Below are 115,343 nucleotides of genomic sequence, written 5' to 3' on the forward strand. Positions count from 1 at the left end.
GACGGCGTTGACCACTGATGGACGGTGACGAACTCGCAGGTCAGCGGCTTCAGGCGTGAGCAGACGTCGTTGACTATCGTGGGCTATTGAGGGTGGTTCGTTGGTCGCAACTTGGTCGCGTCGTAGTGGCCCCGCCACCCGAACCCCCTCCCCCGCGATACATCACACATGAGCCCCTGCACCTCCTTGCACGGAGCGCAGGGGACGGAGTGCTGGCGGCCGACCGTCGGCCTGAGCAGGACCCGTGTGTTCCGTCGTGATCCCGTGATCCGGGACGCCTCCTTCCCGAGACGGCTCAGGAGTCGTTGACTCTGCTTCCTGACCACCTCCCGGGAGCCTGCTCGGCTGTCGTTCGCTGCCCCTCGCCCGGCCCACGCAGTGATCGACCCGCCCCCGGTTCCCTGAATCAGAGCGAAGGAACGAACATGACCGATCGATCAGGCGTCCCGGTGCGCCAACTGTCCGACGAGGAGCTCGAGCGTGAGTGCTTCCACGCACACGACACGCGCCACTGGGTCTTCCTCAACGGATCGGCCACGCAGTTCCGGACCCACACCGAACGAATGCTCGAGCTGGAGCAGGAGTACCTGCGACGGCATCCGCAACGCACCTGGCAGGGCGTCGACGTTCCCGCGAAGGCACCGTCCCGGGAGGATCACGTCCGTGATCTCGTAGCGACATTCTCCCGGGCGATAGCTGCCGTGCTGGACGACGAGGGCGGCTCCGCGATCACCGGTGGCACCGATCGCCGCGAGGTCGAGGCCCAGGTCACGCTGCTGCGGCACTTCGTGGAGGCACCAGAGGGACGGCTGCACCGACTGGAGGCTCGCCAGCTCGCTCGACAACTCTTCGAGGACAGCCAGGTCGTCGCCCGCCTCTACCGCCAGGACCCACCGTTGCTGCAGGCTGAACGCGACGTTCGGGTGATCACGGATGCGGGGCGGGCCTGGCTGCAGGAGCACTCCCGGACGTGAGGCTTCACGACCTCAGCCGCCGGGCCGCCCGATCCCCTGACCCGACAGCGGGCGGGTGTTCCGGGCGACCACAACGCCAGCATGCGGGCATCGGAAGAGAGGCCAGGAAGTGATTCGGCAAGCGCACACAACGGAGCCGGCCGAGTAGCCATCCCGACACAGGAGGACACCACTCGATTACTCCATGCCAACTGATGCGGCACTGGGGGATCCGGACGGTCGTCGCACGTCGGCCTCCACCGATCCGGGCAGCACCGGCCGCCCGTCCTCGCTGTACCGCCCGGCGAGCTTGTGGAGACCCTAATGGGGGTCTGGCGTCCGAATGCGCTGTGGGGCCGGTGATGGTTGTACTGGTGCAGCCGGGTCGCAGGGCCTTCCGGCGGGCTGACTCGCTCCGCCGGTGCCGCCCTTGAGGAGTTGACCGCAGCGCGATCGCCGCTGCTCGAACTCGCCACCGGTCCGCCGGCCGAGCGCACCCGACCCTCCGGGTGACGCCCGGTGGGAGTCGGGTGATATCCAGAAGCCGGGGATCGTCAGTCACTTCGGCGCTGCGGTGCCAGTTCCCCGGCGGACGTCGCCCACGCCGGGGTCGATGCGGGCCCGCACGACGTCGAGGCTGAGGAGAGCCCCGAGCCCGGCCATACCGGCGGCCACGGCGAAGGCGACCCAGAAGCCTCCCGCGACCTCCGCGAGGAATCCCCCCAGCGGCGTGCCACAGGTCTGCGCGAGCGCGAACGCGAGGGTGCAGCGCGCGAAGACGGCGCCGAACTGCCGCGGAGGGAGGAAGTCGGCGAGATGGGCGGCCACGACCGACGGCAGCCCCGACATCATGAGGCCGAACAATACTGCTGACGTCGTCGCAAGGGGTTCCCTGCCAGTGATGGCCAGGAGGATTGCGCCGGCCATCACCAGGTGACCCAGCACGAGAGTCCGTCCACGCCCCCAACGGTCCGACAGCCGTCCCAGCACCACACCACCGAGGACCAGCGCGACCCCTACCACCGTGAAGACCGCTGAGGCATGGCCCGGAGAGAAGCCCACGTCCTCGAGCGCGGCCACCAGGTAGCTCACGTAGATCGAGTACGCCAGTCCGTAAGCGGCGTAGCCGCTGGTCAGGCCGCGCCAGCCGGGGACCTGCCGCAGGGACACCGCAACCGGGTCGGATGCAGCCGGTGTCGAGCTCGGCGACCGCAGGACGGCGAAGCACAGCACGAGCACCACCAGGGCCAGGGCCGCTTCGGTCGCGTAGACGCTGCGCCAGTCGGTCGCGCCGTCCGCTCCTCGGACAATGCTGGTGAGGGCGCCGGCGACGACGATCCCCGCGCCGATCCCCGACCCGATGAAACCGATGGCCAGCCCCCGCTTGGACGGGTGCACGACCGACCCTACGAAGCCAGGTGACGGCAACCAGATCAATGCCGCACCGAGACCGGTGAGAGCGAGTCCCATGGACAGCACCGGCACGCTTCCCGCGAGGGCCAGGACCGCCAGACCCACCGCGCTGGCCGCCAGGCCTGCCCGGATCGATGTCGTGGGGCCCAGCCGCGCGCCGAGGAGGCGGACCACGAGGACGCCGAACACGTAGGCGAGGACGTTGACGGCGCCGGCCAGCCCGGCCACCGCATAGGAGCCTGCCAACTCACGCTCGATCGGGGGAAGAAGCAGCGAGTACGTGAAGCGACCGAACGCCTGCGCGATGGTGGAGCACAGCACGACCACGGTCACGAGGAGCCACGTCGACCGTCGCTCGAAGCCCGGGCGGGGCTCTGTCACACCCCGCTGGCCCGACGAGCCAGGACCCCACCCGTCCCAGTGGCCGCCGCTCGCACGATGGTTGCGACGGTATCGGGTCGGAATCGGGTCGACGGGCCCGTCACGCTGAGGGCAGCGACCGGCCGCTCCCGGGCGTCCAGAATCGGCGCTGCGACGCAGACGATACCGACGGCTGATTCCTCGTACTCGTAGGCCACCCCGGTCTCGAGGACTCGTTCCAGTTGCCGTCGCAGCAGGCCGGGAGCCGTCACCGTCCGCGACGTCCGTCTCTCGAGGCCGGCCTCGATCACCCGCCGGAACAATTCGGGACCCGAGTAGGCCAAGAGGGCTTTGCCGATGGCAGTGCAGTACAGCGGCATGCGACCCCCCACCCGGGAAGGCGACGAGGCCTGGCGATGACCACCGATCTTCGCAACGTAGACGACGGAGTCCTCGTCGAGCACCCCGAGGTGCACGGTTTCGTGGGTGCGCTCGTAGACGTCCTCCATGAACGGGGTGGCCACCTCGAGCAGCCCTCGCTCGACCGAGGCCCGCATCCCCAGCTGGAACACCCGCCCGCTGAGCCGGTACCCACCCTCGACCCTGTCGAGCAAGCGGACCTGCAAGAGGTCGGTGACGATCCGGTGCAACGTCCCCTTGGGCAGGCCTGTCCGCCTGCCCAGTTCGGCGAGGGCGACGCAGTGGTCATCGGCTCGGAAGGCGAACAGGACCGTCACCACCTTGCCGAGGACCGTGTTCAGGTCCGCCGGCGGGTGGTCCGGACGAAGCGGTTCGATCGTCATGCCGGTCTCGTATGCCGCACCACGTCAGCCGACCGCGGCTACTCGAAGCCGCGGCATGACGTCCGTAGCGAACAGGGTGAGCAACTCGTGGGGCAGCGTGTAGGACCCGACGTGCTGCAGGAACACGGAAGTGGCGCCGACCGCTGCGACGGCCCTCAGGCGGCCGACGATCTCCTCCGCAGTCCCGTACAGGCAGAAATGGCGCGCGAAGGCCACGACCGCCTCATCCGACACGAACTCGTCGCATGCGCGGACGGCGAGATCCCAGTCTTCGGCGTGCACGAGGTCCGGGTACACGCCCAGGACATGGCGAGGCACATGAGCGACGTGCACTCCCGCCAGCTCGAGGAATGAACCACCGCCGTTCTGCGCGATGCCGGCACAGATCGGCTTGAGCTCGCGCGCAGCCGCCTCGACGTCGTCGGTGACCCGGCAGAAGGCCGACACGGTGATCGGTACCTGCGTGGTCTTCCCGACCGCTCGCGCGCCTTCCCGAACCCGTGACGTGCTGGCGCTCAGGTTGTCCGGGGCGACGCCGGACAGCAGGATGGCGCCGTCGGCGATCTCGCCCGCCAACCGAAGGTTCTTCGGTCCGCTGGCCGCCATGTGGAGCGGCACGTCAGGCATCGGGTCCCGCAGTCGGGAGCGCACGCCGTGGAAGTCGACCTCCTCACCGGCGAGGAGAGTCCGGATCATGCCGACTCGCTCTCTCATGTCTGCACCCGTGGACTGTCGCAGGCCCACCGGTCGCACGGCGCTGTCCCCGACCCCGAGTCCGAGCGTGAACCGGCCAGGGGCCAGCTCAGCGACGGTGCGTGCGGCGGAGGCCACCACCGCCGGATGGCGGGTCACCACGTTGGTCACCGCCGTGCCGACACCGATGCGGCTGGTCCCCGCGACCACGACGGCCGCCGTCGCGTAGACGTCGCGCCACAGCAGCTGTGAATCGGGCAGCCAGACCTGGTCGTAGCCGAGTTCTTCCGCCTGCTGAGCGACCTCCACCAGCTCCCCCACCGGCCGGCACGGAGGGATCCTGATGCCGACTCGCAGGGGTGATGACGCGTCGATCGACGTGTCGGGCTGACCCGAGGGGTCTGTCGATAGGGTCACTGCGCCAGTTCCGCTCTGGTCGTGGAGCCCGCGTGGGGTTCCGGGGAAGGACCGGTGGGGCGGCTGCCCCCCGGGGTCGTCGCCGGGTCGCCGGCACGACGGTCGATCCTGGTGAGGAAGGCATCGACGACCGTGGCGAACTGCTTCGGGTCGTGGTCGACAGCGGCGACGCCCACCCCCTTGAGGAGGATCGCCTCCGCGTCCGGCAGCGCGGCCGTCAGCCGCTGGACGTCCGGCCGGGAGAAGCTGTCGTCCTCGCCGCAGACGACCAGCACAGGCGCATTCACCAGGCTTGCGCGCTCCTCCATCCGGTAGGCGTTGACGGCACGGTGCCCCTCCTCCACCCGGTCGCGCACGCCCAGGGCGTCGCGGAGCAGCCGGTCGAGGAGGTCGGGGCGGTCGGCCGGGTAGTACGGCCGCCGCTGCGCCCAGAGGGCAGCGACGTGGGATCCGTCCACGGGGGCGTCCACCTCGTCGATGGGCGGGCGGGCCGCGACCCGGCGGCGCCGGTCGGCGTCGACGAACGGCACGCCCGAGAGCACCAGCGAGCGCACCAGGGAGGGATGCGCAGCCGCGACCTCCAAGGCCACGACCCCGCCGGTGTGGTGACCGACCAGGTCGACCGAGGGGAGCCCGAGGGCGGCGCACAGCTCGGCCACGCCCTCGGCGAACATCTCGATGCTCCACTCCTGCCGCGGCGTCGCCGAGGCACCGAAACCGAGCGTGTCCATGGCGATCGCCCGCCGGGTGCGGCCGAGCAGAGGCAGCACGTCGCGGTACTCGTCCCAGGAGCGCGGCGTCTGGTGCAGCAGGAGCACCGGCGCCCCCGCGCCATGCTCCACGTAGTGGATCTGACCGAATCGCGTGTCCGCGTAGGCCCGCCTCACCGCGGCCCTCCGGTACCCGCCGGCGCGGCTCGGGCGGTGAGCTCCGTCGGCACATCCATCTCCCGCTGCGTCACCTTCCAAGGATGTACGGCGCGCGACGCATGACCGAGCAGGATCCCGTCTCCCGGGACAGCTTGATCAGGCGCAGCCGAAGTACTCGGCCACCCGACGAGGATCGTGGGTGCGGGTGAGGACGAGCATCAACAGCAACCGAGCCTTCACCGGCGCCAGGTTCCCCGCCGAGACGATGCCGCGGGCCATCACAGCGGGGCTGACACCGACCCTGCCAGACCCGGTCCGGCTGGCCTGGACCACGACGACGCCGCCGTCCGCCGCGGCTTCCAGTGCCGCCTGCTCCGCAGGCGTCGGGAAGCCCGCCCCCGTGCCGGCACTCACGATGCCGGCGGCACCGGCACGCACGCTCGCGTCGATCAGCGATGCGTCCGCCCCGAGGTAGGACATGACGACGTCCACCCGGGGCAGCGCCGCCAGCCCGCTCACGGAGAACGCACCCTCCGCCGGCCACGGCTCACGGCGGTGATGGAACAGGACCGAACCATCGGGTTCGATGAACCCCAGCGGCCCGAGTTCGGCCCCGCGGAAGGCGTCGAGCCGGGCGGTTGAGGCCTTGGTGACGTCACGGGCGGAATGGACGGTGTCGTCCATGAGCACGAGCACACCTCGCCCGGACGCGCCCGGGGCCGCCGCCAGACGGATGGCGTTGAACAGGTTGATCGGCGAGTCGGAACTCAACCCCGACGCGGGGCGCATCGACCCTGTGAGCACGACCGGCTTGTCGGTCGATAGCACCAGGGCGAGGACGAACGCAGTCTCCTCGAGGGTATTCGTTCCGTGGGTGACGACGACCCCGTCCACCGAGGGATCGGCGACGAGTTGCACCACTCGCCTGGCCAGCCGCAGGACGTCCTCGACCTGCAGCGCGTGGCTCGCCGCGCTGCGGAAGGGCACGGGACGGACCCGTGCGACCGCCCTCACCTCGGGGATGACCTCGAGGAGCTCCTCCATGGCGTGCTGCTGGTCGAGCTCGCCGTAGAACGCCAGGTCCAGCCGGTCACGTCCGCGAGCACCGATCGTGCCGCCGGTGGGGACCAGCGCGACGATGGGCAGTTGCGACACGGCCACTCCTTCAGTACCAGGTGACATCCGCTCGGCCGATCGTGGACCGGCCGAGCGAACGCGCGGCCGAGATCCTCGACGAGCCCACCTAGGCCCGCCCGTCGAGGCAGAGGTCCGCACCGCCGGCAGGGGCGACGTCGGCGACCACCGACCGGGGAGATCCGGACCTGACAGGGGACGCCTTCGGCTCGGCACGGGCCCGATCCTCCGATTCCGTCGGCCGCTGCAGCCTCAGCCGAGGATCCCGATATCCACCGTGGGATCCGTCTTGACGTCGATCAGCAGTGGGAACAGCCCTCGGGTGACCATGTCGGCCGCTCGCACCAGGTCCTGCTGGTTCCGGACCGTGACGCCGTGGCCGCCCATGCTCTGCGCGAGGTCGGCGAACTCGGGCCAGGCGATCAGCGAGTACTTCGGGTCGAGGCCCGCATCCTTAAGCTTCGTGTACTCGGCCCCGTAGCAGTCGTCGTTCAGGATCACGACGACGAGAGGCACTGCCCCCCGCACAGCGGTCGTGAACTCCATGAGACCCATCATGGCGCCGCCGTCACCGACCACTGCGATGGTCGGGCGGTCGCCGTGGGCGAAGGCGGCGCCGACGGCCGTCGCAAGACCCAGTCCGATCGACCCGAAGTTCACCGTGTGGTGGAAGGACCCGGGCTCCGCGACGTGGAGGTACAGCCACGGTCCCCGCATGAATCGGCCGACGTCGGTGACCACCGTGCGACTCGCCGGCAGCAGGCGGTCCAGCTCGACGACCGCGGTCCGGGGATCCATGGTGGTCTCGGTCCCGGCATCCACGTAGTCGTGCGCCGGGGCCTGCGCGTCGAGTCGCGTTCGGAGTGCGGAATCGCACCACGTCCTCGGCGGCAGATCTGCCGACTCCAGCTGTTCCCGCATCAGTCGGGCGGTCAGGGCTGCGTCACCGACGAGCCCCACGTCGACCGCCGAGTAGCGTCCGATGGCGCCGGGCCGGATGTCGCAGTGGATGACCGCCGCCCCCGCGAGCAGTGACCCTTCCGCGGTCGTGTAGTGGTTCAAGCTCGCCCCGAACGCCACGACGCAGTCCGCGGCCTGGATGGTATCCAGGGCCGGGGGATGCGACAGGGTGCCGAAGAACCCCAGGTCGAACGGGTCTTCCCGGAAGAAGTCCTTGGCCAGCAGGGTCGTCGCCAGCGGTGCGCCCACCTGTCGCGCCAGCGCGACCAGCTCCTCATGCGCCCCCGCCGCGACCGCCCCGACTCCACCGAGGATCAGTGGCCGGGACGCCGAAGCCAACACTCCGAGAGCTTCGTCCAACGCTTCCTCGTTCGGCACGACCCGGTCCGCGGGGCGCCTCCCGAAGCGGGAGGGGACGTAGTCCACCTCGCGGTTGAGCAACTGATGCGCGATGTCGAGGACGATCGGGACACCGGTGACGGCGACTCGCTGAAGCGCTTTCGCGATGTCGTCGGCGACGTGGTCCGGGGTGAGCACGGCACGATACTCCGCGCCGCACACCAAGGCGGCCGCACGGAGGTCGACCTGCTGGACGAAATCCCGACGGAGCGGCGTGTCGGCGGTCAGCAACAGCACGGGCGACCTGGCGCGGACCGCCTCGGTCAGCGCGGTCAGGGCGTTGGTCATGCCCGGGCCGTGCGTGACGCTGGCGACCGAGGCTGCCCCGCTCGCCCGGGCGAAGCCGTCGGCCATCGAGACGGCCCCGCCCTCGTGCACCGCGTTCACGAACTCGCCACCGTGCTCGATGAAGTGGGCGATGTACTGCATGTTCGCATCACCCAGCACCCCGAAGACGCGGCTGACCTCGTTCTCACGCAAGGACCGAGCCACGGCCTGATGGACCCTCACGCCCCCACCTCTCCGCTCGCCGTCCGAACCCCGGGCCATCGACCGCCTTCGGAGAGCCGCCGGTCACGCACCTTCGACGTTTTCGGTGAACCAATCCGTGAGGATGGCCTCGTCAAGAGCCGGCGGGGACTCCAGCACGCCCTGGTCGAGGAAGTACTGGACCTGCTCCTCGTAGGACTCCATGTCCTCCTCCGTGAAGCCGCGCACCTCCCAATCGATCTGCTCGATGTCGCTGACCGCCTGGTCCGTCGGCGTGGCCGTCTGCGCGCTCACCGCCTCAGCCGCTGCCTCGACATCGGTCCGGACGACTTCGGCAGCGTCGACGAGCACCTCACCGATGGCTGCGGCCTGCTCCTGGTTCTCATCCAGCCAGTCGCCGTCGGCCACGAGCCAGTGGACGTAGGAATAGCCGTAGGAGCCGGTGTCGCTCAGGATCTGCAGGCCCTGCTCGACCCCCTGGGTCGGCCACGGCTCCCACAGCACGTAGGCGTCGACGTCCCCTCGCTGTGCCAGGGTCGGCAACTCCGGTGGGGCCGCGGTGACGAACTCGACGTCATCCAGCGGGACGTCATTGGCCTCGAAGTACTTCTGCGCCATGTATGCGCTGATACCGGGCACGACGCCCATCTTCTGGATGTCGCTGGCTTCCTCGATGCCTGGTCGACCCACGACCTTCACGTACTCGCCGGACTCCTCGTAGATCAGAGGCGCTCGCAGGTTCGGGTTCTGGGCCAGCAGAGTGATCGTCGTCGTATCGGAGTTGCCCGCCAGCTGGACCTGCTGGCCGGCGATCGCCTGGACCGCCTCACCGCCACGGCCGAACTGCACGAGCTCGACGTTGAGGCCGGCTTCCTCGAACATGCCGCGCTCCTGGGCGACGAAGAACGGCGCATACGACGCGTCGACGCCGACACCGATGCGCACGAGCTCTTGGTCGCCGGCACCGCTGGGACCGCTGGTACCGCTGGCACCGCTGGTACCGGCGCCGCCGCCGTCGGCGCCGCACGCCGAGAGAAGTCCGACCACCGCAAGTGCAGCGATGCCGACCGGGAATCGACGCATCTTCATCGAACTCATGACCACCTCACGAAGGAGAGCGACAGCCGGCCATGCCACGCCGGGCGGGGGTAGGGAAGGTAGCGACCGCGTCGATGAACCACCCAGGCCACCGGTCCACCCAGCGGAACGCAGTCTCGACCGCAGCTGCGGTGGCCGACCACGCTGCAGGAAGGGCAGGACGGACACGCGCGGCCGCTCGCGGGGGTCCGCTCTTCGAGCCGGCGCGATTGCACCTGCGCCCCGCGGCCCCTAGCGTCGCGGCCGGTCTCCGGCTCACTCGACGAGACCCCCGACGGCCACTGAGGAGAGCCATGAGGATCGGCGCCATCCTGCCGACCGCCGGACCGCTGCCCCTGGAGCTCGGGGTCGTGGCGATGGCCCAGGCCGCCGCCGACGCCGGGGCGGCCGGGCTGTGGGTCGGCGACCACCTGGTTCTGCCGCAGCAAACGGTGCACAACTACCCGTACAGCCCCGACGGACGGCTGGCCTGGGACCCGGAGCGCGACTACCTCGAGGCGCTCACCACATGCGCCTACATCGCCGGCGCGGTGCAGTCGGGCTGCACGGTGGGCACCGCGGTCCTCGTCCTTCCGCAGCGCAACGTCCTGCAGACGGCCAAGGAGGTCGCCACCATCGACCGGCTGACCGGCGGGCGTCTCCAGTTGGGCCTCGGCGCGGGTTGGAACGACGTGGAGATGGCGGCACTGGGCTACCGCTTCGCCACCCGGGGCAGGCGATTCGACGAGATGCTCGTGGTGCTCCGTGACGCGTGGCAGGGCCGTACCAGCGGGTTCAAGGGGACGGAGATCGACGTCCCGGCGTCTCTTGGCCTGTTCCCGCGCCCCGCGCATCCCGACGGGCCGCCGCTGCTCGTCGGCGGGAACTCCCCCGCCTCCCTGCGACGTGCCGCGCAGCTGGCAGACGGATGGCTGGCGCTCGCCGCCGTCGACACCTGGGACGCCGAGCAGCTGCGAACCGGGATCGCAGACCTGCGGGCCGGCTGGGACGCAGCCGGGCGGCCGGGGGACCCACGCGCCGTCCTGAAGCTGCACTGCCCGGAGGTAGCGCTGCCCCATCTGGCGCGGCGCGTGGCGGAGACAGCCGAGCTGGGCTTCGACGAGGTGGCCGTCGAGCTGCCGTGGCACCGCGGGATCGACGACGCGGCCGGGGTCCTCGACGGGCTGACCTCCACCCGCCGTCCGTGACCGCCGCCTGCACCAGCTGCAGGCGGCGGTCACGGCTGGGCGTGCCGTCAGTCGGTGTGCTCGCCGTACCACCCGACGAGGAGCTGCTCGTCCAGGTCGGGCATCGACGGGATGTTGCCCTGGTCGAGGAAGAACTGCGCCGTCTCCCGGGCCGCCTCGACGTCCTCGCTGGTGAGGTCCCGGACCTCGAAATCGATCTGGGGAAGGATCTCCGCGGCCAGGTCCGCCGGAACCTGCACGGCGCTCTCCATGACCGCGGCAGCCGCCTCGGGATCGGTCTCGATCATCTCGTTGGCCTCGGCAATCGCCGCGGCGATGCCGGCCGCGGCCTCCTCGTTCTCCGACAACCAGTCCGCGTCGGCGAGCAACCACTGCGAGTAGCTCACGTCGAAGTCGCCGATGTCGGCGACGACCTCACCACCCGCCTCGGCGGCGCGCGTGGCCCATGGCTCGAAGATCACCGTCGCATCCAGGTCGCCGCGCTGGAGCAGGGTCGGGATGTCCGGCGGCGCGACGTCGGTGAACTCCACGTCAGCGGGGTCCACTCCCTCGCTCTCCAGATACCGGAAGGTGGCCAACCGCATCAGACCCGGCACGTTGCTCATCGTCCGGATGTCGGCCGGTGACTCGATCCCGTCCCGGAGGACCACCTTGATGTACTCGTCGGACTGCTCGAAGACCGCAAACGCCCGGAGGTCCTCGGCGGTGGCCATCAGGCTCGTCGTCGTCGCGTCGGACAGGGTCGCCACCTCCGCGGCCCCTGCGACCACCATCTGTCCCGCAGCCGGGCCGCCTTCGGTGGTGACGTACTCGACGTTCACCCCGTGCTCCGCGAAGAGCCCCTCCTCCGCGGCCAGGTAGACCGGCGCGTAGGAAGCGTCGACGCCGGTGGCGAGCCGGACCACCGGCCCGCTCGCGTCCCCTCCGCCGCTGCCCTCGTCCGCGGACTCGCCGCCACAGGCGCTGAGCGCGACCAACGCCGTCGCGGCGACCGCTGCGACCGCCGACCGATGGAAACTGTGCATGTCTGAGGCTGCCTTCCATGGGGGATCGGTCCGATGCTGCAGGCCAGCATCGGTCTGGCGATGCGCTGCCGGAGCACAGGCGGCCCACCGACGTACGGGGAGCGACCGCCCACCGTTCACAGCTTGACTGAGTACCTCGCCAGCACGCGGCCCGCGACGATGCGCAGGATCCGGTCGAAGATGAATCCGAGAATGCCGAGCGTGATGATCCCGACGAAGACCCAGTCGATGCGGCCGAAGTTGCGCGACTGCCAGATGAGCGCGCCGATCCCCACGTCCGCTGCGACGATCTCCGCTGACACGATGGTCAGGAAGCTGTTGCCCATGGCCAGTCGCGACCCCGTCACGATCGACGGGACGCTCGCCGGGAGCACGACCCACTTGAGGATCTGCCGCCGGTTCGCCCCCAGGCTGGACGCCGCGCGCAGCTTGTCCTCGGGGATCGCCAGGACACCGGAGATCGCGCTGATGGTGACGATGAAGACGGAGGTGTAGAAGATCAGGACGATCTTCGAGGCCTCACCGAGTCCGAGCCACACGATCGCGAGGGTCACGAACGCGATGGGCGGGATGAAGCGGAAGAACTCGATGTACGGATCCATCAGCTGACGGACGACCTTGACGCGGCCCATGAGCAGTCCCAGCGGAGCCCCGACGAGGATGCCGAGACCCCATCCGATGAGGATGCGGCGGCTCGATGCGATCACCGATTCGAACAACCGGCCGTCGCGAGCGAGCTCGATGGCCGAAGAGAGCGTCTGTCCCGGCGACGCGACCAGAGCCGGGCCGTAACTCATGGCCAGTAGCTGCCAGATCAGCAGGCCGATCCCGAGGGACAACGCGTAGCGCATGGCCACCGTGGCGGCAGCTCGGCCGCGGCGCTTCCGCGGGATACTTAGTACACGGACGCGCGCCGGGGCGTCGATGATGCTCACGAGGAAGCTCCGTCGTCCAGGCCCTGATCGCGCAGGGACTTGTTGACCTCGTCGGCGATGTCCTCGCGAAGGCGCTCGTACCGTTCGAGGAACTCCGGCGAGGCCTTGAGGCGGGGCCGGGGCAGGTCGACATCGTGGATCCGCTTGATCCCCGCCGCCGGGCCGGCGGTCATGATGAGGACTCGGTCGGCCAGCAGCAGGGCCTCGTCGATGTCGTGGGTGACGAAGACGACGGTGCACGCGTTCTGCCGCCAGATGCGGGCCAGCTCGGCCTGCATGACCTCACGGGTCTGTGCGTCCAGCGCACCGAACGGCTCGTCCATGAGCACGAGCTGAGGTTCGTTGGCGAGCACCCGCGCGAGCTGCACCCGTTGCCGCATGCCGCCGGAGAGCTGACCGGGCAGCTTGTCGGCCGAGTGCGCCAGTCCCACCATCGCGATGTACTGATCGGCGATCCGGCGCTGCTCGGCTCGGGACAGCCCCCGTGCTTTCGGTCCGAACATCACGTTCTGGCGCACCGTCAGCCACTCGAAGAGGACCTCGGTGCTCTGGAACACGACGCCGGCGTGCTCGTTCCGACCGGCGACCGGCGCCCCCTCTCCGGTGATCGTGCCCCCGCTGACCTCGACGAACCCGGCGATGGCCGACAGCAGCGTGGATTTGCCACAGCCACTGGGTCCGAGGATGCACAGGAACTCACCGGGGTGGATGTCGAAGGTCGCACCGGCTACGGCCCGGAAGGAGCCGAAGGTGATCCCGACGTCCTGCAGCTCCAGGCCGACCGCCCGGTCCGGCGGTGTTGCGTCACTCGCAGTCGAGACTGCCCCGGCCGGTCGCGTCATGGTCGTCACTCTCCTTGCCCCTCGTACCAATCCAGCAGCACGGCGCTCTCCACGTCGAGCGCAGTGTCGGCCTTGCCGGTCTCGACGTAGTAGTCGGCGACCGACTGGAGGTCCGGGAGGTTCTCCTCGGTGATGCTCCGGACGGCGAAGTCGATCTCGTCGATCGCGGTCAACGTGTCGGGCACGGGCACGCTGGTGGCTGCCTCCGTCGCCTCGGCCGCGGTCTGCGGGTCCTGCTCGGTCATCTCGGCCGCTTCGGCCAGGACCCCCGCGAGCGTCTGCGCGGTCTCCTCGTTCTCCTGGATCCAGCTCTCGTTGCCCAGCAGCCAGTGGACGTACGACCAGCCGTAGTCACCCGTCGACATGGCGATCTGGTGCCCCTGCTCGGCGGCGTTGGCCGGCCACGGCTCCCACATGACGAACGCGTCGATGTCGCCACGCTCCATGAGTGGAACTGCCTCGGGCGGACCGACGCTGATCATCTCGACCGCCGAGGGATCGATGCTCTCCGACTCCAGCAGCTTCAGTGCCGAGAGTTCCGACAGGCCCGGGACGAAGCCGATGCGCTGGGCCTCCGACACGTCGGAGAGCCCTTCACGGAGGACGACCTTGAGGTAGTCCCCGGATTCCTGGTAGACGAGGATGGCTCGCAGGTCCTCGTTCTGGTTCAGCCGGCCGATGGCCGTCACCTCGGAGGTGCCGGCCAGCTGCACGGCGTCGGTGCTCAGGGCGTCGACTGCCTCGCCACCGACGGCGAACTGGACGAGCTCGACGTCGAGCCCGGCCTCGTCGAACATCCCCTCCGACTCGGCGAGGAAGAACGGGGTGTACGCCGAGTCGACGCCCACCCCGATGCGGACGGTCTCCACGCCGGCGGCTGCGCCCCCGCCGCTGTCGGTGGTGGAGTCCCCGCAGCCGGTCACGATGCCGACGGTGACCGCAGCCACCGCGCCCACCGTGGAGACCTTGCGAAGTCGATTCATGACATCCTCTTTCGGGACCATGGGGACCGTAGCGGCGAGGGGGTCGACCGCAGGTGACTCGCCGTCGGCGCCGGCGAGACCCTCGCCGGCAGGCTGAGTGGGCGTGACGGTCGCAAAGTCACTTCCTTCCACCCCGTGGATCACCAGCGGCATCGATCAGACCGGCCGCGATGCGTACGACGACATCAAGCCCTCGCACGCCACGATGGACAAGAATGTGTCCCGTGACGCGGGACGCGAGTTCGATGCTCGAGAAGACGGCGCTGCTGCTCAGCGCCTTCACGCCAGGCGGTGCGTTGTCGCTGAACCAGCTGAGTGAGCGGACCGGGCTCGCGAAGTCCACCGTGCACAGGCTGGTCGTCGACCTGCACGAGCTCGGCTGGGTGGCTCGGCAGGGTCAGCGCTACGAGCTCGGCATGGCGATCTTCGAGCTCGGCGAACTGGTACCCGTGAAGCACCGCCTGCGCGAGGCTGCTCTGCCGTACATGCAGGATCTGTTCGCCGTGACGCAGGAGACCGTCCACCTGGCGGTACGCGACGGACACGACATCGTCTACGCCGAGAAGCTGCACGGCCATGCTTCCCTGCCACTGCCGTCCCGGACGGGAGGACGGGCGCCGCTGAACTGCACGGGAGTGGGCAAGGCGCTGTTGGCGCACGAGGCTCCGGCCGTGCTCGAGGACGTTCTCTCCCGCCCGCTGCGCCGCTGGACACCCCGGTCGATCGTCGATCCTGCAATGCTCCGGCGAGAGCTGGAGTCGATCCGCCGGACAGGGGTGGCGGTCGAGCGGGAGGAGGCCTCCCCGGGGGGTGCCTGCGTCGCCGCTCCGGTGCTCGTCCGCGGGCGGACGGTGGCGGCCCTCTCCGTCTCGGTGCCCATCGAGCGGTTCCGGCCGGAGCGGCTGGGCCCGGCTGTGCGGACGGCCGCACTCGGGCTCTCGCGCACCCTGGACGGCAGCAAGGGCACCTGAGGACACCACCGGCAGAGGTGCCCCGCCCTCCCGTTCACGCCAGGACCGCGCCAGTGCCACACCCCCTTCGGGCCTGCGCCGCTCCAGCCGCCCGGCGGTAGGGCGGGACGGTGTGCGCCGCAGCCGTCACGCAGGTCGGCAGAGACGGTTGCGGGACCGTCGTCGGCTGGAACAGGAAGCGATGGCCAGCCCAGGCGTACGCGCGGGAGGTTGCAGGGTCTCCATCGGAAGGTGTCCCGCGACGCGGGACGTGAGCTACCGATGCGGACGCACGGTGACGTTGATTGGACGCGTGGGGAACTCCGGCCGGTCACCGCTGCGTCGCGACCGGGGGGCGACCGCCGGGCCTTCCGGCCGCTGGGCCTTCGCCACGATCGCCGTCTCGCTGCTCGTGCTCACCACGGGAGCCCAGCTCGCCACCCCGCTGTATCGGCTGTACGGGGCAGAGTTCGGCTTCTCGTCGATGCTGGTGACCGCACTGTTCGCCGTCTACAGCATCGCGGTGATCCCGTCGCTGCTCATCTTCGGCCCGCTGTCCGACGTGATCGGCCGCCGGGGCATCCTCCTCGGCGCGGTCGTGGTCGCCGCTGTGGCCTCGGTGCTGTTCGCCATGGCCGACGGTGTGGCGATGCTGTTCGCCGCCCGCACCTTGCAGGGGCTGGCGCTGGGAGCGGTGCAGGGCACGGCGACCGCCGCCCTGATCGACCACGTTCCGCGAGGTGACCGGTTCCGCGCTGCTCGCGTGGCGACGGCAGCGAACCTCACGGGCAGTGCCGTCGGTCCCCTGCTGGGTGGTGCGCTGGCCCGTTACACCACACCGGGGCTGGTGACACCCTTCTTGCTCGAGGCCTGCCTGCTGACGGCGGCGTTCGGCGCCCTGCTCGTCCTCGTCCCCGCGCGGCCCGGGTCGGGCGGTCGCTGGCGCCCGCGCCGCCCCGCGGTGCCCGCCGGTCTGGGTCGGCTGTTCGCAGCCGCCGGATCGACCGCCGCCCTCTCCTGGGCAGTGGCGAGCCTGTTCCTGGCGCTGCTGCCCTCCTACCTCGAGTCGGAGCTGGGCAGCTCCGACGCCGCGCTCTCCGGGATCGCGGTCTCACTCATGCTCGGACTGGCAGCCGGCGCCCAGCCTGTACTGCGCCGACTGGGCACCCTGACAGCACAGGCCGTGGGTCTGGGCCTGCTCCTGATCGGCCCTCCGGGTCTGCTCGTGGCCGCCGCCCTCGGATCGATCCCTGCGCTGCTGCTTGCCTGCGCGGTGTCCGGGTTCGGTCACGGGCTCACCTTCGGTTCTGCCCTGGCCGAGGTCAGCGAAGCCAGTCCGGCAGACCAGCGCGGTGAACTCATCTCGGCCTTCCAGGTGATCGCGTTTCTCGGGTCGGGCATCCCGATCATCGGTGTGGGCCTGATGGCCGAGTACGGCGACCTGTTGTCGGCGGTGCAACTCTTCGTGATCGCGACATCGGCGGGGTGCCTGCTGGCGCTCGCCTCTCTGGTCACCCGCCGTCGCAGCCGGCGGCGACGCCTCGCCGCGCCGCTGCCCGCCGACCCTGCGAGCCCGGCGGCGATACCGTCCGGACCGACCGCGGGAGGAGTTCGATGACCCGCGCGACCGCGGCCGTGACCTCGACGGACCGGAGGAACGGCACGCTGGTCCTCGTGCTCGGCGGCCTGACGGCGGTCGGACCTCTGTCCGGGGACACCTACCTGCCGGCGCTACCGACCATCTCCACCGACCTGGGTGTCGGGCATGTCGCGGTCCAGCTGACCTTGACGGCGAGCTTCGTCGGACTGGGCCTCGGCCAGCTGCTCGCCGGTCCGTTCTCCGACCGGTACGGCAGGCGGCGGCTGCTCCTGCTCGGCACGGCCGTCTACGTGATCGCGTCCCTGGGATGCACGCTGGCCCCGTCGATCGATGCGCTCATCGGTTGCCGCTTCGCCCAGGGCCTGGGTGGTGCAGTGGGGATCGTCGTGTCCCGGGCCGTGGTGCGCGACGTCTACGCGGGTGCCGCCGCCGTGGCCTTCTTCTCCCGGCTCCTGCTCGTCTTCGGCGTCGCCCCGATCGTCGCGCCGCTGCTGGGCGTCGGGCTGCTGCACCTGGGCGGCTGGCGGGTCATCTTCGCAGTGCTCTCCGCCTTCGGCGCGGCGTTGTTCGTCGCGGTCGCCTGGACGGTCCCCGAGACCCTCCCACCGGAACGTCGCAGCACTGGGGGCGTGCGCACCACCATCGCGACGGCCCGCACGATGCTGACCTCGCGTGTGTTCCTGGGATACGCGCTGGCGTGCGGCCTGGCCTTCAGCGGCCTGTTCAGCTATCTGGGCACGTTCCCCTTCATCGTCCAGGAGGTGCACGGCCAACCTGCCCTGGTGTACGGGGCTCTGTTCGCGCTCAACGCCGCCGGACTCGCAGTCGCCACCCAGGTCAACGCCCGGCTCGCCCGACGGGTGGCCACCCGTACCCTGCTGGGGGCGGGCCTGGGCACGTACACCGCAGGCGCCCTCACCGCGCTGCTGCTGGTCACGCTCGATCCTCCCGGCGGGGGCGGTCCGGGGCTGGCCGGGCTCGGAGCGGCCCTGTTCGTCGTCATCGCCAGCCTCGGCTGCATCCTGCCCAACGCCATGGCACTGGCCATGGAGCGATTCCCGGCCGCGGCGGGGACGGCCTCGGCCCTGCTCGGAGGACTGCAGTTCCTCCTCGGTGCGGTGATCGCCCCGCTGGTCGGTCTCGGCGGCCGCGGCACCGCCGTCCCGCTGGGGATCAGCCTGGCCATCCTGGGCCCCAGCGCCCTCCTCGCCTTCGCGGCGGCAGGGTCGCGGCGGGATCGCCCGAGGTCCTTGCGCTCCGGGTGACCTGGCCTCCCGGTCCGAGCTCACCGGTGACGCGGCCCGGATCAGCAGGGCCAGCGGGTCTGACCCGTGCAGATGACGGTCAACGGCCGCGGCCGTTGCCGTCCGGCGTCTGCGTCCCCGGAGGCGAACGGCCCGCCGGTGTGGAGGCGCCGAATCCGCGACAGCGGATCCCGCGTGGGCGGATGCGTCCGGGCGACTCAGGAAAAGCTTCCCGCGTGTGAAGTGCCGGGACGACGGCCAGACCACGGCGCGGCGCGTTCCACCTGCCCGGCCAATCGGATGAGCAAGTCCTCACGTCCGTACGCCGCGCCGATCTGCACGCCGATGGGGAGGCCGTCGCTGCTGGTACCGAGCGGCAACGATGCAGCCGGCTGCCCGGCCGTGTTGAACTGCGGGGTGAAGCGGAGGATCTCCACCGATCGGCGGATCCCCTCGTCGCCGTCGAAGAAGCCGATGGGCGTGGCGGGCATGGGGAGCACCGGTGACAGCAGGATGTCGTTTCCGGCCGCCCACCACGCGGCCATCCGGCGACGGAAGTCGTCGCGCCACACCTGGTTGGCGACGTGGTCGGCGGCACTCAGGCGGCGGCCTCGGTCGTTCCACCACCACGCCATCGGTTCCGCGTCCTGGTCGGTGAGCGGTCGGCCGGCCCGGCCCTCGAGCTCGCGGAAGAACAGGGCGACGCTCGGGCTGAGGAGGTCGACCCATCGGTCCAGGTAGTCGGGCTCCAGCATCGCCGCCGGCTGGTCGATGGTGACGTGGTGCCCCAGCCTCTCCAGCAGCCGAGCCGCCTCCTCGACTGCCGCCGTCACCTGCGGGTCGACCTTGGTGCCGCCGACCTCGGACGGCGCCATCATCCCCACCCGCAGCGCCGGGGGGTCGCTGTCGACCAGGTCCGACCAGGGACCCATTGGAGGTGGCGCAGTCAGCGGGTCACCGGGGACCGATCCGGAGGAGATGTCGAGCGCCAGAGCACTGTCGCGCACGGTGCGGGTCAAGAAGCCGTAGGTGGTGTGCCCCTCCATGAGCTCTGGCTCAGGGGCGGTGCTCAACCGCCCTCTGCTGGGCTTCAGACCGAACAGTCCGCAGTGGGCCGCGGGCATGCGGATGGACCCCCCGCCGTCACCTCCCTGGGCGATGGCCACCATCCCGGACGCCACCGCGGCAGCTGAACCACCCGAGGAGCCCCCCGGGGAGCGACCGAGATCCCACGGGTTGCGCGTCCGTCCATGGGCGGTGGGTTCGGTCGTGGCGACGAGTCCCAGTTCGGGGACGTTCGTCCGCCCCACGATGATGAAGCCGGACGCACGCAGGGCTTCGACCAGAGTGGCGTCCCGCGTTCCCCGCGCATCCAGCGCGCGGAGCAGACGATTGCCCGAGTGCGACGGCTCACCGGCCATGTCGCAGCCGAGGTCCTTGAGGACGATCGGCACCCCGCGGAAGGGTCCCGCAGGCAGATCGGCCGCGGTCGCCTCCGCCCGCGCCCGGTCGAAACGCTCGTGGATGACCGCGTTCAGCGCGGGATTCAGGCGCTCGATGCGGCGGATCGACGCCTCGACGAGCTCCAGCGGCGACACCTGTCCCGAGCGGACGGCCTGCGCCTGCGCCACGGCGTCGAGATCCATCAGTTCGGAATCCATGTCGACCTCCGGGATAGGGGGAGCTACGTGGACGGCGGCCAGGAACGTCCGGGCCACCGCGCTGGGCGGTTCTGCGGGATCCGGGAGAGGGCCTCCCGCACGCGTGCGGCGCCGCCCAGGACCGACCGGGCGGGGACCCATGAAGAATTCCTGGCCTCCCGGGCACGGCGCGAGCAACGCCATGGGTGCCTGTCGCGGGTGGTCGGGACCTCAGGACTCGAGGATGAAGCCAGCCGTCCGGCTGGCGTAGGCCTCGATGGACACCATCGGGTTCACCCCGGGGGCGGACGGGAACGCCGACGCGTCGGCAATCCACGCCCCTGCCACGTCGTGCAACCGGCCCCGCCCGTCGACGACACTGCGGAGCGGATCCGTGCCGGCGGCACACGACCCGCTCTGATGGGCCGAGAGCGTGAAGACTTCATCGGCACGGAGGTCGCCGAGCAGAGCGACGAACGCCTCGAAGTCCTCGCCCTCCCGCCAACGGGGGTCCCCCGGCAGGAAGGTGAAGATCTCCCTCGCCCCGGCGGCATGCAGCAGCCGGGCCAGTTCCTGGTGGCAGCGCCGGACGACGGCGAGGTCGACGTCGTCGTCGAGGTCCCAGGTGGCCAGTGGGCGCCCCTCGGCATCGGCTGTGATCCGACCGGCTCCGTGGTCGCGCACGAAGCCCCACACGCCGGAGACGTGACTCAGCCGCAGCTGGTCCTGCTTGTGCGCGGCGCCGTCCCGCCACGGGGTCAGACCGGTCCAGAAGCCGAGCCCCATGGGGGCGGCCTCGACCAGGAAGCCGTGGTCCTCCTGGACCCTCTCGAACTCCCGGCACCAGCTGGTGAGGATCTGACCGCGCCACCCGTGGACCGGCTCGTCGAAGACCCCGCTCATGAAGTAGGACGGGTGGACGTGCAGGTTCTCACCGACTGCGGGTCCGCCGATTCCGGACGCCTGGAGGAGCAGCGGCGTGGACAGGGTCCCCGCGGCCAGGACGACGGTCGGGGCGTGCACCACCAGTGAGGTGCGCGTGCCATCAGCGGCGGTGACAGTGGCCTCCACCCCGGTGACCGCGCCGTCCGCGACCAGCAGCCGCTCCGCCCGGCAGCCGGGCAGCAGCAGAGCACCGGCGTCGGAGGCGTCCTGCAGGAACGTCTTCATGGTCGACTGCTTGCAGCCCAGCAGGCAGCCGGCGTTGCAGGAGCCGCAGTAGCGGTCGTCGTCGTCCCGGGCGTTGCGGGGCAGCACCTGCCACTCCAGCCCCCGCTTCTCGAAGGCACGGATCAGCAGCCTGTTCACGGCGTTGTGCCGGGTGTTCTCGACGCGGGCGTTGATCCGGTCCTGAACCTCGGTCAGGTGGGGGGTGAAGTTCTCCGGTGCGACACCCTCCACGCCGCGCGCCGTCCACTCGTCCAGGACGTACTCCGGCGTCGGCAGGCAGGCCATCGAGTTGACCGTGGTCCCGCCACCGGTGGTCGCGCCGGCGAGCATCGCCAGGCGTCCGTTCTCCGACCAGACGTAGCCGCCGTCGAGGTACAGGTTCGGAAAGCTCAGGGCCTCCAGCTGCGGCAGGTCGGGTTCGTTGCGGTACGCCCCCCGCTCCAGCACGAGAACCGACCGGCCCGCGGCAGCCAGGCGCGCCGCAGCGACTCCGCCACCGGCGCCGGACCCGACGACGACCACGTCCGCGTGCAGCTCGCGAGACTCGGCCGGCACGGTCGCGATCGCCAAGGTCTTGGGGAAGTCGGCTTCGCTCGGGGGCTCCAGGAGCGGGCCGTCGAAGCTGATGGCGGGCCAGCTCGGGTTGCGTCCCTGCGCGTCCGGTGCCGTGTAGAACATCGCACACACCGTGCTACGCAGGACCATCGCGCCGAACGCAGTGTCCGCGGTCTCGGCCACCACGTTCCAGCGTCTCGTGGCCTCCTGGAGTGAGCCGTCCGCGCCCGGCCACCACGCCTGCAGCGTCGCCTCGACCGCGGCGCGGACGTGCGGCGCCATCCCGCCGAGCACGCCGGGCAGGATCTCGTGCAGACCCAGGTCGCTGGCCGTTCGCCGCAGCAGGGCGCGGACCTCGGCGGCCTCTCCCCCGGAAGGCTCCACGGCGGGGACCAGCGTGTCGCAGAGCCGTCGCAGCACGCCGGTGTCGGTGTGCAGCTGCTCCGCGCGATCCAGGACGGTCACGGTACCTCCAACGTCGGGGGGTGTTCAGGGCGCCGCGTGCGCGAGGAACTCGGCGACGGCGTTGGCCACCTCGTCCGGCAGCTGCTCCATCAGCGGTATGGTGCCGCCGTCCAGGACGACCGACCGGACCTTGGCGGCCGCGGTCAGGTGGTCGCGGATGGGCTCCAGGTCCGGGAGGGCGAAGGGGTCCGCGGAAGCCCCGAGCAGCAGCACGGGGGCCCGGACCAGACCGATCCGGTCCTCCATCCGGTACCGGGCACAAGCGAGGTGCCCCTCGGCGGGGTCGACGCCCGGCGCCAGCGCGTCACGGATGAACCGGTCCAGGAGGTCCGGACGGCCGGAGGGGTAGTACGGCTGCCGGAGCTTCCACAGCTGGGGGAGGTGGCTCCCGTCCTCGCTGACCACCGCCTCGTCGACCCCCGGTCCCCCGGCGTGGGAGGCGCGGTACGCCCCATCGACCCAGGGAGCGGACGACAGCACGACCGCGCGGACCCGTTCCGGAGCGCTCGCCGCCAGTTCCACCGCCACGGCCCCGCCGGTGTGGTGCCCCAGCACGACAGCGGCGTCGATCCCCAGCGCGTCCAGCAGCGCCAGGGCGCCCGCGGACATCTGCTCGATGGTCTGGGGTGCGGGAAGCGTGGCGCTGAGGCCGAAGCCCAGCATGTCCATGGCTATGGCGCGATGGCTCCGGGCCAGCAGCGGCAGCAGTTCGCGGAACTCGTCCGCCGACCGCGGGGTCTGGTGCAGGAGCAGGATCGGCTGTCCGCTGCCCTGCTCCACGTAGTGCAGCTGACCGAACGGGGCGTCCGCGTAGCCGCGCCGCGGTGCGTCGTCGACCGTCAATGTGCCGTCCTCACTCCTGGGGATGGCCGACTCCACTGCACCACCCCTCCTCGCGTCGAGGTGACGAGTCCGCTCACCGGAACAGGCCCCGAAACGACGCCACGGATGTTTCGAACGTGTCAAGGCTGGCCGGCCGGTCCACTGAACGGACCGTGACGTGCAGGTGCGCCGCCACCCTCCTGTCAGTCTCCTGACCCGAAGGCGGGTCTGGTGGCCCCTGGACCGATGGAGCGTGAAGCCATGACCCCCCGCACGGACCGGATGGCGGAGATCATCGCTGCGGTGTGCGACACCTTCGCACCGTCGCTGGAGCCACCAGCCGCGGAACTGCGCGGAGCGGCCGATCCCGAGGCAATCGCGCGCTACTACCGCGACGGAGCCGCCGCCCGTGGCATCGACCGGATGGTCGTCGCGGCCCTGCCGGGCCTGGACGCAACTCTGCGACGGGCCGTCCAGCGCCTGGCCGCACACCTGGACGCGGCGGGCTTCCTCGAGGGCGACCTCGGGGGGCGGACCGCCGCCCTCCACGAAGCCGCCGGCGAGGAGGAGCTCCGGCTCGCGCTGCGCCAGGTGAAGTCCATGGTGATGGGCAGCTTCGTGGGCGCCGTGGACCCCGCGGGGAACAACGACACGTGGCCCGTCCTGGGCTACCCCGGCCCGTCGTCACCTCCCCCCGCTGCGGCCGAAGCCCCCAAGCGCATTCCACTCACGCAGCCGGCCGGACCCTCGGCCAGGCTCACCGCCGACGTGGTCGTCATCGGCTCCGGCGCAGGCGGCGCCATCATCGCCGCCCGCGCCGCGCAGGCCGGCCGCTCGGTGCTCGTCCTGGAGGCCGGCAGCTACCGCAACGAGGCCGACTTCCGGCAGATCGACTCGCTCGGTGCGGAGATGTTCCTCCGCCGTGGCGCATTCTGGTCATCTTCCGGTCAGATGGGACTGCTCGCCGGTACGGCCCTCGGCGGTGGCACGCTCATCAACTCGATGGTCTGCCTCCGGACGCCGCAGCACATCCGGGAGCTCTGGGCGGCCGACGGGCTGGAGGGCCTCGACGCCCCGGAGTTCGACAAGTACCTGGACTCCGTGTGGGACCGGCTCGGGGTCAACACCGACGCCACCACCTACAACTCCAACACCCGAGCCATGATCACCGGTCTGGCATCCCGCGGGTACTCACACGAACGGATCCCCCGCAACGCCCTGCTCTCCGACGACCCCTCGATGTGCGGCTACTGCAACGCCGGTTGCCAGCAGGGCGCCAAGCGCTCCACTCTCCACACCTACCTCGAGGACGCCGTCTCCGCCGGCGCGCGGGTGGTGGTCGACTGCGCCGTCGACCGCATCACCACCGCGGACGGCCGCGCCACGGGAGTCACCGCGACGGTCACCACTCCGACGGGCTCGTGCGCGCTCACCGTGGAAGCCCCGACCGTGGTCGTCGCCGCCGGCGGCATCGAGTCTCCCGCGGTGCTGCTGCGGTCCGGTATCGGCGGGCCGGCGGTGGGCAAGAACCTCCGGCTGCACCCGGCGTGGATCGTCACCGGCGTCTACGACGAGCCGGTCGAGGCCTGGCATGGGCAGATCCAGTCCGCTGTGAGCTTCGACCTGAGCCGGGTCGTCGACGGAGGCGGCTTCCTGGTCGAGAGCCTCGCACTCAATCCCGGGACGTGGGCCGCCCAGTCGCCGTTCACCGATGCCGCCGCCATGCGCCGTCGGATGCGCGACCTGCCCTACTTCGCGACGTGGCACGGCGTGGCCCACGACCACGGTGCCGGCGAGGTCGTGCTCGACGACGACGGGCGGGCGGCCGTGCGCTGGCGCCTGGACGACGAGGTCGATCACCGCATTGCTGTCCGCGCGCACGTGGAGCTCGCCCAGATGCACCGCGAGGCGGGTGCACGCGAGATCTTCACCTGGCACTGGACGGACCACACGTGGCGGCGCGGCGAGGACTTCGACCGCTACCTGGCCTCCCTGGCCGAAGCCCCACCCGAGGACCACACCGCCTTCTCGGCACATCAGATGGGTTCGTGCCGGCTCGGTAGCTCTCCCGACACCTCCGTCGCCGACGGACGCGGCGAGCTGCACGACGTCCGCGGGGTCTGGATCGGCGACGCCTCGGCGCTCCCGACCGCTCCCGGGGTCAATCCCATGATCACGATCATGGCGCTGGCGGAGCGCACCGCTGCGTTCCTCACCGCGCCCACCGCCGAGACCGTCGTACCGACCGGCGCGTGACGCGGGGCGACTACTGACCATTCCGTGGCGGGGCCGCTCAGCGAAACGCGTCCGTAGGTCGAGCTGCGCCTCACCCCTAGCTCCAGCGCCCCAGGCCGGGATGTCCCCGGGAAGGAGATCACCGATGCCCGCCGAGGCTTCCGCCGCTCACCGCTCCGCCGTCCCACCTCTGTTGTCCGTCCGGGGTGTCTCGAAGGCTTATCCGGGCGTCCAGGCGCTCGCCGGCGTGGATCTCGACGTGCGCGCGGGCGAGGTGCACGCCCTCACCGGCGAGAACGGCTCGGGCAAATCGACGCTCGCGAAGGTGATCGGCGGGGTGATCCGGCCGGACAGCGGCACCGTTCTCGTCGACGGCGCCCCGGTCCACTTCTCCGGGCCGGCCGATGCGCTGCGGTCCGGGATCGTGACGATCTCCCAGGAGCTGACCCTGGCTCCGACGCTGACGGTCGCGGAGAACATCCATCTGGGGCGGCTCCCCCGGCGTCGCGGCCGGATCGACTGGCCGACGATGCGCGCCCAGGCTCGCAGGGCCCTCGAGGAGCTCGAGGTCCACGTCTCGGAGACCGACCGGGTGGACGGACTGAGCGTGGAGCTGCAGCAGGAGGTCGAGATCGCTCGCGCCCTCTCCACGGACTCGCGGTTGATCATCCTGGACGAAGCAACCAGTTCGCTGTCCGAGGCGGCCACGGAACGGTTGCTGCGGATCATCGCCGAGCGGAGCGCCCGTGGCGTCGCGGTGCTGATGATCTCCCACCGGATGCCGGAGCTGTACGCCACCGCCTCGAAGGCCACTGTCCTCCGCGACGGGCACCTGATGGGGGACGTCCCGCTGCCCGAGACACCGGAACGGGACCTGATCCGCCTGATGGTGGGTCGGGAGCTGACCGACTACTTCGGCACCCGGCAGGGCGAGGCTTCGGACGTGGCCCTCGAGGTCCGGGACCTGCGCAGCGACGACGGGTTGCTCAAGCCGACGTCCCTGAGCGTCCGGCGGGGTGAGGTCCTGGGAGTGGCCGGGTTGGTCGGCTCCGGGAAGTCGGAGCTCGGGATGGCCTTGGGTGGTGCCATCCCGGCGCAGGGCGAGGTCACCGTGAGCGGTCACCGCGTTCGCCTCTCCGACCCCCGACGCACGTTGGCGGGCGGCATCGGTTACGTCCCGGACGACCGCAAGAGGTCGGCTCTGCTCCCCGTGCGCTCGGTCGCGGAGAACTTCGTGGTGGCCTGGCTGAGCGGCCTGTGCCGCTTCGGCGTGCTCAACACGTCACGGGAGAGCAAGGAGGTGCGCGCGGCCATCGACCGGTACGGGGTGGTCACCGCCTCGCCTACGACCCGCATCCAGAACCTCTCCGGAGGAAACCAGCAGAAGGTCGTCCTCGGCCGGATGTTCGCGTTGGACTGCGATGTCTACGTCCTCAGCGAACCGACCCGGGGAGTCGACGTCGGCTCGAAGAGCGCCATCTACGCGCTGCTGCGCGAGATCGCCGGTCGAGGGGCAGCTGTGGTCCTCATCTCCTCGGAGCTGCCCGAGCTCATCGGCATGTCCGACCGGGTCGTCGTCTTCTTCGAGGGCGAGATCCGGGGCGAGTTCTCCGGCGACGGGATGACCGAGGCCGACATCGCCCACGTCGCCGTCGCCGGCGACGCCACCGCCGGAGCCACGGCCTGATGCACCACGACCGATCCGACGTGACCGACGAGGGGACCCCGATGCCTCAGCCACTCTCCCGCGACCTGGACCCACCCGCGGCCAGGACCGGCACCCGGACCGGCGCCCACCCCGCCACGAGCGACGCGGCAGGGGCCGCACCCGGTGGCGCCCCCCGACGGCGGCGTCCCCGCCTGCACACCGGCCGGAGCGCCGGGATCCTCATCGGTCTCGTCGCCGTGTGCATCTACCTGGGCATCACCCAGCCGGTCTTCCTGACCTGGGGCAACTTCACCAACATCGTCCAGTCCAACAGCGTCGTCCTGGTCCTCGCCCTCGGCGCCACCTTCGTGATCATCGCCGGGGGGATCGACCTGTCCGCGGCCTCGGCCCTCGCGGTCACCGGCATGGTTCTCGCCATCGCCCTGGAGGCCGGGCTCGGGACGACGCTGGCCCTGCTGCTCACCCTGGCCGCGGGCCTCCTGGCCGGTCTGATCAACGGCGTGCTGATCAGCTACCTGGGCATCTCGTTCCTCGTCGTGACGCTCGGAACGCTGTCGATCTTCGCGAGCATCGCCCTCGTCCTCAACGACGGGGCGACGATCACCACGTTCGGCCTCGAGGGCTTCGACCCCATCTACGCGTTCACGTTGAACTCCGTCGCCGGCATCCCGTACGTGCTCCTCTTCGACGTGGCCATCGTGGCCCTCGGTGGATTCCTGCTGCGGTACACCGCCTTCGGGCGGGCTGTCTTCGCGCTGGGCTCCAACCGGGAGGCCGCACGGCTGAACGGGATCAACGTCGCGGCGACCACCCTGTCGGTGTTCGCGATCGCCGGTCTCGCCGCGGGCATCGCCAGCGTGTTGTCGGTGGGGCGCCTGACGGCCGCCTCCCCCACGCAGGACGCCACCCTGCTCCTCACCGTCATCGCGGCCGTCCTGATCGGTGGCACGGCCTACACCGGTGGCGAGGGCGGGGTGCTGGGGACGGTGGTGGGCGTGCTGTTCCTGGGGGTCATCCAGAACGGGCTCACGCTCGCCGATGTCTCGCCCTACTGGCGGGGAACGGTGAACGGACTGGTGCTCATCGTCGCCGTGGGGATCGGCGTCATGCGCGACGCCGGCGTGCTGGCGCGGCTGCGCCGGCGCAGCCCGAGCGGCAACCCCGCGTGAGCCCCCCCGGCCGACAGAAACCGGGATGGCGTCGCTCCCGACGCCGCAGATCGCCGTCGTGGCATGCCCGCCACGACGCAGCAAGGACAACCGAAGCCGCGGCGTGAGCCCTGGCCCGTCAACCGGAGGAATTCGTGAAGCGTGTGCAGGGGGTGGCCGTCCTCGGGGCGGTCGCAATGGGAGTCGCGGCCTGCGGGAACAGCACGGAAGCAGGAGGAGGCGCCGCAGGCGGCGGTGGCGGCGGCGGGGAGTCCCTGTCCGTGGCTTACTCCAGCCCGATCGCCTCGCAGCCCGGCCAGGGCTTCGTGTCCGATGGGCTGGAGGCCGGGGCTGAGGAGCTGGGCTGGGACGTCCAGATCTACGACGCCAACCTGCAGCCGTCGGCGCAGGTGTCCGACGTCCAGACGATGATCCAGCAGCAGAAGGCGGCCATCGGCCTGTGGCCGCTCGACGCCGGAGCACTGAGTGGCTCGTTCGCGCAGGCGGACAGCGCCGGCATCCCGGTCGTGGCGGTGAACACCGAAGGCGACCAGATCGACGCGACCGTCTGGTGGGAGACCAACCGCTGCGAGGAGGGCTCCCCCTACGTCCGGGACGCCGAACGGATCGCGGCGGCGAAGCCCGGCGGCAACGTCATCGTCATGGGCGGCCCGGCCGTCCCGTCGATCCAGGCGAACGTCGCCTGCTTCACGGAGGCGGCCGAGGCAGCCGGCCTCACCGTCCTCACCCAGGTCGACAACACCTCGGACTCGTCGGCCGGCGCCGCGACGCTGGCGTCGGACGTGTTGACGCGCTACCCGGACGTCGACGCCTTCTGGACGTACAACGACTCCTCCGCCCTCGGCATCTCGTCGTCGGTGATCGCCGCCGGCCAGCCGGTCCAGTCCGGCGACACGGAGGGCATCATCATCATCGGCACCAATGGCGACGCCGAGGCGATCGATGCTGTCCGCCAGGGACGGATCACCGGCACCTGGGACACCGACCCCTACGCCACCGGCCTGGCCGTGGTCCGCGCCATGCGGGATGCCGTGGAGAACGGCTCCGGCGACCCGCTCGTCGTCGAGGCGGTCTACTTCGACGCCAGCAACATCGGCGACTACCAGCCTCCGACGGAGCGCGACTACTCGGTGGACGACATCCCACTGGTGGACGCCGGCAGCTGACCGACCCGCGGTGGGGCGGCGAACGGCCTCGGGCCGGCCGCCCCACCGCCCCGGCCCCCGGCCCGATGGAGGTCCGACGCAGTGCCGCGGCGAGGTTCCGGCGACCCGCCGGGTGACGGGGTCAGGTCGGCTGCATCTGCGGTGCCGTCCGGATCCGTCGGGTACCCCGACCGTCCCGCCCCCTGCCGGGGCCGGCGACGGCCCACTCACCGGACCAACGCCGTTCAGCACGACTGGTCGCCCGGCAGAGTCGTCAGGAACGGGGGCGTCGCACAAGCCCGAAGCGGCCCATTCGCAGCCGTGCCGTGCGCTGGGAGGAGAACGTCAGTGAATGTCATCGGGTACCTGGACCGGCTGAGCTTCGAGCCGGGACAGGTGGTGCACGGCCGCTTCAGCACGACCGCCGACGGCTTCACCGCGCGCTTGGTCCGCATCATCCTCGGCGACGACCACCCCTTGGGGCCCGGTCCGGACATCAGCCCGGTTCCCAGCGCCCTCGACGGCGTCCGCTTCCCCGGCCGGGTGCAGCCGCTACGGGCGGGGTCCTTCGTCCAGACGGCGGAGTCTCTCCTGCCACCGGGCAGCACCGGCCTCGAGCTCGACGCGGCGATCCGACCGACCCTTCCCCGTGCAGGGCACCGTCAGACCATCGTGAGCCTGAACCAAGCCGGGGTCCCCACGGTGACCGCCTCCCTCGACGAGGACGGTGCGATCAGCGTCTCCGGTGTTGACGGCAGCACGCCTGCCGGGCGTCTGGTCAGCGGCCGCTGGTACCGGATGATCCTGCGGATGGACTTCGTGTCCGGCTCCGCCGAGCTGGAGCTCACTTCCAGCTACGGCGACCGGCTGATCGCGACCACCGCCGTACGACTCGACGCCTCCGCCGCCATCGGTGTCGTCTTCGCGGCCACCGTTGCGCACGACATCATGCCGACCGATCACTTCAACGGCCGCATCGACTCCCCGCGCCTCCGCGCCACATCCGGCGTCGGTGGCGCGACCAGTTGCCCCGTGGCGGAATGGCACTTCGGGCCGTCCTCCGGCGGGCTACGCGTCGTCGCCAACCGTCTGGCCGACACCTTCGCCGGGCACAGCGTCAACTTCCCACTGCGCGCCTGTCTCGGGATCGACGGCGCACCTGACGACGTCGATCCCCGCTTGACGCCGGAGGCCTACAACGCCATTCATTTCCACGACGACGACCTCGACGACGCCGGCTGGGAGGACGACATCCTCTTGGACCTGCCGGAAGACCTGCCCAGCGGGGTCTACGGAATCCAGGTGGACGCCGAGGACGACACCACTGACACCGTTCCCTTCGTCGTGGTCCCCACGACCACCCGCCAGGACATCGTGGTCGTGCTGCCGACGCTGAGCTACCTCGCCTACAGCTGCGAGCACGTCATGGCCGACCCGGGCGCCCGGGCGTACCTGCAGGGTGTGGGCGTCGGGGCACCGCCGGCCTTCGGCGGCAACAAGCACGACGAGTACCTGGTGGCGAACGGCCTCCGCAGTCTCTACGACGTGCACACCGACCTGTCCGGGGTCTGCTTCGCCTCAACCCAGAAGCCGCTGCCCAACATCCGGCACGACCATCGTTGGGCGGCCGTCGCCGGCGGTCCCACGTCAGCGCACCAGTTCAGCGCGGATCTTCACTTGATCAGCTGGCTCACGGCCCAGGACTACGACTTCGACGTCATCACCGACGAGGAGGTGCACCGCCAGGGTGTGACCGCCCTGTCGCCGTACCGCGTCGTGCTCACCGGCAGCCACCCCGAGTACCCGACCACCGACATGATGAAGGCCTACGAGCACTACCTCGCCGGCGGAGGCCGGGTGATGTACCTCGGCGGGAACGGCTTCTACTGGGTCACCTCGATCGACCCCGAGCAGCAGCACACGATGGAGATCCGTCGCACCGCAGGGATCCGCGCGTGGCAACCGGAGCCCGGGGAATGGCACCACGCCACCACCGGGGAGCTGGGCGGGCTGTGGCGGCTGCGTGGCAAGGCGCCGCAGAAGCTGCTCGGTGTCGGCATGGCCTCGCAGGGCTTCGACACCAACCGCCCCTACGACATCGTCGTCGACCCCGAGGATCCGCGGATCTCCTTCGTCTTCGACGGCGTCGACCTCCGCAGTGGCCGTATCGGGGACTTCGACTCGATGGTGAACGGCCATGGCGCCGCAGGTGTCGAAATCGATCGGGCGGACGTCGCACTCGGGACACCCGACGACACGATCGTCCTGGCGGCAGCCACGGGGTTCTCCCGAGCGTACGGGCTGGATCCGGTCGAGGTAGCCCTCCCCGACGGTTGCTACGACGGCACCACGAGCGAACGCGTCCGCTGCGACCTCGTCCTGGTGCCTCATCCCAACGACGGCGCCGTCTTCTCGACCGGCAGCATCGCGTGGTGCGGCTCGCTCCTGGTCGATGACGGGGCCAACGACGTGTCCGCGGTGACCCGCAACGTGCTGGACGCTTTTCTCCGCCTCGACCACCTGCCGCTGCGCGGATGACGGGACCCGGGCACCCCTGACCGGGGCGACGCCCCTCGGCTCATCCGCCGGAGGTCCGCCGTCGGGGGTTCACGCGACGAGGCCCTGCCCACACCGCGGAGGCGGGGTGGGCAGGGCCTCGTACGAGCTCGCGTCCGGGGTCAAGCGACCTCGGCCGCGCGCGAGGCCCGCAGATCGAGGGCGATGTCGACGATCATGTCCTCCTGGCCGCCCACCAGCCGGCGGCGCCCGACCTCGAGGAGGATGTCGCGCACGTCGATGCCGTACTGCTTCGAGGCGGCCTCCGCGTGGCGCAGGAAGCTCGAGTACACGCCCGCGTACCCCAGGGTCAGGGTCTCCCGGTCCACCTGGACCGGCCGGTCCTGCAGGGGGCGGACGAGGTCGTCGGCGGCGTCCTGGAGGGCGAAGAGGTCACACCCGTGCTTCCAGCCCTGCAGATCCGCTACCGCGATGAACGGCTCGATGGGGCAGTTGCCGGCGCCCGCACCGTGCCCGGCCAGTGATGCGTCGACACGCGTGACGCCCTCCTCGACCGCCACCACGGAGTTCGCCACGGCGAGCGACAGGTTCTGGTGCGCGTGGATCCCGATCTGGGTGGCGGGATCGAGGGTGTCGCGGTATGCGCGGACCCGCTCCCGGACGCCGTCCATCGTCAGCCGACCGCCGGAGTCGGTGACGTAGACGCAGTGCGCACCGTAGGACTCCATCAGCTTGGCCTGGGCCGCCAGCTCGGCGGCGGGGGCCATGTGGCTGAGCATGAGGAAGCCCGAGACGTCCATGCCCAGGTCCCGCGCGGTGGCGATGTGCTGGGCCGCGACGTCGGCCTCGGTGCAGTGCGTGGCGATCCGGATCGACCGGACGCCCAGCGAGTAGGCGTGCTTGAGCTCGGCGATGGTGCCGATGCCCGGCAGCAGCAGGGTGGTCAGCACGGCCCGCTCGCAGTGCTCCGCCGCGGCCTCAATCCACTCCCAGTCGGTGTTGGACCCGGGGCCGTAGTTCAGGCTGCCGCCGGCCAGGCCGTCGCCGTGCGCCACTTCGATGGCGTCGACGCCTGCGGCGTCGAGGGCGGCGACGATCCGGCCGACGTCCGCGGGGCTGATCCGGTGCCGGACGGCGTGCATGCCGTCCCGCAGGGTGACGTCCTGGACGTACAGGTCGGAGCCGATCGTGGCGGTCATGCGGTCACCTGCGCAGGGGTCCGGGCGGCGAGACTCTCGCCGACCCGCAGGGCGGCCGAGGTCATGATGTCGAGGTTGCCGGCGTAGGCGGGCAGGTAGTGCGCGGCGCCCTCGACCTCGAGGAAGACCGTCACCTTCGTGGTCACCGGCGGGGCGCCCGCGGGCAGCAGCGTGTGCACCGGCTCGCCGTCGGCGATCGGGGTGAACTGCACCTCCTGCTTGAGGCGGTAGCCGGGCACGTACTCGGCGACCGACTTCGCCATCTCGGCGACCGAGGCGCGGATGGCGTCGTGGTCGGCGTCCCCGATCAGGCAGAAAACCGTGTCTCGCATGATGAGGGGCGGATCGGCCGGGTTGAGGATGATCACCGCCTTGCCGCGGCCGGCACCGCCGACCGCTTCGATGGCCTGCGCCGTCGTCTCGGTGAACTCGTCGATGTTGGCCCGGGTGCCCGGCCCCGCAGACTTCGAGGCGATCGAGGCCACGATCTCGGCGTAGGGCACCGGCGTGACACGAGCGACCGCAGCCACCATGGGGATGGTGGCCTGACCACCGCAGGTCACCATGTTCACGTTGGTCGCGTCCTCGGCGAGGTGCTGGTCGAGGTTGACCGGCGGGACGACGTAGGGCCCGATCGCGGCCGGGGTGAGGTCGACGAGCTTCTTGCCGTACGGTGCGAGCTTCCCGGCGTTGGCAATGTGAGCCTTGGCCGACGTTGCGTCGAAGACGATCTCGATCTCGTCGAACCCGTCCATCGCGATGAGCCCGTCGACGCCCTCGTGCGTCGTCGGCACCTTCATGCGCCGCGCCCGGGCCAGGCCATCGGAGTCAGGGTCGATGCCGACCATCGCGCCCATCTCCAGCACCTCGGAGTGCCGGGTCACCTTGATCATCAGGTCGGTGCCGATGTTGCCGGACCCGATGATGGCCACCTTGGTCTTGGACATCAGACGTCCTTTCCGGAGAACGTGGCACCGATGGTGCCCAGGGCGCCGAGGTCGGCGGAGACGACCGATCCCGGCGGGGTGGGGGTCATGGGGCCGAGCGCACCGGAGAGGATGACCTGGCCGGCGCGGAGTGGGTCACCGAGGTCGCGCGCGGTCCGAGCGAGCCAGCTCAGTGCGTTGAGCGGATCACCGAGGCATGCGGCTCCGCTGCCCTCGGAGACGACCTCCCCGTCCAGCGTCATCGTCATCATCACCTCGACCGGCGAGAACTCGTCGAGGGTCAGGCGCCGCTCCCCCAGCACGAACAGCCCGCTGGAGGCGTTGTCCGCGACCGTGTCGCCGAAGGTGATGTCCCACCCGGCGACCCGGCTGTCCACGATCTCCAGCGCCGCGACGGCGTAGGCGACCGCGCCCCGGACCTGCTCCACGTCCAGCGGTCCCTCGTCCAGGTCGACCGCCAGGACGAAGGCGACCTCGGCCTCGGTCTTCGGCTGGAGCAGCCGGGCGGAGGGCACCTCGGCCTGGCTGCTCACGTCCATGTCGTCGAAGAGCACGCCGAAGTCGGGGCGGTCGACGCCCAGTTGTCTCTGCACGGCGGGCGAGGTCAGGCCGATCTTGCGGCCCACGACCTGGGCGCCCTCGGCCAGTCGATCCCGGGTCAGCTGCGCCTGCACCGCGTAGGCCGCGTCGATGTCGTCGGACCCGATGAGGTCGCGCACGGGCTGGCAGGGCACCCGCGTCCGCGCGGCGGTCACCAGGCGCTTGGCGGCCGCCTCGACGGCGGGACTCAACTCGCCGCGGGGGGATGGGGACTGGGTGGCTTGTGTCATGGATTCCTCACAGGTGGTTGACATCGAAGATGCCGTGGGGAGACCGGACGTCACAGCTTTGCGTTCCAGTGGTCGGACCGGGCCCGCGCTCCACCGCGAAGCACACCCGGACGCGGGCGCCGGGCTCAGACGTCCTGGACGCTCAGCAGCCTGGTCACCCGACGACCTACCATCGTCAGCAAGCCGGCGAACCGCTCGACGCCGCCTCGAGGTGAAGGCGCTGTGATCGACAGCGCCGCCACGGTCACCCCCGTCGCACCGCGGAGGGGGACGGCGACGCTCATGAAACCGAGGCGGGTCTGCTCGAACTCGGCGGCGTAACCGCATTCCCGGACGCGCTCGAGTTCCTGGGCCAGGAGCCTCGGGGAGGCCACCGTCCGGGGGGTCACGCGGGCCAGGGGGGCCGCCACAACCTCGTCGAGGAGTGCCGCCGGCCCGAAGGCGAGGAGCGCCTTGCCGGTGGCCGTGCAGTGCAGGGGCATCCGGCCGGCGACGCGGGAGGGGCGGGTTACCTGGCCGTGCCCGGAGACCTTCTCCAGGTACAGGACCTCGAGTCCGTCGAGCACCGCGAGGTGGACCGTTTCGTTGGTGGCCTGGAACAGGTCCTCCATGAACGGACGCGCCAGGTCCCGCAGGATGCGCTGCCGAGGAACTCGCTGGCCGATCTCGAACAGCCGCATGCCCAGCCGGTAGTCGCCGTTGCGTCGCTCCAGGAGCCCCCAGCGCACGAGTTCCTGCGCAAGACGGTGCACCGAGGCCTTGGCCAGCGAGGAGCGGCGAGACAGCTCCGAGAGGCTCAAGGCCTCGTCTTCCGGGCCGAACGCCTCCAGGATCCGCTGCACCTTGCCCAGGACGCTGTTCGCGTCCCCGGCCTCCAGCCGCCCGGCCGGGTCGGGTTCGACGGGCTGCCGCGACGGATGCAGTGCGGTCACCCCTTCAGTCTCGCGGAGCGGATCGGTTCCGGACAACGGAACCGATCCGCTCAGCGGACCATGAGGGGGTCAGAACAGGACGACGGCGCGCCCTCGGATGCGACCACGAGCCATACGGTCGAGCGCGTCTGCGGCGTCCGCAAGCGACACGGTCTCCACCCGGACCTCGAGCTCGCCCGAGGCCAGGCGTTCCACCATGTCCGGCATGAGCTCTCGTGCTCGCCGCTCCTGACGGATCATGTTCACCGGCAGCAACGCCACGTCCGAGAGCAGCCAGTTGGGCAGATCCAGGCTGGTGGACGCACCCGCCACGTAGCCGATGACGACTGCTCGCCCGCCTGCTCGGACCCAGGTCGAGCGGCGGCTGAGACCGTCTCCGCCGAGTGTGTCGACCAAGAGAGAGAACGGACGCTCGGTCTCCCACGAGGCGACGCGCTCGTCGTCGAGGCGCACCGCCTCCGCCCCCTTGGGCACGTCTGCCAGCTGCTCGGCCTGCGAGACCAGACCCACGACCTCCGCGCCGGCGAGGAGCGCCTGCTGCACCACGCTGGCGCCCACCGCTCCCGCCGCGCCGACCACGGCCACGCGCTCCCCCGCACCGAGCGCCGCCACGTCGTGCAGCGCGACGGCAGCCGTGGTGGTGGGCACGAAGAAGGTGGCGGCCACCGCCGGAGGCAGCTCCTGGTTCAGGAGCGACACGGCCTTGCGGGACACGCTGACCCGCTCCTGCCACGTGCCGTCACGCATCAGCCCCAGTCCGCCGCCCCGAAGCATCACCTGGGCCCCGGAAGGGATGTCATCCGCTTCCAAGACGACTCCGCTGCCCTCCACCCCGCCGGTGTAGGGGAGTTGCGGCCGCATGCCGAACGAGCCGGAGGCGACGGTGCGGTCCAGGTGCGCGAGCGCGGCGGCCTGGACCTGGACGAGCACCTCCCCCTCCTGCCGGGTCGGTTCGGCGACGTCCTCGACGACCGGAGCCTGGCCCCAGTCGTGTATCCGGAGCGCCTGCATCAGGTTGCCGCCACGCTCTTGGCCAGGAACTCCAGGCTCAGGGGGTTGTAGATGGCAGCCCGCTCGTGCTGCGGCCAGTGACCGCAGTCGTCGAAGAGCTCCAGCCGCGATCCCGGGATCGCCTCGTGCATGGCCTCGGCCTCGGGCACGTCGCCGAACGGGTTCTTGCGGCCCCAGACGATGAGGGTCGGGCAGCTGATCCGGCCCATCTGCTCGCGGGTGAGCAGGTTGCGCTGGCGGATCTCCATCTTCTGCAGCGACAGCAGGTTGTCGATGTTCGCCACGAAGTCCGGCTCGTGGTAGATGCGGTGCCGCACCTCGACGAGCTCCTCGGTGGCGTCCTCCTCCGAGGCCATCAGCAGCCGCATGCGCTTGCGGGTCAGCTCGATGTCATCCGTCGACACCGCCTGGCGGGTGCTGCTGTCGATGCGCTTCATGACCTCGGGGTTGGCCACGGTGCCGCCGGCGGCCAGCAGTTGCAGGCTGGCGACGCGCTCGGGGTGCTCGACCGCCGTCCGGGCGCCGACCCAACCGCCGAGGGACTCGCCGACGATGTGCGCTCGCTCGACACCGACGGCGTCGAGGTAGGCCACCAGGTGCTCCACGTACAGGGGGATCTCGTAGGGGTGCGCGGGCTTGTCCGTGTAGCCGTGCCCCAGCATGTCGATCGCGTGGATGGCGTAGTGCTCGGCGTGCGGCACGACGTTGCGGCTGAACGCCTCGAGGTGCCCGCTCGTGCCGTGCAGGAAGACCACGACCTCGCCCTGACCGGCCTGCAGCGACCGGGTCCGGACGCCACCGGCGTCGACATAGGAGAGGGAGAACGGGACGGGCGTCAGATCGGTCCAGATGCTCATGGGATCACCGGTCTCGTGAGAGGGGTCAGGGCTGGTTGATGCGGTGGACCTGGGTGTTGCTGCGCGGAGCCACCCAGCGCCACAGCGCGGCGGCGACCGCGGCAGCGACCAGGCCGACAACGGTCTTGTTCATGTCACCTCGCCTCCGTGCTCGACGGGGCGATGCTGGCGAGGAAGCCGGCCACGACGGCGTGGTAACGCTCGGGCTGCTCCTCCTGCAGGTGGTGAGAAACCTGGTCCATCACGTGCAGGTTCCCGCGAGGCACCATGCGGGCCAGCATCATCGGGTAGTCGGGGGTGAGGAACGCATCCTCGCGACCCCACATGAACAACGTGGGCGCCTGGATGCGACCCAGCTCGTGGGTCAGGTCCTGCCAGTCGCCGCGCGGCGAGTCCGACATCGCGGCCAGCGCCCGCTCCTCGGGGTCCAGGCTCTGCTCGTAGCGCAGGTCGAGCGTCTCCTCAGGCAGCTGGGCGCCGTCGTACCACTCCAGGCGCGTGATCAGCTCGCGCATCTTCTCGCGAGTGGGACCCTCGCCGCCGTAGTAGACGTCGCGCGCGTTCCGGCCCCGCCGGCCACCCTCGGGAAGCGGCGCCAGAGGTCCGTAGAAGACCGGCATGCTCCCGGTGACGACCAGCGAACGCACCCGCTCGGGATAGCGGGCCGCGAGGTTGAGCGCGATCGTGCCGCCCCAGGAGTTGCAGATGAAGTCGGCCTCGGCGACGCCGAGCTCGTCCATCAGCGCGACGGTCTTCGCCGCGTGGAAGTCCCACATGGGTCCGGTGATGCGGCACTTCTCCGAGCGGCCGTACTGCAGGATGTCCACGAGCAGGCACCGGCGGTCGGCGGCGAACAAGGGCGCGACCGGGCCGAAGTCGCTCCAGCCCGTGCACCCGGGGCCGCCGCCGTGCAGGAAGATCGTGTCCGGCCCGGACCCCATGTCCAGGTAGTGGTACGTGACGCCATCCGCCTTGGCGTAGGTCCCCTCCGGTGCTGTGGTCATGCTGGTTCCTCCTGGTGGTGTGCTGCCATGGCCGGCGGCTCTGCGTCGCAGAACGCGTTGGCCACCGCGACGCGGGCGAGGGTCTCGCAGAGGCGCCGCATCGCGCGGACGTCCACGGTGTTCATCCCGCCGGCGAAGTCGAGAGGGGTGTCGTCGAGGAGCACCTTCGGCATCCCGACACGGGCCGTGGGGATGCCGCGGTTGCGGAGGATGTTGGCGTCGGTCGCGCCGCTGTTGTCCCGGACGGGATCGTGCGGGCGGCCGTTCGTGGCCTCCCAGGCGCGGACCGTCTCGCCGACGATCCAGCTGGCCGGGTCGGTCGAGGACCCGGGCACGGCGTTGACCAGCTCGCAGTCCAGCTGGATCCCGGTCTCGGCGCGCACGGCCGCCAGGAACCGCTCGAGGTCCCGGCGGACGTCGAGCGGGCGCTCCCCCGGCGCGAGCCGGAGGTCCAACCGGAGCCGGCACGCGGCCGGCGTGACCGCCAGCATCCGCTCCCAGCCGCCGGCGATCGAGCCGATGATGCCCTGGGGCGCCGCGGTCTCCGTGCGGTGCCGCGCCGGGTATTCGGCCAGCCAGCGCTCGAGGCGGACCACGACTTCGGCGGCCGAGACGATGGGGTTGTCGTAGGCGAGCCGATGCCGGCTGCCGACGTACGTGTGCGCACCGTGGACCACGATCTCGAACCAGCACAGGCCGACCTCGTCGTGCGCGACGAAGTCGCCCGGCTTGGCGATGATCGCGGCGTCGGCGTACCAGCCCCGCTCCAGCAGGAAGGACGCGCCCACGCCGTGACCGGTGTTGGCACGACCGGGCTCGAGCGCGTTCGTCGGCATCCCCCCGGCGCCGAACGCGAGAACCAGGTCGCCCGCGGGGACGACGCCGCACTCGGCGAGAGCCTCCGCGTACGCCTGCCCGGTGACCAGGACGCACGCAGCGTGGCCCTTGGGGTTGCTGGCGCCCAGCCCCCTCACGAGATCACCGTCGACGGCGGCCAGGGGCTGCATGTCCGGCCGCAGCTCGGGCCCGATCCAGGGCACGTCCTGCGCCGGGTCCCCCGTGGTGAGGGTGTCGATGGGCGCGTAGAGCATGAGATCGCGCCCCACCCGGCTGCTGCGCACCCGGCCCACGGCGTTGGCCTGTTCGACGTCGATGGCCTGGACGTGGCCCTCGATGCCCGAGCTCTGCAACTGACCGGCCAACCAGCCGGCCAGGGGGGCCTCGTGTCCGGTGGGGCTCGGGATCGAGGTCACGGCGACCGCCGCGTCCCGCAGACGCTCTGCGGTCACCCGCCGCAGCACCGCCGACAGGAGTTCGGATCCGGTGGAGGGCGCGGCGGGGGGTACCGCCGTCACTCCCCTGTCCCGGGGACGATCATGGCCACACCCATACCGGTCAGCCACTCGGGCATCGGCGCATAGGCGAGCGTGCGCCCCGGGGCGAAGTCGAGCGCGGCCACCATCGTGAGCCAGGTACGCAGCTCCTGCCCGCCGTTGCCGGCCGCGTTCTCGATGTCGGTGGTCGTCCAGTGCGCGTACTTCTCGAGCTCGCCAGCCTCCAGTTCGGCGAGGAACTGGTGATCGAAGTCGGGGAAGATCGTCGGGCGGGCGGAGGTGATGATCTCGCGGCGCCGCGCATCGAAGCGCTCCCACTCACCGCGACCGTTGCGCCAGGCGTCGACGAGGAACTCCTCGTCGGCGCCTTCCGGGTCCTGCCAACGACTGGGCCACGGCAGCTGGTGGGAGAGGCCTCCGGACGCGATGACCACCACACGCTTGTCGTCCGGCATGCCCGCGATCGCCGCCGCGATCTGCCGGCCGAGCTCGACGCACCGGCTCACCTTCGGCAGCGGCGTGGCGAAGACGTTGATCACGAGTGGCACAACAGGCACCGGCAGGTCCCGGAGCAGGTACTGGATGGCGTGCGACTGACCGTGGTCGATCTGCATGCGCGCGGAGATGGCGACCTCCGTCCCCGCCTCCACCAGGTGCTCGGCCAGCGCTTGGGCGAACGGCGGGTCGGCGAGCTGAGGCCCCTTGGGAGTGCCGGCCTCGCCGGCGGCGACCACCTCGTCCACCCCCAGGGTGAAGGACGGGATGAGGTCGAGCCAGAAGCCGCGGAAGTGGTTGGAGCCGATGACGATCGCCACATCGGGGCGCGCGGCGGCGATGGCGTCGCGCGCCTCGCTCAACGCGTCGCGGAACGCCTCCGCGCGGTCCTTGTGCTCGACCTGCTCCCAGTGCGTGTTCATGAGGGTCGAGTGCGAGGCTGCGATGCCGAGCACGATGCGAGCCACGGTTCTCTCCTGAGGTGAGGTCCGCCGCCCGCCCGGCAACGGGCGCGAGCGGACGGCGGAAGGTGAGGGTGGGTTACTTGACGATCTCGGGCTCGGCGTCCTCGGGCGTCAGGCCGGCCTCGGCCAGCCGCGCGAGGCGCTCCTCCGTGACGTCCTCGGCGAGCTTCCGCCACTGCAGCAGCGAATCGTCCGGCCGGTAGAGGCGCTCCGGCGGCGCGTCGGTGACCTCCACCATCCACTTGTCCTGGCCGGAGAACTGGCCGTGGAACAGCCAGCGGACCGCGCCCAGGTACTTCGCGTAGAAGGGCAACGTCTTGATCCCGCTGGCGAAGTTCGCCATAACACCCACGTACAGGTGGTTGTCGGCGTCCACCGGCACGTAGAACTCGTAGTGGATGAAGGTGGGGTAGGCGATCCGGAGGACACCCGGCATGGATACCGAGGCGAAGCCCGGGAACTCCTGCGCCGCGATGGCAGGGTTGACCTCGCGGTGGCCGGACGTGTTCCCGATGTTCGTGACCGTCTTCGGGGGCTTCTTCTTGTACCAGGCCTGACCCGTCCAGCGGCCGAGCCCCTCGAACTCGGCATCCCAGTACTGCTTCTCCTGGACCCGGTAGATCCAGCGACCACGCTGCTCGATGCGGGTCTCGTTCCAGACGGGCATCGGCTTGAACAGGCGCCACAGTGCGGTCCGGTGCAGGTACTTGGCGTGACCCTCGTCGTAGCCGTTCTCGACGGCGAACCGCCAGTTGCCCTCGCGCGCCTGGATCCGCGCCCCCACCACGGCAGGGTTGTCCACCAGTTCCTCGGGCAGCTGGTCGTCGATCGGAGGGGCGTCCTCGCCGTCACCCACGAACAGCCACACCATCCCGAGCCGCTCGGCGGTCTCGAAGGTGGGCTGCGTGACCTTGCGGCAGATCGGGGAGTCGGGGCCGTCGGTGATGGCCGCGACCAGGTCACCGTTCTTCAGGTCGAAGGTCCAGCCGTGGTAGACGCACGAGACGGTTCCCGGGAACTGCTGGCTGCCGTAGCTCAGGGGCACACCGCGGTGCGGGCAGCGGTCCTTGAGCGCATACACGGTGCCCTTGTCGCGCATGACCATGATGCGCTCGCCGAGGAGCGTCACCCCGGTCGGCTTGCCGGTGATCTGCGAGGAAAAGGCGACGGGGTACCAGTATCCGCGGAAGCCGGCCGCCGCCGACTGGTAGTGCGGCCAGCTCGACCAGTCCTGGCGACCCGGCAGCTTTCCCCTGCGGGAGCGGCGCGCGCGCTCGCCGCGTGGCTTCCGGACGGCGGGGGCCAGGGCGGGGCTCTCCGTCGTCACGTTCTCTGCGACCATCTCGCTCTCCCTACTCCGGGGCCGGCACCCAGCCGCCCGGCGTTGCGGTGCACCGAGTCGACCACCGGCGCGCCAAGCCCCCAAGCGGACCGGTCCGGTGAACGGACCGCGTTCCGTTGAGCGGTCCACGGTCCGGTGGGCGGACCGCCGACCTCGGGATTGACCGACTCTTCTCCTTACGGTCATGGCCATCCGCTTGCCCGCGGGACCGTACGGAGAGGAAGCATCCGTGACACCCAGCACGATCGAGACCGACCTCGCGATCATCGGCGCCGGACCCACCGGCCTGTACGGCGCCTTCTGCGCCGGCTTCCGCGGTCTGCGCACGGTCCTGGTGGACGCCCTCCCCCAGGTCGGCGGCCAGATCGCCGCGCTCTACCCCGAGAAGTCGGTGCGGGACGTGGCAGGGCTGCCGGCCGTGGCCGGACGCGAACTCGTCGCCTCCCTGCAAGCTCAGGCGGATGCGTTCGCGCCGACGTACCTGCTCGGCCGGCAGGCGACCGCGCTGGATCACTCGGAGGACGGGCGACCCAGGCTCACCCTCAGCGACGGCACCCTGATCGATGCCGGGGCCGTGGTCCTCACCGCGGGGATCGGCACCTTCACGCCGCGTCCGCTGCCGGCCGGGGAGGAGTTCCTGGGACGAGGGCTCAGCTACTTCGTCCCCGACCTCTCCGAGCACGTCGGACGTGACGTGGTCGTGGTCGGCGGTGGCGACAGCGCGCTTGACTGGGCGCTCGCCCTCGCGCCCCTCGCCCGTTCGGTGACACTCGTGCACCGTCGCGCCGCCTTCCGGGCGCACGCGGCCAGCGTCACGGCGGCGCGGGAGATGGGTATCCCGTTCCGGGTGAACTGCGAGGTCGCCGAGCTGTCCGGGAACGATCGCGTCGAGTCGGTGCGCCTGACCAGCAAGGGCGGCGAGGACGAGCTTCTCCCGGCTGACAGCGTCATCGCGGCGCTGGGCTTCATCTCCGACCTCGGGCCGCTGGCCGGCTGGGGGCTGGAGCTCTCCGGTCGGTCCATCCACACCGACCAGCGCATGCAGACGAACCTGCCCCGCGTGTACGCCGCGGGTGACGTCACCGAGTACCCCGGCAAGGTGCGCCTGATGTCCGTGGGGTTCGGCGAGGTCGCCACGGCTGTCAACAATGCCGCCGTGGTCCTCGACCCGGGCGCGTCGCTGTTCCCCGGTCACTCCACCGAAGCCGCTTGATGCGGCTCCGTATCCAGCACGGAGGAAAGACATGAGCTTCGTCATCGGCGCCGACTGCGTCGACGTGAACGACCGGGCCTGCACGGACGTGTGCCCGGTGGACTGCATCTACGTCGGCGACCGCAAGAGCTACATCAACGCGGCAGAGTGCATCGACTGCGGCGCCTGCGAACCGGAGTGCCCGGTCGAGGCCATCTTCGTCGACCGGACCGCGCGTGGGGACGACGAGAAGATGGCCTTCGTCGAGGACTCCCGCGCCTTCTTCAGCGAGATCCTCCCCGGCCGAAGCGAGCCGCTGGGCAATCCCGGCGGCGCCCGCAAGGTCGGCGACCTCGGCGTCGACACGGAATTCGTCGCGCAGTACGAGGCCTGACCGGCCTTCCCTCCGTCCCCTGGAGACCGGGACGGAGGGAAAGGCCGGTCACCTGCCGCGGAACTCGGGCGCGCGCTTGTCGAGGAAGGCCTGGAGTCCCTCAGCCGCGTCCTCGGTCGCGATCACCTCCTGAACCGCTGCCCACTCCACCTCCATCGCCGTGTCGATGTCCACGTGGGCGCCGGCCTCGACGGCCTGCTTGAGGAGACCGATCGTGCGCGTAGGCCGGTCGGCGAGCGATCTGGCCCGGTTGGCCACCGCGTCCGCGAACTGCACATCGGGGACGACGTCGTCCACCAGACCCAGCTCGAACGCCTGGGCGGCAGAGAGCCGCCGGCCCTCCATCATGAGCAGCCGGGCGCGGTGCACCCCCAGCAACCGGGGCAGCCGCTGGCTGCCACCCGCGCCCGGGAAGAGCCCGAGCGCCATCTCCGGGAAGCCGATCGTCGCCGACTCGGCCGCCATCCGGAGGTCGCAGGCGAGGGACAGCTCGGCCCCGCCGCCGAGGGCGTGCCCGTTGATCGCCGCGATCACGGGCTTCGGCGCCTGCTCGAGCAGCCGCTGCACCTCCACCCACCGGCGCATCTTGACGTGGTTGGCGAGCGACAGGTCCCGCATCACGGCGATGTCGGCGCCGGCGATGAAGAACCGCCCCGTGCCGACGAGCACGATGCAGCGCACCGAGGCGTCCGCGCTCAGGCCCGGTAGGACGTCCAGGAACTCCTGGATCATTGCCGGGTCCACCGCGTTCGCCGGCGGACGGTCGATCGTCACCGTCGCGACGCCGTCATCCGTGGTCACCGCGAGGACAGAGGGGGCTCTGCCGGTCGAAGTCATCAGCTCTCCTGTCATTCCAGTACGCCGGCCCCGGTCAGGGCTCGGATCTCCGCCGCCTCGAGGCCGAGCAGTTCGGTGAGGACAGCGTCGGTGTGCTGGCCGAGGAGCGGCGCAGGCCGCTCCTGCCGCGTGGCCGTGCGGGACATGCGGGCGATCACGCCCTCGTGCCGGACCGGACCGGCCAGCGGGTGCTCGAGCTCCACGTAGAAGCCACGGGCGGCCAGATGCGGATCGCGGTCGACGAGATCCTGCCCCGTGCTCACGATGGCCGCGGGGACGCCCAGGGCCTGCAGCCGGTCGGCCAACGCCTCGGGCACCTGATCACTCGTCCACGCGGACACGGCGTCGTCGATCCGGTCCTCGGCCGCCTTGCGTTCCGCGAGCCCGGCGTCGGCGAGCCCTGCGAGCGTCTCTGCCCACGCCGCGCCTCTCCCGTCCGCGACGGCGGCGCGGACCAGGGCACGCCACTGGGCGTCCTCCAGGACCGCTACGGACAACCAGCGATCCTCCCCCTGAGCCGGGTAGACCCCGTGCGGGACCCGGCTCGCACGACGGTCCGGGTGCTCCGGGGTGGCTCCGTGGACCGGTGCCCCCAGTTGGTGCTCCAGCAGAGCAGGTCCCATGGCGGACGCCATGGCCTCCAGCTGCGAGAGATCGACGAATCCGCCACGCCCGCGCAGGAGCAGGTCCAGAACGCCGACGACCGCAGCGTTGGCGGCGACCATGTCCCCCAGGCCGAAGGTCAGCCCCTGAGGGGTCCCTGCGGGGTCGGCGGTCTCGTGCGTCAGCCCCGACATCGCCGCCAGGGTGTCGGCGAAGGTGACCGCGTTCCGCCAGGGCCCCGTCTGGCCGACGCCGGACATGGAGACGGCGATGACCCCGGGATTGGCCTCGGTCAGCGCGTCGTAGCCCAGCCCCCAGCGGGACATCGTGCCGGGGCTGTAGTTGTCGATCACCACGTCGCAGTGCCCGGCCAGCCGGCGGACCAGGTCCTGACCGGCCTCGGTCCTCATGTTTATCGCGACGCTGCGCTTGCCGCGGTTGAAGTTCTGGAAGTAGCCGCTCTCGTCGGGTCCGGCGCCCGGCCGGAGGCGCATCCCCGGGGAGAACCGGGTGGGGTCCTGGCGGAACCGCGACTCGACCTTGATGACGTCGGCACCGTGGTCCGCCAGGAGCCTGGTGGCATACGGGCCCGCGAGCACCCAGGTGAGGTCCAGGACGCGGAGCCCGGTCAACGGACCCGCCGCGGCGTCCGCGGCAGTAAGCCGGCGCACGGCAGGCGCACGTGGACCACTGCGCCACCCGGGGCGTTCCACGACCCGGGCGGCGGCCACCGTCCGCGGTCGGTCCACACCGGGCACCGCCACAGGGGGCCCCACGTCGACCAGGTCCGGGTGTCCCGGGACACCGTCGATGTGCACGAAGAACCCGCGGTCGCGCAGCTGCGGGTTGTCGGGCAGCCCTTCCGCCCGGCTGACCTCGGCCCACGGGAGCGCCCGGCGACGGCCTTCGTCGGCGAGCTCGGCGGCCGTCCGCCTGGATGCGAAGCGGGCGACCACCTCGTCGACGTGCGGACGACCGGCCCACCGGTGCACGGGGTCCGACCAGGCGTCGTCCGCCAGATCCTCCGCCTCGCCGGCCTCGATCATCCACTTCAGGAGATCGGTCCACATGCGATCGCTCCCCGAGTAGCCGCCCGCCACGAAGCCGTCGGCGGCCGGGAACACTCGGTGCGCGACGTGCTGGTAGACGCCCCCGTTGCGCCGGGGGCACGACCCGGCGTGGATCCAACTGATCGCGCCGGTCTCCAGGGTCGCAGCGGTGGCCTCCTGGGCCGAGATGTCGACCAGCTGGCCGGTCGGCCCGCCCCGGCCGGCTTCACGATTGGCGGCCAGGACACCGAGGAGGGCGGCGATGGCACCGTGCACGCCGGCGAGCTGCAGGGCCTGCTCACGGGGCGGGGGCTTGGGCGGCCCGTCCGCCCGACCGCCCAGCCACGTCATCCCTCCCGCCGAGGCCAGCACGAGGTCGTCGGCGTACCAGTCCCGGCGGGGGCCGGTCAGACCGAACGGCGTGATGACGACATGCACGGCATGAGGCCACCGGGAGTCCGGGCGCCCCGACGCCGCGTCGAACCGCACTCCCCGGAGCGAGCGGACCGGCCCGCTCTCGAGCACGACGTCGACGTCCTCAGCCCATCGGTCGAGGACCGGGGAGTCCCCCGGCTCGGGCGGCAGCAGGACGGTCCCGGCATACCAGTGCAGCTCGGCGGCCAGTCCCTCGGACGGGGCACCGGGGGTCCGGCAGCGTGCGACGTCGGCGCCGATACCGACCAACGTCCGGACGGCGGCAGCTCCCAGCTCGTCGGTCAGATCGAGCACGCGCAGGCTCGCCGGGGCACCTTCTGGGCCAGGCATGAATCTCCTCTCAGGTTCTCGGACCAGGTGTCGACCCCGGGACCGGGATCGGCCGCACGCGGGCTTCGGCGTCGTCGGCGGAACGGACGACCTCCTCGGCGCGCAGTGCGTCCCTGCGGAGCTTGGTCGCGTCGTTGCGGGGCAGCTCGTCCAGCACGACGACATAACGGGGAACAGCGTGCCGGGGTAGGTGGTGCCGACACCACTCACGGACGACGGCCACGTCGAGGCGCTGGTCCTCGGGGACGACTGCGAGCAGCAGATCCTCCTCGGTGAGGTCCGAGGGAACACCCACCGCGGCGGCCTCCCGGACGCCCGGCAGCCGGCCGACGACGGTCTCGACCTCCCAGACCGAGATGTTCTCCCCGCGCCGCCGGACGACGTCTCCGGAACGGCCCTCGAAGATCAGCCGCCCTCCGGCGTCCCAACGCCCCCGGTCGCCGGTGTCGGTCCACCCGGTCGCCGCCGTCGGGCCCGGGGTGCCCGTCCCGACATACCCAAGCGCGCTGATGTGCGGCACCCGGGGACGCACCGTGATCCGGCCGGGCGCTCCCCCGGACACCGGGGAACCGCGGTCGTCCAGCAGCCGAACCGCGTACTCGGGTACCGGCCGGCCGGCGGTCCCCGGGACGACGTCGCCCACCGTGTTGCTGCAGATGTCACCGAGTTCGGTGCAGGCGTAGGCCTCGACCAACTGCACCCCGAAGCGGTTCAAGAACGCCTCGACCATCCAGGCAGGAGCCGGCCCGCCGTAAGCCCGGGTGACAGCATGCCGACGGTCCCCGTCGGAGGGCGGGCTGCGCAGCAGGATCGCAGCGACGGCACCCATGAAGTTGAAGGCAGTCACCCCCTCGGTCCGGCAGGTGTCCCAGAACGAGGATGCCGAGAAGCGCGGGACGGCGACCAGCCGGGCGCCGCTGACGAGGGCCGCCGCCAGCCCCGCGTGCCGGATGTTCACGTGGTTCCACGGAAAGGCGTTGTAGAGGACGTCCTGGGGCCGGTAGCGCATGGAAGCGGCGACCCGACGCGCGTGCCGCACGCCGGCGAAGTGTGGCAGGAGCACCCCCTTGGGCCGGCCCGTGGTCCCGGAGGTGCTCATCACGAGAGCCGGGTCCCCGGGGGACGGGGGGTCGGGCAGACGGCCCGGACGACCGGCGCGCAGGTCCTCCAGTTGCGCCAGTCCTCGCCTGCCGTCGGACGGACCACCGTCGTCGACCGTGAGGATCCGTAGGAGGCTGCCCAGCTGGGCGAGGCCGGGGTTGGTGGACAGGACGGAGGAACCCACGACGGCGACGTGCGCGCCGATGGCCCGCGCCATCGCCATCGCGGTGTCGGCGGACACGTCCAGGGAGAGCGGCGCCTCGACGAGGCCAGCTCGTGCGACACCGCCGAGCACCCACAGCAACGACTGTCCCGGCCGGATGCATGTGAGGACCACATCACCCGGCCGAAGTCCGCTGCCCGGAGCGAGCAACGCGCGAGCTGTGTCCTCGGCCAGCAGATGCCACTCCCCCACGCTCGTGGCGCGTCCGCCGGCGAAGGTCACCAGGGGTGCATGCGGGTCGTCTGCGGCGCGGCGGCTCAGCACGTCGACGAGCGTCTCCGGCCCGGTGACGTCATCCCCAGACGCTGCCATCAGGAGGACAACCGGACGGTCTGGTAGCTGCGGTAGGCCGCACCACTGAGGGCGAGGAAGAACAGGGTGGGCAGGCCGATCATGACACCCGAGCCGGTGAGCCACGACAGCTGCGCCACAGTGGCGTGGTGCGCGTGCCCGGCGGCGGCGAGCAACAGGTGGACCAGCACCATCGCTCCGCCCATCACCACGGTGATGCTCCACGTGGGCACCCCAGCTCGCCCGCGCCACAGGTGGACGGCGCACGGCAGGCACACCCCGGCCATGACCGCCATCGACACGCGGGTGGTGGTGCCAGGGTGCGCGAACGCGGTCAGCAGGTGGAAGCCGCCGGCAAGTGCGCTCACCGCGGCGGCGAACCGTACAGCGCCACGTCCGCCGTCCGGTTGTGAGCCGGCAACCGCCGAGGTCACGCCCGGACGGACGGGCGCATGTACCGGTACGGACACGTCGTCCTCCTCATCGATGCAACCTGACCCGCCAGGGTCCTCGGGACAGCCGGGTCGCGTGCGGGACTTCTGGACAACCACCGGCGTCAGTGGCAGTGCCTCGCCTGCGAGGGCGGGACGTCGAGGGCCGGGCTCCGGTCGAAAAAGTTCACGGGGAGCAGGTGGAAGCCGGCTCGCTCGACCGGCATGACCGGCCAGTCCTCGGCCCGGGGGACGTGCGTCACCCCGAGGGTGAACCACACGACCACGTCGGTGTCGACGGTGGACCGGTCGGCGCGAGTCCAGGCCGGGAGGCCGTCCCCGCTGCGCCGCTGGTTGGGATAGTCGCCGGCGGACCTCATCTCGTCCGGCGCATACGGGGTCACCCAGACGTTCTTCTTCGTGAAGCCGGCCCGCTGCGCGATCGGGGCCTCGTCCTGCGCCAGCAGGGTGGCCGAGGCCCATCCCGGCAGGAGTTTGTAGCCGACGGGCATCCCCCATGCGTTGGTCTTGCCGCGGTTGACGACCGTCCAGTTGCGGGAGACCTGCGGGTCGGTGAGGCCCACTCCGCTCTGCTCCGTCTCGAGCAGCGTCTTGCGGACCGTGAACGCCGCTCCGGTCGGGTTGTCCGGCCCTACCGGGATTCGTTCCGCGTCGTTCTCGAACACGCTGTTCTCGTGGCCGTCGACCTCGAAGTCGAGCCGGAAGCTGAAGATGTGCTGGTGGTACGCGGCCACCAGGTTCTGGCCGATCGGCGTGGCGCTGGGGGTCACCTCGCCGTCGTGGACCGCACGGGTCTGGACGATCCCGGTCAGCTTGGCCTCCACCAGCACGGAGCCGTCCTGGTGGAAGTACCAGAAGAAGCCGTACTCGTAGTTCCCGACCGTGGCGATAGAGCTGACGACCAGTCGGCGCGAGCGGCGGACGTCGGTGGTGTCGGTGACCCAGTCCTTGTGCTTCCAGAGGATGCCGTCGTCCTCCTCGTGGATGCAGATGGCGTTGCCTATGGTGTACGGCTCACCGTCCTCGCCGCCGAGCACCGCGTCGAGATAGCGGATCTCCCCCAGGCAGTCGCAGCCGAGGACGAGCGAGTTCGTCAGCTTGCCGAGCCCGAACTCGCCCACGTCGAAGGCGCTGCGCCAGTTGTGCTCCGGCGCGGCGTCGCCGTACGGGACCACCATCTCCGCGACGGAGCCGCGGTGCAGGATGCTGCGGTACTCCTCGCCGTCCCGGTATTCGAGCCCGTGGATGACCAGCCCCTCGAGCGGGTGGAGACTCACCCGGAAGCGCCACTTCTGCCAGGTGAGCTCGTTGCCGTCGATGGTGAAGCCCACCCCCTCCGGCTGGGTGATCTCCAGCGGCGCGACGTCGGTGCGCATGGGCTCGTTGAACGCCTGGTCGTAGTTGGCCTCCGTCAAGGTCAGCGGGCGCACCCCGTAGTCCTTGACGTCGATGACCTCGTCGGTGAGGAGGTCCACGAAGGCGACGACGCCTTCGATCGGGTGCGCGTAGCCGTTGTCCGTGGGGAACGTGCGCACGTAGGAGATGGCACCGCAGACGCGGGCGCCGTCCACCTCCGGGATGTTGCCGATGCACCAGGGGTCCACCTGCACGTTGGTGACGTCGGTGATCCCCCGCTCCGCCAGCGCGGCCAGGTAGCGCGGGTCCTTCTTGAGGACGACGCCGACGTTCTCGAACTCCTCGAGCAGGACGGGGGCCGCCCCCGCCGCGACGACGTCCACGTCCACGATCTCGGACCGGTCGAGGTCCACCCGAACGTCGATCGACCGGCCCGTCGACCGATCGACGAGCATGGCGCGGGCTCGGCGTGCCACCGGCTCGCCCACCCGGACCCGGGCCTTGTCCGGCTCGTCGGTGAACACCGCGCTGAAGCCGATCCGGCGACCTCGGAACTCGGGGTGCTCTCGTACCAGAGCGGAGACCGCGCGGATCTCGGTGGCGGTCAGGGGGTTGAACAGGTCGTGCCGCATCGCGGGTCGTCCTCGCTATCCGTGTCAAGGTGAAGCTGTTCCTGGCGCAGTGGCCTTCCGGTCACCGGAGCGGCTGCTCCGGGTAGGCCTCCTTCTCCTCGACCGGCGTGCTCCCCATCCGCGAGTAGCGCTCGGGGTCACGCCGGCGGACCAGAAACGCAAGCGCCAGCCCGACCACGAGCGTCACCAGGTGCAGCCAGGGCAGCGAGTTGATGATCGAGGAGTCGCTGCCGGTGAGGAACTGGTAGTTGACGAACGACAGGATGGTCGCCACGGCCAGGGCGACGGAGGCGATCGCGGGAGCGATGACGTGCCCGAAGTCCCGCCGCCCCTGTCGCCAGAAGAAGACGACGATGGCGAGGGAGGTGAGCGTCAACAGTGACTCCAGGCCGACGGCGCCGAAGCCGGTCATGGCCGTGGCGAGGTTGAGCAGCGGATCGAGGCCGGCCAGGGCGAAACCGAAGACCAGCACCGCGAGCACGACCACCTGGGAGATGCCCGCCACGTACGGCGAGCCGTAACGAGGATGCGTGCGTGCCAGCGGCGCCGGGAGGAAGCCGTCGCGGGCGAGGGCGTAGAAGTAGCGGGCGGCGGCGTTGTGGAACGCCAGTACGGCAGCGAAGGAGCTGACCACCACCAGCACGCCGATGACGTCGACCGCCCAGCTGCCGAGGTACTGGTCGGTGATCGCGAAGACGAAGCTCCCGGGGTCCTCCCCCGCGACGGCGCCGACCCGGTCGACGCCTGCGCCGGCGGCCAGCCCCCACGCACAGAGCACGTAGAAGACACCGACCACGGCCACCGCTCCGTACGTGGCACGCGGGACGGTGCGCACCGGGTCGCGGGTCTCCTCCGCATAGATCGCCGTGCCTTCGAAACCCAGGAAGGACGAGAGGGCGTAGATCACCGCAACGCCGATCGAGCCACTCGCGACGGCGGTCGGCATGAAGACCTCGAAGCTGAACGCCGAGGGCCCGGCCTGGAAAAGGATGCCGACGACCAGGACGAGGAGGATGAAGACCTCGAGCGACAGCGCGACGGTCAGCACCCGGGCCGACACGGTGATCCTGCGGTACGACAGCAACAGGACCAGCGCGATACCGATCGCGGCCCAGAACGGCCACGGCAGGTCGACCCCGAGCATCCGGTTGGCCGTGTCGGCAGCGAAGAACGCGAGGGCACCGCAGGTGGCGGCCGAGAGCGCGTTGTAGCAGATGGCGGCCGTGTACGCGGCAACCAGACCGAGCGGACGGCCCAGGCCCTGGGCGATGTAGGCGTAGAAGGCACCCGCGTTCCGCACATAGGGGACTGCGCGCACATAGCCGATCGAGAACAGGAGCAGGACGAGCGCCGCCAGGAGATACATCCCCGGCGTCCCGGCGCCGTTCCCCAGCGCGAATGCGATGGGCATGATCGCGACGACCACGGCCATCGGCGCCGCGGCGGCCAGGACCATGAAGACGACGTGCGGTGCGGTGAGGCTGCCGGCACGCAGCCTGCCGCCCCGCTGCGTGTGGCCCGGGTCCCCCATACCGGTCGCGGATCTCGTGGGATCGGACATCTGCACTCCTCGGGGTATCAGCCGGAACCCACCGGCCACCGGGCATCGTGCGAAGAGAGAAGCACCGGCACTGCAGCGGGACGAGATGAATGGTCCGGTGGCCGGACCAGGACGGGCTGGGGGTGCGTGCGGACCACCTTCCCAGCAAGGTCCGACGTGGTCGGGGAACCGCTCGAGCGCCTCCACCCCACCCTGCTCGAGGAGCGGACTCGCGCGATCGCCTACGTCTGCGGCGCCGAGCCCGCCGCCACCTGCTCGCAGCAGCTGTGCCGCCACGACCACACCCACTCGGACGTCGCCCGCCAGCCAGTCATGTCACCAATTCGTCAGGGCAGCGCCCCTAGCGGGTGGTACGGCTCGCGACCGGGGGGATCCGATCGGCAGTCGAGGACTCGGTGGTTACCTGCCGCTCGACGGCGCGGGCGATGCCGGCAGCGGTCCCCTGCAACTGCGGGACCAGCCGCCCGACTGCGAGGCGCGACGCCGGCGACGTCGCTGACACGGCCGCGAACGCGGAACCGTCGGACCCCATCACCGGCACCGCGACGCTGGCGTAACCCACGACCGTCTCCTCGACCTCGACTGCGAAACCGCGCCTGCGAACCTCGGCCAGGTGACCGCGCAGGGCCATCACGGATGCGGCGCTCCGCGAGGTCGGTCGCATGACACCCGTCTGATGGCAGCGTTGCAGTCCCGACTCCCCGTCGGCGCTGAGCGCCAGGAGCACCTTCCCCGTCGCGGTGCAGGTGGCGGGCAGCCGACCGCCCACCTCGGAGTGGCTGTGGATGTTCGCCTCACCCGCGACCTTCTCGATGTAGAGGACGTGACCGCCGTCGAGAACGGCCAGATGGATCGTGGTCCTGGTCGTCGCGAACAGGTCGGCCAGGAGCGGGCGCGACACTCTACGGAGGGTGGCTGCGATGGGCACGCGCTGCCCGAGCTCGAAGACCTTGACCCCCAGCTGGTAGCCGTCCCCGACGCGCTCCAGCAGTCCCCACTGCACGAGTTCCTGGGCCAGCCGGTAGGCCGATGCCTTCGGTACGCCGGATCTCCGGCTCAGCTCGGTGAGGCGAAGGTGATAGGCCCCTGCAGCGAATGCGGAGAGGAGGAGCTGAGCCTTACCGAGCACCGACTTGGGACATCCCTCGTCGTCGGCGTCCACTGCTGTCTGCGTGAGTACCAAGGAGGACATGCCGCTCCTAGCTCCAGGGTGAGGTGGCCCACGTTATTCTCCAGATGTATAACAGCCGCCGTCCATAGTTGGCGTCGTTAACTCCTCGTCTCCTCCGCGTTTCCCTCCCTCGCGGAGTACAGGCTCCGGCGGGGGCGTGGGAACTCTTGACGAACGCGGTGCAGGACGGCACGTTGCTCGGTCCGGTCACCGGGACCACACCGTTGCCTGCCACGCTCCCGCGGAGCAGGCTCTGCCCTCCCATTCCGGGTACACCGAGGAGATCGATGACCGCCGAGACCCTGACCGCAGTGCCGAGATTCGAACCCGAAGGGACCTACCGACTGCACATCGGTGGACGCTGGGTGCCGACAGAGGCGACCTTCGAGACGGTCGACCCGAGCCTCGGGCGGCCGTGGGCGCTGATCGGGCAAGCTTCGCGGCAGCAGGTCGACGACGCAGTCGCGGCAGCCTGGGCGGCTCTCCCCGCTTGGAGCCGCTCCAGCCTCGCCACCCGGCAACGGATCCTCGGCGCGATCGCGGACCGGGTTGAAGCCTCCGCCGATCGCTGGACCCGGTTGCTGCCGACGGAGAACGGACGACCGGTTCGCGAGGTCGCCCTCGCCGACGTGCCGTCCACCGCAGCGATCTACCGGTTCTTCGCCGGGATCGTCCGGGACCATCACGGTGAACAGATCCCGGTCGAGGACCCGCACAGCCTCGTCTACACGACGCGGGAGCCGCTCGGGGTCATCGCGGCCATCCTGCCGTGGAACTCCCCCATCATCACGCTCGCCAACAAGCTCGCCCCAGCCCTGGCCTGCGGCAACACCATGGTCGTCAAGCCGTCAGAGTTCGCGTCGGCGAGCATCCTCGAGTTCGTCTCGCTGGTGGAGGACCTGCTTCCGCCTGGCGTGCTCAACGTGGTGACCGGGGACGGGCCGGCAGTCGGTGCGGCACTCGTCGGGCATCGTGATGTGGCCAAGGTGACGCTGACCGGTGGTGGTGCGACAGCCCGGAAGATCATGGCGACCGCGGCCGAGTCGCTGACGCCCACGATCATGGAGCTGGGCGGCAAGAGCGCCATGATCGTGGCCGAGGACGCCGACGTGGATCGCGCGGTCGCGGACGCCCTGATGGGCATCTACCTGGCGAACGGGGAGGCATGCATCGCCTCGTCCCGGCTGCTGCTGCACGTCGACGTGGCCGACGAGTTCCTCCACCGTTTCGCCACGACGGCGCGCTCCATCCGGGTGGGCGACGCGCTCGACCCGACGACGCAGGTCGGACCGCTCGTGTCCCGTCCGCACTTCGAGCGTGTCGTCTCAACTCTCCAGCGAGCTCGGTCCGAAGGAGTCGAGGTCCTGGCGGGTGACGAGACGCTCGAGCTGCCGACTGCCAATGCCGACGGGTTCTTCCTGCGGCCGACTCTCCTGCTCGACCCGCACGGCGGCTCGGCCGTCACGTCCGAGGAGGTCTTCGGTCCGGTGACCGTGGCAGAGACCTTCACCGACTACGACGACGCGGTCGCCCGCGCGAACAGCACCCGGTACGGCCTGGCGGCAGGCGTCTGGACCAAGGACCTGGCTCGGGCCCACTCGATGGCGCAGGCACTGGAGTCCGGCATCGTCTGGGTGAATAAGTGGTTCGACCTTCCCGCGGGGATGCCCATGGGCGGGGTGAAGGACAGCGGGTTCGGGCGGGAACTGTCGAGGGAGACGCTCCTCGAATACAGCGCCAGCAAGGTGGTCGACATCGATCTGGGTGCTCCACGGTTCCCGCTCTGGGACTGATCCCTGGCGCCCGGGCAGGCACGGTCGATCGGGGAGAATCCAACGGTGGTGGATGTGGAGAGCGGTAGTCCCCTGCGTCCCGGCAGCGGCGCAGTCCTGGTCACTGGTGGGACGAGCGGCATCGGACTGGCCGTTGCGACGAACCTCGTCACCCAGGGGCGCCCCGTCGTCGTCCTCGGCCGCGACACCGGCCGTGCGCAGGCGGCGAGGTCCGCCCTGACGACGGGTGCCGGCGGTGCCGGCGTCCTCGCGGCGGCCGTCGACACCACGGATCCCGACGGCTTGAGCGCGGTCGTGGCCGAGGCGGAGTCGATGTGGGGCGCCGTCGACGGGCTCGTCACCGCCGCTGGCCGCCTCGCCCGCGGAACGCTCGTCGACCTTCCCCTCCAGGAGTTCCGCAGCGCGTGGGAGACGAACGTGCTGGGCACGTGGCTGGCCTTGCGAGCCGTGGCGCCCGGGATGGTGGCCAGGGGCTACGGGCGCATCGTCACGGTCGGGTCGGTGCTGGGCTCGACCGGGGCGCCGGCGAGAGGCGGATACGCGGCCACCAAGGGCGCCGTCGCGGCGCTGACCCGCTCCATCGCCCTCGAGCTGGCGTCCTCGGGCGTCACGGTCAACTGCGTCGCCCCGGGACCGGTAGGCACCCCGATGAACGAAGGCGACGCCGCGGGCGACGATGCGGCACAGAAGGCCTTCACGGCGGCGATCCCCGTCGGCCGTTGGGGAACCCCGGCCGAAGTGGCGCACGCAATCGTCCCACTGCTGGCCGCGGAGTCCGGCTACACCACAGGCAGCGTGGTGATGGTGGACGGCGGCTACACCGCCCGCTGATCCGCGCCCGTCGGGACTGGTCGGTCAAGCCGCCTCGCCGCTCCGCACGCCGTCCACGTCCTCTCGGCGCGGCGCGGCGCGGCACCGGCGGTGAAATCGCCACTCGGTCAGGAGGGACCAGCACCCGCCGCCGCCGATCGTCATCGCCCGGGAGGCGGCGGGAACGACTCGTCGCCGGGACGCGCGCCCCGTCCAGTGTCCATCGTTCTCATGAGTGGCAGCAGTCGTCGCCGCTGCCGTGCCGAGGCTCGTTCGCCGGAACGTCGAGCGCGGGGTTCCGGTCGAAGAAGTTGGTCGGGAGGAGCATGAAGCTCGCGATCTCCGTCGGCATGACCGGCCAGTCCTCGGACCGCGGGATGTGCGTCACACCGACGGTGTGCCAGAGGACGACATCGGTGTTCTCCACGGGACGATCCGCGGCGGTCCAGGCGGGCAGCCCGGCACCGGATCGGTCACCGTTCGGGTGCTCTCCGGCCGAACGCATCTCCTCCGGAGAGTAGGGCGTCACCCACACGTTCTTCGTGGCGAACCCCGCGCGCTTCACCATCAGCGACGGCTCCTGGGCGATCAACGTGTCCGAGGCCCAGCCCGGGAGGAGCTTGTACCCGACGGGGAGACCCCACCGGTTCCGCTTGTTCGGATTGACGACAACCCAGTTGCGCGCGCTCTGCGGGTTCGTGAAGCCGTCGCCGTCGTTCTCGCGGGCGATCATCGTCTTCGTGACGCTGATGGCATTCCCGTGTGGGTTGGCCGGCCCGACCGGTGTCCCCCCGACGTCGTTCTGGTAAACGGTGTTCTGCCACCCGTCCACCTCCATGTCGAGGCGGAAGGAGAACAGGTGCTGGTGGTACGTCGCCGCCAGGTTCTCCGCGATCGGGGTGGCGTGGGCCGGCACCTCACCAGGCGCGATGGCCCGTGTCTGGACGATGCCCAGCAGCTTCGTGTCGACCTCGATGTGACCGTCCTGGAAGAAGTTCCAGTAGAACCCGTAGTGGTAGTTCCCGACGGTCGCGATGAAGCTCACGACGAGCTTCCGGGAGCGGCGGACGTCGACCTTGCCGGTCACCCAGTCGGTGTGCTTCCAGAGGATCCCGGCGTCCTCCTCGTGAATGCAGATCGCGTTCTCGATGACCGACGGCTCACCGTCGTCGTCGGCCACCACCGCGTCGAGATACACGATCTCGCCGAGGCAGTCGCACCCCAGCAGCAGCGAGTTGGCGAGACGGCCGAGGCCGTACTCACCGACGTCGAACGCGCTCCGCCAGTAGTGCGCGTCGTCGGGGTCGCCGTAGGGCACCAGCATCTCCGCGAGGGAGCCGCGGTGCATGACCGAGCGGTACTCGTCGCCGTCCTGGTACTCCACCCCGGAGATGACCAGGCCCTCGAGCGGATGCATGTTGATCCGGAAGCGCCACTTCTGCCAGGACATCTCCGGGCCGTCGAGCCGGAACCCGACCCCCTCCGGCTGGGTGATATCCAGCGGCGCCACATCGCTGCGCATCGGCTGGTTGTGCTCGGCCGTGTAGTTGTCGCAGGTCGGGTTCATCGGCTTCACGCCGGCGTCCTCGACCGCGTAGACCTCGCGCCGGACTGTGTCCACGATGACGACGAGGCCCTCGACGGCGTGGGCGTAGCCGTTGTCGTCCTCGAAGTGGCGGTGGTAGGACACCGCGCACCACAGACGTCGGCCGTCGAGGTCGATGTCCGCCCGGTTGCCGGCGCCGAACGGATCCAGCTGCACTGAGTCGAGATCGGTGATCCCCCGCTTGGCCAGTGCAGCCACGTACCGATCGTCGGCCTTGGCCACCTCCGCGACGATGGCAACGTCCTCGATGAGCATCGGAGGTCCACCGTCGACGAGCTGCGCCGAGGAGACCACCTTCTCGGTATCGAGGTCCACGCGCACGTCGTACCTGGCAGCGGACGTGCGGTCGAGGACCATCGCACGAGCCCGGCGACCCACGGCCTCGCCGGCCCGGAGTCGTGCCTTGTCCGGCTCGTCGGTGAAGACCGCCGCGAAGCCGGGCCGATCGCCACCGATGCCTGCCTTGCGGACGATCGCCGATACGCTGCGTATCTCTTCGGCCGTCAGTGCGTCGAAGAGGGGGCTGTGCATGGGTGGTTCCTTCCTCGGCGGGATCGGGTGGCACCCACCCGGCGGAGCTGCTCGGGACCTGCCGGTGCCGGGATTCGGCAAGTCGGTCAGGCCAGGTTGATGAAGACGGACCGCGTCTCGGTGAACTCGTCGATCGAGTAGGCCCCCAGCTCCCGGCCCCAGCCGCTGAGGCCGAGGCCACCCCACGGGGCGCCCGGGTCGATGAGCGGGAGCTGGTTGACGAACACCGTGCCGGCGTTGATCCGCTGGGGAAGGGTGTGCGCGGTCCGCAGGTCCTGCGTCCAGACCACGCCGACCAGGCCGTAGACGGTGCTGTTGGCGATCGAGAGCGCCTCGTCCATGTCGTCGAAGGGCATGACGGACAGGACGGGTCCGAAGATCTCCTCCTGGGCGATGGTCATGTCGTTCTGCACGCCGGCGAAGACGGTCGGGCGGTAGAAGAAGCCTCGCTCCAGGTCACCACCGACGCGCTCGCCACCGGTGACGAGCTCCGCCCCCTGGTCGCGGCCCGACGCGACGTAGCCGGCGACGCGGTTGAGGTGCTCCTCGGAGACCAGCGGGCCGACGAACGTCTCCGGGTCTCGGCCCGGGCCGATCGGCAGGGAGTCGGCGGCCGCGGCGAGCTTGGAGGTGAACTCGTCGACCCGCGAGCGGTGCACGAGGAAGCGGGTGAACGCGCCACAGGCCTGACCCGTGTTGAACAACGCGCCCTGCAGGTTGCCCGTCACGGCGGCGTCCACGTCCGCGTCGTCGCAGATGATGCTGGCGGCCTTGCCACCCAGCTCGAGCCCGAGCCGCTTGAGATCGCGCGCGGAGGCCTTGACGATCTCCTGGCCCACGGCGGTCGAGCCGGTGAAGGAGATCATGTCCACGCCCTGGTGCGCGACCAGCGCCTGCCCCGCCTCCGGACCGCCGGTGACCAGGTTGACCACACCCGCCGGGATGCCCGCCTCCCGGCAGATCTCGGCGAGACGGACGGTGGACAGCGGGGTCTGCTCGGCAGGCTTCAGGATGGCGGCGTTGCCCGTGGCGAGAGCCGGCGCCAACTTCCAGGCAGCGATGGCCAGCGGGAAGTTCCACGGAGTGATGAGGCCGCAGACACCGAGCGGCGCCCGCTGCTGGTAGATCAGCTGGTTCGGGATGGAGACCGGCGAGACCTTGCCCTCGATCTTCGTCGCGAAGCCGGCGTAGTACCGGAACACCTGGGCGGCGAGCGGGACGTTGACGTTGCTGCTGATGAAGATGGGCTGGCCCTGGTCCATCGTCTCGAGAGCAGCGAGCTCCTGACCGTTCTCCTCGATCAGCTCGGCGACCTTCCACAGCAGCTTGCCGCGTGCGTCCGGGGACAGCGACTGCCACGCGTCGGACTCGAACCCTGCGCGCGCGGCCGCGACGGCCGCATCGACGTCGGCCGCGGTGCCGTCGGCGAAGACGCCGACGACCTCACCGCTCGCGGGATCGACGGTATCCGCCGTGGCTCCCGCCGAGGCGTCCACCCAGTCCTCGCCGATGAGCAGTTGGGTCTTGTGCACAGGGGGTCTCCTTCTCGATTGCGGGCGCAGTACAACCTGGCACGACCTGACAGCGGCGGGGCACGGGAGCGGTCCGGTGACCGGACCGAGGGGGCGTACGAGCACCCTCGCCGCGTGGGTCGGGAGGAGCCGGCGTCGGGATGACCGTCCGGAACGGTCGAGCCGCCTGGTGTCCCGGCTACCTCGTCCTTTGCGCCACCTGAGAGGCGGAGCGGCCGCCGTCGTCCGCGCTGACGCATGACGCCTCGCGGCCACGGATCTACGTACCGGTCGGGTGCCCGGTGGCAGAAGTGCGCGAGCTCGTCGACAGGAACCGAAGGAGGTCCCGGACCCGCTCCAGGGCGGCCTCTGTCCGAAGCGTTGAGTCGAATACTCCATGCTGCAGCACCAAGCCGTCCAGCATGGCGAAGAACACCGCTTCCCACGAACCGTCCGGATCCTCGATCCCCAGCGCCGCCAGAGTCTTGCCGATCTCCGCGAGGTAACCGTTGTAGGACTCGCGGGCGAGCGCGACGTCCACGGTTCCACGGATCCCGTTGAGGGCCAGTTCGAACTGCAGCGCCCGCCTCGACCAGACCTCCTCGTTGGGTGAGGCCAGGCCTTCGGCGAAGGTGTCGACGTCGCCCGTGACCAGACGGACGTCGTTGATGTCCTCGCCGACAGCCACGTGCAGCGCCTCGGCCAGCATCGCCTGACGCGTGCCGAAGTAGTGCCGTACCAGGCCGTGCGTAACGTCCGCCCGCGCAGCAACCGAGCGGTGGGTCACCATGTGGACCCCCTCCCTGCCTGCGATGTCGATGACAGCTCGGAGCAGGCGCTCGCGGGTGGACGGCCCGCCGCCGAGGCTGTCGTCGGCCGCTGAGGTGTTCGAACTGCGCGACACGAGCTTCTTCCGTCGAGATGGGGATGTCCGGGCGGAACCGGATAGTTCAGCCGAGCCTGCCAGGTGGACGCCCTCGGGGCCACGGCGGCCTCGCCTCGGGCTAGGACGGCATCGCTGCTGCGGCTCCGGACGGGATCGCGCCGGTCCGGTCGGCATAGAGGATCCGCGGGCTCGATTCGCCACCTCGGCCCATGTACTCGTCGAGCGAGGTCTCCTCGGAGCTGGCGCAGTGGGAGCAGGGTCCCGGGCTGTGCCCCGGCCGTCTACCGTCGCCGACGTCGCCTGTTCGGTCCTTCTGCCTGGTGGAGCGGAAGGCTCCGAACAGCATCGCCGGGCGCTCGGCGACGCTGGTCGCGCTGACCGGCTACGTGATGGCGGCAGACATTTTCTCGGGGGTTGCGGCCCCTTGCTCCACCACCTTGCCGCCGGCGCCCGACCCAGCGGGACGGTCAGCCCCCGTCCCGGCGGGGAGGGCGTGCCCCATCCGGTCGCGCTTGGTCCGGAGGTAACGCACGTTGTGCGGGTTCTCGCGCACCGGTGCGGCTACGCGGCCGACGACGACGATGCCGTGACCGGCCAGCCCGCCGTACTTCGCCGGGTTGTTGGTGATGAGCCGTACGCGGGTGACTCCCAGATCGCTCAGGATCTGGGCGCCCACTCCGTAGTCCCGGGAGTCCACGGGCAGGCCTTGAGCGGTGTTCGCGTCGACCGTGTCGAGCCCCTGCTCCTGCAGCGCATAGGCACGGATCTTGTGACCGAGCCCGATGCCACGCCCCTCATGACCCCGGAGGTAGACCACAGCACCGCACCCCTCGGCCGCGATCGCGGCCAGTGCCGCCTCCAGTTGGCCGCCGCAGTCGCAGCGGAGCGAGCCCAGGATGTCGCCGGTCAGGCACTCCGAGTGGACGCGGACCAAGGCCCCTTCGTGGGTTCGGGCGGCACCGGCGACGTCACCCATGACGAGCGCCAGGTGTTCGGTGCCGTCGACGGTGTTGCGGTAGGCAAGTGCACGGAACGAGCCGAACTCGGTGGGCATCTGCGCGGCCCCGACCAACTCGACCATGCGTTCCGTCGCTCGTCGATGCCGCACCAGGTCCGCGATGGCCAGGACGGGTAGCCCGTGGTCGGACGCGAAGCGATGCAGCGAGGCTCCCCGACGCATCGATCCGTCCTCGTCGACGATCTCCCCGATCACCGCAACACCCGACAACCCCGCCATCCGGGCCAGGTCCACGGCGGCCTCGGTGTGCCCGGCCCGCGCGAGCACGCCGCCCGCTCGAGCCACCAGGGGGAAGACGTGCCCGGGACGCCGCAGATGGTCCGGCCGCGTGCCCTCTGCGGTCAGTGCGCGCACCGTGGTCGCCCGGTCGGCGGCGCTGACACCCGTGCCCGTGTCGACGTGGTCCACGGTGACCGTGAAAGCCGTGCCGTGTGCGTCGGTGTTGTCCGACACCATCTGCGGCAGCCGCAGAGCCTCGGCCCGCTCTGCAGGCATCGGCGCACAGACGATGCCGGTCGTGTGCCGGACGAGGAAAGCCATCTGGTCATCTCGGATCAGTTCGGCAGCCATGACCAGGTCACCCTCGTCCTCCCGGTCGCTGTCATCGACGACGATGACCATCCGGCCGTCAGCGAGAGCCGCAACGGCGTGCTGCACCGCCTCGGCCGACAGCCACGGGTTCACGAGACCGCGTCCAGGACCGCGTGGGTGCCGAAGGCCCGTCCGTGATAGGTGAGCGGCTCACCGGCGGCAGTCTCGGCCACCGCGACATTCCCGAGGACGACGACGTGGTCCCCGCCGTCCACCATCTCGGCGACGGTGCACGCCAGCCAGCCCGGGGCTCCGGGCAGACGGGGCACACCGTGGTCGACGTTCCAACGCATCCCGTTGAACTTGCCCGGTCCGCCCTTCTTGGCGAAGGCCAGCGCCACCGACGACTGCGTCGCCCCGAGGATGTTGATGCCGAACCTGCCCGCCTGCCGGATGAGGGCGAGCAGACCGGAATTGCGATCCAAGGACACCAGGACCATGGGCGGGTCCATGGACAGGGAGGTGAAGGCACTCACGGTCGATCCGTGCGGGAGTCCGTCGGCCATCGAGGTCACGACCGACACCGGCGTCGCCACGCCGGCCATCACCTCGCGGAACGTGGTCTGCAGGCCCTCATCCGCCGGTAGGAAGCGCATGTCGTCCTCTCTCCTCCCTGGTACCGAACGCAGACGGGCGCTCATCGGAACGCCGGCACGGTCGCCGGCTGGCCCATGAAGACAGCCCCGGCGGCGTCGTACATCGCCGGGCTGAGGAAGGCGTGCTCCTGCGGCACCAGCGCGTCACCGAGAAGGGCCGGCAACGGGTGGTCCCGGTAGATGGCGGCGGTGCCCGAGAGGGAGACGATCTTGTGGACGACGTCCGCGGAGACCCGAGCCAGGTGGGCGGCGGAGAGCCGCAGATGTGCGTTCTGCCCGTCACTGACCAGGCCACCGCCGACCAACGTCTCCCAGGCCTCATCGGCGGCCTCGTAGAAGTAGGCGCGGGCCGAGCGGAGCGCGGCCTCGGCCTCGGCGATGCCGGCGCGGTAGTACGCCCGGTCGACCAGCTTCGGGGCACCGGTGATGCTGGCCCGGCCGCTGCCCACCTCCTCGGCGAAGTCGAGGGCGGCCCGGGCGACGCCGGCGGAGACGACGGAGAGGGACTGAGCTGCGTAGGTGATTGCGGGATAGCGGTAGAGCGGCTCGTCGACGACAGACTCCCCACCGCGGATGAACGTCCATTCCCGGTCCACCTCGACGTCCCGGGCGACCAGGTCGAACGAACCGGTCCCCTGCATGCCGACGACGTCCCACTCCTGGATGATCTCCAAGCGGTGGGGTGGCATCAGCGCGCCACGGGGCTTCCCGGACGTCGAGTCGTCGCCGGGGATGCCGACGCAGATCGTGTCGGCAGCCATGCAGCCGCTGGCGAACTTCCAACGCCCGTTGACGGTGAAGCCGCGCTCGGTCGGGGTCGCCTGCCCGATCGGGAACAGCGCGCCGGCGAAGACCACATCGGGACCGTCGGCGTACAGCTCGGCCTGGCTCTCCAGCGGGAGCGAGCCAAGGTAGACCAGCTGGGAGCCGAAGCTCGCCACCCAGCCGGTCGAGCCGTCGACCGTCGAGATCCGCTCGATCGCCTTGAGGAAGTCGGCCGGAGGCATCGTCTCGCCGCCGAACTGCTCCGGCGTCGCGGCCCGGTAGAGACCGAGCTCCTTGAGCCGGCTCACGAACTCGGGGGAGACGTAACGCTGCTCGCGGAACTCGTCGCGGCGCTCGGCCAGCTCGGCGAGCACCTCGTCGAAGGTTGCGGCACTCGCCCGGCTCGCGACCTCGGGGTCATCGTGGGTCAGCGTCATCACGGCTCCTTGGGTCTTCGTCTTCTTCGTCGGTGGGGAGGCTGCGCCAGTCACGGTCGACGGAGCTCCTCGTCGAGCGGATGTGCTACGAACAGTGTTCGCGCTCACACCCGCCTGCTTCAAACAGTTGTTTTGGGCCAAGCGCATCGCCTACTGCGATGGGAGGTCGACCGTTGCATCCGCGTCCGCGCTTCACGCTCGCCCAGGTGCAGTACTTCGTCGCCGCAGCGGAAACGGGGAACATCTCGGCCGCCGCCGCCCGCCTGCACACATCCCAGTCAGGGATGTCGACGGCCATCCAGCGGCTGGAACGGGACCTCGGGTGCGATCTGTTCATCCGCAATCCCGCCCGGGGCATCACACTGACCCCGGGCGGCCACCAACTCCTACAGCGCGCCCGGGAACTGCTGCGTCAGGCCGCCGAGCTGCAGCAGGCAGGCGAGGACATGCAAGTCGGACTGGCCGGACCCCTGAGTGCCGGCTTCTTCGTCACGCTGGCGCCGTTCTACGTCCCCCAGGTCCTCCCTCGCCTCCGCGCCGCGCACCCAGGCATGACCGTCGAGGTCCTGGAGGGTGACGGTGCGACGCTGCAGGCGGCGCTGCGGTCGGGTGCCTGCGACATCGCTCTGACGTATGGGCTCGCCATCGGTGAGGACATGACCTTCGAGCCTGTCGCTCGTGTCCGGCCGTATGCGCTGGTCTCCGCACAGCACCCCGTGGCAGGTCGGAGATCCGCCATGCTGCGGGAACTCGTGGCAGCGCCGTTGGTCATGCTGGATCTCACGGAGACGAGCCAGTTCATGATGGGCATGCTGCAGCGCGTGGATGTCGAGCCCCCGGAGATCCTGCGCACCACCAACTTCGAGACCATGAGGGGCCTGGTTGCGGCCGGTAGCGGCTTCGCGATCCTCAACCAGCGACCCCGGTTCCCCGCGTCACGGGAGGGTGAGGTCCAGGCGGTTGCGATCACGGACGCCGAGGAGATCACGATCGGCCTGCTCAGCGTGGCGGGCGTCAGGCCGAATCGGCGCATGCAGGTGTTCACCGAGGAATGTCGCGCGGCTGCAGCCGCTCTGACGGCGCCTCGACCGGACAGCCCTCTGCCGGGCGACAGCGCAGCACCCTGATGGCACTCCGGGGATGGGCCCGGAGCCCAGGGGCGCCTCTCACCGCCATCGCAAGGCGCGACGACCGCCGGCAAGGAGCGCCGCGTTCCACGGTCGAGCCGGTGGAGCTGCGACGCCGACCCGGGGCAGGCGAGCACCCGCACGAGCCTTGCCATTGAACCGCGGTGGGTATGCGACCGGCACCGTGCTTGGTCGCCTGACGACGCCGCAAGACCGGGGACAGAAGCAGCCCTCGGGTGAGCCGCCCGCCCGGGGCGTCGAAGCCAGACGCCGAATTACGTCCGCGGGCCACCCAGGTGCCGGGTCCCGGTGGTCGTGGCGCGACCGCCAAGAGGCCGGTCGGATCGCATAATCCGATGCCGGCGACCCAAAAGACCTATTTGAAGTGGACGCCTGTGACGGCGAACACTCTCGGCACCACAAGCCCAAGGGCCCTTCGCGACGCGACCGCTGCGTCCGCCTTCCGACTGCACTGAACGAATTCCGTCGCGGTACCAGTCCTGCGGCCCTGGAGCCTCGCAGGCTGCAGGCCGCGGCAAAGCAATGCTCACCCAGCCAGTGGTTCGACGACCTCGGCCACCGTGTCCTCGCCTACAGTGCCCGCCGCCGCTTCTCGATCATCGAGTTAGAAGGAGCAACCGTGTCCCGCTTTCGTGTGATTCTGACCAGCTTGGCCGCGTCGTCCCTCGCCCTGACTGCCTGCACCGCCGGTGCCGGTGGCAGCAGCGGCGGTGGAGACGGCGGCGGCGGAGGCGGCGATGAGCCCATCACCCTCCGCTATGCCTTCTTCGCCCCTGAGGAGTCCTTCCCAGGGCAGCAGATGGTCAAGTGGGCTGAGGAACTGGAGCAGCGCACCGACGGCCAGGTGGAGGTGGAGCTCTTCCCCGGCGGGACGCTGCTCGGCGCGGGTGACATCTATGACGGGGTGAGCAGCGGCACCGTCGACGTCGGGCTGGACCTGCCTTCGTACGACGTCGGCCGATTCCCGGTGTCCTCGGTGATCTCCGTTCCCATCGGGATGGAGAACTCCCAGACGGCGAGTCGCGTCTTCCTCGATCTCCTCACCGAGCTGGAGCCGGAGGAGTTCGCCGACTACGAGATCATCACGGCCTTCACGACCGAGGCCGGCTACCTGCAGACCAAGGAACGGGTCGCGTCTCTCGACGACCTGGGGGGCAAGTCGATCCGAGTCCCGGGGTCGATGAACTCTCTCATCCAGGAGATGGGGGCCACACCGGTCGCGCTGCCCACCTCCGAGGTGAGTGAGGCGCTGGCCACCAACGTGGTCGAGGGCTACGTGACCTCGCGTGACCAGCTCGAGGACCTCGGCATGGCGGAGCACATCCGCTACATCACCGACTACCCGATGGGTATCGCCGCCGGGTTCGTGGCCGTGATGGACAAGGACCGGTTCGCCGAGCTGCCCGAGGACGTCCAGGAGGTCATCAGGGACCTCCGCCCGGAGATGTCGGAATGGACGGCGACCTACCACGACGAGGAGAACATCGAGTCCTCGCTGGCCTACGCCCTCGCAGAGGGCGTCGAGACCGTCGAGGTCACCGACCCGGAGGGATGGGAGAGCGCGATGGAGAGCGAAGCCGACCGCTGGGTCGCCGGCCACGCCGACGCAGGCTTCGACCCAGCCGCGGTCCTCGCGAAGATGCGTGAGCTGGCCGGGGAGACCGCCGAGTGAGCGTGTTGGACCCGTTCGTCCGGGGCAGCCGGGTACTCAACCGAGGCCTGGCTGCCCTGGCCGGGGTCGCACTGATGTGCTTGATGCTCGTCCTGATCGCGGCCATCGTGCTTCGAGCGTTCGGCTCCTCGCTGGAAGGTTCGGTGGAGCTGGTCTCGATGCTCGCCGTGCCCGTCTTCGGACTCGCTCTGGGCGCTGCTCAGACAGAAGGCGCCCACGTGTCCATCGACCTCATCTTCAAGTCCTGGCGCAAGGGCGTTCGGCGGGCCGTCGGCGCGGTCATCGCCCTTGCCTCGGCCGCACTGTTCGTGCAGATCGCCGTGAGTCTGGTCGTGTACACCCTCAACATGCGCAGCTCCGGGTCGATGACAGACGCCTTGGGCCTTCCCTTGTGGCCCACGGTGCTGACTGTGGTGGTGGGCGTCTTCGGCCTCATCGTGGCGCTGGTCGCCGACGCCGCGAAGGCATGGCTGTCCAGGACATCCGACGACCCCAGCATCAGCATCTTCTGAGTCGCGGCTTCGGACAGGAACTGAACATGAGCCCCACTCTGCTTGCCGTCGTCGGCATCGCGGTCATGCTCGCACTGATGATGGTGCGTGTCCCGATCGCCTTCGCCATGCTCGCTACCGGGATGATCGGCGTGATCCTGGTGATCGGCCCGGAGGCATCCCTGCAACTGGTCGCGGCCGACGTCTACCGCCAGTTCTCCTCCTACACCATGGCCGTGGTGCCGCTGTTCATCCTGATGGGCTTGGTGATCTTCCACGCTGGCATCAGCAGTCGGCTCTTCGCCACCGCCTACACATGGATCGGCCACCTGCCAGGTGGCGTCGCGGCGACCACCATCCTGGCCAGCGTCGGCTTTTCGGCGGTGTCCGGCTCAAACGCCGCCGCCACCGCCACGATGGGCTCGGTAGCACTACCCGAAATGAAGAGGTACGGGTACGACCCGGCCGTAGCGGGCGGCGCGGTCGCGATCGGTGGCACGCTCGGCGTGCTCATCCCGCCCTCGACAGCGCTGATCATCATCGCCGTCCAGTCCGAGCAGTCGATCAGCACCCTCTTCCAGGCTGCACTGTTGCCGGGCGTGCTGATCGGCCTGCTCCTGGTCGTCACCTCGGTCCTCATCTGCTGGCGCCGGCCTCAACTGGGCCCCCCCGGACCGAGGGCCGATCTCCGGACACGCCTTCGTTCGCTCGGCGGTGTCAGCGAGACCGTGATCCTGTTCGCAGTGGCACTCGGCGGAATGTTCGCGGGCTGGTTCACGCCGTCAGAGGCCGCGGCCGTCGGCGCCTTCGGCGCCATCGTGATCGGCATCGCCACTCGGTCCCTGTCGATCAAAGGCTTTCAGACCGCCGTGAGCCAGACGCTCCACACCTCCGCAATGGTCGTCCTGCTCATCGCCGGCGCCGTCGTCTTCGGCCGGTTCATGGCCGTGACCCGGCTACCGTTCGACCTGGCCGAGTGGGCGGCCGGGCTTGCCGTGCCCCGTGTCGTGGTACTCCTCATCGTGATCACGATCTATCTGGTCGGCGGGGCGCTGATGGACGCATTGGGCTTTCTGGTCATCAGCATCCCGATCTTCTTTCCGCTCATCACCGCGCTCGGCTACGACCTGGTGTGGTTCACCATCGTGGTCACCCTGATCACGACTTTGGGAGCGGTGACACCACCGGTGGGGGTGAACGTCTTCATCGTCTCGGGCCTCGACAAGAGCTTGAAGGTGCTCACCGTGTTCCGCGGAGTCGCGCCATACTTCGTCGTCTACGCCGTGGCTCTCGCGGTCTGCATCCTGGTCCCCGAGGTGATCACGTTCTCGGTCGACTAGATGGGATGACGTGAACCCGTAGCTCGGATCTGACGGACCCCCGTCCTCCGGGCTACCGCGGCCGCTGGAGCGCTGCGGCCGCCTCGCGACCCCAGCAGTGCCCGTCCCATCTAGATGTACTGACCGGAGACGTTGGTCGAGGACGTGTGACGACACGGTCTGATTGATCTTGTCCGGGGAGGACCTCCGGGCGTGGAGTGAGCTGTCGAAGGCACCCATTCCAGGAGCTTCGGAGGTCCTCCTGTCTCACGCTCCTGCCGCGCGGACCCACGCCACCGTCTGCGGCTCGCGCGCGGCGTGGTCGGAGGATGGCTGGTCGATCTCCTACGCCGAGGCGGTGCTCAACGTCGCCTGGCCCACGGCCAAACGCTAGGCCGACCGCTACCGCATCTAGGGGCCGGCGGGGATGGTCGATCGCAGGTCCCGCCGCACTCCAGTCCCCGGCAGACGCCGGCGCCGGTGGTGCGCCGGATCATGCATCTGGGGTGGAAGCAGCGGCTGGGCCCGGTGGCGATCGCCGACCGGGTCGGGGTCGCGCCCCCACTGCGTTCGCGCACACCCTGATCGACGACCACAGCCGGGCGGCCTACGCCGAGATCCACGACGACGAAGCCGCGGCCACCGCATCGGCGTGCTGCTCGTTGACGAGTTCGGGATCAGCGAGTCCTGCCTGACGAACTGGATGAAGGCCGCCGACGTTGAGGACGGCGTCAAGCCCGGGACGACGGCGGCGGAGAACGCCGACCTCCGTGAGGCCCGTAAGCGGTTCCGTCTGCTCGAGCAGGAGAACGAGGTCCTGCGCCGGGCGGCGGCGAATCTGTCGCAGGTTAACCTGCCGGGAAGATGATCTACCCGCTCGTCCGTGAGCTCGCCGCCGACGGAATCCCCGTCGCGGTGACGTGCGGGGTCCTCAAGATCGGCCGCCAGCCCTACTACCGGTGGCCGACCGCCCCGATCACCGCCAGCGAACTTGCCCAAGCTCACCGGGCCAACGCGCTGTTCGACGCCCACCGGGACGACCCGGACTTCGGCTACCGGCTGCTCGTCGACGAGGCCGCCGCCGGCGGGCAGTTTATGGCGACGCGCACCGCAAGGCGATCTGCTCGACCAACCGGTGGTGGAGCGTGTCCGGCAAGCCCCGCCGGGGCAAGGGCGGCAGGCCTGGGCCGCCGGTCCACGACGACCAGGTCAACCGGGTGTTCAGCGCCGAGGCGCCCAACGCCGTGTGGTTGACCGACATCACAGAACACCGCACCGCCGAGGGCGAGCTCTACCTGCGCGCGATCAAGGACGTGCACTCCAACCGGATCGTCGGCTACTCCATCGACTCCCGGATGAAGTCCCGGCTTGCGGTCACCGCGCTCGACACCGCCGTCGCCCGGCGCCATGCCGACGGCGCCGACGTGGCCGACGTGGCCGACGTGGCCGACGTGGCCGACTGCATCCTGCATTCGGACCGCGGCAGTTCCACAGCCGAAAATATGTTCACGCCCTGGACCGGCATCAGCTGTCCGGGTCGATTAGCCGAGTCGGTGCGGCCGGCGACAACGCGGCCATGGAGTTTTGCGCTGCTGCAGAAGAACGTGCTCGACCGCCGACCCTGGCGCAACCGTCAAGAGCTGCGGATCGCGATCGTCACCTGGATCGAGCAGACCTACCACCGCCGACGCCGCCAGGACGCTCTGGTCGACTGACGCCCATCGAGTACGAGATCATCGTTCCCACACTGGCCGCTCAGGCTGCCTGACCCAACCTGTCACCTGCTCGTGCGGCAGTCCCGCGAGCGGTGCACGCGCGCAAGGCCTACTTCACTCGCCTCGCTCTGCAGTCGGCCAAGGCCCGGCGGAAGACGTCCGGCGGCAGTCACGCCGCCAGCCGGCCGGAGAGGAAGTAGGAGCAGCAGACCGGCACCCGCATCAACACGGCCCGTACTTCGGCGAACGCAGTGACGACTGCCCGACGCAACGGGCCCGCCGCGCTCGGAGCCAGTCGTCAGGCTCCCGCGCGTGCCGACGTCCAACAGCGCAGGGCTCGTGCGGCAGCGAGTCCCCGACTACCTCGAGTCAAGGTCGCGATGGCGCGACGGGAGAGATTCTGGGCGATCTGGGGAGCGAAGATTCGCCCGACAACTCCCCTACTTACGCTCATCAGCGACCTGCGCTTTCGCCGCTGTGAACAGCGCTTTCGTGTGCCACATCCCGAAGATGCCGGCGAGCCGATGCGGGTGCAGCCCAGCCGCGCCCGCAGACCCGCCGGCGCGGACGACTGACCAGGGCGCACGCCGGCCCGGGACCGACGGGTCGGAGGGGCTCAGGACGTCGTGCGCGGCCTCCGCGGACCGACCCTAGGCTGCCGGGGTGAGCTCGCCCCCGTGGTGGCAACGCGGCGCCATCTACCAGGTCTACCCCCGGTCGTTCGCCGACGGGGACGGCGACGGCGTGGGTGACCTCCGCGGCCTGCGTGCACACCTCGACCACCTGGCCGACCTGCGCGTCACGGCGGTCTGGCTCTCCCCGGTCTTCACCTCCCCCATGCTCGACGCCGGCTACGACGTGGCCGACTTCTGCGACGTCGACCCGGTGTTCGGGACCCTCGAGGACCTCGACGGGCTGATCACCGACTGCCACGCACGGGGCATCCGCGTGGTCCTGGACTGGGTGCCCAACCACAGCTCCGACCAGCACCCCTGGTTCCTCGCCTCCCGGTCGAGCCGGGACGACCTCAGGCGCGACTGGTACGTCTGGCGCGACAGCGCACCCGACGGCGGCCCGCCCAACGACTGGCGTTCGGAGTTCGCCGCCGCCGGCCCGGCATGGAGCCACGACGAGCACACCGGCCAGTGGTACCTGCACTCCTACACGCCGCAGCAGCCGGACCTGAACTGGGACAACCCCGCGGTCGAGGCGGCGATGCACGACGTCGTCCGGTTCTGGCTGGACCGGGGCGTCGACGGACTGCGCATCGACGCGCTGCAGCGGCTGGGCAAGGACCCGCTGCTGCGCAGCAACGCCGGCTCCGACCGGCGCCACGACCAGGACTGGGAGCCGGTCGCGCACGAGCGGCTCCGCGGCATCCGGCGGGTGGTGGACGAGTACCCGGACCGGATGATCGTCGGCGAGGTGTACCTGCTGGACCAGCGGCGCGTCGTCGACTACCTCAGCGGTGACGACCAGCTGCACATGGCGCACAACTTCGTCTTCCTGCACCTGCCCTGGGACGCCGCCGCCTTCCGGCACGTCATCGCGGAGTTCGAGGCGCTGGCCGAGCCGGATGCCTGGCCGGCCTGGTTCCTCGGCAACCACGACCACTCCCGGATCGCCACGCGCTACGACGACGGCGGCTCCGGGCAGGCCCGGGCGCGGGCCGTCGCGCTGATGCTGACCGCGCTGCGCGGGACGCCGTTCCTCTACCAGGGGGACGAGCTCGGTCTGCCCGACGCCGAGATCCCGCCCGACCGGGTCGTCGACGTCGACGGCCGCGACCCCGGACGGGCACCGCTGCCCTGGCGGCCGCCGTCACTGGCCGGCCCGGGCGCCGGCTTCACGACCGGGGAGCCGTGGCTGCCGCTGGCCCGCGAGGCCGAGCAGCTGTGCGTCGAGAGCCAGGCCGCCGATCCCTGCTCGACCTTGTCCCTGGTCCGCCGGCTCGGCGGGCTGCGCGCCGAGTCCGCAGCCTTGCGGGCCGGCGACCAGCACCTGCTCGACGCCGGCCCCGACGTCCTGGCCTGGCTGCGCACCGGGCCCGGTGAACGGCTGCTCGCCGCCGTCAACTTCGCCACGGACCCCCGGCCGCTGCTCGTCCCCGGCATCCCGGGCGCGCGCTGCGCCGTCCTCGTGTCCACGGACCCGGGACGGACCGGGTCCCCGGTCCAGGGCGGCACCGGATCACCGGCCGAGTTGGTCCTGCACCCGGGCGAGGCCGTCGTCCTGGCGCTGGTGCCGGACGCCCCCACGACCTGACGCCGGCGGCCCCGCCCCGGCCGTGACCGAGCGCGACCCTCAGTCCAGGGCGGCCGCGCGCTCCTCGCGCAGCGCCTGGAAGACCCGCCGGCGCAGCACGTCCGCGTCCTTCTCCTCGACGTCGTGGAACTGCATGGACAGCAGCCACCGCGCCCCCTGCACCTGCTGGCGGACGACCGCACCGCGGACGTCGACGGTGTCGTCGCCGATCGTCAGGGTCATGTGGGCCCGCGTGCCTGGCTCCGGGGGCAGCCCCCACCCATCCACCAGGGCACGGAGCCCGGCCTCGCTGAGGTCGACCGTGGAGCCGACGAGCAGACCGTCGAGCCACGGCATGACCACCGGGACCTCGACGCGGGCGCGCACCGTGCGCCGGCGCTGGCTGCGCTCCGCCGGCCCGGTGGGGACGAGGTGCCACAGCGGCTCCTCGCCGACCTCGACGCTGGTGATCTTCGCGGGCAGGGAGCGCTCCTCGTACCCGCTGACCCAGTAGAGGGCGACCGGGTCCCCGGGCTTGATCGCCCGCTTCCACTCCGTCCCCTCGCCGAGGGGGCGGACGACGATGGTGTTCTCGTTGGAGACCTCCACCTGCGCCGTCGCCGTCAGGCCGCGCGCCACGAGCGTGACGTCGGCCTGGGTGCTCTCCTCGGGCCGGTCGTGCTGTGGGTCGGTCATGGGGTCCTCCACTGGGAACGGGACGTGCGGGCGTCGTTGCGCCCGGGCGGAAGCTAGCGCGGCGATCAGCGGAAACCGCACATCGCCGTGGCGTGTCCCGCCGAACGGCGGGCCGCCGGTCGCCCGACGACGCGGGACGGGCATCGGCAGCTCCGGCCCCCGGTAGGACCGGAACGGGCCGCCTCCCACCCGGAGGGGTGAGGGGCGGCCCGTCGGCGTGCGCCCGCCGGGTCAGCCGGCCAGCCGGTGCGCGGCGTCGCCGAGGTGGTGCGCCCGCAGGGCGCCCGGCTGCCCGATCTGCCGCGCGAGCTCGGCGGCGGTCACCGCGGCGCGGAGCGCGTCGGCGGACTCGGCGAGGCGGTCGGCGAGGAGCTGGTCCAGGTCGGCGTCGTGCAGGTCCTCCACGTCGCGCAGGAAGACGGCACCGGCCGGGACGGCGGTGCGGGCGGGCACGGGCGGGGCGACGAGCTGCTGCATGGTGGTCCTCCTGGATCGGTGGTGCGCCGGATCCGTCCGGCAGGTCCCACTGTCGGGGAGCACCCGCAGGGCGGTCCCGAGGGAAGCGCAGGAAAACCGCAAGACCGCACGGCCGTGCACCGCTGCCCACCGCCGTCCTCCGCCCGGACGGCGCCGCTCCCCCGGACGGGTGAGCACCGGCGTCCGGACGCCGCCGGGCGCTCCAGCGGGGGGTAGCGGTGGTCGATGCACCTGTCGACCACGGCGGAGGAGCACGGGTGAGGATCTGGTTGCTGGCGTACGGCGTGCTGTACGTCGTCGTCGAGATGGTCGGGCACCGGCTGGAGAGCATCGGCTGGCCCCGGATCACCGCCCTCGACATCGCGACCGCGGTCACCGACGCCTTCCTCACCGTCTCGATCACCCTCGCCGTCCTGCTGACCGGGCAGCTCCTGCTGCGCCGCTGGTCCCCGGCGGCGGTCGCCCGGCTGCGCCCGCCGGCGCCCCCGGCGTTCCTCGTGGACCGGCCGATCGGCGTCCGCTCGTGGCGCTCGGAGCCACTCGCCCTGCCGGCCGCCACGCCCGCGCGCGACCCGTACTCGGTCGGCGCCTACGGGCCCGCGTGGACCCGCCGGGAACGGCGCGTGGCGCCCGACTTCCCCGAGGGACCGGGCCGCCTGCTCTGACCGCCGGACCACCCGCAGAAGAGTCGCAGGTCACAGTTCTGCCGCACCGGTGTCCCGATCCGGTGATCGACGGCTAGGGTTGGCGCGTCGGGAAGGCCCTGCGCTATGGCAGGACCCCGATGCACCACCTCAGCTAGGAGCGAGCAATGCCCGAAGGAACTGTCAAGTGGTTCAACGCGGAGAAGGGGTTCGGCTTCGCCACCCCCGACGGCGGCGGCCCGGACGTTTTCGTCCACTACTCGGCCATCCAGTCCAGCGGGTACCGCTCGCTCGATGAAGGCCAGCGGATCGCGTTCGACATCGAGCAGGGCCAGAAGGGCCCGCAGGCTGCGAACGTCACCCCGCTCTGATCACCTGATCAACACCGCGCCCCCGTCCGGATCCCCGGGCGGGGGCGCTGTCGTTCGCGGGTACGTGCCGCGCGCGCTGTCGTTCGCGGGACGGGCCGGGCGTGTGTGCTGTCGTTCGCGGGTCGGGTCGGGTCGGGCCGGGCGTGTGCGCCGGCGCGGGATTTCCGAGCGTGGAACCGGGCGCCCGCGCACAGGCAGCGCGCCAGGGCGGCCACCGCTCACCGGGCGCGCGGCACGTACCCGCCGATCAGCGCCGACATCAGCAGCGCCCCGTCGTGCTCACCCACGGCAGCGGCCGCCTCCGCGAAGGCCCGCCAGCGCTGCCGCTCGACGTCGGTGGGCGCATTCGCCGCCCGGGCCGCCAGCTGCTCGAGGAGCCGCTCCCACTCCCCCTGCGGCGTCGGCCAGAGCCCGGCCAGCCGGCGGGCCTCCGCCGAGATCGCGGTGATGCGCACGATGTCGCCGGCGTGGTTGGTCAGCGGCTCGATGTACCCGGCCGAGGCCAGCGCCTTCGCCGCGGCGATCACCTCCGCCTTCGGCAGCCCGCTGCCCGGCACGACCGAGCCCAGCAGGTAGGGCGCGCCGCCGTGCTTCGGCTCGTCCACCAGCCGGGCGATCGCCCGGAGCACGGGCAGGTCGCGGGTGAACCAGACGTCGGGCAGCAGGCCGGCGGGCGGCTGGGGGGCGGCGGTCACCCCGCCAGTCTCCCCCGGGCCCCGGACGCGACCGCGCCCCGCCTCCCGGGAGGGAGACGGGGCGGCGGTCGGTCGTTCAGTCGCGGGCGCCGGTGAGGTGCGGGCGGGTGGCGAGGATGACGCCCAGGGCGACGTACCCGACCAGCAGGTGCGCGGCTCCCACGTACTGGGTGATCGCCGGCAGGAGGAAGGCGGTCGGCACGGTGACCGGCGCCCAGCTCTCGGCGACCATCGGCCAGAAGCGGGCGATGCCCTTCCAGCGGCCGGCGATCGCGATGCGGACACCCAGGACGGCCATGCCCAGCATGGACAGCGGCCAGAACAGGTCGATCACGAAGAAGAACCCGGTGTCGTAGAGCCCGGGCGTGAACGCCCACATCAGCGAGGACACGATGGCCACCGAGAGCAGGCCGTGCTCGACGTGCAGAAGGCGCCGGGCCAGGCGGCCGGTGCCGATCGCGCCGGTCCGCATCTGCACGGTCACCAGGAACATCAGGCCGACCTGGAAGGCCACGGCGGCCACGTTGACGACGGTCGCCTGCCAGGTGCCGGCGGGCGGCGTCGTGCCCAGGAAGGCGCAGGTGACCGCCCAGGAACCGGCGCCGGCGGCGACCGCGACCCCGGCCCGGCGGACCAGGCTGGTGGAGGCACCGGGCGCCGTGCCGCGTGCGGTCGCGACGTCGGTCCGGGCCGGTGCGGGGGTGGTGCTGAGCGACATCTCGTCTCCCGTGGTGTGGTGCGGTGCCCTGTGCACCGCCTGGGAGAACCGTCTCGGGGCGGCGTCCCGGGCACCCAGGGCCCGCCGCCCTCGATCGGGTCCCGAGAACTGTCCCGGGGAACTCGGGACGGCTGCCCCGTGACGTCCGGGACGCCGGCAGGCGAGGATGCGCGCGTGCAGACACAGGCGCCGGCGACCGGCCGGAGCGGTGCGCCGCGGTCGCAGGGCCCGCCACCGCTCCCACCTCGCCGGGTCCGGGCCGGCCGGCCCGCCGCCTGGGCCGTGCTCTCCCTGTCGCTGGCCGCCTGCGCGGCCGCCGCCGTCCTGGACGTGCTGACGCCGTCCGCGGCGCGGGCCGCCGTCGAGGTCGCCCCCGGCTCGGTGGCCGCGCTCGCCGGTGTCGCCGTCGCCGTACCCGGGGCGCTGCTGCTCCTCCGGGCGCCGGGCAACGCCGTCTCCTGGGTGCTCGCCGGTACGGGGCTGTTCTGGGCGGTCGACGGCCTCGCCGAGTCGTGGCTCGCGTACGGGGTCCAGTACGACCCGGCGCTGCCCGGGGCGAGCCTCGCCTTCTGGTTCCTGCAGCGACTGGGCGCCGCGCTGCTGCTCGGGCTGCCGCTGCTGCTGCTCCTCTACCCCGACGGGCGGCTGCCGGGCGGGCGGTGGCGACCCGTCGCGATCGCCAGCCTCGCGTCGACCGCCCTGCTGCCGGCACTCCTCCTGGTGGTCCCCGCGGAGGTCGCCTTCACCGCCGACGACGGTCACGTGCCCGCGGTCTACCGCTCCCTGGACCTGGACCTGACCAGCCTTCCGCTGCCCGGGTCGGTCGCCCTGCCGCTCCTGCGGATCGCCCTCCCCGTCGCCGTGCTCGGGATCGCGGTGCCCGCGGCCTCGGTGGTCCTCCGCTACCGCCGGACCACGAACGAGGACCGCCGCCGGATGCGCTGGCTGCTCTGGGCCGCCGTCGTGGACCTGCTGGTCATGCTCAGCACGCTGCTGCTGCCGGGCGAGCCGAGCGCGATGGCCCTGATGGTCGCCGTCGCGCTGACCGGGGGCGCCGTGGCGGTCGGCATCCTGCGACCGCGTGCGGTCGACATCGACCGACTGCTCGGCGGCACCGTCGTCTACGGCGTGCTCGGGATCGGCGTGGTCCTCCTCGACCTGGCCGTGCTGGCCGGCGCCGGCGCGCTGCTGGGCGACCGGTTCGGCGAGCGCGACGCCACGCTGCTGACGTTGCTGGTGGTCGCGGCCGCCTACGTCCCCCTCCGGGCTCCGTTGTGGCGCCTCGTCCGGCGCTGGGTGCTGGGCGAGCGCGACGACCCCTACCGGGTCGTCTCGCAGCTGGCGGCGCGGCTGGAGCGGTCGGAGGGCGTCGAGGCGCAGCTCGTGGCGATCGCGGCGGCGGTCGCGGAGGCCTTCCGGTCGCCCTACGTCGGCGTCGAGGTGGATCACGCGGGTGGCGAGCGGCTGGTGGCCGAGCACGGCCGGCGCCCGGCGGCGGTCCGGCCCCTGCCCATCGCCTACCGCGGCGAGGAGGTCGGCCGGCTGCTCCTGCCCGGGGACGGCGTCCGGGCGCACCTGGTCACCCGCGACGAGGGGCTGCTGGCCGATGTCGTCCGCCAGGCGGCGGCCGCGGCGCGGGCGAGCTCCCTCGCCGCCCAGCTGCAGACCAGCCGGGAGCAGCTGGTGGCCGCGCGCGAGGAGGAACGCCGCCGGCTGCGCCGCGACCTGCACGACGGCCTGGGTCCCAGCCTGGGCGCCGTGGTCCTCCGCATCGACACCGCCCGCAACCTGACCGCGGCGGGCCGCGCGGAGGACGCCGACCGGCTGCTGCGCACGGCCAGGGACGAAGTCGCCGGCGCCCTGGGCGACGTCCGCCGGCTGGTGCACGACCTGCGACCGCCGGCGCTGGACGACGTCGGCCTGGCCGGGGCGGTGCGCCAGCAGGCCGAGCGGCTGCTGGGCGCCGGCACGGCCACCGCGGTGGAGGCGGACCCGGCCGCCGACGACCTCCCTGCCGCGGTCGAGGTCGCCGCCTACCGGATCGCGTCGGAGGCGCTCGCCAACGTCGCCCGGCACGCCCGCGCCTCCACCTGCCGGGTGGAGCTGGTCCGCGGCGACGACCGGTCCCTGGTCCTGACCGTGACCGACGACGGCGTCGGCATCCCGAAGGGTGCCCCGGCCGGGGTGGGGCTGGTGTCGCTCCGCGAGCGCGCCGCCGAGCTCGGCGGCCGCTGCACGGTGTCGTGCCCGCCGGACGGCGGGACGGTGGTGCGGGCGGTCCTGCCCGCCGACGGAGGGACGACGACGTGACCGAGGTGGACGAACCGCTGCGGGTCGTGGTCGCCGACGACCACCCGGTCTACCGCGACGGGCTGGCCATGCTGCTCGACTCCGTCCCCGGCCTCACCGTGGTCGGCACCGCCGCCGACGGCGAGGCCGCGGTCGCCCTCGCGCTCGAGGAGCAGCCCGACGTCGTCGTCATGGACGTGCAGATGCCGGGGATCGACGGGATCGAGGCGACGCGGCGGGTGACCTCGGCCTCGCCGTCGGTGGGCGTCGTCGTCCTGACCATGAGCGAGGACGACGGGACCGTGTTCGCCGCCGTCCGTGCCGGGGCCCGGGGCTACCTGCTCAAGGGCGCCGATCAGGAGGAGGTGGTGCGCGCCATCACGACGGTGGCCAACGGCGGCGCCGTGTCGGTGCCGCGCTGGCGCGCCGGATCGCCGATTTCTTCGCCGGCGGGCCGGCCGGGCCGGAGACGGCGTTCCCGCAGCTCACCGCCCGGGAGCGCGAGGTCCTCGACCTGGTCGCCGCCGGCCGCTCCAACGCGCAGATCGCCGCCGCGCTCTACCTCTCCCCCAAGACGGTGCGCAACAACGTGTCGAACGTGCTGGCCAAGCTGCAGGTCACCGACCGGGCGCAGGCGATCGTGCGCGCCCGCGATGCCGGCCTGGGCCGCTGAGCACCGGGAATGGTGCCGCCTCGCGGCTCGTTCGACCTGGCATGACGACCTCCCCCCAGAAGCCCAAGGTCACGAAGACCGACGAGGAGTGGCGGGCGCAGCTGTCGCCGGAGGAGTACCAGGTGCTGCGCCAGGCCGGCACCGAACGCGCCTGGACCGGCGAGTACGTCGACACCAAGACCGTCGGCGTCTACGAGTGCCGCGCGTGCGGCGCCGAGCTGTTCCGCTCGGAGACCAAGTTCGACTCGCACTGCGGCTGGCCGTCGTTCTACGAGGCCTCGGCGGAGGACAACGTGATCCTCCGCGAGGACCGCGGCTTCGGCATGGTCCGCACCGAGGTGCTGTGCGCGACCTGCCACAGCCACCTGGGCCACCTGTTCGACGACGCGCCGCAGACGCCGACCGGCGACCGCTACTGCATCAACAGCGTCAGCGTGCGGCTGCAGCCGGCCGAAGCCTGACCTGTCGAGCCGAGTGGGCCCCGGAGGGGTCCGCGCAGGCGCGACGCAGCGGCTCCACGGCGGCCGGGGACGGCTCCTGGCCGCGGTGGAGGCCGGTAGGCCGACCGGGTGCTGAGCCATCGCACATCCCCCGTCGGGACCCTCCGGGCCCGCGACGGGGGATGTCGTGCACCTACGCCAGGTCGGCCACCAGCTCGGCGACCGGCTTCCGGACGCCGGTGTAGAACGGCACCTCCTCGCGCACGTGCCGCCGGGCGCGGCTGGCCCGCAGGTCGCGCATGAGGTCGACGATGCGGTGCAGCTCGTCGGCCTCGAAGGCGAGCATCCACTCGTAGTCGCCCAGGGCGAAAGCGGCGACGGTGTTCGCCCGCACGTCGGGGTACGGCCGGGCCTGCATCCCGTGCTCCTTGAGCATGTCCCGCCGCTCCTCGTCGGCCAGCAGGTACCACTCGTAGGACCGCACGAACGGGTAGACGCAGACGTAGCGCCGCGGCTCCTCCTCGGCCAGGAACGCCGGGATGTGGCTGCGGTTGAACTCCGCCGGGCGGTGCAGCGCCAGCTGCGACCACACCGGCTCCAGGTGCCGGCCCAGGGTGGTGCGGCGCAGCCGGGTGTAGGCCTCCTGCAGCGCCTCGGCGGTGGCGGCGTGCCACCACACCATGAGGTCGGCGTCGGCCCGGAAACCGGCGACGTCGTAGGTGCCGCGGACGACGACGTCCTTGCCGGCGAGCTCGGCGAACAGCTCGGTCACCTCGGCGGCGACGTGGTGCCGCCGCTCGTCCTCCAGCGGGCGGGTCAGGCGGAACACCGACCACATCGTGTAGCGGATCGTGGCGTTGAGCTCGTTGGCCCGCTTGCCGATGCTGCGTTCCTCGACCTGGTCGCTCATGCCGCCCATTGTCGCGCGCGCGGCGGCGCCGCAGGCCGCGAGGGTCTGTGATCTACCGCGGGACGGCGACCAGCGGCGGCCGCGACCGGCCGGGCAGGCAGGCCGCGGCGGCGAGGCCGAGCGCGACGGCGTCCTCGAGCAGGGCGGCCTGCAGATCGGGCAAGCGCGACGCCGCCCAGCGGCGCCACCGCAGGCCGCCGACGCTGCCGGCGAGACCGCCGGCCACCGCCGCCACGAGGGGCAGCGCGCCGTTGACGCGCTCGCGCGCGGCCAGCGACGTCCCGCCGACCGCCGCCGCGACCAGCCGCCCGCCCAGCGCGCCGGGCTGCGTGCGGTCGGGGATGGCCGGCTGCTTGTCGGCCACCAGCTCCCCCGCCAGCGACGCCAGCGCGATCACCCGGGCGGGCCGCGACCGGTGCCCAGGGGCACCCGGCCGGGCGGGCGCGGTCAGCGCCGGCCCGGCGAAGCCGAGCGAGCTCCGGCCCCCCGTCGCCACGCCGAGCAGCAGCGCCCTGGCCGTCAGGCCCGCCGGCGCCGGCCGCACCGGGGCGGCCCGCTCGGCGTCGGTGGGCACGCTCTCCAGCACCGTCTGCACCGCGGCCCCGTACGCCAGGTGCGGGAGGACGTCGGCGAGCCACTCCTCCCGGCCCCAGGTGCGCGGGTCCTCGACCCCGAGCGCGGCGACCGCGCCGTCGGTGAGGGCCATCGACGTGCCGCCGGCGACGAGCGCACCGAGGGGCGCGGGGAAGCGCACCCCCGCCGCGCGCAGGGCGCTGGCCAGCACGCCGCTCGCCAGCCCGTTGCCGATCCCGGTGAGCGCACCCAGGGCGCTGCGCCGGTTGCGGCGGACCTTCCCGCGGCCGGGGATGTCGCGGTCGAGTGCGGCCGCGGCGGCGTCGACGGTGCGCTCCGGCACGGAGCTGGACGGCCGACCGCGGAGGGCCATGTCGAGGGAGGTGGCGGCATCCAAGACGACGGTGCCCAGGGCGCCGGCCGCCAGGCCGCGGAGGAAGGTGCTGGTCATCCCCCGACCCTGTGGGGCGGCGGTGCCCCTGGCAACCCGGGGGTCAGCGGGTGGCCCGCTTCCCGGAGAAGGCGGCGCGGCGCGGCGACGGCACGCGGTGCGCCTCGCGGCAGTCGGCGCAGGCGGCCATCCAGACGTGGTGGCGCAGGCAGCGGGAGGTGGTGGGCTTCTGGTCGTGGGGGTGGAGGTGGGTCGTGCTCACCCCGGTCCCAACGCCACGACCCCACCGGCGATGCCCCGCACGGCCCGTGGCCCGCGCCACCGTTCAGGCCAGCGCGTCGACCGCCCGGTGGGCGTCGCGGATGCACGCCGGCAGACCCACCCCGGCGAAGGCCGCTCCCGCGATGCCGAGCCCCGGCACCCCCGCGACGGCGGCGCGCACGGCGTCCACCCGCGCCTGGTGCCCCACGAGGTACTGCGGCAGGCCACCGCCCCAGCGGACGACGGCGGTCTCCAGCGGCTCGGGGCGCGACAGCCCCAGCAGGTCGGCGACGTCGGCGACCACCGCGGCGGCCAGGTCCTCGTCGGTGCGCTGCAGCTCGGACTCGTCGCGGAACCGGCCCACCGACGAGCGCACGAGCAGGGCGTCCCCGCCCAGGTGCGGCCACTTGCTCGAGGAGACGGTCACGCCCTTCACCAGCCGCCCGGTCACCGGGGGCACCAGCAACCCGCTGCCGGCGTCGACCTGCTGGGCGGGGAACGCCATGGCGATCACGGCCATCGAGGCGTACGGGATGCCCTGCAGCGGCTGCACGGCGCCGGGTGCGACACCGGCCAGCAGCCGGGCGGCCTTGCCGGCGGGGACGGTGACCAGGACGGCGTCGGCGGTCAGCACCTCCGGCGTCCCCACCGGGCCCACCGAGACCTCGAGACCCGCGGCGGTCCGCCGGATGCCGTGGGCCGGGGTGCGCAGCCGGACCTCGGCACGCGACGCGGCGACCAGCGCCGCGGGCAGCGCGCCGATGCCCTCGTCGACGGTCGCGAACACCGGGCCGTCGACGTCGCCGCGGCTGCGGCTGCCGGCGTCCCGGGCGGCCGCGGCGGCGGCGAGCACCGAGGTGGAGCCGGGCAGGTGGGCGAAGAGGGCCGGCATCGTCGCCTGCAGGGAGAGCTCGTCGGCCCGGCCGGCGTAGACGCCGCCCAGCAGCGGCTCGACCAGCCGGTCGACCACCTCGTCGCCGAGCCGCTCGCGCAGCAGCGCGCCGACGGCGACGTCGCCGTCCACCGCCGGCGGGGGCAGTGCTGCCTCGGCCCGGACGCGGGCGACGCCCGCGGGCGAGAGGATCCCGTCGAGGCCGTCCGGCGAGGCCGGCACCCCGAGCACGGTGCCGGCCGGGAGCGGGAACCGGCCCTCGGGCAGCACGACGGCGGCCTGGGTGGTCGCCGGCGCGACCAGCCGGTCACCCCAGCCGAGGGCCTCGACCAGCCCGACGGCCTCCGGGACGCGGGCGAGCACCGCCTCGGGCCCGGTGTCGTACCAGTGGCCGGCCAGCTCGATGCGGTGCAGCTTCCCGCCGACGCGGTCGCCGGCCTCCAGCACGACGATCTCGTCGTCCGGGCGCCGGCGGCGCCACTCGAAGGCGGCGGCCAGGCCGGTGATGCCGGCACCGACCACGACCAGGCGGGAGGGAGTCACCGGGCCGTGAGCTCGTGGACCAGCTCGACGACGTGGGTCAGCACGTCCGGATCGGTCTCGGGCAGCACGCCGTGGCCGAGGTTGAAGATGTGCCCGCGGGCACCCTTCGCCTGTTCGACGACGCGGCGCACCTCCCGGTCGACGGTCGCCCGGTCGGCCAGCAGGACGGCGGGGTCGAGGTTGCCCTGCAGCGACCGCCCCGGGCCCACGCGCCGCACGGCCTCGTCGAGCGGCACCCGCCAGTCCACCCCGACGACGTCGGCGCCGGCGTCCCCGATGAGCGGCAGCAGCTCGCCGGTGCCCACGCCGAAGTGGATGCGGGGGACGTCCCTCTCCCCCAGCCCGTCGAAGACCGCCCGCGAGTGGGGCAGCACCCGCTCGGCGTAGTCGGCCGCCGAGAGCACGCCGGCCCACGAGTCGAACAGCTGGACCGCCGAGGCGCCGGCGTCGATCTGGGCGCGCAGGAAGGTCGACGACGACACCGAGAGCTTCTGCAGCAGCCGCGACCAGGCCTCCGGCTCGGCGTACATGAACGCCTTGGTGCGGGCGTGCTCCTTGGAGGGCCCGCCCTCGATGAGGTAGGTGGCGAGGGTGAACGGTGCCCCGGCGAAGCCGATGAGCGGGGTGGGCCCGAGCTCGGCGACCAGCGCGCGCACCGCCGTCTGCAGGAACCCGAGCCGGTCGGGCTCGAGGTCGGGGAGGGCGTCGACGTGGGCGACGGTCCGCACGGGGCTCGCGACGACCGGGCCGACGCCCGGCTTGATCTCGATGTCCACACCGGCCACCACGAGCGGCAGGACGATGTCGGAGAAGAAGATCGCCGCGTCCACGCCGTGCCGGCGGACCGGCTGCAGGGTGATCTCGGTGATCAGGTCGGGGTCCTGGCAGGCGTCGAGCATCCTGGTGCCGGCGCGCAGGGCCCGGTACTCGGGGAGCGAGCGGCCGGCCTGGCGCATGAACCAGACCGGGGTGCGGCTCACCGGGAGGCCACGGGCGGCACGGACGAGATCGGGATCGGCCGGGGACGCCGAGGCGGGAGCGGGACTCACGACCGCCGATCCTCCCAGACCGCCGGGGAGCGCCGTGCCGCCGAGTCCGCACGCCCGTGCGGCGCGTCGGCGCCGCCGTGCCGCGTCCCGGCCTACTCTGCGGACGTGGAGCCGCGCAACCTGGCCGATGCCGGGGACCGGGACCGGGACGACGACGTCCCGGCCGCCTTCCGCGATGCCCTGGAGTCGCTGGCCACGGTGCGAGTGCGCCCGGAGATCGAGCTCGGCCGCATCCCCGCACCGCAGCGCCTGGCGCCCCATGCGTTCGCGCTCGGCGCCCGGGTGGCCGATCCCGAGGCCGAGGCCGAGGACGACGCCGAGATCGCCAGCGCGCGGTTCATCGTGCTGTTCGACCCGGAGGGCCACGAGGCCTGGCACGGAACCACGCGCTGCGTCGGCTACCTCTCCGCCGCGACCGACGAGCAGCTGGTCGACGACGCCATGTTCTCCGAGGTCGCCTGGAGCTGGCTGACCGACGCCCTCGGCGACTCCGGCGCCACGCACCACACGGTCGGCGGCACGGTCACCCGCACGGCGTCGACGCGCTTCGGCGAGCTGGCCGGCCCCGAGCACTCGGTCGACGTCGAGATCCGCGCCTCCTGGACCGCCGGGGACAGCGACCTCGCCCGGCACCTGGCGGCCTGGCTGGAGGTGCTGGGCAACGCCGCGGGGCTCCCGCCGCCCGGTGTCCGGCTCCTGGGTCCCTCCGACCGGGTCGGCAGCGAGACTCTCTAACATCGGTGCGGCACAGCGGCACCGAGCCCGTTGAGCCGGTGCTCCTCCTCGGATCGGCGCGGTCGTCGCCCTCCCGGCCCGGGCGCCGGTGGACCGAAGGACGAGGACCGGCAAGAAGGTGGACGGCAACTGAGCACCGACCCCACTCCCCGGCCACCGCAGGACCCGGCGGCCGCCGAGACCCCCGAGGCGACCCCGCTGCTGGCCCCCCGCGACGGCCTGCCGCCGGTCATCGAGACCTCCACGCAGCTGGTCGGGTACGCCGAGGCGCTGCACGCGGGCACCGGCCCGGTCGCCGTCGACGCCGAGCGGGCCTCGGGCTACCGGTACGGCCAGCGCGCCTACCTGGTGCAGCTGCGGCGCGCCGGCTCCGGCACCGGCCTGCTCGACCCGATCCCGCTGCCGGACCTCTCGGTGCTCCAGGCCGCGATCGCCGACGCCGAGTGGGTGCTGCACGCGGCCAACCAGGACCTGCCCTGCCTGGCCGAGATCGGGCTGACCCCCGCGCGCATCTTCGACACCGAGCTCGCCGCCCGCCTGGCCGGGCTGCCGCGGGTGGGGCTGGGCGCCGTCGTCGAGTCGCTGCTGGGCTTCTCGCTGCAGAAGGGGCACTCCGCCGCCGACTGGAGCACCCGCCCGCTGCCGGAGGAGTGGCTGGTCTACGCCGCGCTCGACGTCGAGGTGCTGGTCGACCTCCGCGACGCGCTGGCCGCCATCCTCGAGGAGCAGGGGAAGACCGAGTGGGCGCGGCAGGAGTTCGAGGCCACCCTCGCCGCCGGCCCGCCCGCCCCGCGGCAGGACCCGTGGCGGCGCACGTCCGGGGTGCACGGGCTGCGCAGCCGCCGCCAACTCGGCATGCTGCGGGCCATCTGGGAGGCGCGCGACGAGCTGGCCCGCAAGCGGGACGTCGCGCCCGGCCGGGTGCTGCCCGACTCGGCGATGGTCGCCGCCGTCCAGGCCGATCCGAAGAACGAGGGTGCCCTGCTCGAGCTGCCGGTGTTCCGCGGCCGGGCCAACCGCCGGCTGGTGGCGCACTGGTACAACGCCCTGGCGCGTGGCAAGGCACTGCCCGAGGACGAGCTGCCGCTGCACAGCAGGCCCGGCGACGGTCCACCGCCGGTGAACCGGTGGGCCGACCGCGACCCCGCGGCCGCCACCCGGCTGCAGGTGGTGCGGGCCGGGCTGGCCGAGCTGTCGGAGAAGCACTCCGTGCCGGTGGAGAACATCCTCTCCCCCGACCTGGTGCGGCGGATCATGTGGAGCCCGCCGGAGCCGCGCGAGCCGGCCGCCGTGGCCGAGGCGCTGCGGGCCGGTGGCGCCCGCGGGTGGCAGGTCGAGCTGACCCGCGACCTGCTCGCCGACGCCGTCACCCGCGCCTGACCCCCTCTGGGCATAGGAAGCTTTACCTGCGGATCGGCGCCCTCAGCCGCAGGTAAAGCTTCCTATGCCTTCGCCGGGGCCGGGGCGGAGCCGGGGCGAGAGCCTGCGCCGGGGCCCGGGCCACGGCGCACGGACGACGACGCCGGCGCCGTCCGCGGGATGCGGACGACGCCGGCGTCGGCGTGGTCACCTGCCGCCCGCCGGCGCTGAGCACGGCGGGCGGCAGGGGTCATCGCCGGGCGGTGGCGGCCCGTCGGCGGGCGAGCGCGTCGACGCTCGCGGCGAGCAGCAGCACCCCGCCGGTGATGATGAAGTTCAGGTACGCCGCGACCCCGAGCAGCCCCAGCCCGTTGGCGATGATCGCGATGACCAGCCCACCCAGGACGGCGTCCCGGGCCCGGCCGCGGCCACCGAAGAGGCTGGTGCCACCGATGACGGCGGCGCCCACCGCGTAGAGCAGCGTGTTGCCCGCACCGGCGTCCGGCGTCACCGAGCTCAGCCGCGAGGTGGCCAGGATGCCGCTGATCGCCGCCAGGCTGGACGAGATCACGAAGGCCAGCACCCGGATGCGGGTCACGTTGATGCCGGCCCGGCGCGCGGCCTCGGCGTTGCCGCCGACGGCGTAGACGTGCCGGCCGAAGCTGGTCCGCGACAGCACGAACGTCAGGACGAGCAGCAGGAACACGACCAGCGGGACCGCGTACGGGATGCCGGCCAGGTCGATCGCGGCGGCCAGCGCCCGGTCGACGCTGAGGATGGCCGTCACCGTGAACACGACGGCGGCGATCACCACGATGCGCAGCACGACCAGTGCCAGCGGCTGGTGCGCCAGCCCGCGGGAGCGCTGCGAGCGCCACCGCCAGAACTCCACCCCGGCGTAGGCGACGACGACCAGCACGGCCAGGATCCAGCCGAGGGTGACCGGCAGGTTCTCGTTGGCCAGCGCCCGGATGACCGGCTCGCGCACGGGCACGGTGCCGCCCTGCCCGATCAGCCGCAGGGTGACGCCCTGGAAGCCGAGGAACAGCGCGAGGGTCACCACGAAGGACGGGATGCCGACGATGCCGACCAGGCTGCCGGTGAAGACGCCGATGACGGCGCCGGCCGCGATCGCGCCCAGGACGGCGATCGGCCAGGCCACCCCCGCCTGCACCAGCAGCTGGGCCAGCACCGCCGAGCAGACGCCGCTGACCACACCGGCGGAGAGATCGATCTCGCCCAGCAGCAGGACGAAGACCAGCCCCATCGCCAGCACGATGATCGGCGTCGCCTGGACCAGGAGGTTGGAGAGGTTCAGCGGCGTCAGGAAGGTGCCCGGGCGCAGCACCGTGAAGAGGATGCCCAGCACGACGATGCCGAGGACGGCGGGCAGCGCACCGAGGTCGCCGGCCCGGAGCTTGTTCAGGTACCCGCGGACGGCGCCGCCCACGGTGTTGTCCTGCCGGTCGCCCTCGAAGCCCGCGGCCGGCTTGTGCGGCCCGCTCGCCTCGGCGGCGGTCAGGGTGTTGCTCGACATGGGGGTCCTCTCAGTCCTCGAGCGCGTCCGGCGCGAGCCCCAGCTCGCCGGAGCGGCCGGAGGTGATCAGCTCGATGACCTGGGTGCGGTCGACGTCGGAGATGGCGACGTCGGCGGCGACGCGGCCCAGGTACAGCGCGGCGACGCGGTCGGCGACCTCGAAGACGTCGACCATGTTGTGGGTGATGAAGACGACGGCGTGACCGGTGTCTGCCAGCCGGCGGACGAGATCGAGCACCTGCCGGGTCTGGGCGACGCCGAGCGCGGCGGTCGGCTCGTCGAGGATGACGAGCTTGGACTCCCAGAGGACGGCCTTGGCGATCGCCACGGTCTGCCGCTGGCCACCGGACAGGCTGGACACCAGCTGGCGCACCGACTTCAGCGTGCGCACCGAGAGCTTGGTGAGGGTGTCCCGCGCGGCCTCCTCCATCGAGGCCTCGTCGAGGACCACGCCGCGCGTGCGCTCGCGGCCCAGGAACATGTTCTGGACGACGTCGAGGTTGTCGGCGAGCGCGAGGTCCTGGTAGACGACCTCGATGCCGAGGCGGGCGGCGTCGCGCGGGCCGTTCAGCTGCACCGGCTCGCCCTCGAACTCGACGGTCCCCGAGTCGACCGGGTGGATACCGGCGATGGCCTTGATCAGCGTGCTCTTGCCCGCGCCGTTGTCACCGACGAGCGCGGTGACCGTGCCGGGGTAGACGTCGAGGTGGACGTCGTGCAGGACCTGGACGGCCCCGAAGCTCTTGTTGACCCCCCGCAGGCTGAGCGTGGGCCGCTCGAGGGTCGAGGTGGGAGGGGTCTGTTCGGGTGCGGACACCGCTGCGTCCTTCCAGCAGGGAACGGTCCGGAGACCGTGGGCGGGACGATAGGGCGCCTGCCGCCCCGGGGCGAACCGGGGTCGGCAGGGCGGGAGCACGCGGCCGGGGCACCCGCGGAACGGGTACCCCGACCGGATGGCTCAGGAGATTCCCAGCTCCGTGCAGGCAGCGGCGAACTCACCGGTGCAGACATCCTCGGCGGACTGGTAGCCGTCGTCGATGACCTGCTTCACGTTCTCCCGGAAGATCGACACCGGCTCGAGCAGCACCGAGGGGACCTCGCGGTCGCCCTCGGGGTCCTCGACCGAGCCGGCGACGGTCGGCTCCTGGCCCCGGACCAGTTCGACGGCCAGGTCGGCCAGGGCCTGCGCCTCCTCGGCGATCGGCTTGTAGACGGTCATGCACTGCTCGCCCGCGAGGATGTTCTGCAGCCCCTCGACCGTGGCGTCCTGACCGGTCACCGGCACCTGCCCCGCCACGTTGTTGCGGGCCAGGATCGAGACCACGGCGTTGGCCAGGCCGTCGTTGGCGGCCAGCACGCCCTGGATGTCACCGCCGGCCTGGGTGTACATCTGCTCGAAGATCGTGGCGGCCTGCTGGTTGTCCCACTCCGGCACGGCCTGCTCGGCGACCTGGGTGTACTGGTCCATCTCGTCGAGGACCTCGTGCGCACCCTGCGAGAACAGCGTGGCGTTGTTGTCGTCGGGCGAGCCGTTGAGGAAGGCGATGTTCGCCGGCTCGTCGCCGAGGCACTGGGCCAGGCCCTCGCCCTGGAGGCGGCCGACCTCGGTGTTGTCGAACGAGACGTAGTAGTCGCTCTCGCCGCCGAGGGTGAGCCGGTCGTAGTCGATCGTCTGCACGCCCTGGCTCTCGGCCTGGCGCTGGATCGCGGCACCCGAGGCCGAGTCGAGGTTCGTGATCGCCAGGACGGTGACGCCCTCGGTGATCATCTGCTCGGCGATCGTGTTCATCCGCTGGGCGTCGCCCTGCGCGTTCTGGATGTCGTACTCGACACCGGCCTCCTCGAAGGCGGCCTCGAGCAGCGGGCGGTCGGCCGACTCCCAGCGGGCCGAGGAGGCGGTGTCGGGGAGGATCACGCCGACCTTGCCCGCGGCGGCCTCGCCGCCGCCGCCGCCGTTGCCACCGCTGCTGTCGTCGCCACCACACGCGGCCAGCCCGAAGACCAGGGCCGCAGCGATCGCCGTCGTCACCGTGCGCCGTCGCGCCATGAGAGGGACCTCTATTTCGTTGGGGTTACAGAGAAATTCCGGCGGGTCATCTTGCGCGCCGCGTCCCTGTGACCGCAAGCACACCCCTTCACCGTTGCCGGACCGTGATCCGGGACCCCCCTCGTCCGGGGGCCGTGCCGCGCTTGGCCGGTGGGTTACCGACGGGTAACTTGTAGCCCGCCGCGCCCTCCCGGGCCGGCTACGAGACCTGCGGAGGTTCTGTGTCTTCTCCTGAGCGGCGGCCACGCTCGCTGCGTGAGGTCGTCTTCGTCGACGGCGTGCGCACCCCCTTCGGCAAGGCGGGACCTGCGGGCATCTACGCCGAGACGCGCGCCGACGACCTCGTCGTCCGCGTCATCCGCGAGCTGCTGCGCCGCAACCCGGCGCTGCCCGCCGACCGCGTCGACGAGGTGGCCATCGCTGCCACGACGCAGATCGGCGACCAGGGCCTGACCCTCGGCCGGACCGCCGCCCTGCTGGCCGGCCTGCCCACGTCGGTGCCGGGCTACTCGATCGACCGCATGTGCGCCGGCGCCATGACCGCGGTGACCACCACCGCCAGCGGCATCGCCTTCGGGGCCTACGATGTCGCCATCGCCGGCGGGGTCGAGCACATGGGCCGCCACCCGATGGGCGAGGGGGTGGACCCCAACCCGCGCATCGTCAGCGAGAAGCTGGTCGACCCCTCGGCGCTGGTCATGGGCTCGACCGCGGAGAACCTGCACGACCGGTTCCCCCACCTGACGAAGGAGCGCGCCGACGCCTTCGCGCTGGCCAGCCAGCAGAAGTTCGCGAAGGCCCTGGCCAACGGCAAGATCGGCCCGGAGCTGGTCCCGGTCGCCACCCGCTCGGCCGAGCACGGCTGGGGCGTGGCGACCGTCGACGAGCCGCCGCGCCCGCAGACGACCCTCGAGGGCCTGGGCACGCTGAAGACGCCGTTCCGCCCGCACGGCCACGTGACCGCCGGCAACGCGGCGGGGCTCAACGACGGCGCCACCGGCTGCCTGCTGGCCGCCGAGGACGTCGCGCTCGAGCTGGGGCTGGACGTCGGCATGCGCCTGGTCGGCTACGGCTTCGTGGGCGTCGAGCCCGAGGTCATGGGCGTCGGCCCGGTGCCCTCCACCGAGCGCGCCCTGGCCCGCACCGGCCTGACCATCGATGACATCGGCCTCTTCGAGCTGAACGAGGCCTTCGCCGTCCAGGTGCTGGCGTTCCTCGACCACTTCGGCATCGCCGACGACGACGAACGCGTCAACCCGTGGGGCGGCGCGATCGCCGTCGGCCACCCGCTGGCCTCCTCGGGCGTGCGCCTGATGACCCAGCTGTCCCGCCAGTTCGCCGAGCGCCCCGACGTCCGGTACGGCCTCACCGCCATGTGCGTGGGCCTCGGCATGGGCGCCACCGTGATCTGGGAGAACCCGAACTGGGAGGGGTTCCAGAAGTGACGAACGCCGTCTTCGAGAACGAGGTCGTGACCGCCGCCAAGGTGCGGTTCCTGACCTACCCGGGCCTGGTCGGCGAGATCGCGCTGATCACGCTCGACAACGGGCACGACCACACCCGCCCCTCCACCTTCGGCCCCGGCGGCCTGGCGTCCCTGGACGCCGCGCTGGACGAGGTCGCGGCGCGCACGCCGGCGCCGGCGGCCATCGCCGTCACCGGCAAGCCGTTCATCTTCGCCGTGGGCGCCGACCTCTCCGGCGTCCCCTCGGTGACCGACGCCGCGACGGCGCGGGAGATCGCCGAGACCGGCCACCGGGTGTTCCGGCGGCTCAAGGACTCCGCGATCCCGACCTTCGCGTTCGTCAACGGCGTGGCGCTGGGCGGCGGCCTGGAGTTGGCGCTGCACTGCCACTACCGCACGATCAGCGGTGGCGCGGCGGTCGGCTTCCCCGAGGCGTTCCTGGGTCTGGTGCCGGGCTGGGGCGGCACGCAGCTGCTGCCGAACCTGATCGGCATCGACCCGGCCGTCACGGTGATCGTCGAGAACGCCCTGGCGCAGAACAAGATGACGCCCGCCCCGAAGGCCGCGACGCTCGGCATCGCCGACGCACTGTTCGAACCGGCCGACTTCCTGGAGCGCTCGCTGGAGTGGGCCGTGGGCGTGCTCGACGGGTCGGTGACCGTGGACCGCCCGAAGGTCGTCCGGTCGGCCTGGGACGGCGCCATCGAGCGGGCCCGCGCGGTCGTCGCCGGCCGCACCCGGAACGCCTCCCCCGGCGCCGTGCGGTCGGTCGACCTGCTCGACCTGGCGCGCAACGGTGTCGACGGCGAGGCGTTCACCGCCGGGACCGCCGCGGAGGACGACGCCCTCACCGAGTTGCTGATGAGCGACCCGCTGCGGGCCTCGCTCTACTCGTTCGACCTGGTGAACAAGCGGGCCAAGCGGCCGGCCGGCGCGCCCGACAAGGCGCTGGCCCGGAAGGTCACCAAGGTCGGCGTCGTGGGCGCCGGGCTCATGGCCAGCCAGCTGGCGATGCTGTTCGTGCGCCAGCTCAAGGTGCCGGTGGTGCTCACCGACATCGACCAGGCGCGAGTGGACAAGGGCGTGGCCTACGTGCACGGCGAGCTGGACAAGCTGGCCCAGCGCGGCCGGCTGTCGGCCGACACGCTCAACCAGCTCAAGGGCCTGGTCACCGGCTCGCTGTCCAAGGACGTCTTCGCCGACGCCGACCTCGTCATCGAGGCCGTGTTCGAGGAGATGTCGGTCAAGCAGCAGGTGTTCCGGGAAGTCGAGGCGGTGGTGTCCGAGATGTGCGTGCTGGCGACCAACACCTCGGCGCTGTCGGTGACCGAGATGGCCGCCAAGCTGGAGCACCCCGAGCGCGTGGTCGGGCTGCACTTCTTCAACCCGGTCGCCGTCCTCCCGCTGCTGGAGGTCGTGCGCGCCGAGAAGACCGACGACGCGACGCTGGCCACCGCCTTCGCCGTCGGGAAGTCGCTGAAGAAGTCCTGCGTGCTGGTGGCGGACGCCCCGGCGTTCGTGGTCAACCGGCTGCTCACCCGCTTCCTCGGCGAGGTCACCTCGGCCGTCGAGCAGGGCACGCCGGTCGAGGTGGCCGAGCGCGCGCTCGACCCGCTGGGCCTGCCGATGACACCGTTCGAGCTGCTGTCGCTCGTCGGCCCGGCGGTCGCGCTGCACGTCGCCGAGCGGATGCACGAGGCGTTCCCCGACCGGTTCGCCGTCGGCGAGGGGCTCAAGCGGATCGTCGAGCTCGGCAGGACCAGCGTGTTCGTCGAGCCGGGCGTCGTCGACCCGGAGCTGGCCGATGCCTTCACCGGCGACTCCCCGCTCACCGCGGAGCAGGTGCACGACCGCGCGGTCGAGGCGCTGGCGCAGGAGATCCGGCTGATGCTGGACGAGGGCGTCGTGCAGGCGGTGCAGGACATCGACCTGTGCATGATCCTCGGCGCCGGGTGGCCGTTCTGGCTGGGCGGCATCTCCGCCTACCTCGACCGCACCGGCGTCTCGGAGAGGGTGACCGGTTCGCGCTTCCTGCCCGAGGGCGCGGCCTCCCTCCCCGCCTGATGATGATCAGCTGATCTGATCGTTCCGGGTCCTGGCTCACGGTCGACGGTGAGCCAGGACCCAGCACGGTGATCCAGGACGATGGCCCGACCCCTCGCGGTGCAGGGGCCGGGCCGTCCGTCGTCCTCGCCGAGGTCCGGGGCCCGCGGAGCGGAGGATCGCCGGCGGCCTGGCCTCCCGCGCAGGACGCTGCAGGTGGTTGACGGCCCTGAGCCACCCTGCCAGGTTCGGCCCTCACCGGGCCGTGCCGATGGTCCGGACTCCTCGACTCGCTAGGAGGAACGATGAGACGTCTCGCGTGCGCAGCGGCCACCGCCGGCCTCGCCATCACGACACTGGGCATCAGTCCCGCCGTGGCCGCGCCGCCGGCCGGTCCGGCCGATGCGTCGCGGCTGGCTCCGGTGCCGGTGGCGCGGAACCTGGACAACCCGCGGCAGCTCGACCTGACCGATGACGGGGTGCTGGTCATCGCGGAGTCCGGGACCGGCGGTAGGAACTGCGCCGGCGAGGGCGAGGATGCCGTGTGCGTCGGCACCACGGGGGCGGTCAGCATCGTGCGGCGCCCGAGCAAGGCCCAGGGGGTCACCGCGGAGCGCGTGGTGACCGGCCTGCTGTCCGAGGCCGGTCCGTCCGGGTTCGGCGCGACCGGGAACGACGGGGCGAGCGCGCGGTCCCTGGATGAGATCTTCGTCGCCAAGGACGTCGACGTCCCGGACGGCATCAGCGGGCTGCCGGAGGAGCAGGAAGGCAAACTGCTGCGTGCAGCGGCGGGCGAGCCGGCCGCGGTGGTCGCCGACGTCCGTGCCTTCGAGGCGGCGAACGACCCGGACCGCCAGGGGATCGAGTCCAACCCGTACGCGGTGCTCGACCTCGGCGACCGGGTGCTGGTGGCCGATGCCGCCGGCAACGACATCCTCGCCGTCGACGAGCGCGGCGAGATCAGCGTGTTCGCCGTCCTGCCCACCATCAGCGGTGGCGCGTGCGACAGCCGACAGAACCAGGGCGGCCGCTTCTGCGACCCCGTCCCGACCTCGCTCACCTTCAGCCGTGACGGGGACGTCATCGTGGCGGGCCTCGGGTCGCTGGTTCCCGGAGCGGGCCGGGTCTGGGAGCTGGACCGCCGGACCGGAGCGATCCAGCAGACCTGGACCGGCTTCACCGGCGTGACCGGCGCGGCGCAGGACCAGGCGGGCAACCTGTACGTCAGCGAGCTGTTCGGCGGCGCCGACGGAGCCGGTCAGGTGGTGTTCGTGCCGAAGAACGGCGCACGGGCCACGTTGCCCGTGCCGCGGCCGGCGGGCGTGGTCGTCGACCAGCCCGGGAACGTCTACGTGGCGGTGAACTCGATGTCCCCCGGAACCGGGGCACCGGGCAGCGACGGGCAGGTCTGGCGGCTGACCAAGCGATCGTTCTAGGTGTGCCGATCACGGACGGCGGCGGCCGGGCCTCAGCGGGTCCGACCTCGACTCGCCGCCGCTCCCCTCACCGCCTGACCCCCGCTGGGATCAGGTGACCTGATCGTGGAGCGTCCTCCCTCGCGGTGTGCGGTGAGGGAGGACGCTCTGCGGTGAGGGAGGACGACGACGGACGACGCTGCCGGGCCTGAGCGCATCACCGGGCGCTCGACCTCGCGGTACAGCAGCGATCCTCGCCGCACACCGCGAGGTGGGCTGCTGCCCGGCGAGGAGGAGGCCCCGGAGCGACGTGCCTCAGCGGAACTTGGCGGTGAGGCTGTCCATCGTGCGGTTCACCGAGGCGACCTTGATGTGCGAGAGCCCCGCGTCGGCGCCGGCGGCCAGCATCGCCTCGTGCGCGGCGCGCAGCGTGGCCCACACCTGGTCGGCCTCGCCCTCGAGCGTGGTGCCCAGCGCGCCCACCTCGTAGCGCAGCCCGGATGCCTGGATGACTGCGATCGCCGCCTCCACGTGGGCGTGCGGGTCCTCCGCCGTGCCGGGCGGCGAGGGCGCCACCTGGATCTCGGCGATGAGGATTCCTCCTCGCCGGCGCTCGTCGGCACGCTCACCGCGCGATGCTGTGCCCTCGGGCGACCTCGCACGCTCGGTCGCGCTCATGCCCGGTCCTCGACGGCTGCCTCCACGACGCCGGCCTCGGCGCGCTCGGTGCGCCGGGCGGTCCACTCGGCGATCCGCCGGGCGACGTCCTGCTCGGTCAGCCCCGCGTCGGCCAGCACCTGCCCGCGGCTGCCGTGCTCGAAGAACTGCTGCGGCAGGCCCAGCGTGCGCACGGGGACGTCGACGTCGCGGTCCTGCAGCGCCTGGGAGAGCGTGGTGCCCACTCCCCCGGCCCGGCCGCCGTCCTCGACGGTGACGACCAGCCGGTGCCCGGCGGCCAGCTCGACCAGCTCGGGAGAGACCGGCAGGACCCAGCGCGGGTCGACGACGGTCACCTCGATGCCGTGGTCGGCGGCCCGCTCGGCCACGGCCTGGCACATCGGGACCATCGACCCGACGGCGACCAGCAGCACCTCCGCCCGGCTGCCACGGCGCAGCACGTCCACCGGACCGCGCCGCTCGACGGCCGGGATGTCCGGCGGCAGCGACCCCTTCGGGAACCGCATCACCGACGGCCCGTCGGTGATGTCGACCGCCTCGCGCAGCGCCTCGCGCAGGGTGGCCTCGTCGCGCGGCGCGGCCAGGGCCAGCCCGGGCACGACGGAGAGGATCGACATGTCCCACATGCCGTTGTGCGAGGCGCCGTCCTCACCGGTCACCCCGGCGCGGTCGAGCACCACCGTCACCGGCTGCCGGTGCAGGGCGACGTCCATGAGCAGCTGGTCGAACGCCCGGTTGAGGAACGTCGAGTAGACGGCGACGACCGGGTGCAGCCCGGCCATGGCCAGCCCGGCGGCCGAGGTGAGCGCGTGCTGCTCGGCGATGCCGACGTCGAAGGTGCGTTCGGGGAACCGCTCGGCGAACGGGGCCAGGCCGGTGGGGTGCAGCATCGCGGCGGTGATCGCGACGACGTCGGGGCGCTCGGCGCCCACCCGCACCAGCTCGTCGGCGAAGGCGTCGGTCCAGGCCAGCCCCGTCTTGCGCACGCTGGCGCCGCTGTCGGGGTCGAAGACACCGGTCGCGTGCCAGGCGTCGATCTGGTCGGTCTCGGCCGGCGGGTAGCCGAAGCCCTTGGTGGTGACGGCGTGCACGATGACCGGGCCACCGAAGGAGCGGGCCCGGCGCAGCGCCGACTCCACCGCCCGGATGTCGTGGCCGTCGACCGGGCCGACGTACTTCATGCCGAGGTCCTCGAACATGCCCTGCGGCGAGAGGACGTCCTTGAGGCCCTTCTTGATCGCGTGCAGCGCGTCGTAGAGGGCCGAGCCGACGACGGGCGCCCGGTGCAGGGCCTGGCGTACCTGCAGCAGCGCGTTCTCGTAGCCCGGGCGCAGCCGCAGGGTGGCCAGCGCGTCGGCGACGCCGCCGATCGTCGGCGAGTAGGAGCGGCCGTTGTCGTTGACCACGATGACGACCGGGCGGTCCTGCGCGGCGGCGATGTTGTTGAGCGCCTCCCAGGCCATGCCGCCGGTCAGCGCGCCGTCGCCGATGACGGCGACGACGGGGCGGGAGTCGCCGCGGATGGCGAAGGCCTTGGCCAGCCCGTCGGCGTAGGACAACGATGTCGAGGCGTGGCTGTTCTCCACCCAGTCGTGGTCGCTCTCCGCGCGGCTGGGGTAGCCCGACAGACCGCCGCGCTGGCGCAGCCGCTCGAAGCCCTCGACCCGGCCGGTGAGCATCTTGTGCACGTAGGACTGGTGGCCGGTGTCGAAGACGATCGGCTCGCGCGGGGAGTCGAACACCCGGTGCAGGGCGATGGTCAGCTCGACGCAGCCGAGGTTGGGGCCCAGGTGCCCCCCGGTCTTCGCCACGCTGGTGACCAGCGCATCACGGATCTCCGCCGCCAGGGCGGGAAGCGCTTCGGACTCGAGGGCCCTGACGTCTTCCGGGCCCCGCAGCGATCGCAGGAGCGGCACGGTGCGGCGGTGTCCTCTCGGTCGGGCGGCCCCGGGAAGCAGCCGCCGATCCACTGTAGCTGCGGTTTCCCGGCACTTCCGGTCGAGCGGGTGCCGCGGATGCAGCTCACAGCCGCGGCACCCAGCGCTCCCCCCGCAGCGCCCCGCCGACGACCTCCACCCCGCGGGCGGCCGCGGCCAGCCGGGCGCCCTCGCGTTCGTAGGCACCCATCGCCGCCTCGATCGCCTCCGGCGGGAGCTGGTCGGCCAGTTCGACCCGCAGGGTCCGCCAGCCGGCGCGGGCGGCCTCGAGGCCGGCGGCGACGTGGCCGCCGGCGAACCGGGCGAGCAGCACGGGGTACCGGCGGAGCACCTCGTGCGCGCGGTAGTCCGGCGGCACGAGGTCGAACAGCCAGGCGACGGCGGTGCGCTCCCAGTCAGGGGCGCCCGGCGGGCGGACCTCCTCCGGCCAGCCCGGTGGCAGCGACGTCTCCACCGCACCATTCTGCCCCAGGCGTCGAACATGTGTTCGACACCGGGGCGTGTCGGGTCAGGAGGACTGGCGCTTCAGCCAGAACTGCTCGAAGCCCCACGTCCCGGCGCCGCTGGAGTGGTAGCTGACCAGCTCCCACCCTTCGGCACCGAGCTTGTTGAGCACCGAGCTGGTGTCGCCCTGCTGGCGTTCCGACTGTCCGCCGGGGAGCTTGACGCTCACGCCGGCCCGCTGCGATTCCGCATCGTTGGCGGTGATGACCGAGGCGTATTCCCACGTGGGCACCCCCTGACCGTAGCGAGGCGGGCGGCATCGCGGGCAGCCGGGCGGGCGCGATGGGCCGCCCAGGGCCGCCGCCCACCCCCGCCGGCGAGGGTCAGAGGGCGACGCCGTCCTCCACCTCGAGCCCCAGCGCCAGCGCGGCGCCGGCGGCGACGAACCACCAGCCGAGCGCCAGGAGCTTGCGGGCGGCCGCCACGTGCGGGTGGGCGGCGCCGGTCGTGCTCTGCATCGCATCTCCCCTCGTCACGCAGCGGACGCTACGCAGGACACCGGGCGGGAGGTCGACGGATGTGACTGCTGCGACGGGAGTGGCCCTCCGTCGCCGAACCGCCACGTGGCAGGCGGACCGGGGTGTTGGTCAGGCCGGCACGAGCAGCGCGACGCACTCCACGTGCGCGGTCATCGGGAAGGCGTCGAACCCGCGCAGCGCGGCCAGCCGGTACCCGGCGGCGGAGAAGGCGGCGACGTCCCGCCCCAGCGCCGCGGGGTCGCAGGCCACGTAGACGACGGCCCGCGCACCGGCGCCGGCGAGCAGGCGGCTCACCGCCGTCCCGGCACCGGCCCGGGGCGGGTCGAGGACGACGACGTCGGGCCCGGGATCCAGCTCGGCGAGGAGGCCGGTGAGCCCGTCGGCGTCCACCTCGCCCTGCCACACCTCCGCCTGCGGCAGGTCGGCAAGGTTGGCGTCCGCGGCCGCGCAGGCGCCGGGGTCGGCCTCGACGCAGACGACGCGTCCGCCGGCCCCCACCGCCGGGGCGAGCGCACCGCCGAACAACCCCGCGCCGGCGTAGAGGTCGAGCACCGTCTCGCCGGCCGCCGCGGCGACGAACCCGGCGACGGCGTCGACCAGCGCGTCGGCCGCGGCGGGGTGCACCTGCCAGAAGCCGGTGCCCTCGACCTCCCAGTCCCGGCCCCCGGCGCGCCGCTCGGCGCGGCCCGCGGGCTCGGCGGGGAGCTCCTCCCCCGCCCGCCGCACCTCGGCGGCGCGTGGCCGTCCGCGGCGGTCGAGCGGGACGGTGGTCACCGCGCCGGTCGAGTCGATCGACACGTCCACGGCGCCCGCACCGGGCCAGCGCCGTCCCAGCACCGCCTGCGCGGCCGGCTCCACGGTGATCGGGCAGTCGTCGAGCACCACGACGTCGTGCGAGCGGTGCCGCCGCAGGCCGGGGGCGCCGGCACCGTCGACGGCGAAGCGGGCACGGGAGCGCCAGCGCAGCGGGCCGCCGGGCAGCTCCTCGACGGCGAGCCCGGCCACCACCGGCTCCCCGGCGTCCAGGCCGCCGAGCCGGACCAGCTGCTCGCGGACCACCGACGCCTTGAGCCGGCGCTGCTCGGCCGGGTCGACGTGCTGCCAGTCGCACCCGCCGCACTTCCCGGGACCGCTGTACGGGCAGGGGCGCTCCACCCGCGCCGGCGCCGCCGCCAGCACCTCGACGGCGTCGGCGCGGCAGAAGCCGGGGTGCCGGTCCTCGGTGACCCGCACGCGCACCCGCTCGCCGGGGAGCGCATGCCGGACGAACACCACCCGGCCCTCGTGCCGGGCGACGCAGTGCCCGCCGTGCGCCACCGGCCCGACGATCACCTCGAACTCACGCCCGGTCCACCCCAGGCCCCGGTCAGGTGACGTGCCGGAACGGCCCCGCTGCAGGGGGCCGCCGCGAGCTCGCGAGCGGCGGGGGGCAGCGGCGGCCTCGTCCCGAGGCTCGCCCCGAGCCTGCGAGGGGCGAGGAGGACGGGGTCGTTCAGCCATACGGCGTCACGTCGACCTCGTCGTCGGTGAACCCGCGCCGCAGGTCACCCGGGACCGGCCCGCCGCGGCGTCCGTCGTCGTCCTGGCCGACCGAGCTCTCCAGCTGCCACGGCACGGTCGTGATCATCACGCCGGGCTGGAACTGCAGCCGGGCGCGCAGGCGCAGCGCGCTCTGGTTGTGCAGCACGTTCTCCCACCAGTGCCCGACGACGTACTGCGGCACGAAGACCACCACCAGCTCGCGCGGGCTGTCCCGCCGGATGCCCCTCACGTAGTCGAGGACCGGCCGGGTGACCTCCCGGTACGGCGACTCCAGCACGGTGAGCGGGACGGGGATGTCGTAGCGCTGCCAGTCGGCCTGCAGCGCACGGGTCTCGCCGTCGTCGACGTTCACCGTGAGCGCGGTCAGCGCGTCCGGGCGGGTCGCCCGGGCGAAGCTCAGCGCACGCAGCGTCGGCTTGTGCACCTTCGAGACGAGGACGACGGCGTGCACCTTGCTCGGCAGGGTGCGGGCGTCGGTGTCGGGCTCGAGCTGCTCCGACAGGTGGCAGTAGTGCCGGTTGATCCCCTTCATCAGCGCGATGAGGACGGGCATGGCCAGCAGCACCAGCCAGGCGCCGTGGGTGAACTTGGTGACGACGATGATGACGAGGACGACGCCGGTGAGGGTGCCGCCGACGGCGTTGATGGCCTGGGAGCGCCGGATCCGGGCACGCACCGCCGGGTCGGTGACGCTGCGCAGCTCGCGGTTCCAGTGCCGCACCATGCCCGTCTGCCCCAGCGTGAAGCTGGTGAAGACCCCGACGATGTAGAGCTGGATCAGCCGGTTGACGTCGGCGTCGAAGGCGAAGATGAGCAGCCCGGCGAAGCCGGCGAGCAGCAGGATGCCGTTGCTGTAGACGAGCTTGTCGCCCCGCGTGTGCAGCTGCCGGGGCATGAACCGGTCCTGGGCGAGCACGTTGCCCAGCAGCGGGAACCCGTTGAACGCCGTGTTGGCCGCCAGGATCAGGACCAGCGCCGTGGCGGCCTGGACGTAGAAGAAGCCGAACGAGGTGTCGCCGCCGAAGGTGGCTGCGGCCAGCTGGGCGATGACCGTGCGCTGCGGGTCGGTCTCGCAGTCCCCGGGGAACCCGACCAGGTCGCAGGTGTGCTCGACGTACTTCACGTCGGCGAGCAGGGCGAGAGCGGTGACGCCGGCGAACATCGTGGCCGCGACCCCGCCCATGAGGGCGAGGGTGGTCGCCGCGTTGCGGCTCTTGGGCGGGCGGAAGGCGGGAACGCCGTTGGCGATCGCCTCGACGCCGGTGAGCGCGGTGCAGCCGGAGGCGAAGGCGCGCAGCGCGAAGAAGATCAGGGCGAGCCCGGTGACGTCCTCGTACCCCGGCTCGGGCAGCACGGTCCACGAGGCGCTCTCCGCGACCAGGCCGCCCCCGGTGACGAAGTACTTCAGCAGGCCGGTGACGACCATGATCATGATGCCGGTGATGAAGAGGTAGGTCGGCGCCGCGAAGGTCCGCCCCGATTCCCGCACGCCGCGCAGGTTGACCGCGGCCAGCAGGGCGACGAGGCCCAGGGCGATCAGGACGCGGTGCTCGTTGAGCTCGGGGAACGCCGAGATGATGTTGTCGGTCCCCGCCGACACCGACACCGCGACGGTGAGGACGTAGTCCACGAGCAGCGCGCTCGCCACCGTCACGCCGGCCCACTGCCCGTGGTTCTTGACGGCGACCTCGTAGTCGCCACCGCCCGACGGGTAGGCACGCACCACCTGCCGGTAGGAGAGCACCACCGTCGTGAGCAGCACGACGACGCCGATCGCGATCCAGGGCGCGAAGAAGAGGAACGCCGTGCCGGCCAGCGTCAGGACGATCAGGATCTCCTGGGTGGCGTAGGCCACGGAGGAGAGCGGGTCGCTGGCGAAGATCGGCAGCGCGAGCCGCTTGGGCAGCAACGACTCCCCCGCCCGGTCGCTGCGCACGGGCCGGCCGAGGACGAGGCGTTTCGGTAGTTGTCCGAGGTCGGACAGGCTTGGCACGGCGCGATGGTACGGACGCGCGGCACCCCGGCGGGCGTGACTCGGCCCACCCGGCCCCGATGGGGGATACGGGCGTCCTGCCCGCTGGCGCATCCCCGGCGGGTGTAGCTTCGCGGCCGGTGATGCGCAGGCGGACGGCGCCGGCGCCACCGGGGATCTGCGGGAGTGACGCGTGCACGTGGTCGTGATGGGCTGCGGCCGTGTGGGCTCCGCCATCGCCCGGCGCCTGGAGCAGATCGGGCACAGCGTGGCCGTGATCGACCAGGACCCCGAGGCCTTCCGCCGGCTGGGACCGGACTTCGCCGGGCGCCAGATCAAGGGCCTGGGCTTCGACCGGCAGACCCTGCTCGACGCCGGCATCGACTCCGCGGGCGCCTTCGCCGCGGTGAGCAGCGGCGACAACTCCAACATCATCTCGGCCCGGGTGGCGCGGGAGACCTTCGGCGTCCAGCACGTCGTGGCGCGGATCTACGACTCCAAGCGGGCCGAGGTCTACGAGCGCATGGGCATCCCCAGCGTGGCCACGGTGCCGTGGACGGTGAACCGGCTGCTGCGCGAGCTGCTGTCGGTCAAGGTGAGCGAGCTGTGGCGCGAGCCCACCGGGAAGGTGCTGCTCGTGCGCGTCACCGTCACCGACGCCTGGGTGGGCCGCAAGCTGGCCGCCCTCGAGGCGGCGACCGGCGCCCGGGCGGCCTGGCTGACCCGGTTCGGCGAGGCCCAGCTGCCGACGCCGACCACGGTCCTCCAGGACGGCGACCAGCTCGTCGTCGCCGTCACCGACGAGCTGACGGCGCGCGTGCACGAGGTCGTCGAGCGCGGCCCCCAGGAGGGTGGTCACTGATGCGCGTCGCGATCGTGGGAGCCGGCGCGGTCGGCCGCTCCATCGCCGGTGAGCTGCTGGAGAACGGCCACACCGTCATGCTCATCGAGAAGGACGGCCGCAAGGTGCGCACCCGCTCGGTGCCGGGCGCGGAATGGGTGCAGGCCGACGCCTGCGAGGTCTCCTCCCTGGAGGAGGCGCAGCTGGCCACCTGCGACGTCGTCGTGGCCGCGACCGGTGACGACAAGGCCAACCTCGTCGTGTCGCTGCTGGCCAAGACGGAGTTCGCGGTCAACCGCGTGGTCGCCCGGGTCAAGGACCCGCGCAACGAATGGCTCTACACCGAGGCGTGGGGGGTCGACGTCGCCGTCTCCACCCCCCGCGTGCTGGCCGCCCTGGTCGAGGAGGCGGTGACCGTCGGCGACGTCGTCCGGCTCATGAGCTTCCGCAAGGGCGCGGCCAACCTGGTCGAGATCACCCTCGGCGACGACACCCCCTGGGTCGGGCGCGCGCTGCGCGAGGTGCCGCTCCCCCGCGAGACGGTGCTCACCACGATCCTCCGCGGCGACCGGGTGATCACCCCGTCGCCCGACGAGCCGCTGGAGTCCGGCGACGAGCTGCTGTTCGTGTCGCACGGCGACACCGAGGAGGAGCTGCAGTACGTCTTCGCCCCGGAGGGCCCGGGCGGCACCGCCCGCTGAGGGAGGACCTGGTCCGCTCCCTGCCTCGGAGGGGCCGGCTCAGGCGGTGCGGTCGGTCTCCGGCGGGCCGGGGCTGCGGTGCCGGTGCAGGCGGGCGACCACCCACAGGGTGATCACCAGCACGACGGCGGTGAGCGGCAGGCCGAGCACGACCGACGCGGTGCCCAGCAGCTCCACCTCGTCGGCGCGGTAGAGCACCCACTGCACGCCCGCGCGCAGGAGGAACGAGGCGGCCCACAGCGCGGTGAGCCACGAGTAGGCGCGCAGCAGCCGGGGCTCACGGCGCCAGTGCAGCTGCGGCGCGGCCGTCGGATCGGGGCGAACCGGCGTGCTCGCCGCCGGCTCGGTGCCCTGCGCCGCCCGGCGGTTCCAGGGCATGGAGTGCGCGGCCATCGAGCCGAGGTGGCTCGGCGCCAGGAACTCCGCGACGACGCCGACGAGGGGCCACCGGAACGGGATGGAGCCCAGGAGCACCACCCCGACGACGAGGCTGCGCACGATCCCGAGCACGAAGAAGTCGCGGGCCTCGCCGGTGTTGGCCGCGATGGCCACCGCGATGCCGACCCCGATCAGCCCGCTCACGGCCTGCTGCACGCTCTGCCGCCGGGCCAGCCGCAGGGCGAACACCACGACCGCCGCGGCCACCGCCGCCCAGATGCCGGTGCGCAACCCGGCCAGGCCGTTGGCCACGATGAACGCGATGGTAGGCAGCGTCGCATCGACCATGCCCCGCCAGCCGCCCAGCTGCGACAGCAGCTTCTCGCGGTCGAACACCGAGGTGGAGGAGCCGGTCTCGGGACCGTCCTCGCCGTCGTCCGGCCGGCCCGCTGCGGTCACCCTCGTCCCCCTCGTTCGCTCCCCGTCCCGCGCGTGGCGGTCCCCGGCCACCGTGCGGCGGTCAGCCGGCGTTCAGCTCGTACCAGGGGTTGTAGATGACCTGCCGCCCGTCGAAGGCGGCGAACCGCCCGCGCGCGGTCAGCGAGCGGCCCGGTTCGATGCCGGCGATGCGCCGCCGCCCCAGCCAGACCAGGGTCACCGACCCCGACCCGTCGAACAGCTCGGCCTCGAGCGTGGGCACCGTCTCGCGAGGGGTGTAGACGACCGACTTCAGCCGGCCGGTGACGGTGACCACCGCGCCCTTGCGGCAGGCGCTGACCGGTTCGCAGCCGGCGCTGGCCGACCCCGCCCGCAGCTCCTGGGCGTCGATGGTGTGGTCGTCGGCGGTGAGTCGCTGCACCGTGCGCGACCACCAGCCCGCCGGTCGGGTCTCCGTCACGGGACCAGCGTAGTTCGCCGTCGTGCACACGCGGACGCGCACCGGTGTTCGCTTCGTCGCGTCGTCAGGCGGGGTCGCCGGCCGGCGGCTGCCGGGCGGCGCCCGGAGGGGGCTGCGGGGCCGCGCCCGGAGGGGGCTGCGGGGCGGCGCCCGGAGGGGGCTGCGGGGCCGCGCCCGGAGGGGGCTGCGGGGCGGCGCCCGGAGGGGGCTGCTGCGCCGCCAGCTGCGCCGCGGCCTGCGGCGGGAGGGCGAGCGGGAGCGGCTCGCGCACCGGCATCGGCTCGGAGCCCCGGACGACGACGATGCCGCGGAAGGCGGCCTCCAGCGCCGCCGCCTCCGCCTCGCCGCCCGCGGCCGCGGAGCCGCTGAGCAGACCGCGCAGGAACCAGCGCGGCCCGTCGACGCCGAGGAAGCGGGCCGGCCGCCGCGTCGCCGGCGGGGTGGGCTGCCCGGGCTGCGGCGCCGCGGCCGCCATGACGGTGCCGGCCAGCTCGAGACCGAAGGTGCCCTCCACCTCGCGCAGGGACGCGCCCTGGCCGGAGGCGCTGCGGGCCAGCTCCGCCCGGACGTCGTCCCAGATGCCGGCCGCCCGGGGCGCGGCGAACGCCGCGACCTGCAGCAGCGAGTTGCCGTGGCGCAGCGTCGCGCCGATCACCTTCTGCTGCTGGTTGAGCTCCACCCGCAGGTCCATCCCGGGGAGCGCCGGCAGCCGGATGGCCCCCAGGTCGATGCGCGCCAGCCCGTCCTCGGGGGCGTCGGCCTCGTCCCAGGGCCCGGTGGTCTCCTCGACGTCCCGGAGCCGCTGCTGCGGCTCCGGGGGCACGCCCCGCTCGCGCAGGCTGCGGTCGATGCGGCTGCGCCGCCGTCCGAACGGCATGTCAGTTCCGCCCCTCGAGTGGTGATGCGTCGGAGGACCCGGGCGTGGCGGCGCCGTGCCCGCCGGTCGAGCCGTGGCCGCCCTCGCCGCGGGCGCTGGCCGGGAGGTCGCGCACCGGGACGAACCGCGCGCGGACCACCGGCTGCACCACCAGCTGCGCGATGCGGTCGCCGCGGGAGAGCCGCAGCGGTGCCACCGGGTCCAGGTTGATGAGGTTGATCATGATCTCCCCGCGGTAGCCCGCGTCGATGGTCCCGGGTGCGTTCACCATGCTCAGCCCGAGCCGGTGCGCCAGCCCCGAGCGCGGATGCACGAAACCGGCGTAGCCCTCGGGGATCGCCACCGCCACCCCGGTACCCACCAGCCGGCGCTCGAAGGGGGCCAGCTCGACGTCCTCGGCCGCGGTCAGGTCGGCGCCCGCGTCACCGGCCAGGGCGTAGCGCGGGACGGCGCCGTCGGGCGTGGTGAGCCGGACGGGCACGTCCAGCTCGGCGGAGGGATCGGGCACGTCGGCGACCCTATAAGGACCCCGCCCTCCCCACCCTTCGCAGGCTCAGGGCGGCGCCACGGGACCCTGGACGGACCCGGACCATCACGCCGGGGGGTCCCGCAGGTCGTCGAGGATGCGGCGCGCGAGGCCCTCGGTCGCGCGGCGGTTGCCGCGGCCGGAGAGCGCGGCGCCGACGAGGAACGGGGCCGCCGCCGGCAGCGCCCCGGCCAGCCGGCGGGTCAGCCGCCGGCGCAGCGCACGCACGCCCGCGGCGCCCAGGACCGCGCCCAGCCCGGCGACGCCGCCGTCCCGCACGGCGCGCTGCTCCGACCACCCGGCCAGGTAGGCCTGGGCGCGCGCGGCGGCGTCCCCCGGGGCGCGCCGGCCGTGCAGCTCGTGCAGCTCGCCGATGAGCACGACCTCCACGGCGGCGACGAGGACCGTCTCGGCCCCCAGCTCCAGGGGGACGGCGAGCAGCGACGGCGGCGCGAACCAGTGGGCGGCCGAGAGCCCGCCCGTGGCCGCCCCGATGCCCGAGGTGGCGCGGGCGGCGCGCTGGACGAGCACCTCGGCGATCTCCTCGTCGCCCATCCCGGGGTGGGCGGCGCGCAGCTTCTCCCGGTCACGGATCGGCAGCCGGGGCGCCGCCGCTGCCAGGAGGTCGCCGAGCAGCGCCCCGGGCGCCCCGCCGGCCTTGTCGGTCACCCGGGCGCCGGACGGACCGGGTGACGGCTGGGTGCCGCTGCCGAACGCGCCGGCCACCGCGCCGGCGACGGCGGCGACGACGTCGCGCAGCCCCCCGCCGGCGGACCGGTCCGCGCTGCCACCGGTCAGCCCGGCGACGGCGTCGGCGATCGCCCGCCCGGCGCGCGCGAGCGGGCTCTCCTCCGCCGTCGCGGAGGCGTCCTGCTGCGCGACCGGGCGCGGCGGCGGGACGTCACGGGGTGCCCCGGTGCGCGAGCCGTCGGTCATCCGTCGTCCCCTTCACGGTGAGGCGCTGGAACGGTCTCTCGCGAGGCGCGCGGACGGCCCCCTCGCAGGGTCCCGCCGCGAGCGGGCGACCGTCTGGAACGGCCCCCTCGCAGGGTCCCGCCGCGAGCCTGCGAGCGGCCGGGGGCAAGGGGGTCCTGTCAGGCGCAGTCGCGGCAGAACAGCTGGTCGCCGCGCGTGGAGGCCAGCCGGCTGCGGTGCTGCACCAGGAAGCAGCGCGAGCAGGTGAACTCGTCCTCCTGCTTGGGCAGGACGCGGACGGTCAGCTCCTCGTTGGACAGGTCGGCGCCGGGCAGCTCGAGGTTCTCGTTGAAGTCCGTCTCGTCGACGTCGACCGACGAGGACTGCGCCTCGGCCCGTCGCGCCTTGAGCTCCTCGAGCGAGTCCTCGCCGAGCTCGTCGGTCTCGTTGCGGCGCGGGGCGTCGTAGTCGGTGGCCATGGGGTGTGCCCCTCCTCCGGGGTTCCGCGGGCGTCGTGCCCGCTCGTCTGACGCGGCGCGGGGTGCGCGCCGTCGTCCTGGCCGTTCGCCGGTGGGCGACCGGTGGGTCGGTGTGTGGGGGCGGCCCGCACCGGGCGCCCGTCCACGTGCGCCGGCCCCCCTCGCGGAAGGCCAGCAGCCCCCCAACGCCGTCCGGCCCCGATTTGTGCCCGCCTCCTACGAGGTGACACATCGGGGACCAGGAACGGTCGGGCGGGCCGCGGAGCGCCAGAGGTTACCCTGCGCCGGTGGCGACTTCCCCGGGTGCTGATCCAGCCGTCGTCGGGCCGTACCTGGCCTCCGTGCTGGGGCACGAGCGATGGCGATCGGTCACCGTCGAGCTGATCGCCGCCGGCATGTCCAACCTGACCTACGTGGTGACCCCGGAGGGCGGGTCGGCCGAGGACGCGGTGATCCTCCGGCGCCCGCCGACGGGGGCCGTGCTGGCGACCGCGCACGACATGGCCCGCGAGCACCGGGTGATCTCCGCGCTGGTCCCCACGCCGGTGCCGGTGCCGCGGACGCTGCACCTGTGCACCGACACGAGCGTGCTGGGCGCGCCGTTCTACGTGATGGAGCGCGTCGTCGGCCTGCACGTCATCGACCGGATCCCGGAGGGCTACGCCGACGAGCCGGCCCGGCGGCGTGCGATCGGGGAGGGCCTGGTCGACGTCCTGGCCGACCTGCACTCCGTCGACCCCGTCGCGGTGGGCCTGGGCGACTTCGGCCGCCCGGAGGGCTTCATGGCCCGCCAGGTGCGTCGCTGGACCCAGCAGTGGGAGGCCACCCGCGACCGCGAGCGCCCGGGGTTGGACGCCCTCGCCGCCCGGCTGGCGGAGACCGTGCCCACCACGCAGCGGCACGGGATCGTCCACGGTGACTTCCGGCTGGACAACTGCCTGCTCGACCCGGAGGTCCCCGGCCGCATCCGGGCGGTGCTGGACTGGGAGATGTCCACCCTGGGCGACCCCCTGGCCGACCTGGGGATGCTCCACGTCTACTGGCCGCAGGCCGGGGAGCGGAGCGTCGCCGGGCAGAGCACTGTGACGGCCCTGGAGGGCTTCCCCACCCGCGCGGAGGTCGCGGCGCGGTACGGCGAGCGCAGCGGTCTGGACCTCTCCGACCTGTCCTGGTACGTGGGCTTCGCCTACTTCAAGTTCGCCGCGATCGTCGCCGGCATCGTCGCCCGCTCGGCCGCCGGTGCCATGGCGGGCAAGGACACGGCGGGCTACGCCGACCGGATCGATCCCTGCGTCGAGCGGGGACGCGCCGCGCTGGACGACGGTGCGATCTAGCCACGCCGGCCGCCCCTAAGCTCGCAACCGACAGCCGCCCGCTGCAGTCGCGGCGCCGTCCCGTCCGTCCCGGCCGGTCCGGCCCCGGCTGCCGGTCCTCGCCGAGGAGAACCACCGTGACCGAGCGCACCGTCCAGCCCCCGGTGCGCCCGCGCAGTGGGCGTCGCCCACTGCCCCCGCTGGTCTTCCTGCTCGTCCTCGCCCTGGCCGCCGGTGCGGTGTGGTGGACGGTGCTCCGCGAGGACCAGGAGCGGCGCGCCGAGGCCGCCGAGGAGTGCGCCGCCGCCGAGGAGCCGCCGCCCTCGCTCGATCCGGCGGCGGTGTCGGTGCGGGTGTTCAACGCCACGGACGAGGGTGGGCTCGCGCAGACGGTGGCCGACGAGCTCGCCGCCCGCGGGTTCACGATCAGCGAGGTCGCCAACGACCCCACCACCCGCGAGGTCGAAGGCGCCGGCGAGGTCCGCCACGGCTCGCCCGGACGGGACGCCGCCCGCTTCCTCGGGGTGTACGCCCCTGGCGTCAGCTTCTACCCCGACACCCGGGCCACCGCGGTCGTCGACCTCGTCATCGGGCCGGAGTTCACCGGCGTGGCGCCCCCCGAGGAGGTCGAGGCGGCGCTGACCGCCTCGGAGGACGCACCCGCCGAGTGCTGACGGGAGGACCTCCCCCGCCCAGGGGGAGGTCCTCTCAGCGGTGCAGCTCGGACACCATCGCGCGGAAGGGGCCGGCCACCGAGGGCGCCACCGCGATCACCATCGGCTCCCCCACCGGCGCACCGTCCAGCCCCGTCACGTCCGCTCCGGCCTCGGCGGCCACCAGGGCGCCGGCAGCGTGGTCCCAGGGGTTGAGGTCGAGCTCGTAGTACGCGTCGACCCGCCCGGCCGCCACCGCGCACAGGTCCAGCGCCGCGCTGCCGAACCGCCGGATGTCGCGCACCCGCGTCACGAGCTCCGCCACGACCGCCCCCTGCGCCCTCCGCTGCTCCACGCCGTACCCGAAGCCGGTCGCGACCATCGCCCGGTCCAGCGACGGCGGCGTCCCGACCGCGAGCCGGCGGACCGGCCGCCCCGGCGCCTCCAGCCACGCGCCGCCGCCGGACGTCGCCGTGAACAGCTCGCCGGTCGCCACGTTGAGCACCGCACCGGCGCGGACGACGCCATCGACCTCCGCGGCCACCGAGACGGCGTAGGCCGGGATGTCGTAGAGGAAGTTCACGGTGCCGTCGATCGGGTCGACGATCCACCGGACCCCGCTGGTGCCCTTCCGCGCGGCGCCCTCCTCCCCCAGCACGCCGTCCTCCGGCCGGGCGTCGAGCAGGCGGTGGACGAGCAGCTCCTCGCTGGCCGCGTCCACCGCCGTCACGACGTCGACGGGGCTGGACTTGGTGCTCACCTGGTCGCCGGCGGACTCGCGCCCGTGGGCCACCAGGACTGCGGCCTCCCGGGCCGCCGCCACGGCCAGCTCCAGGAGCGCGCCCGGTGCCGGGCGGTCGGGGACGGCTGCGCGCACGGAGGTCATGCACCGATCCTGCCGCAGGGGTGGAAGGCGCAGTTGCCCCGATCACTAACCTGTCGGCGTGCAGGGCTTCGGGGTGGACATCGGCGGCAGCGGCATCAAGGGGTGCCTGGTCGACCTGGACGCGGGACGGCTGATCGGGGAGAGGCTGCGCATCGAGACGCCGCAGCCCTCGCTGCCCGGGTCCGTCTTCGACGTCGTGGCGCGGATCGTGGACTCGTTCGGCTGGTCCGAGCGCGTCGGGGTGACATTCCCCGGGGTGCTCAAGTCCGGCATCGCCCACACGGCGGCCAACGTCGACGAGAGCTGGCTGGGCACCGACCTCGCCGCAGGCGTGGCCGAGCGCATCCCCGGCACGGTGGAGACCCTCAATGACGCCGACGCCGCGGGCCTGGCCGAGATGCGCTACGGCGCCGGCCGCGACCGCAACGGCGTGGTGCTCATGCTCACGTTCGGCACCGGCATCGGCAGCGCCCTCTTCGTCGACGGCCGGTTGGTGCCCAACACCGAGTTCGGCCACATCCAGGTCGACGGCGAGGACGGCGAGAGCCGGGCCTCCGCCGCCGCCCGGGAGCGGGAGGAGCTCAGCTACCCCGACTGGGCGCTGCGCGTCGACCGCTACCTCGACGTCCTCGAGGGCAGCGTGTGGCCGGACCTGATCATCGTGGGCGGCGGCGTCAGCAAGAAGGCGCACAAGTGGGTGCCGCTGCTCTCGACGCGCACCCCGGTCGTGCCGGCGGAGCTGCAGAACGACGCCGGCATCGTCGGCGCCGCCCTTGCGGCCGCCGAGCACACCCCGGCCTGACGCTGCAGGAGCCCGGCCAGGGCCGTCGCCGTTCCCCTCCCGGGGCCGTCCGCCCGCCCCCTCGGAGCGAGGGGCCCGGGTGCGAGGCGCTGGTTTCGCCCGGCGACGTCGTTACAATGGTGGAGCCCCAGCCCGCCGCTCTCCAGCCGGGAGGGATCCCCCGACCCGAACGCGGCCAAACGCCGTGCCGGTCACGCGGGGTCCGCTCCCCGTTCGAGCGCAGGCCGGAGCCGCTGCCCGTGGACCACACGGTCCTCCGGGGAACGCACCCAGCACGGGAAGGAACCTGAGTGCCCGCCGATCAGCCAGCACCGGAAGCAGCCGCAGCGAGCACCCCGCGCGCCAGGACGGCCGCCGCCGGTACCCGTGCCAGGAAGCCGGCCACCGAGCCGGCGGCCGCACGGAAGAAGGCACCGGCCAAGGCCGCCGGCGCCAAGGGCCGCACGAAGCCGGCGATCACCCCGTCGCCGGGCGCCGGCGAGGGCGCCGTCCTCACCGCGGTGGCCACCGAGGAGGGTGCGGTCGCGGTCGTCGACGCCGGCTCCGAGGGGCTGAAGCTCGACGAGACGGTCGTCACCGGCAAGGACGGCGTCGAGGTCGCCGCCGAGGAGGAGACCGCCGAGGGCGGCACCGACTTCGAGTGGGACGAGGAGGAGGAGTCCGAGGCGCTGCGCCAGGCCCGCAAGGACGCCGAGCTCACCGCCTCCGCCGACTCCGTCCGCGCCTACCTCAAGCAGATCGGCAAGGTCGCCCTCCTCAACGCCGAGGAGGAGGTCGACCTCGCCAAGCGCATCGAGGCCGGGCTCTACGGCGCCGAGCGGCTCCGCCAGGCCGAGGAGGAGGGCCAGAAGCTCTCCCCGCAGATGCGCCGCGACCTCAACTGGATCGTCCGCGACGGCGAGCGCGCCAAGAACCACCTGCTGGAGGCCAACCTCCGCCTGGTGGTCTCCCTGGCCAAGCGCTACACCGGCCGCGGCATGGCATTCCTGGACCTGATCCAGGAGGGCAACCTCGGCCTGATCCGCGCGGTCGAGAAGTTCGACTACACCAAGGGCTACAAGTTCTCCACGTACGCCACCTGGTGGATCCGGCAGGCGATCACCCGCGCCATGGCCGACCAGGCCCGCACCATCCGCATCCCGGTGCACATGGTCGAGGTCATCAACAAGCTCGGCCGCATCCAGCGCGAGCTGCTCCAGGACCTGGGCCGCGAGCCCACCCCGGAGGAGCTCGCCAAGGAGATGGACATCACCCCGGACAAGGTGCTGGAGATCCAGCAGTACGCCCGGGAGCCGATCAGCCTCGACCAGACCATCGGCGACGAGGGCGACAGCCAGCTCGGTGACTTCATCGAGGACTCCGAAGCCGTGGTGGCGGTCGACGCGGTCAGCTTCACGCTGATGCAGGACCAGCTGACCAGCGTGCTGCAGACGCTCTCGGAGCGGGAGGCCGGCGTCGTCCGGCTCCGGTTCGGGCTCACCGACGGCCAGCCGCGCACGCTCGACGAGATCGGCCAGGTCTACGGGGTCACCCGCGAGCGGATCCGGCAGATCGAGTCCAAGACCATGTCGAAGCTGCGCCACCCGAGCCGCTCGCAGGTCCTGCGCGACTACCTCGACTGAGCACTGAACGCGAGAGGCCCAGAACCGTCGAGGTTCTGGGCCTCTCGCGTTCACTCGTCGCCCCCGTCGCCCGAGAGGGTCACGAACTCGTGACACCGGTGTGCGCCGACACCTGTCGGGTAGACGGCGTAGCGTGGGACCCGTCAGAACAGCAGCGGACCCACGGTCGGGCCGGTCAACCACCGGTCCGGCAGTTGATCACCAGCACGTGCACCACCAGTTCCACCCCAGTGACGTCCCCTGCTGAACCCGCTCCGCCCACGCCCGGTGTGTTACGGACTCATCTCTTTCGGCGAGTCCGGGATGAACCGGGTGGGAACGGGAATCCGAGGGGCCATCCTGGCGCTGTGCAGGAGGCCGATCCGCAGCCGCGGGTCCGTGCGGTAGAGAGCGAGTGATGACCCAGATGACCCAGACGCTGACGACGACCCCCGCCGCCGACGACCTGGTCGTGCCCTTCCACTGCGACCGCTGCGGCGCACTTGCCAAGGTCCGTGTCGTGCTCGCCAACGGCAGCGACCTCGTGTTCTGCGGGCACCACGCCCGCGAGTACGAGGGCAAGCTGCGTGACATCGCCGTCGACATCATCGACACTGAGGGCGAGCAGCGCGTAACTGCGTGAGAGAGGCGCTATCGTCGCGCCCGCGATGACCGCCTCACCTGACGACGCCGCCGCGTCCGACGTCCCGCCTCGTGCGGGCGCCGGGCCGGCGGCTCCGTCGTCTCCGGGGATCCCCGGTCGGCGGCGACCGGAGGAAACCCCCATGTCCCAGCACCACCCCGCACCCGACGAGACAGTGCGCATGCGTCCCGACGGCGGGGACGGACCACCGCCGCCGACCGGCCAGACGCCGGGGTACGAGGCCGCACCGGACGACACCCGCCCGGTGGGCCGCGACTGGCAGCGCGGCGCTCCTGCCGCCTCACCGGCCACCGCGGAGACGGCCACCGCGGAGACGGCCACCGCGGAAACGACCTCCGCCGAGCCCGGCCCGGCGGAGCAGGCGAACAGCACCCGCCGCATCCAGCAGGATGCGGATGGCCCGGTGGCCGACGACCCCGCCGGTACCGCCGCCATCCCCCCGGTGGAGCACCGCGAGACCATGGCCACCGTGCCCGTGCACACCGGCGACGGGGGCACCGACGGCCCGCCGCCACCCGGTGACGACCGCCGGGGGGCGCCCCGCGGGCCCTGGTGGCGTCGCCGCACGACGCTGATCCCCGCGGGCGTCCTCGCGGCGCTGGCCGTGCTCTACGGCGCCGACCTGCTGGTGGCCTCCGGTGAGGTGCCGCGCAACACGGTCGTGGCCGGGGTCGACGTCGGGGGGCTCACCCCGGCGTCGGCCGCCCAGCGGCTGGAGGAGCGACTCACCCCCCGGGTGGTCGCCGACCACACCGTCACCGCCGCCGACGTGACGGGCACCCTCTCCCCCGCCACGGCCGGCATCACCCTCGACGTCCCGAGCACCGTGGACGTCGCCGAGGAGCAGCCGCTCAACCCGTGGACCCGTCTGGTCACCCTCTTCTCCGACCGCGAGGTGGAGCCGGTCATCACCGGGGAGGAGACGGCGCTGCAGGCCCAGATCGAGGGCATCGCCTCGCAGGTCGACCGTGCCCCGCAGGACGCCACCATCGCCATCGACGGCACCACCCCGTCGGTCGTGGAGCCGGTGGACGGCCGGACGCTGGACCGCGAGGGCGCGGCGGACGCGATCACCGACGCGCTGGCCTCCGGGGGCGACCCGAGCACGCCGATCGAGCTGCCCGTGGACGTGACCCCCGTGCGCGTCGACGCCGAGGAGGCCGGGCGCGTCCTCGAGGAGACCGTCACCCCGGCCCTGTCGGCGCCGGTGGAGGTCGTGAGCCAGGACGGCGCCACCTCCGTCGAGGTGCCCGTCACCGCCATCGCCGGCTCCCTCACCTTCACGCCCCAGGACGACGGCGAGCTCGCCGTCGGGCTGGACCCCGAGGCGCTGCAGACGGCTCTCGGCGAGGAGCTCTCGGTCTTCGGCACCCCGGCGGAGGACGCGACGTTCGAGGTGTCGGGTGACGCGGTCAGCGTCGTCCCGTCGGTCGACGGCACCGGCATCGCGCCGACCCGGCTGGCCGAGCAGCTGCTGCCGGTCCTGACCGAGGAGGCGCCGCGGACCGTCACCGCGGAGCTGGGACCCGTGCCGGCGGAGTTCACCACTCAGGAGGCC

The 115,343-nt window shown here is 72.1% G+C and carries 101 protein-coding genes and 2 pseudogenes (1 of these 103 cut by a window edge); 40 read left to right on the top strand and 63 right to left on the bottom strand.

The features are described from left to right. Positions 1 to 449: 449 nt before the first annotated feature. Positions 450 to 974, top strand: coding sequence for a DUF6158 family protein (locus QOZ88_RS07555; RefSeq protein WP_305999180.1), 525 nt, complete (start codon positions 450 to 452; stop codon positions 972 to 974). 537 nt (positions 975 to 1,511) lie between these two features. Here the strand turns inward: QOZ88_RS07555 and QOZ88_RS07560 are convergent. From QOZ88_RS07560 to QOZ88_RS07590, 7 genes are all read right to left on the bottom strand, one after another. Beyond that, positions 1,512 to 2,699 carry an MFS transporter gene (locus QOZ88_RS07560; protein WP_305999181.1) on the bottom strand — a complete coding sequence of 396 codons (1,188 nt, stop codon included), beginning with the start codon at positions 2,697 to 2,699 and terminating at the stop codon, positions 1,512 to 1,514. Between the two features lie 44 nt (positions 2,700 to 2,743). Beyond that, on the bottom strand, positions 2,744 to 3,529 hold the full coding sequence (locus QOZ88_RS07565; RefSeq protein ID WP_305999182.1) for an IclR family transcriptional regulator: 786 nt from the start codon (positions 3,527 to 3,529) through the stop codon (positions 2,744 to 2,746). Between the two features lie 24 nt (positions 3,530 to 3,553). Beyond that, a complete protein-coding gene (locus QOZ88_RS07570; protein ID WP_305999183.1) occupies positions 3,554 to 4,639 on the bottom strand; it encodes an LLM class flavin-dependent oxidoreductase in 1,086 nt (361 codons plus the stop codon). Beyond that, positions 4,636 to 5,526 (bottom strand): alpha/beta fold hydrolase, encoded by an 891-nt coding sequence (locus QOZ88_RS07575; RefSeq protein WP_305999184.1) that lies wholly within the window; start codon positions 5,524 to 5,526, stop codon positions 4,636 to 4,638. The genes QOZ88_RS07570 and QOZ88_RS07575 overlap by 4 nt, the downstream gene beginning before the upstream one ends. 138 nt (positions 5,527 to 5,664) lie before the next feature. Further along, a complete protein-coding gene (locus QOZ88_RS07580; protein WP_305999185.1) occupies positions 5,665 to 6,663 on the bottom strand; it encodes an asparaginase in 999 nt (332 codons plus the stop codon). Between the two features lie 231 nt (positions 6,664 to 6,894). Further along, positions 6,895 to 8,511 (bottom strand): thiamine pyrophosphate-binding protein, encoded by a 1,617-nt coding sequence (locus tag QOZ88_RS07585; RefSeq protein WP_305999186.1) that lies wholly within the window; start codon positions 8,509 to 8,511, stop codon positions 6,895 to 6,897. A 63-nt stretch (positions 8,512 to 8,574) separates the two neighbouring features. Beyond that, positions 8,575 to 9,588, bottom strand: a complete 1,014-nt coding sequence (locus QOZ88_RS07590) for an ABC transporter substrate-binding protein (protein ID WP_305999187.1) — start codon at positions 9,586 to 9,588, stop codon at positions 8,575 to 8,577. A gap of 293 nt (positions 9,589 to 9,881) precedes the next feature. Between QOZ88_RS07590 and QOZ88_RS07595 the strand changes: the two genes are divergently transcribed. Then, on the top strand, positions 9,882 to 10,775 hold the full coding sequence (locus QOZ88_RS07595; protein WP_305999188.1) for a TIGR03619 family F420-dependent LLM class oxidoreductase: 894 nt from the start codon (positions 9,882 to 9,884) through the stop codon (positions 10,773 to 10,775). A gap of 47 nt (positions 10,776 to 10,822) precedes the next feature. Here QOZ88_RS07595 and QOZ88_RS07600 read toward each other — a convergent pair whose 3' ends face one another. The 4 genes from QOZ88_RS07600 to QOZ88_RS07615 form a co-directional block, all read right to left on the bottom strand. Beyond that, positions 10,823 to 11,800, bottom strand: coding sequence for an ABC transporter substrate-binding protein (locus QOZ88_RS07600; RefSeq protein ID WP_305999189.1), 978 nt, complete (start codon positions 11,798 to 11,800; stop codon positions 10,823 to 10,825). Between the two features lie 116 nt (positions 11,801 to 11,916). Continuing rightward, on the bottom strand, positions 11,917 to 12,735 hold the full coding sequence (locus QOZ88_RS07605; protein WP_305999190.1) for an ABC transporter permease: 819 nt from the start codon (positions 12,733 to 12,735) through the stop codon (positions 11,917 to 11,919). Beyond that, positions 12,732 to 13,577, bottom strand: a complete 846-nt coding sequence (locus QOZ88_RS07610) for an ABC transporter ATP-binding protein (protein ID WP_305999191.1) — start codon at positions 13,575 to 13,577, stop codon at positions 12,732 to 12,734. Before QOZ88_RS07610 ends, QOZ88_RS07605 begins: the two co-directional genes overlap by 4 nt. A gap of 5 nt (positions 13,578 to 13,582) precedes the next feature. Continuing rightward, positions 13,583 to 14,560, bottom strand: a complete 978-nt coding sequence (locus QOZ88_RS07615) for an ABC transporter substrate-binding protein (protein ID WP_305999192.1) — start codon at positions 14,558 to 14,560, stop codon at positions 13,583 to 13,585. Positions 14,561 to 14,784: 224 nt separating this feature from the next. Here QOZ88_RS07615 and QOZ88_RS07620 point away from each other — a divergent pair, with 224 nt between their 5' ends. From QOZ88_RS07620 to QOZ88_RS07630, 3 genes are all read left to right on the top strand, one after another. Next, positions 14,785 to 15,531 carry an IclR family transcriptional regulator gene (locus QOZ88_RS07620; RefSeq protein ID WP_305999193.1) on the top strand — a complete coding sequence of 249 codons (747 nt, stop codon included), beginning with the start codon at positions 14,785 to 14,787 and terminating at the stop codon, positions 15,529 to 15,531. A 112-nt stretch (positions 15,532 to 15,643) separates the two neighbouring features. Next, positions 15,644 to 17,128, top strand: coding sequence for an MFS transporter (locus QOZ88_RS07625; RefSeq protein ID WP_305999194.1), 1,485 nt, complete (start codon positions 15,644 to 15,646; stop codon positions 17,126 to 17,128). Beyond that, entirely contained in the window at positions 17,125 to 18,375 is a 1,251-nt protein-coding gene (locus tag QOZ88_RS07630; protein WP_305999195.1) for a multidrug effflux MFS transporter, read from the top strand. Before QOZ88_RS07625 ends, QOZ88_RS07630 begins: the two co-directional genes overlap by 4 nt. A gap of 197 nt (positions 18,376 to 18,572) precedes the next feature. Here QOZ88_RS07630 and QOZ88_RS07635 read toward each other — a convergent pair whose 3' ends face one another. The 3 genes from QOZ88_RS07635 to QOZ88_RS07645 all read right to left on the bottom strand — a co-directional run bounded on the left by QOZ88_RS07635 (position 18,573) and on the right by QOZ88_RS07645 (position 23,027). After that, complete coding sequence (locus QOZ88_RS07635) at positions 18,573 to 20,015, bottom strand: amidase (protein ID WP_305999196.1); 1,443 nt, start codon at positions 20,013 to 20,015, stop codon at positions 18,573 to 18,575. A 210-nt stretch (positions 20,016 to 20,225) separates the two neighbouring features. After that, entirely contained in the window at positions 20,226 to 22,184 is a 1,959-nt protein-coding gene (locus QOZ88_RS07640) for a GMC family oxidoreductase (protein WP_305999197.1), read from the bottom strand. Positions 22,185 to 22,208: 24 nt separating this feature from the next. Next, positions 22,209 to 23,027 (bottom strand): alpha/beta fold hydrolase, encoded by an 819-nt coding sequence (locus tag QOZ88_RS07645; protein ID WP_305999198.1) that lies wholly within the window; start codon positions 23,025 to 23,027, stop codon positions 22,209 to 22,211. A gap of 240 nt (positions 23,028 to 23,267) precedes the next feature. Between QOZ88_RS07645 and QOZ88_RS07650 the strand changes: the two genes are divergently transcribed. The 5 genes from QOZ88_RS07650 to QOZ88_RS07670 all read left to right on the top strand — a co-directional run bounded on the left by QOZ88_RS07650 (position 23,268) and on the right by QOZ88_RS07670 (position 31,762). After that, positions 23,268 to 25,262, top strand: a complete 1,995-nt coding sequence (locus QOZ88_RS07650; protein ID WP_305999199.1) for a GMC family oxidoreductase — start codon at positions 23,268 to 23,270, stop codon at positions 25,260 to 25,262. Between the two features lie 124 nt (positions 25,263 to 25,386). Beyond that, the gene (locus QOZ88_RS07655) at positions 25,387 to 26,928 is read left to right on the top strand and encodes a sugar ABC transporter ATP-binding protein (RefSeq protein WP_305999200.1); all 1,542 of its coding nucleotides are present in this window, start codon (positions 25,387 to 25,389) and stop codon (positions 26,926 to 26,928) included. A gap of 41 nt (positions 26,929 to 26,969) precedes the next feature. After that, complete coding sequence (locus QOZ88_RS07660) at positions 26,970 to 28,079, top strand: ABC transporter permease (RefSeq protein ID WP_305999201.1); 1,110 nt, start codon at positions 26,970 to 26,972, stop codon at positions 28,077 to 28,079. Between the two features lie 260 nt (positions 28,080 to 28,339). Further along, the gene (locus QOZ88_RS07665) at positions 28,340 to 29,245 is read left to right on the top strand and encodes a sugar ABC transporter substrate-binding protein (RefSeq protein ID WP_305999202.1); all 906 of its coding nucleotides are present in this window, start codon (positions 28,340 to 28,342) and stop codon (positions 29,243 to 29,245) included. Positions 29,246 to 29,572: 327 nt separating this feature from the next. Then, positions 29,573 to 31,762, top strand: a complete 2,190-nt coding sequence (locus QOZ88_RS07670; protein ID WP_305999203.1) for a N,N-dimethylformamidase beta subunit family domain-containing protein — start codon at positions 29,573 to 29,575, stop codon at positions 31,760 to 31,762. Between the two features lie 140 nt (positions 31,763 to 31,902). Here QOZ88_RS07670 and dmpG read toward each other — a convergent pair whose 3' ends face one another. From dmpG to QOZ88_RS07720, 10 genes are all read right to left on the bottom strand, one after another. Continuing rightward, positions 31,903 to 32,940: a 4-hydroxy-2-oxovalerate aldolase gene (gene dmpG / locus QOZ88_RS07675; RefSeq protein WP_305999204.1), complete on the bottom strand. Its 1,038-nt coding sequence runs from the start codon at positions 32,938 to 32,940 to the stop codon at positions 31,903 to 31,905. After that, entirely contained in the window at positions 32,937 to 33,887 is a 951-nt protein-coding gene (locus QOZ88_RS07680) for an acetaldehyde dehydrogenase (acetylating) (protein ID WP_305999205.1), read from the bottom strand. The genes dmpG and QOZ88_RS07680 overlap by 4 nt, the downstream gene beginning before the upstream one ends. Further along, positions 33,887 to 34,717 (bottom strand): 2-keto-4-pentenoate hydratase, encoded by an 831-nt coding sequence (locus QOZ88_RS07685; RefSeq protein ID WP_305999206.1) that lies wholly within the window; start codon positions 34,715 to 34,717, stop codon positions 33,887 to 33,889. The genes QOZ88_RS07680 and QOZ88_RS07685 overlap by 1 nt, the downstream gene beginning before the upstream one ends. A 125-nt stretch (positions 34,718 to 34,842) precedes the next feature. Next, positions 34,843 to 35,649, bottom strand: a complete 807-nt coding sequence (locus QOZ88_RS07690; protein WP_305999207.1) for an IclR family transcriptional regulator — start codon at positions 35,647 to 35,649, stop codon at positions 34,843 to 34,845. Between the two features lie 69 nt (positions 35,650 to 35,718). Continuing rightward, the gene (locus tag QOZ88_RS07695; RefSeq protein WP_305999208.1) at positions 35,719 to 36,660 is read right to left on the bottom strand and encodes a quinone oxidoreductase family protein; all 942 of its coding nucleotides are present in this window, start codon (positions 36,658 to 36,660) and stop codon (positions 35,719 to 35,721) included. After that, positions 36,660 to 37,517 (bottom strand): alpha/beta fold hydrolase, encoded by an 858-nt coding sequence (locus QOZ88_RS07700; protein ID WP_305999209.1) that lies wholly within the window; start codon positions 37,515 to 37,517, stop codon positions 36,660 to 36,662. Before QOZ88_RS07700 ends, QOZ88_RS07695 begins: the two co-directional genes overlap by 1 nt. Before the next feature lie 134 nt (positions 37,518 to 37,651). Next, positions 37,652 to 38,521, bottom strand: a complete 870-nt coding sequence (locus tag QOZ88_RS07705) for an alpha/beta fold hydrolase (protein WP_305999210.1) — start codon at positions 38,519 to 38,521, stop codon at positions 37,652 to 37,654. Next, a complete protein-coding gene (locus QOZ88_RS07710; RefSeq protein WP_305999211.1) occupies positions 38,518 to 39,810 on the bottom strand; it encodes a M20 family metallopeptidase in 1,293 nt (430 codons plus the stop codon). The genes QOZ88_RS07705 and QOZ88_RS07710 overlap by 4 nt, the downstream gene beginning before the upstream one ends. Before the next feature lie 62 nt (positions 39,811 to 39,872). Further along, complete coding sequence (locus QOZ88_RS07715; RefSeq protein WP_305999212.1) at positions 39,873 to 40,817, bottom strand: DODA-type extradiol aromatic ring-opening family dioxygenase; 945 nt, start codon at positions 40,815 to 40,817, stop codon at positions 39,873 to 39,875. Positions 40,818 to 40,890: 73 nt separating this feature from the next. Then, positions 40,891 to 42,156 carry a Rieske 2Fe-2S domain-containing protein gene (locus QOZ88_RS07720; RefSeq protein ID WP_305999213.1) on the bottom strand — a complete coding sequence of 422 codons (1,266 nt, stop codon included), beginning with the start codon at positions 42,154 to 42,156 and terminating at the stop codon, positions 40,891 to 40,893. 229 nt (positions 42,157 to 42,385) lie between these two features. On the opposite strand from QOZ88_RS07720, the gene QOZ88_RS07725 reads away from it, so the two are divergent. Both QOZ88_RS07725 and QOZ88_RS07730 read left to right on the top strand, forming a co-directional pair. Then, positions 42,386 to 43,369: an NAD(P)/FAD-dependent oxidoreductase gene (locus QOZ88_RS07725; protein WP_305999214.1), complete on the top strand. Its 984-nt coding sequence runs from the start codon at positions 42,386 to 42,388 to the stop codon at positions 43,367 to 43,369. Positions 43,370 to 43,400: 31 nt separating this feature from the next. Continuing rightward, positions 43,401 to 43,742, top strand: coding sequence for an indolepyruvate ferredoxin oxidoreductase subunit alpha (locus QOZ88_RS07730; RefSeq protein WP_305999215.1), 342 nt, complete (start codon positions 43,401 to 43,403; stop codon positions 43,740 to 43,742). 48 nt (positions 43,743 to 43,790) lie between these two features. On the opposite strand, the gene QOZ88_RS07735 is transcribed toward QOZ88_RS07730, so the two are convergent. The 7 genes from QOZ88_RS07735 to QOZ88_RS07765 all read right to left on the bottom strand — a co-directional run bounded on the left by QOZ88_RS07735 (position 43,791) and on the right by QOZ88_RS07765 (position 53,774). Next, positions 43,791 to 44,579 (bottom strand): enoyl-CoA hydratase/isomerase family protein, encoded by a 789-nt coding sequence (locus QOZ88_RS07735; RefSeq protein ID WP_305999216.1) that lies wholly within the window; start codon positions 44,577 to 44,579, stop codon positions 43,791 to 43,793. Between the two features lie 11 nt (positions 44,580 to 44,590). Continuing rightward, positions 44,591 to 46,996, bottom strand: a complete 2,406-nt coding sequence (locus QOZ88_RS07740; protein WP_305999217.1) for a CaiB/BaiF CoA-transferase family protein — start codon at positions 46,994 to 46,996, stop codon at positions 44,591 to 44,593. 10 nt (positions 46,997 to 47,006) lie between these two features. Further along, positions 47,007 to 48,632, bottom strand: a complete 1,626-nt coding sequence (locus tag QOZ88_RS07745) for an AMP-binding protein (RefSeq protein ID WP_305999218.1) — start codon at positions 48,630 to 48,632, stop codon at positions 47,007 to 47,009. After that, entirely contained in the window at positions 48,632 to 48,979 is a 348-nt protein-coding gene (locus QOZ88_RS07750; protein ID WP_305999219.1) for a hypothetical protein, read from the bottom strand. The genes QOZ88_RS07745 and QOZ88_RS07750 overlap by 1 nt, the downstream gene beginning before the upstream one ends. Positions 48,980 to 49,167: 188 nt before the next feature. Then, positions 49,168 to 51,051, bottom strand: a complete 1,884-nt coding sequence (locus tag QOZ88_RS07755) for a primary-amine oxidase (protein WP_305999220.1) — start codon at positions 51,049 to 51,051, stop codon at positions 49,168 to 49,170. Between the two features lie 61 nt (positions 51,052 to 51,112). Beyond that, entirely contained in the window at positions 51,113 to 52,612 is a 1,500-nt protein-coding gene (locus QOZ88_RS07760) for an APC family permease (protein ID WP_305999221.1), read from the bottom strand. 340 nt (positions 52,613 to 52,952) lie between these two features. Next, positions 52,953 to 53,774 carry an IclR family transcriptional regulator gene (locus QOZ88_RS07765; protein WP_305999222.1) on the bottom strand — a complete coding sequence of 274 codons (822 nt, stop codon included), beginning with the start codon at positions 53,772 to 53,774 and terminating at the stop codon, positions 52,953 to 52,955. A 188-nt stretch (positions 53,775 to 53,962) separates the two neighbouring features. Between QOZ88_RS07765 and QOZ88_RS07770 the strand changes: the two genes are divergently transcribed. Next, complete coding sequence (locus QOZ88_RS07770) at positions 53,963 to 55,576, top strand: aldehyde dehydrogenase family protein (protein WP_305999223.1); 1,614 nt, start codon at positions 53,963 to 53,965, stop codon at positions 55,574 to 55,576. A 54-nt stretch (positions 55,577 to 55,630) separates the two neighbouring features. Next, complete coding sequence (locus QOZ88_RS07775; RefSeq protein WP_305999224.1) at positions 55,631 to 56,407, top strand: SDR family NAD(P)-dependent oxidoreductase; 777 nt, start codon at positions 55,631 to 55,633, stop codon at positions 56,405 to 56,407. Between the two features lie 208 nt (positions 56,408 to 56,615). Here the strand turns inward: QOZ88_RS07775 and QOZ88_RS07780 are convergent, their stop codons facing one another. The 6 genes from QOZ88_RS07780 to QOZ88_RS07805 form a co-directional block, all read right to left on the bottom strand. Beyond that, entirely contained in the window at positions 56,616 to 58,523 is a 1,908-nt protein-coding gene (locus QOZ88_RS07780; RefSeq protein ID WP_305999225.1) for a primary-amine oxidase, read from the bottom strand. An 86-nt stretch (positions 58,524 to 58,609) separates the two neighbouring features. After that, positions 58,610 to 60,055, bottom strand: a complete 1,446-nt coding sequence (locus QOZ88_RS07785) for an aldehyde dehydrogenase family protein (protein WP_305999226.1) — start codon at positions 60,053 to 60,055, stop codon at positions 58,610 to 58,612. Positions 60,056 to 60,314: 259 nt separating this feature from the next. Beyond that, complete coding sequence (locus QOZ88_RS07790) at positions 60,315 to 60,938, bottom strand: TetR/AcrR family transcriptional regulator (RefSeq protein ID WP_305999227.1); 624 nt, start codon at positions 60,936 to 60,938, stop codon at positions 60,315 to 60,317. 364 nt (positions 60,939 to 61,302) lie between these two features. Continuing rightward, positions 61,303 to 62,622 carry a bifunctional 3,4-dihydroxy-2-butanone-4-phosphate synthase/GTP cyclohydrolase II gene (locus tag QOZ88_RS07795; protein ID WP_305999228.1) on the bottom strand — a complete coding sequence of 440 codons (1,320 nt, stop codon included), beginning with the start codon at positions 62,620 to 62,622 and terminating at the stop codon, positions 61,303 to 61,305. Further along, entirely contained in the window at positions 62,619 to 63,125 is a 507-nt protein-coding gene (locus tag QOZ88_RS07800; protein WP_305999229.1) for a flavin reductase family protein, read from the bottom strand. The genes QOZ88_RS07795 and QOZ88_RS07800 overlap by 4 nt, the downstream gene beginning before the upstream one ends. Before the next feature lie 41 nt (positions 63,126 to 63,166). Then, positions 63,167 to 64,327, bottom strand: a complete 1,161-nt coding sequence (locus QOZ88_RS07805; RefSeq protein WP_305999230.1) for an acyl-CoA dehydrogenase family protein — start codon at positions 64,325 to 64,327, stop codon at positions 63,167 to 63,169. A gap of 206 nt (positions 64,328 to 64,533) precedes the next feature. Between QOZ88_RS07805 and QOZ88_RS07810 the strand changes: the two genes are divergently transcribed. The 7 genes and pseudogenes from QOZ88_RS07810 to QOZ88_RS07835 all read left to right on the top strand — a co-directional run bounded on the left by QOZ88_RS07810 (position 64,534) and on the right by QOZ88_RS07835 (position 72,937). Continuing rightward, on the top strand, positions 64,534 to 65,454 hold the full coding sequence (locus QOZ88_RS07810; protein ID WP_305999231.1) for a LysR substrate-binding domain-containing protein: 921 nt from the start codon (positions 64,534 to 64,536) through the stop codon (positions 65,452 to 65,454). Positions 65,455 to 66,220: 766 nt separating this feature from the next. Then, positions 66,221 to 67,147 carry a TRAP transporter substrate-binding protein gene (locus QOZ88_RS07815; protein WP_406568220.1) on the top strand — a complete coding sequence of 309 codons (927 nt, stop codon included), beginning with the start codon at positions 66,221 to 66,223 and terminating at the stop codon, positions 67,145 to 67,147. Continuing rightward, entirely contained in the window at positions 67,144 to 67,659 is a 516-nt protein-coding gene (locus QOZ88_RS07820) for a TRAP transporter small permease (RefSeq protein ID WP_305999233.1), read from the top strand. Before QOZ88_RS07815 ends, QOZ88_RS07820 begins: the two co-directional genes overlap by 4 nt. 26 nt (positions 67,660 to 67,685) lie before the next feature. Further along, positions 67,686 to 68,978, top strand: a complete 1,293-nt coding sequence (locus tag QOZ88_RS07825; protein WP_305999234.1) for a TRAP transporter large permease — start codon at positions 67,686 to 67,688, stop codon at positions 68,976 to 68,978. A gap of 631 nt (positions 68,979 to 69,609) precedes the next feature. Further along, positions 69,610 to 69,825, top strand: coding sequence for a transposase (locus QOZ88_RS23250; protein WP_454970545.1), 216 nt, complete (start codon positions 69,610 to 69,612; stop codon positions 69,823 to 69,825). A 292-nt stretch (positions 69,826 to 70,117) separates the two neighbouring features. Then, positions 70,118 to 70,725, top strand: a pseudogene (locus QOZ88_RS23255) (DDE-type integrase/transposase/recombinase); the annotation flags it as partial. Positions 70,726 to 71,335: 610 nt separating this feature from the next. Next, the gene (locus tag QOZ88_RS07835; protein WP_305999235.1) at positions 71,336 to 72,937 is read left to right on the top strand and encodes an alpha-amylase family glycosyl hydrolase; all 1,602 of its coding nucleotides are present in this window, start codon (positions 71,336 to 71,338) and stop codon (positions 72,935 to 72,937) included. A 39-nt stretch (positions 72,938 to 72,976) separates the two neighbouring features. Here QOZ88_RS07835 and QOZ88_RS07840 read toward each other — a convergent pair whose 3' ends face one another. Both QOZ88_RS07840 and QOZ88_RS07845 read right to left on the bottom strand, forming a co-directional pair. Further along, positions 72,977 to 73,612 carry a PilZ domain-containing protein gene (locus QOZ88_RS07840; protein ID WP_305999236.1) on the bottom strand — a complete coding sequence of 212 codons (636 nt, stop codon included), beginning with the start codon at positions 73,610 to 73,612 and terminating at the stop codon, positions 72,977 to 72,979. Between the two features lie 231 nt (positions 73,613 to 73,843). Continuing rightward, positions 73,844 to 74,089: a hypothetical protein gene (locus QOZ88_RS07845; protein WP_305999237.1), complete on the bottom strand. Its 246-nt coding sequence runs from the start codon at positions 74,087 to 74,089 to the stop codon at positions 73,844 to 73,846. A gap of 257 nt (positions 74,090 to 74,346) precedes the next feature. On the opposite strand from QOZ88_RS07845, the gene QOZ88_RS07850 reads away from it, so the two are divergent. Both QOZ88_RS07850 and QOZ88_RS07855 read left to right on the top strand, forming a co-directional pair. Then, entirely contained in the window at positions 74,347 to 74,754 is a 408-nt protein-coding gene (locus QOZ88_RS07850; protein WP_305999238.1) for a hypothetical protein, read from the top strand. Between the two features lie 146 nt (positions 74,755 to 74,900). Then, on the top strand, positions 74,901 to 75,104 hold the full coding sequence (locus QOZ88_RS07855; protein WP_014377016.1) for a cold-shock protein: 204 nt from the start codon (positions 74,901 to 74,903) through the stop codon (positions 75,102 to 75,104). Between the two features lie 218 nt (positions 75,105 to 75,322). Here the strand turns inward: QOZ88_RS07855 and QOZ88_RS07860 are convergent, their stop codons facing one another. Then, positions 75,323 to 75,799 carry a hypothetical protein gene (locus QOZ88_RS07860; RefSeq protein ID WP_305999239.1) on the bottom strand — a complete coding sequence of 159 codons (477 nt, stop codon included), beginning with the start codon at positions 75,797 to 75,799 and terminating at the stop codon, positions 75,323 to 75,325. A gap of 76 nt (positions 75,800 to 75,875) precedes the next feature. After that, complete coding sequence (locus QOZ88_RS07865) at positions 75,876 to 76,517, bottom strand: hypothetical protein (protein WP_305999240.1); 642 nt, start codon at positions 76,515 to 76,517, stop codon at positions 75,876 to 75,878. 174 nt (positions 76,518 to 76,691) lie between these two features. Between QOZ88_RS07865 and QOZ88_RS07870 the strand changes: the two genes are divergently transcribed. The 4 genes and pseudogenes from QOZ88_RS07870 (at position 76,692) to msrB (ending at position 79,940) form a co-directional block, all read left to right on the top strand. Further along, the gene (locus tag QOZ88_RS07870) at positions 76,692 to 78,827 is read left to right on the top strand and encodes a sensor histidine kinase (RefSeq protein ID WP_305999241.1); all 2,136 of its coding nucleotides are present in this window, start codon (positions 76,692 to 76,694) and stop codon (positions 78,825 to 78,827) included. A gap of 68 nt (positions 78,828 to 78,895) precedes the next feature. Then, positions 78,896 to 79,126: pseudogene (locus tag QOZ88_RS07875) on the top strand (response regulator); the annotation flags it as partial. 194 nt (positions 79,127 to 79,320) lie between these two features. Next, positions 79,321 to 79,479 (top strand): response regulator transcription factor, encoded by a 159-nt coding sequence (locus QOZ88_RS07880; RefSeq protein ID WP_305999272.1) that lies wholly within the window; start codon positions 79,321 to 79,323, stop codon positions 79,477 to 79,479. A 41-nt stretch (positions 79,480 to 79,520) separates the two neighbouring features. Next, on the top strand, positions 79,521 to 79,940 hold the full coding sequence (msrB, locus tag QOZ88_RS07885; protein ID WP_305999242.1) for a peptide-methionine (R)-S-oxide reductase MsrB: 420 nt from the start codon (positions 79,521 to 79,523) through the stop codon (positions 79,938 to 79,940). 172 nt (positions 79,941 to 80,112) lie between these two features. Here the strand turns inward: msrB and hemQ are convergent, their stop codons facing one another. From hemQ to hemE, 5 genes are all read right to left on the bottom strand, one after another. Then, entirely contained in the window at positions 80,113 to 80,829 is a 717-nt protein-coding gene (gene hemQ / locus QOZ88_RS07890) for a hydrogen peroxide-dependent heme synthase (protein ID WP_305999243.1), read from the bottom strand. A 52-nt stretch (positions 80,830 to 80,881) separates the two neighbouring features. Beyond that, complete coding sequence (locus QOZ88_RS07895; protein ID WP_305999244.1) at positions 80,882 to 81,853, bottom strand: hypothetical protein; 972 nt, start codon at positions 81,851 to 81,853, stop codon at positions 80,882 to 80,884. A 43-nt stretch (positions 81,854 to 81,896) separates the two neighbouring features. After that, on the bottom strand, positions 81,897 to 82,055 hold the full coding sequence (locus QOZ88_RS07900; RefSeq protein ID WP_305999245.1) for a hypothetical protein: 159 nt from the start codon (positions 82,053 to 82,055) through the stop codon (positions 81,897 to 81,899). 63 nt (positions 82,056 to 82,118) lie between these two features. After that, positions 82,119 to 83,489 (bottom strand): protoporphyrinogen oxidase, encoded by a 1,371-nt coding sequence (gene hemG, locus QOZ88_RS07905; RefSeq protein WP_305999246.1) that lies wholly within the window; start codon positions 83,487 to 83,489, stop codon positions 82,119 to 82,121. After that, entirely contained in the window at positions 83,486 to 84,538 is a 1,053-nt protein-coding gene (gene hemE / locus QOZ88_RS07910; protein ID WP_305999247.1) for a uroporphyrinogen decarboxylase, read from the bottom strand. Before hemE ends, hemG begins: the two co-directional genes overlap by 4 nt. Before the next feature lie 105 nt (positions 84,539 to 84,643). Between hemE and QOZ88_RS07915 the strand changes: the two genes are divergently transcribed. Next, positions 84,644 to 85,273 carry a DUF3000 domain-containing protein gene (locus QOZ88_RS07915; protein ID WP_305999248.1) on the top strand — a complete coding sequence of 210 codons (630 nt, stop codon included), beginning with the start codon at positions 84,644 to 84,646 and terminating at the stop codon, positions 85,271 to 85,273. Between the two features lie 30 nt (positions 85,274 to 85,303). After that, positions 85,304 to 86,653 (top strand): ribonuclease D, encoded by a 1,350-nt coding sequence (locus QOZ88_RS07920; protein ID WP_305999249.1) that lies wholly within the window; start codon positions 85,304 to 85,306, stop codon positions 86,651 to 86,653. A 229-nt stretch (positions 86,654 to 86,882) separates the two neighbouring features. On the opposite strand, the gene QOZ88_RS07925 is transcribed toward QOZ88_RS07920, so the two are convergent. The 3 genes from QOZ88_RS07925 to QOZ88_RS07935 all read right to left on the bottom strand — a co-directional run bounded on the left by QOZ88_RS07925 (position 86,883) and on the right by QOZ88_RS07935 (position 90,216). Then, the gene (locus tag QOZ88_RS07925; protein ID WP_305999250.1) at positions 86,883 to 88,169 is read right to left on the bottom strand and encodes a sugar ABC transporter permease; all 1,287 of its coding nucleotides are present in this window, start codon (positions 88,167 to 88,169) and stop codon (positions 86,883 to 86,885) included. 10 nt (positions 88,170 to 88,179) lie between these two features. After that, entirely contained in the window at positions 88,180 to 88,986 is an 807-nt protein-coding gene (locus tag QOZ88_RS07930; RefSeq protein ID WP_091930579.1) for an ATP-binding cassette domain-containing protein, read from the bottom strand. Between the two features lie 141 nt (positions 88,987 to 89,127). Continuing rightward, positions 89,128 to 90,216 carry a sugar ABC transporter substrate-binding protein gene (locus QOZ88_RS07935; protein ID WP_305999251.1) on the bottom strand — a complete coding sequence of 363 codons (1,089 nt, stop codon included), beginning with the start codon at positions 90,214 to 90,216 and terminating at the stop codon, positions 89,128 to 89,130. Positions 90,217 to 90,437: 221 nt separating this feature from the next. On the opposite strand from QOZ88_RS07935, the gene QOZ88_RS07940 reads away from it, so the two are divergent. The 3 genes from QOZ88_RS07940 to QOZ88_RS07950 all read left to right on the top strand — a co-directional run bounded on the left by QOZ88_RS07940 (position 90,438) and on the right by QOZ88_RS07950 (position 95,160). Next, positions 90,438 to 91,661 (top strand): thiolase family protein, encoded by a 1,224-nt coding sequence (locus tag QOZ88_RS07940; RefSeq protein WP_305999252.1) that lies wholly within the window; start codon positions 90,438 to 90,440, stop codon positions 91,659 to 91,661. Beyond that, positions 91,658 to 93,745, top strand: coding sequence for a 3-hydroxyacyl-CoA dehydrogenase NAD-binding domain-containing protein (locus QOZ88_RS07945; protein ID WP_305999253.1), 2,088 nt, complete (start codon positions 91,658 to 91,660; stop codon positions 93,743 to 93,745). The genes QOZ88_RS07940 and QOZ88_RS07945 overlap by 4 nt, the downstream gene beginning before the upstream one ends. 284 nt (positions 93,746 to 94,029) lie before the next feature. Next, on the top strand, positions 94,030 to 95,160 hold the full coding sequence (locus QOZ88_RS07950) for a ScyD/ScyE family protein (RefSeq protein WP_305999254.1): 1,131 nt from the start codon (positions 94,030 to 94,032) through the stop codon (positions 95,158 to 95,160). Between the two features lie 294 nt (positions 95,161 to 95,454). Here QOZ88_RS07950 and QOZ88_RS07955 read toward each other — a convergent pair whose 3' ends face one another. The 7 genes from QOZ88_RS07955 to QOZ88_RS07985 form a co-directional block, all read right to left on the bottom strand. Beyond that, positions 95,455 to 95,817: a thiamine-binding protein gene (locus QOZ88_RS07955; RefSeq protein ID WP_305999255.1), complete on the bottom strand. Its 363-nt coding sequence runs from the start codon at positions 95,815 to 95,817 to the stop codon at positions 95,455 to 95,457. Then, positions 95,814 to 97,733 carry a 1-deoxy-D-xylulose-5-phosphate synthase gene (gene dxs, locus QOZ88_RS07960; RefSeq protein ID WP_305999256.1) on the bottom strand — a complete coding sequence of 640 codons (1,920 nt, stop codon included), beginning with the start codon at positions 97,731 to 97,733 and terminating at the stop codon, positions 95,814 to 95,816. The genes QOZ88_RS07955 and dxs overlap by 4 nt, the downstream gene beginning before the upstream one ends. Before the next feature lie 106 nt (positions 97,734 to 97,839). Further along, positions 97,840 to 98,208 carry a hypothetical protein gene (locus QOZ88_RS07965; RefSeq protein WP_305999257.1) on the bottom strand — a complete coding sequence of 123 codons (369 nt, stop codon included), beginning with the start codon at positions 98,206 to 98,208 and terminating at the stop codon, positions 97,840 to 97,842. Positions 98,209 to 98,262: 54 nt separating this feature from the next. After that, entirely contained in the window at positions 98,263 to 98,490 is a 228-nt protein-coding gene (locus QOZ88_RS07970) for a DUF4177 domain-containing protein (RefSeq protein WP_091930586.1), read from the bottom strand. A 91-nt stretch (positions 98,491 to 98,581) separates the two neighbouring features. After that, the gene (locus QOZ88_RS07975) at positions 98,582 to 98,716 is read right to left on the bottom strand and encodes a hypothetical protein (protein WP_305999258.1); all 135 of its coding nucleotides are present in this window, start codon (positions 98,714 to 98,716) and stop codon (positions 98,582 to 98,584) included. Between the two features lie 129 nt (positions 98,717 to 98,845). After that, positions 98,846 to 100,135 carry a class I SAM-dependent RNA methyltransferase gene (locus QOZ88_RS07980; protein WP_305999273.1) on the bottom strand — a complete coding sequence of 430 codons (1,290 nt, stop codon included), beginning with the start codon at positions 100,133 to 100,135 and terminating at the stop codon, positions 98,846 to 98,848. A 94-nt stretch (positions 100,136 to 100,229) separates the two neighbouring features. Further along, positions 100,230 to 102,272, bottom strand: a complete 2,043-nt coding sequence (locus tag QOZ88_RS07985) for an APC family permease (protein ID WP_305999259.1) — start codon at positions 102,270 to 102,272, stop codon at positions 100,230 to 100,232. A 172-nt stretch (positions 102,273 to 102,444) separates the two neighbouring features. Here QOZ88_RS07985 and QOZ88_RS07990 point away from each other — a divergent pair, with 172 nt between their 5' ends. Together QOZ88_RS07990 and QOZ88_RS07995 are read left to right on the top strand one after the other, a co-directional pair. Continuing rightward, complete coding sequence (locus QOZ88_RS07990; protein WP_305999260.1) at positions 102,445 to 103,113, top strand: potassium channel family protein; 669 nt, start codon at positions 102,445 to 102,447, stop codon at positions 103,111 to 103,113. Continuing rightward, entirely contained in the window at positions 103,113 to 103,793 is a 681-nt protein-coding gene (locus tag QOZ88_RS07995; RefSeq protein WP_091930590.1) for a potassium channel family protein, read from the top strand. Before QOZ88_RS07990 ends, QOZ88_RS07995 begins: the two co-directional genes overlap by 1 nt. 39 nt (positions 103,794 to 103,832) lie before the next feature. Here the strand turns inward: QOZ88_RS07995 and QOZ88_RS08000 are convergent, their stop codons facing one another. The 6 genes from QOZ88_RS08000 to QOZ88_RS08025 form a co-directional block, all read right to left on the bottom strand. Continuing rightward, on the bottom strand, positions 103,833 to 104,630 hold the full coding sequence (locus tag QOZ88_RS08000) for a DUF3159 domain-containing protein (RefSeq protein ID WP_305999261.1): 798 nt from the start codon (positions 104,628 to 104,630) through the stop codon (positions 103,833 to 103,835). A 61-nt stretch (positions 104,631 to 104,691) separates the two neighbouring features. Further along, complete coding sequence (locus QOZ88_RS08005; protein ID WP_305999262.1) at positions 104,692 to 105,069, bottom strand: OB-fold nucleic acid binding domain-containing protein; 378 nt, start codon at positions 105,067 to 105,069, stop codon at positions 104,692 to 104,694. Between the two features lie 64 nt (positions 105,070 to 105,133). Further along, positions 105,134 to 105,946 carry a DUF3710 domain-containing protein gene (locus QOZ88_RS08010; RefSeq protein WP_305999263.1) on the bottom strand — a complete coding sequence of 271 codons (813 nt, stop codon included), beginning with the start codon at positions 105,944 to 105,946 and terminating at the stop codon, positions 105,134 to 105,136. 1 nt (position 105,947) lies between these two features. Continuing rightward, complete coding sequence (gene dut, locus QOZ88_RS08015) at positions 105,948 to 106,454, bottom strand: dUTP diphosphatase (protein ID WP_305999264.1); 507 nt, start codon at positions 106,452 to 106,454, stop codon at positions 105,948 to 105,950. 84 nt (positions 106,455 to 106,538) lie between these two features. Then, positions 106,539 to 107,408: a hypothetical protein gene (locus QOZ88_RS08020; protein ID WP_305999265.1), complete on the bottom strand. Its 870-nt coding sequence runs from the start codon at positions 107,406 to 107,408 to the stop codon at positions 106,539 to 106,541. Positions 107,409 to 107,566: 158 nt separating this feature from the next. Continuing rightward, positions 107,567 to 107,866, bottom strand: a complete 300-nt coding sequence (locus tag QOZ88_RS08025) for a DUF4193 domain-containing protein (RefSeq protein WP_091930594.1) — start codon at positions 107,864 to 107,866, stop codon at positions 107,567 to 107,569. Positions 107,867 to 108,153: 287 nt separating this feature from the next. Between QOZ88_RS08025 and QOZ88_RS08030 the strand changes: the two genes are divergently transcribed. Both QOZ88_RS08030 and QOZ88_RS08035 read left to right on the top strand, forming a co-directional pair. Then, positions 108,154 to 109,200 carry a phosphotransferase family protein gene (locus QOZ88_RS08030; RefSeq protein WP_305999266.1) on the top strand — a complete coding sequence of 349 codons (1,047 nt, stop codon included), beginning with the start codon at positions 108,154 to 108,156 and terminating at the stop codon, positions 109,198 to 109,200. Positions 109,201 to 109,316: 116 nt separating this feature from the next. Further along, positions 109,317 to 109,853: a LytR C-terminal domain-containing protein gene (locus tag QOZ88_RS08035; RefSeq protein WP_305999267.1), complete on the top strand. Its 537-nt coding sequence runs from the start codon at positions 109,317 to 109,319 to the stop codon at positions 109,851 to 109,853. A 34-nt stretch (positions 109,854 to 109,887) separates the two neighbouring features. Here QOZ88_RS08035 and QOZ88_RS08040 read toward each other — a convergent pair whose 3' ends face one another. Beyond that, positions 109,888 to 110,718 carry an inositol monophosphatase family protein gene (locus QOZ88_RS08040; protein WP_305999268.1) on the bottom strand — a complete coding sequence of 277 codons (831 nt, stop codon included), beginning with the start codon at positions 110,716 to 110,718 and terminating at the stop codon, positions 109,888 to 109,890. 58 nt (positions 110,719 to 110,776) lie between these two features. On the opposite strand from QOZ88_RS08040, the gene ppgK reads away from it, so the two are divergent. The 4 genes from ppgK to QOZ88_RS08060 all read left to right on the top strand — a co-directional run. Next, positions 110,777 to 111,520, top strand: coding sequence for a polyphosphate--glucose phosphotransferase (gene ppgK, locus QOZ88_RS08045; protein ID WP_305999269.1), 744 nt, complete (start codon positions 110,777 to 110,779; stop codon positions 111,518 to 111,520). A gap of 290 nt (positions 111,521 to 111,810) precedes the next feature. Then, positions 111,811 to 113,142 carry an RNA polymerase sigma factor gene (locus QOZ88_RS08050; protein WP_305999270.1) on the top strand — a complete coding sequence of 444 codons (1,332 nt, stop codon included), beginning with the start codon at positions 111,811 to 111,813 and terminating at the stop codon, positions 113,140 to 113,142. Positions 113,143 to 113,539: 397 nt separating this feature from the next. Then, complete coding sequence (locus QOZ88_RS08055) at positions 113,540 to 113,764, top strand: DUF7455 domain-containing protein (RefSeq protein WP_091930645.1); 225 nt, start codon at positions 113,540 to 113,542, stop codon at positions 113,762 to 113,764. Positions 113,765 to 113,906: 142 nt separating this feature from the next. After that, positions 113,907 to 115,343 carry the 5' portion of a VanW family protein gene (locus QOZ88_RS08060; RefSeq protein WP_305999271.1) on the top strand. It continues 768 nt past the right edge of the window, so only the first 1,437 of its 2,205 coding nucleotides appear in the window; the start codon lies at positions 113,907 to 113,909; its stop codon lies beyond the right edge, outside the window.

Origin of the sequence: Blastococcus carthaginiensis (assembly GCF_030731085.1) — a bacterium.
Classification (GTDB): Bacteria; Actinomycetota; Actinomycetes; order Mycobacteriales; family Geodermatophilaceae; genus Blastococcus; species Blastococcus carthaginiensis.

Excerpts from the sequence above, each read along its gene's own strand:
- QOZ88_RS07720 (WP_305999213.1), bottom strand. The coding sequence starts at position 42,156 with ATGGTCGCAGAGAACGTGACGACGGAGAGCCCCGCCCTGGCCCCCGCC.
- QOZ88_RS07865 (WP_305999240.1), bottom strand. The coding sequence starts at position 76,517 with ATGTCGCTCAGCACCACCCCCGCACCGGCCCGGACCGACGTCGCGACC.
- QOZ88_RS07735 (WP_305999216.1), bottom strand. The coding sequence starts at position 44,579 with ATGACTTCGACCGGCAGAGCCCCCTCTGTCCTCGCGGTGACCACGGAT.
- QOZ88_RS07685 (WP_305999206.1), bottom strand. The coding sequence starts at position 34,717 with ATGACACAAGCCACCCAGTCCCCATCCCCCCGCGGCGAGTTGAGTCCC.
- QOZ88_RS07635 (WP_305999196.1), bottom strand. The coding sequence starts at position 20,015 with ATGGATTCCGAACTGATGGATCTCGACGCCGTGGCGCAGGCGCAGGCC.
- QOZ88_RS07800 (WP_305999229.1), bottom strand. The coding sequence starts at position 63,125 with ATGCGCTTCCTACCGGCGGATGAGGGCCTGCAGACCACGTTCCGCGAG.
- QOZ88_RS07840 (WP_305999236.1), bottom strand. The coding sequence starts at position 73,612 with ATGACCGACCCACAGCACGACCGGCCCGAGGAGAGCACCCAGGCCGAC.
- QOZ88_RS07600 (WP_305999189.1), bottom strand. The coding sequence starts at position 11,800 with ATGCACAGTTTCCATCGGTCGGCGGTCGCAGCGGTCGCCGCGACGGCG.
- QOZ88_RS07660 (WP_305999201.1), top strand. The coding sequence starts at position 26,970 with ATGCCTCAGCCACTCTCCCGCGACCTGGACCCACCCGCGGCCAGGACC.
- QOZ88_RS07925 (WP_305999250.1), bottom strand. The coding sequence starts at position 88,169 with ATGTCGAGCAACACCCTGACCGCCGCCGAGGCGAGCGGGCCGCACAAG.
- QOZ88_RS07615 (WP_305999192.1), bottom strand. The coding sequence starts at position 14,560 with ATGAATCGACTTCGCAAGGTCTCCACGGTGGGCGCGGTGGCTGCGGTC.
- QOZ88_RS07730 (WP_305999215.1), top strand. The coding sequence starts at position 43,401 with ATGAGCTTCGTCATCGGCGCCGACTGCGTCGACGTGAACGACCGGGCC.
- QOZ88_RS07565 (WP_305999182.1), bottom strand. The coding sequence starts at position 3,529 with ATGACGATCGAACCGCTTCGTCCGGACCACCCGCCGGCGGACCTGAAC.
- QOZ88_RS08055 (WP_091930645.1), top strand. The coding sequence starts at position 113,540 with ATGACCCAGATGACCCAGACGCTGACGACGACCCCCGCCGCCGACGAC.
- QOZ88_RS07845 (WP_305999237.1), bottom strand. The coding sequence starts at position 74,089 with ATGCAGCAGCTCGTCGCCCCGCCCGTGCCCGCCCGCACCGCCGTCCCG.
- QOZ88_RS07855 (WP_014377016.1), top strand. The coding sequence starts at position 74,901 with ATGCCCGAAGGAACTGTCAAGTGGTTCAACGCGGAGAAGGGGTTCGGC.
- QOZ88_RS08040 (WP_305999268.1), bottom strand. The coding sequence starts at position 110,718 with ATGACCTCCGTGCGCGCAGCCGTCCCCGACCGCCCGGCACCGGGCGCG.
- QOZ88_RS07700 (WP_305999209.1), bottom strand. The coding sequence starts at position 37,517 with ATGAGCATCTGGACCGATCTGACGCCCGTCCCGTTCTCCCTCTCCTAT.
- QOZ88_RS07655 (WP_305999200.1), top strand. The coding sequence starts at position 25,387 with ATGCCCGCCGAGGCTTCCGCCGCTCACCGCTCCGCCGTCCCACCTCTG.
- QOZ88_RS07650 (WP_305999199.1), top strand. The coding sequence starts at position 23,268 with ATGACCCCCCGCACGGACCGGATGGCGGAGATCATCGCTGCGGTGTGC.
- QOZ88_RS08020 (WP_305999265.1), bottom strand. The coding sequence starts at position 107,408 with ATGACCGACGGCTCGCGCACCGGGGCACCCCGTGACGTCCCGCCGCCG.
- QOZ88_RS07590 (WP_305999187.1), bottom strand. The coding sequence starts at position 9,588 with ATGAGTTCGATGAAGATGCGTCGATTCCCGGTCGGCATCGCTGCACTT.
- QOZ88_RS07705 (WP_305999210.1), bottom strand. The coding sequence starts at position 38,521 with ATGACCACAGCACCGGAGGGGACCTACGCCAAGGCGGATGGCGTCACG.
- QOZ88_RS07780 (WP_305999225.1), bottom strand. The coding sequence starts at position 58,523 with ATGCACAGCCCCCTCTTCGACGCACTGACGGCCGAAGAGATACGCAGC.
- QOZ88_RS07760 (WP_305999221.1), bottom strand. The coding sequence starts at position 52,612 with ATGTCCGATCCCACGAGATCCGCGACCGGTATGGGGGACCCGGGCCAC.
- hemQ (WP_305999243.1), bottom strand. The coding sequence starts at position 80,829 with ATGAGCGACCAGGTCGAGGAACGCAGCATCGGCAAGCGGGCCAACGAG.
- QOZ88_RS07610 (WP_305999191.1), bottom strand. The coding sequence starts at position 13,577 with ATGACGCGACCGGCCGGGGCAGTCTCGACTGCGAGTGACGCAACACCG.
- dmpG (WP_305999204.1), bottom strand. The coding sequence starts at position 32,940 with ATGACCGCCACGATCGGCTCCGACCTGTACGTCCAGGACGTCACCCTG.
- QOZ88_RS07805 (WP_305999230.1), bottom strand. The coding sequence starts at position 64,327 with ATGACGCTGACCCACGATGACCCCGAGGTCGCGAGCCGGGCGAGTGCC.
- QOZ88_RS07745 (WP_305999218.1), bottom strand. The coding sequence starts at position 48,632 with ATGGCAGCGTCTGGGGATGACGTCACCGGGCCGGAGACGCTCGTCGAC.
- QOZ88_RS07755 (WP_305999220.1), bottom strand. The coding sequence starts at position 51,051 with ATGCGGCACGACCTGTTCAACCCCCTGACCGCCACCGAGATCCGCGCG.
- QOZ88_RS07935 (WP_305999251.1), bottom strand. The coding sequence starts at position 90,216 with ATGGCGCGACGGCGCACGGTGACGACGGCGATCGCTGCGGCCCTGGTC.
- QOZ88_RS07975 (WP_305999258.1), bottom strand. The coding sequence starts at position 98,716 with ATGCAGAGCACGACCGGCGCCGCCCACCCGCACGTGGCGGCCGCCCGC.
- QOZ88_RS08025 (WP_091930594.1), bottom strand. The coding sequence starts at position 107,866 with ATGGCCACCGACTACGACGCCCCGCGCCGCAACGAGACCGACGAGCTC.
- QOZ88_RS07895 (WP_305999244.1), bottom strand. The coding sequence starts at position 81,853 with ATGACCAGCACCTTCCTCCGCGGCCTGGCGGCCGGCGCCCTGGGCACC.
- QOZ88_RS07995 (WP_091930590.1), top strand. The coding sequence starts at position 103,113 with ATGCGCGTCGCGATCGTGGGAGCCGGCGCGGTCGGCCGCTCCATCGCC.
- QOZ88_RS07740 (WP_305999217.1), bottom strand. The coding sequence starts at position 46,996 with ATGCCTGGCCCAGAAGGTGCCCCGGCGAGCCTGCGCGTGCTCGATCTG.
- QOZ88_RS07680 (WP_305999205.1), bottom strand. The coding sequence starts at position 33,887 with ATGTCCAAGACCAAGGTGGCCATCATCGGGTCCGGCAACATCGGCACC.
- QOZ88_RS07630 (WP_305999195.1), top strand. The coding sequence starts at position 17,125 with ATGACCCGCGCGACCGCGGCCGTGACCTCGACGGACCGGAGGAACGGC.
- QOZ88_RS07825 (WP_305999234.1), top strand. The coding sequence starts at position 67,686 with ATGAGCCCCACTCTGCTTGCCGTCGTCGGCATCGCGGTCATGCTCGCA.
- QOZ88_RS07695 (WP_305999208.1), bottom strand. The coding sequence starts at position 36,660 with ATGCAGGCGCTCCGGATACACGACTGGGGCCAGGCTCCGGTCGTCGAG.
- QOZ88_RS07955 (WP_305999255.1), bottom strand. The coding sequence starts at position 95,817 with ATGAGCGCGACCGAGCGTGCGAGGTCGCCCGAGGGCACAGCATCGCGC.
- msrB (WP_305999242.1), top strand. The coding sequence starts at position 79,521 with ATGACGACCTCCCCCCAGAAGCCCAAGGTCACGAAGACCGACGAGGAG.
- QOZ88_RS07595 (WP_305999188.1), top strand. The coding sequence starts at position 9,882 with ATGAGGATCGGCGCCATCCTGCCGACCGCCGGACCGCTGCCCCTGGAG.
- QOZ88_RS08010 (WP_305999263.1), bottom strand. The coding sequence starts at position 105,946 with ATGCCGTTCGGACGGCGGCGCAGCCGCATCGACCGCAGCCTGCGCGAG.
- QOZ88_RS07950 (WP_305999254.1), top strand. The coding sequence starts at position 94,030 with ATGAGACGTCTCGCGTGCGCAGCGGCCACCGCCGGCCTCGCCATCACG.